The 95,513-nt window shown below is 65.2% G+C and carries 86 protein-coding genes; 35 read left to right on the top strand and 51 right to left on the bottom strand.

The genetic code is table 11. The features are described 5' to 3' along the window. Positions 1–714 precede the first annotated feature (714 nt). Genes mdcH through EVC45_RS25030 form a run of 8 tightly spaced genes read right to left on the bottom strand, consistent with a single transcriptional unit; the run spans position 715 to position 7,814 of the window. Positions 715–1,653: a malonate decarboxylase subunit epsilon gene (gene mdcH, locus EVC45_RS25065; protein ID WP_129960924.1), complete on the bottom strand. Its 939-nt coding sequence runs from the start codon at positions 1,651–1,653 to the stop codon at positions 715–717. Beyond that, positions 1,653–2,351 (bottom strand): malonate decarboxylase holo-ACP synthase, encoded by a 699-nt coding sequence (locus EVC45_RS25060; protein WP_129960923.1) that lies wholly within the window; start codon positions 2,349–2,351, stop codon positions 1,653–1,655. The genes mdcH and EVC45_RS25060 overlap by 1 nt, the downstream gene beginning before the upstream one ends. Continuing rightward, a complete protein-coding gene (mdcE, locus tag EVC45_RS25055) occupies positions 2,351–3,166 on the bottom strand; it encodes a biotin-independent malonate decarboxylase subunit gamma (RefSeq protein ID WP_129960922.1) in 816 nt (271 codons plus the stop codon). The genes EVC45_RS25060 and mdcE overlap by 1 nt, the downstream gene beginning before the upstream one ends. Next, the gene (locus tag EVC45_RS25050) at positions 3,163–4,047 is read right to left on the bottom strand and encodes a biotin-independent malonate decarboxylase subunit beta (protein ID WP_129960921.1); all 885 of its coding nucleotides are present in this window, start codon (positions 4,045–4,047) and stop codon (positions 3,163–3,165) included. Before EVC45_RS25050 ends, mdcE begins: the two co-directional genes overlap by 4 nt. Next, positions 4,044–4,367, bottom strand: a complete 324-nt coding sequence (locus tag EVC45_RS25045) for a malonate decarboxylase subunit delta (RefSeq protein WP_129960920.1) — start codon at positions 4,365–4,367, stop codon at positions 4,044–4,046. Before EVC45_RS25045 ends, EVC45_RS25050 begins: the two co-directional genes overlap by 4 nt. Positions 4,368–4,372: 5 nt before the next feature. Further along, positions 4,373–5,350 carry a triphosphoribosyl-dephospho-CoA synthase gene (locus EVC45_RS25040; RefSeq protein ID WP_129960919.1) on the bottom strand — a complete coding sequence of 326 codons (978 nt, stop codon included), beginning with the start codon at positions 5,348–5,350 and terminating at the stop codon, positions 4,373–4,375. A 2-nt stretch (positions 5,351–5,352) separates the two neighbouring features. After that, on the bottom strand, positions 5,353–7,023 hold the full coding sequence (gene mdcA / locus EVC45_RS25035) for a malonate decarboxylase subunit alpha (protein WP_129960930.1): 1,671 nt from the start codon (positions 7,021–7,023) through the stop codon (positions 5,353–5,355). A gap of 8 nt (positions 7,024–7,031) precedes the next feature. Next, the gene (locus EVC45_RS25030) at positions 7,032–7,814 is read right to left on the bottom strand and encodes a GntR family transcriptional regulator (protein ID WP_129960918.1); all 783 of its coding nucleotides are present in this window, start codon (positions 7,812–7,814) and stop codon (positions 7,032–7,034) included. Positions 7,815–8,019: 205 nt separating this feature from the next. Between EVC45_RS25030 and EVC45_RS25025 the strand changes: the two genes are divergently transcribed. Further along, entirely contained in the window at positions 8,020–9,318 is a 1,299-nt protein-coding gene (locus EVC45_RS25025; RefSeq protein WP_129960917.1) for an MFS transporter, read from the top strand. Positions 9,319–9,339: 21 nt separating this feature from the next. On the opposite strand, the gene EVC45_RS25020 is transcribed toward EVC45_RS25025, so the two are convergent. Then, positions 9,340–10,272, bottom strand: a complete 933-nt coding sequence (locus EVC45_RS25020; protein WP_129960916.1) for a DMT family transporter — start codon at positions 10,270–10,272, stop codon at positions 9,340–9,342. 102 nt (positions 10,273–10,374) lie between these two features. Between EVC45_RS25020 and EVC45_RS25015 the strand changes: the two genes are divergently transcribed. Beyond that, positions 10,375–11,232 carry a LysR family transcriptional regulator gene (locus EVC45_RS25015; RefSeq protein ID WP_129960915.1) on the top strand — a complete coding sequence of 286 codons (858 nt, stop codon included), beginning with the start codon at positions 10,375–10,377 and terminating at the stop codon, positions 11,230–11,232. Between the two features lie 23 nt (positions 11,233–11,255). Here EVC45_RS25015 and EVC45_RS25010 read toward each other — a convergent pair whose 3' ends face one another. From EVC45_RS25010 to EVC45_RS24985, 6 genes are all read right to left on the bottom strand, one after another. Further along, positions 11,256–12,311 carry an ABC transporter ATP-binding protein gene (locus EVC45_RS25010; RefSeq protein ID WP_129960914.1) on the bottom strand — a complete coding sequence of 352 codons (1,056 nt, stop codon included), beginning with the start codon at positions 12,309–12,311 and terminating at the stop codon, positions 11,256–11,258. A 45-nt stretch (positions 12,312–12,356) separates the two neighbouring features. Next, on the bottom strand, positions 12,357–13,961 hold the full coding sequence (locus EVC45_RS25005; RefSeq protein ID WP_129960913.1) for an iron ABC transporter permease: 1,605 nt from the start codon (positions 13,959–13,961) through the stop codon (positions 12,357–12,359). Further along, entirely contained in the window at positions 13,962–14,993 is a 1,032-nt protein-coding gene (locus EVC45_RS25000; protein WP_129960912.1) for an iron ABC transporter substrate-binding protein, read from the bottom strand. It lies immediately after the preceding gene. A gap of 125 nt (positions 14,994–15,118) precedes the next feature. Further along, the gene (efeB, locus tag EVC45_RS24995) at positions 15,119–16,432 is read right to left on the bottom strand and encodes an iron uptake transporter deferrochelatase/peroxidase subunit (protein WP_129960911.1); all 1,314 of its coding nucleotides are present in this window, start codon (positions 16,430–16,432) and stop codon (positions 15,119–15,121) included. Between the two features lie 37 nt (positions 16,433–16,469). Next, positions 16,470–17,564 (bottom strand): hypothetical protein, encoded by a 1,095-nt coding sequence (locus EVC45_RS24990; RefSeq protein ID WP_129960929.1) that lies wholly within the window; start codon positions 17,562–17,564, stop codon positions 16,470–16,472. Positions 17,565–17,745: 181 nt separating this feature from the next. Continuing rightward, positions 17,746–19,269, bottom strand: coding sequence for a carbohydrate porin (locus EVC45_RS24985; protein WP_129960910.1), 1,524 nt, complete (start codon positions 19,267–19,269; stop codon positions 17,746–17,748). A gap of 328 nt (positions 19,270–19,597) precedes the next feature. Between EVC45_RS24985 and EVC45_RS24980 the strand changes: the two genes are divergently transcribed. The 4 genes from EVC45_RS24980 to hutC (EVC45_RS24965) all read left to right on the top strand — a co-directional run bounded on the left by EVC45_RS24980 (position 19,598) and on the right by hutC (EVC45_RS24965) (position 22,797). After that, positions 19,598–20,275: a hypothetical protein gene (locus tag EVC45_RS24980; protein ID WP_129960909.1), complete on the top strand. Its 678-nt coding sequence runs from the start codon at positions 19,598–19,600 to the stop codon at positions 20,273–20,275. Positions 20,276–20,364: 89 nt separating this feature from the next. Continuing rightward, on the top strand, positions 20,365–21,201 hold the full coding sequence (locus EVC45_RS24975; protein ID WP_129960908.1) for an arylamine N-acetyltransferase: 837 nt from the start codon (positions 20,365–20,367) through the stop codon (positions 21,199–21,201). 23 nt (positions 21,202–21,224) lie between these two features. Further along, on the top strand, positions 21,225–21,905 hold the full coding sequence (locus EVC45_RS24970; RefSeq protein WP_129960907.1) for an isoprenylcysteine carboxylmethyltransferase family protein: 681 nt from the start codon (positions 21,225–21,227) through the stop codon (positions 21,903–21,905). Between the two features lie 112 nt (positions 21,906–22,017). After that, positions 22,018–22,797, top strand: coding sequence for a histidine utilization repressor (hutC, locus tag EVC45_RS24965; protein ID WP_129960906.1), 780 nt, complete (start codon positions 22,018–22,020; stop codon positions 22,795–22,797). 19 nt (positions 22,798–22,816) lie between these two features. On the opposite strand, the gene hutC (EVC45_RS24960) is transcribed toward hutC (EVC45_RS24965), so the two are convergent. The 5 genes from hutC (EVC45_RS24960) to EVC45_RS24940 all read right to left on the bottom strand — a co-directional run bounded on the left by hutC (EVC45_RS24960) (position 22,817) and on the right by EVC45_RS24940 (position 26,789). After that, positions 22,817–23,629, bottom strand: coding sequence for a histidine utilization repressor (gene hutC / locus EVC45_RS24960; protein WP_129960905.1), 813 nt, complete (start codon positions 23,627–23,629; stop codon positions 22,817–22,819). Next, positions 23,626–24,513, bottom strand: coding sequence for an amino acid ABC transporter ATP-binding protein (locus tag EVC45_RS24955; RefSeq protein ID WP_129960904.1), 888 nt, complete (start codon positions 24,511–24,513; stop codon positions 23,626–23,628). The genes hutC (EVC45_RS24960) and EVC45_RS24955 overlap by 4 nt, the downstream gene beginning before the upstream one ends. 13 nt (positions 24,514–24,526) lie before the next feature. Beyond that, positions 24,527–25,189 carry an amino acid ABC transporter permease gene (locus tag EVC45_RS24950; protein WP_129960903.1) on the bottom strand — a complete coding sequence of 221 codons (663 nt, stop codon included), beginning with the start codon at positions 25,187–25,189 and terminating at the stop codon, positions 24,527–24,529. Positions 25,190–25,217: 28 nt separating this feature from the next. Further along, the gene (locus EVC45_RS24945) at positions 25,218–25,868 is read right to left on the bottom strand and encodes an amino acid ABC transporter permease (protein WP_129960902.1); all 651 of its coding nucleotides are present in this window, start codon (positions 25,866–25,868) and stop codon (positions 25,218–25,220) included. Between the two features lie 93 nt (positions 25,869–25,961). Continuing rightward, a complete protein-coding gene (locus tag EVC45_RS24940) occupies positions 25,962–26,789 on the bottom strand; it encodes a transporter substrate-binding domain-containing protein (protein WP_129960901.1) in 828 nt (275 codons plus the stop codon). Positions 26,790–27,028: 239 nt separating this feature from the next. Between EVC45_RS24940 and EVC45_RS24935 the strand changes: the two genes are divergently transcribed. Further along, positions 27,029–28,003 (top strand): isopenicillin N synthase family oxygenase, encoded by a 975-nt coding sequence (locus EVC45_RS24935; protein WP_129960900.1) that lies wholly within the window; start codon positions 27,029–27,031, stop codon positions 28,001–28,003. Between the two features lie 12 nt (positions 28,004–28,015). Continuing rightward, positions 28,016–29,446, top strand: coding sequence for an FAD-binding oxidoreductase (locus EVC45_RS24930; RefSeq protein ID WP_129960899.1), 1,431 nt, complete (start codon positions 28,016–28,018; stop codon positions 29,444–29,446). Positions 29,447–29,480: 34 nt separating this feature from the next. Here the strand turns inward: EVC45_RS24930 and EVC45_RS24925 are convergent, their stop codons facing one another. From EVC45_RS24925 to EVC45_RS24915, 3 genes are all read right to left on the bottom strand, one after another. Then, entirely contained in the window at positions 29,481–30,263 is a 783-nt protein-coding gene (locus EVC45_RS24925; protein ID WP_129960898.1) for a substrate-binding domain-containing protein, read from the bottom strand. Between the two features lie 118 nt (positions 30,264–30,381). Beyond that, positions 30,382–33,801, bottom strand: coding sequence for an alpha/beta fold hydrolase (locus tag EVC45_RS24920; protein WP_129960897.1), 3,420 nt, complete (start codon positions 33,799–33,801; stop codon positions 30,382–30,384). A 267-nt stretch (positions 33,802–34,068) separates the two neighbouring features. Continuing rightward, positions 34,069–34,860 (bottom strand): hypothetical protein, encoded by a 792-nt coding sequence (locus EVC45_RS24915; protein WP_129960896.1) that lies wholly within the window; start codon positions 34,858–34,860, stop codon positions 34,069–34,071. A 311-nt stretch (positions 34,861–35,171) separates the two neighbouring features. On the opposite strand from EVC45_RS24915, the gene EVC45_RS24910 reads away from it, so the two are divergent. Continuing rightward, positions 35,172–37,079: a hybrid sensor histidine kinase/response regulator gene (locus tag EVC45_RS24910; RefSeq protein ID WP_129960895.1), complete on the top strand. Its 1,908-nt coding sequence runs from the start codon at positions 35,172–35,174 to the stop codon at positions 37,077–37,079. Positions 37,080–37,194: 115 nt separating this feature from the next. On the opposite strand, the gene EVC45_RS24905 is transcribed toward EVC45_RS24910, so the two are convergent. From EVC45_RS24905 to EVC45_RS24885, 5 genes are all read right to left on the bottom strand, one after another. After that, positions 37,195–37,974 carry a response regulator transcription factor gene (locus EVC45_RS24905; RefSeq protein WP_129960894.1) on the bottom strand — a complete coding sequence of 260 codons (780 nt, stop codon included), beginning with the start codon at positions 37,972–37,974 and terminating at the stop codon, positions 37,195–37,197. 515 nt (positions 37,975–38,489) lie between these two features. Beyond that, positions 38,490–38,693: a hypothetical protein gene (locus tag EVC45_RS24900; RefSeq protein WP_129960893.1), complete on the bottom strand. Its 204-nt coding sequence runs from the start codon at positions 38,691–38,693 to the stop codon at positions 38,490–38,492. Beyond that, a complete protein-coding gene (cydB, locus tag EVC45_RS24895; RefSeq protein WP_129960892.1) occupies positions 38,668–39,672 on the bottom strand; it encodes a cytochrome d ubiquinol oxidase subunit II in 1,005 nt (334 codons plus the stop codon). Before cydB ends, EVC45_RS24900 begins: the two co-directional genes overlap by 26 nt. A gap of 22 nt (positions 39,673–39,694) precedes the next feature. Continuing rightward, positions 39,695–41,119 carry a cytochrome ubiquinol oxidase subunit I gene (locus EVC45_RS24890; protein ID WP_129960891.1) on the bottom strand — a complete coding sequence of 475 codons (1,425 nt, stop codon included), beginning with the start codon at positions 41,117–41,119 and terminating at the stop codon, positions 39,695–39,697. Positions 41,120–41,534: 415 nt separating this feature from the next. Beyond that, complete coding sequence (locus EVC45_RS24885) at positions 41,535–41,786, bottom strand: hypothetical protein (protein WP_129960890.1); 252 nt, start codon at positions 41,784–41,786, stop codon at positions 41,535–41,537. Positions 41,787–41,868: 82 nt separating this feature from the next. Between EVC45_RS24885 and EVC45_RS24880 the strand changes: the two genes are divergently transcribed. The 3 genes from EVC45_RS24880 (at position 41,869) to EVC45_RS24870 (ending at position 45,187) form a co-directional block, all read left to right on the top strand. Then, positions 41,869–42,690, top strand: coding sequence for an alpha/beta fold hydrolase (locus tag EVC45_RS24880; protein ID WP_129960889.1), 822 nt, complete (start codon positions 41,869–41,871; stop codon positions 42,688–42,690). Positions 42,691–43,048: 358 nt separating this feature from the next. Continuing rightward, a complete protein-coding gene (locus EVC45_RS24875) occupies positions 43,049–43,843 on the top strand; it encodes an NAD(P)-dependent oxidoreductase (protein WP_129960888.1) in 795 nt (264 codons plus the stop codon). A 45-nt stretch (positions 43,844–43,888) separates the two neighbouring features. Then, on the top strand, positions 43,889–45,187 hold the full coding sequence (locus tag EVC45_RS24870) for an MFS transporter (RefSeq protein ID WP_129960887.1): 1,299 nt from the start codon (positions 43,889–43,891) through the stop codon (positions 45,185–45,187). A gap of 322 nt (positions 45,188–45,509) precedes the next feature. Here the strand turns inward: EVC45_RS24870 and EVC45_RS24865 are convergent, their stop codons facing one another. Continuing rightward, positions 45,510–46,424, bottom strand: a complete 915-nt coding sequence (locus tag EVC45_RS24865; protein ID WP_129960886.1) for a 2-hydroxy-3-oxopropionate reductase — start codon at positions 46,422–46,424, stop codon at positions 45,510–45,512. Between the two features lie 11 nt (positions 46,425–46,435). Then, entirely contained in the window at positions 46,436–47,236 is an 801-nt protein-coding gene (gene garL / locus EVC45_RS24860) for a 2-dehydro-3-deoxyglucarate aldolase (protein ID WP_129960928.1), read from the bottom strand. 239 nt (positions 47,237–47,475) lie between these two features. On the opposite strand from garL, the gene EVC45_RS24855 reads away from it, so the two are divergent. Then, a complete protein-coding gene (locus EVC45_RS24855) occupies positions 47,476–49,059 on the top strand; it encodes an aldehyde dehydrogenase (NADP(+)) (protein ID WP_129960885.1) in 1,584 nt (527 codons plus the stop codon). Positions 49,060–49,200: 141 nt separating this feature from the next. Here EVC45_RS24855 and EVC45_RS24850 read toward each other — a convergent pair whose 3' ends face one another. From EVC45_RS24850 to kdgD, 3 genes are all read right to left on the bottom strand, one after another. Then, positions 49,201–49,944: a FadR/GntR family transcriptional regulator gene (locus EVC45_RS24850; protein ID WP_129960884.1), complete on the bottom strand. Its 744-nt coding sequence runs from the start codon at positions 49,942–49,944 to the stop codon at positions 49,201–49,203. A gap of 224 nt (positions 49,945–50,168) precedes the next feature. Then, on the bottom strand, positions 50,169–51,527 hold the full coding sequence (locus EVC45_RS24845) for an MFS transporter (protein ID WP_129960883.1): 1,359 nt from the start codon (positions 51,525–51,527) through the stop codon (positions 50,169–50,171). Positions 51,528–51,717: 190 nt separating this feature from the next. Further along, positions 51,718–52,635: a 5-dehydro-4-deoxyglucarate dehydratase gene (gene kdgD, locus EVC45_RS24840; RefSeq protein ID WP_129960882.1), complete on the bottom strand. Its 918-nt coding sequence runs from the start codon at positions 52,633–52,635 to the stop codon at positions 51,718–51,720. 255 nt (positions 52,636–52,890) lie between these two features. On the opposite strand from kdgD, the gene garD reads away from it, so the two are divergent. From garD to EVC45_RS24805, 7 genes are all read left to right on the top strand, one after another. After that, the gene (gene garD / locus EVC45_RS24835; protein ID WP_129960881.1) at positions 52,891–54,474 is read left to right on the top strand and encodes a galactarate dehydratase; all 1,584 of its coding nucleotides are present in this window, start codon (positions 52,891–52,893) and stop codon (positions 54,472–54,474) included. A 100-nt stretch (positions 54,475–54,574) separates the two neighbouring features. Beyond that, complete coding sequence (locus EVC45_RS24830) at positions 54,575–55,426, top strand: NAD(P)-dependent oxidoreductase (RefSeq protein WP_129960880.1); 852 nt, start codon at positions 54,575–54,577, stop codon at positions 55,424–55,426. After that, positions 55,426–56,355 carry an SMP-30/gluconolactonase/LRE family protein gene (locus EVC45_RS24825; RefSeq protein WP_129960879.1) on the top strand — a complete coding sequence of 310 codons (930 nt, stop codon included), beginning with the start codon at positions 55,426–55,428 and terminating at the stop codon, positions 56,353–56,355. The genes EVC45_RS24830 and EVC45_RS24825 overlap by 1 nt, the downstream gene beginning before the upstream one ends. 611 nt (positions 56,356–56,966) lie before the next feature. Beyond that, the gene (locus EVC45_RS24820; protein ID WP_129960878.1) at positions 56,967–57,959 is read left to right on the top strand and encodes a TRAP transporter substrate-binding protein; all 993 of its coding nucleotides are present in this window, start codon (positions 56,967–56,969) and stop codon (positions 57,957–57,959) included. Positions 57,960–58,134: 175 nt separating this feature from the next. Next, positions 58,135–58,644, top strand: coding sequence for a TRAP transporter small permease (locus EVC45_RS24815; RefSeq protein WP_129960877.1), 510 nt, complete (start codon positions 58,135–58,137; stop codon positions 58,642–58,644). Between the two features lie 13 nt (positions 58,645–58,657). Further along, complete coding sequence (locus EVC45_RS24810) at positions 58,658–60,010, top strand: TRAP transporter large permease (protein WP_129960876.1); 1,353 nt, start codon at positions 58,658–58,660, stop codon at positions 60,008–60,010. 78 nt (positions 60,011–60,088) lie between these two features. After that, entirely contained in the window at positions 60,089–61,327 is a 1,239-nt protein-coding gene (locus tag EVC45_RS24805) for a porin (RefSeq protein ID WP_129960875.1), read from the top strand. Positions 61,328–61,557: 230 nt separating this feature from the next. Here EVC45_RS24805 and EVC45_RS47685 read toward each other — a convergent pair whose 3' ends face one another. The 3 genes from EVC45_RS47685 to EVC45_RS24790 form a co-directional block, all read right to left on the bottom strand. Continuing rightward, positions 61,558–61,854 (bottom strand): 4-oxalocrotonate tautomerase, encoded by a 297-nt coding sequence (locus tag EVC45_RS47685; RefSeq protein WP_306770794.1) that lies wholly within the window; start codon positions 61,852–61,854, stop codon positions 61,558–61,560. Continuing rightward, positions 61,800–62,576 carry a class II aldolase/adducin family protein gene (locus tag EVC45_RS24795; RefSeq protein ID WP_129960873.1) on the bottom strand — a complete coding sequence of 259 codons (777 nt, stop codon included), beginning with the start codon at positions 62,574–62,576 and terminating at the stop codon, positions 61,800–61,802. Before EVC45_RS24795 ends, EVC45_RS47685 begins: the two co-directional genes overlap by 55 nt. 172 nt (positions 62,577–62,748) lie before the next feature. Next, positions 62,749–63,621, bottom strand: a complete 873-nt coding sequence (locus EVC45_RS24790; RefSeq protein ID WP_129960872.1) for an urea transporter — start codon at positions 63,619–63,621, stop codon at positions 62,749–62,751. A 186-nt stretch (positions 63,622–63,807) separates the two neighbouring features. On the opposite strand from EVC45_RS24790, the gene EVC45_RS24785 reads away from it, so the two are divergent. Beyond that, on the top strand, positions 63,808–64,362 hold the full coding sequence (locus EVC45_RS24785) for a putative glycolipid-binding domain-containing protein (RefSeq protein ID WP_129960871.1): 555 nt from the start codon (positions 63,808–63,810) through the stop codon (positions 64,360–64,362). 133 nt (positions 64,363–64,495) lie between these two features. Here the strand turns inward: EVC45_RS24785 and EVC45_RS24780 are convergent, their stop codons facing one another. The 3 genes from EVC45_RS24780 to EVC45_RS24770 all read right to left on the bottom strand — a co-directional run bounded on the left by EVC45_RS24780 (position 64,496) and on the right by EVC45_RS24770 (position 67,047). Next, entirely contained in the window at positions 64,496–65,077 is a 582-nt protein-coding gene (locus EVC45_RS24780) for a GNAT family N-acetyltransferase (protein WP_129960870.1), read from the bottom strand. A 55-nt stretch (positions 65,078–65,132) separates the two neighbouring features. Further along, positions 65,133–66,041: a sap1 transcriptional regulator SapR gene (gene sapR, locus EVC45_RS24775; RefSeq protein ID WP_129960869.1), complete on the bottom strand. Its 909-nt coding sequence runs from the start codon at positions 66,039–66,041 to the stop codon at positions 65,133–65,135. Positions 66,042–66,159: 118 nt separating this feature from the next. Beyond that, positions 66,160–67,047, bottom strand: coding sequence for a DMT family transporter (locus EVC45_RS24770; RefSeq protein ID WP_129960868.1), 888 nt, complete (start codon positions 67,045–67,047; stop codon positions 66,160–66,162). A gap of 110 nt (positions 67,048–67,157) precedes the next feature. Here EVC45_RS24770 and EVC45_RS24765 point away from each other — a divergent pair, with 110 nt between their 5' ends. Next, positions 67,158–68,597 (top strand): PLP-dependent aminotransferase family protein, encoded by a 1,440-nt coding sequence (locus tag EVC45_RS24765; RefSeq protein WP_129960867.1) that lies wholly within the window; start codon positions 67,158–67,160, stop codon positions 68,595–68,597. 44 nt (positions 68,598–68,641) lie between these two features. On the opposite strand, the gene EVC45_RS24760 is transcribed toward EVC45_RS24765, so the two are convergent. From EVC45_RS24760 to EVC45_RS24750, 3 genes are all read right to left on the bottom strand, one after another. After that, entirely contained in the window at positions 68,642–69,715 is a 1,074-nt protein-coding gene (locus tag EVC45_RS24760) for a TAXI family TRAP transporter solute-binding subunit (protein ID WP_129960866.1), read from the bottom strand. A gap of 257 nt (positions 69,716–69,972) precedes the next feature. Next, on the bottom strand, positions 69,973–71,214 hold the full coding sequence (locus tag EVC45_RS24755) for a hypothetical protein (RefSeq protein WP_129960865.1): 1,242 nt from the start codon (positions 71,212–71,214) through the stop codon (positions 69,973–69,975). 428 nt (positions 71,215–71,642) lie between these two features. After that, complete coding sequence (locus EVC45_RS24750) at positions 71,643–73,178, bottom strand: MDR family MFS transporter (protein WP_129960864.1); 1,536 nt, start codon at positions 73,176–73,178, stop codon at positions 71,643–71,645. A 117-nt stretch (positions 73,179–73,295) separates the two neighbouring features. Here EVC45_RS24750 and EVC45_RS24745 point away from each other — a divergent pair, with 117 nt between their 5' ends. Then, positions 73,296–74,078: a TetR/AcrR family transcriptional regulator gene (locus tag EVC45_RS24745; RefSeq protein ID WP_248295247.1), complete on the top strand. Its 783-nt coding sequence runs from the start codon at positions 73,296–73,298 to the stop codon at positions 74,076–74,078. A 48-nt stretch (positions 74,079–74,126) separates the two neighbouring features. Here the strand turns inward: EVC45_RS24745 and EVC45_RS24740 are convergent, their stop codons facing one another. Continuing rightward, positions 74,127–74,858 (bottom strand): ribonuclease activity regulator RraA, encoded by a 732-nt coding sequence (locus tag EVC45_RS24740; protein WP_129960862.1) that lies wholly within the window; start codon positions 74,856–74,858, stop codon positions 74,127–74,129. A gap of 549 nt (positions 74,859–75,407) precedes the next feature. Between EVC45_RS24740 and EVC45_RS24735 the strand changes: the two genes are divergently transcribed. After that, positions 75,408–75,920: a response regulator gene (locus EVC45_RS24735; protein ID WP_129960927.1), complete on the top strand. Its 513-nt coding sequence runs from the start codon at positions 75,408–75,410 to the stop codon at positions 75,918–75,920. Positions 75,921–76,065: 145 nt separating this feature from the next. Here the strand turns inward: EVC45_RS24735 and EVC45_RS24730 are convergent, their stop codons facing one another. After that, entirely contained in the window at positions 76,066–76,662 is a 597-nt protein-coding gene (locus EVC45_RS24730) for a Fur family transcriptional regulator (protein ID WP_129960861.1), read from the bottom strand. Between the two features lie 174 nt (positions 76,663–76,836). Here EVC45_RS24730 and EVC45_RS24725 point away from each other — a divergent pair, with 174 nt between their 5' ends. Together EVC45_RS24725 and EVC45_RS24720 are read left to right on the top strand one after the other, a co-directional pair. Continuing rightward, on the top strand, positions 76,837–78,186 hold the full coding sequence (locus EVC45_RS24725; RefSeq protein ID WP_248295246.1) for a TrkH family potassium uptake protein: 1,350 nt from the start codon (positions 76,837–76,839) through the stop codon (positions 78,184–78,186). Next, positions 78,176–78,871: a TrkA family potassium uptake protein gene (locus EVC45_RS24720; RefSeq protein WP_248295245.1), complete on the top strand. Its 696-nt coding sequence runs from the start codon at positions 78,176–78,178 to the stop codon at positions 78,869–78,871. The genes EVC45_RS24725 and EVC45_RS24720 overlap by 11 nt, the downstream gene beginning before the upstream one ends. 27 nt (positions 78,872–78,898) lie before the next feature. On the opposite strand, the gene EVC45_RS24715 is transcribed toward EVC45_RS24720, so the two are convergent. After that, complete coding sequence (locus tag EVC45_RS24715) at positions 78,899–79,525, bottom strand: glutathione S-transferase family protein (RefSeq protein WP_129960860.1); 627 nt, start codon at positions 79,523–79,525, stop codon at positions 78,899–78,901. 271 nt (positions 79,526–79,796) lie between these two features. On the opposite strand from EVC45_RS24715, the gene EVC45_RS24710 reads away from it, so the two are divergent. Next, on the top strand, positions 79,797–81,464 hold the full coding sequence (locus tag EVC45_RS24710; protein WP_129960859.1) for an ATP-binding domain-containing protein: 1,668 nt from the start codon (positions 79,797–79,799) through the stop codon (positions 81,462–81,464). Between the two features lie 56 nt (positions 81,465–81,520). Here the strand turns inward: EVC45_RS24710 and EVC45_RS24705 are convergent, their stop codons facing one another. Then, positions 81,521–82,468 (bottom strand): phosphoribosyltransferase, encoded by a 948-nt coding sequence (locus tag EVC45_RS24705; RefSeq protein WP_129960858.1) that lies wholly within the window; start codon positions 82,466–82,468, stop codon positions 81,521–81,523. Between the two features lie 271 nt (positions 82,469–82,739). Here EVC45_RS24705 and EVC45_RS24700 point away from each other — a divergent pair, with 271 nt between their 5' ends. Further along, the gene (locus EVC45_RS24700) at positions 82,740–83,309 is read left to right on the top strand and encodes a molybdopterin-dependent oxidoreductase (RefSeq protein WP_129960857.1); all 570 of its coding nucleotides are present in this window, start codon (positions 82,740–82,742) and stop codon (positions 83,307–83,309) included. Further along, on the top strand, positions 83,279–85,126 hold the full coding sequence (locus EVC45_RS24695) for an ATP-binding protein (protein ID WP_129960856.1): 1,848 nt from the start codon (positions 83,279–83,281) through the stop codon (positions 85,124–85,126). Before EVC45_RS24700 ends, EVC45_RS24695 begins: the two co-directional genes overlap by 31 nt. Before the next feature lie 31 nt (positions 85,127–85,157). Here the strand turns inward: EVC45_RS24695 and EVC45_RS24690 are convergent, their stop codons facing one another. The 4 genes from EVC45_RS24690 to EVC45_RS47680 form a co-directional block, all read right to left on the bottom strand. After that, positions 85,158–86,012, bottom strand: coding sequence for a helix-turn-helix domain-containing protein (locus EVC45_RS24690; protein WP_129960855.1), 855 nt, complete (start codon positions 86,010–86,012; stop codon positions 85,158–85,160). A 409-nt stretch (positions 86,013–86,421) separates the two neighbouring features. Further along, complete coding sequence (locus EVC45_RS24685; RefSeq protein ID WP_129960854.1) at positions 86,422–87,762, bottom strand: type II toxin-antitoxin system HipA family toxin; 1,341 nt, start codon at positions 87,760–87,762, stop codon at positions 86,422–86,424. 1 nt (position 87,763) lies between these two features. Beyond that, positions 87,764–88,018, bottom strand: coding sequence for a helix-turn-helix domain-containing protein (locus tag EVC45_RS24680; protein WP_129960853.1), 255 nt, complete (start codon positions 88,016–88,018; stop codon positions 87,764–87,766). Between the two features lie 54 nt (positions 88,019–88,072). Continuing rightward, entirely contained in the window at positions 88,073–88,201 is a 129-nt protein-coding gene (locus EVC45_RS47680; RefSeq protein WP_306770793.1) for a hypothetical protein, read from the bottom strand. A gap of 48 nt (positions 88,202–88,249) precedes the next feature. On the opposite strand from EVC45_RS47680, the gene EVC45_RS24675 reads away from it, so the two are divergent. The 6 genes from EVC45_RS24675 (at position 88,250) to EVC45_RS24650 (ending at position 94,738) form a co-directional block, all read left to right on the top strand. Beyond that, positions 88,250–89,590: an FAD-binding oxidoreductase gene (locus EVC45_RS24675; protein WP_129960852.1), complete on the top strand. Its 1,341-nt coding sequence runs from the start codon at positions 88,250–88,252 to the stop codon at positions 89,588–89,590. A 52-nt stretch (positions 89,591–89,642) separates the two neighbouring features. Then, positions 89,643–90,275, top strand: coding sequence for a C39 family peptidase (locus tag EVC45_RS24670; RefSeq protein WP_129960851.1), 633 nt, complete (start codon positions 89,643–89,645; stop codon positions 90,273–90,275). 124 nt (positions 90,276–90,399) lie between these two features. Further along, a complete protein-coding gene (locus EVC45_RS24665) occupies positions 90,400–90,723 on the top strand; it encodes a hypothetical protein (RefSeq protein WP_129960850.1) in 324 nt (107 codons plus the stop codon). An 83-nt stretch (positions 90,724–90,806) separates the two neighbouring features. Further along, complete coding sequence (lhpI, locus tag EVC45_RS24660; RefSeq protein WP_129960849.1) at positions 90,807–91,739, top strand: bifunctional Delta(1)-pyrroline-2-carboxylate/Delta(1)-piperideine-2-carboxylate reductase; 933 nt, start codon at positions 90,807–90,809, stop codon at positions 91,737–91,739. Positions 91,740–91,971: 232 nt separating this feature from the next. Beyond that, positions 91,972–93,453 (top strand): glucose-6-phosphate dehydrogenase, encoded by a 1,482-nt coding sequence (zwf, locus tag EVC45_RS24655; RefSeq protein WP_129960848.1) that lies wholly within the window; start codon positions 91,972–91,974, stop codon positions 93,451–93,453. A gap of 139 nt (positions 93,454–93,592) precedes the next feature. After that, the gene (locus EVC45_RS24650; RefSeq protein WP_129960847.1) at positions 93,593–94,738 is read left to right on the top strand and encodes a nucleoside hydrolase; all 1,146 of its coding nucleotides are present in this window, start codon (positions 93,593–93,595) and stop codon (positions 94,736–94,738) included. A gap of 33 nt (positions 94,739–94,771) precedes the next feature. Here the strand turns inward: EVC45_RS24650 and EVC45_RS24645 are convergent. After that, on the bottom strand, positions 94,772–95,513 hold a 742-nt coding region (locus EVC45_RS24645), incomplete at its 5' end, for a LysR substrate-binding domain-containing protein (protein WP_306770792.1).

The following is a 95,513-nucleotide window of genomic DNA, read 5'->3' as shown; positions in this document are numbered from 1 at the left end:
TCTTCAACATCAACTACTCCAGTTTGGATCACACGTTTTACCCCAACTCTGTGTCCAGAAAAACCGGAGCCGCCGCAACGTGACGCCGAGGCAACTGTGCAAATCACTCTCCCGGATCCAGTTGAGTGCAGTTTGCGGTTGTCGATGCGACAAAGTCCCATTGGAATACGTCGCGAGATGCACTTACCCATTGCGAGTGCCGGAGAGGATCGAAAACGAGTGGCACATAAAAGACGCCTTATGGCTAGCCCAATGATAGGACGCCTCGCACGTGGTGAAGCTAGTGAAATTTTGCAACAAATGGCCGACGGCCCGCGCAACGTTATGTGTCGAGATGTAATGGGTGTTTCGATACATCCTCGCAATTCGTTTGGTGAGCCCTGTGCGAGGAATTGCTCAAAAGAGGTTCCGGCTGCGTAAAGCCCGGATTACTCGAAGCGGCGGAAGCTGGGTCCAAGACGCTTGTCGCAACATCTATGCCCGTCCGCGTGGCGCTTGACGAGTGCCCGTATTGTGGAGGACCTGGCATCCCAGGTAATTTTTTCTATGGGCAACCCGAGGCGGTCACAGTGCCCGGAATGGGGGCCGAGGTAGGCAACAAACAAGGGTTCGCCGAGAAGATTGAACAGGTCACTCTGGACGTTGTCCGCGAACAGCCGCCACTGCCGAAAAATCGTGTCGAATCGTCGGCCCCGTTTGCCTCCTTTTGGAGGACTAACGTAGTGTGCTCCCCAACCGCCTCCGCACGGTCGCCACCAACCTGTCGAACGGCAACGTGCCAGCAGCCAACGCACTAGGCTCCGAAAAATTCTCCCTTACGATATCCGTCAACACCTGCCCCGGCGGCGCCTCGACCAGCACTTGCGCGCCCATTTCCTGCATCACGGTGAGCGCATCGAACCAGCGCACGGTGTAGCGCATGTTGGTCGCAAGATCCTCGCGAATCGCCTCGGCCGTATATAACGGTCGTCCGCCGCGATTGCCGATGTAAATGCCGCGCGGTCTTTCGAAACGCAACTCGCGCGAGTACGCGACCAGCTCGTCGCTCGCATGCGCGAGCAATTCGCAATGCGAGGGCACGCTGACCGCGAGTCGCGTGGCTTTGCGCGCGCCGGCCGCGAGTGCGCGTTCGATGAACGAGTCGAGCGCCCGGTCCGCTCCGGCCATCACGATCTGGCGCGGTGCATTGACGTTGCCGATATACACGCGTTGCCGTTGCTCTGCCGCTTGCTGTGCGACGAGCGTTTCCACTTGCCGCTCGCTCAAGCCGGATACAGCCGCGAGACCATAGCCCGACGGATAAGCGGTTTCCATCAGTTCGGCGCGTCGCCGCACCATCTTCAATGCGTCGCGAAACGCCACCGCGCCGCTGCCGACCGCTGCCGGATACGCGCCGACCGAAAGCCCCGCGCTGATGTCGGCCACCAATCCTTCGTCAGCGAGCGCGCGCGCGATCGCGACGCCCGCGATCGTCAGGCCCAGTTGCACCGCAACCGTCGATTCCAGAGACTCGGGTGAGTCGAGCGTCAGCACGTCGATATCGAGCGTGTCCGCTGCTTCAGCCAACGTGTCCTCGACCGCGCGATGCTGCGGCAGTCGATGCAGAAAGCCTTCGCTTTGCGCACCCTGGCCGGGGAAGAGAAGCGCGAGCATCAGGTGGTGCCGTCCTGAGCGGCGGCAGCCCACGGATCGGCGATCAAGCGGGGACCGCCCGCATGCCGGGCCAGCACGTGCGCTTTGCCCGCGGCCCACTCCGCGAGCGCCACGCCGCCCGCGGGCGTATCGAGTTGCGCATCGATGCGCACACCGGCGCGCGCCGAGAGCGTCCGCAGTTGCGCCAGCAATGCACTCGCGACATTCAACGCCAGCCGATCGGGCACGCGGATCAACAGATCGAGATCGCTGGACTGGCTGACAGTCGGCATGCGCGTCGCCAGTTCGAACCCCGAGCTACCAGTAGGACCCCATACGAATCCGGCAAGCGGACCGCTTGGGTCGCGTTGCAATGAAATCAGCGCAACGAAAGAGGGCAATGCTTCACGTCCGGCATCGGGTTGCGTGTGCGCCAGGGATTCAGGCGACACGGCACTGACGATATCGTCGGCATGCACCCACGTGCCGTAGCGCTGCGCTCGCTGCGGACCCCGCACGCCGATCGAGACGAAACCTTCAGCGGCGAGCGCGCGCCGCACGACCCCATACGGTGCGCGTTCGAACGCATCGCGAACCCACGCGGGCTCTTCGGCGCATGAATCCAGCCGTCGCAAGCGCAGCAGATCATGCGGGAGCCAACGCGCGTCGCACGACGTGGCGCAAGCAGAGGGGAAGGGCGCGGCCGCACACTCGCGCATCACACGGCATCCCATTGTTCGGCAAGACGCCGCCGCACCTCGATCGACGCCGCGCGAGTCTGCCGCGCGGCCGTCGATTCCAGCCGCCGCGCGAGCGTCCGATTGCCGTCGCGCGCGCTGCGAATCTGCTCGATCAGCACCGTGCGCACGCGTTCGATCTGCGCCGCGTCGGGCGCATCCGCGTCGATGCCGTCGATCAACTGATCGAGCAGCCCCAGCTTCGCGAACGACGCTATCGAATACGACATCGGCACGATCGTCTCGCCGAGTTCGTCGAGTTCTTCGACGGTGCGGCGCGTGACGCGCGCGGCCGCTTCCTTGCCCATCGCGTGGACCATCGTGCCGGGCGCGTCGAGCGCGACGATGCGGTTCGCCTGATAGCCATGCGCGAGGAACGCGCCGGACATCGCCGGACCGACGATCAGCGCGATCACCGGATGACCGGCGTCGCGCGCGCTCGCATAGGCGTCGACGGCGGCCGCGCAGGCGAGGTGGATGCCGAGCATTTCCTCGCGATAGCCGTACGCCTGGCTCTTCACGTCGACGATCGCGACGATCGGGCGGCGCGCGCTGGCGGCTTGATCCGCCTTCACGACTTCGCGCACCGCGCGCGCGAGTCGCCAGCCTTGTTCGAGCCCGACCACGTTGGTGGTCGCGCGCGCAAAGCGGTTCGCGGGATCGGGCACGACCGTGATGAAGCGCGCGGTGTCGCCGCCGAGCGGCGCATCGCCGCTCCACACGGGCGCCGCGCTCGACGATTCGCCTGCCAGTAGGTTGAACCAGCGCGCGCCGCGTGTGAGTGTCGTGTCGTTCATGCCTGCTCCTCGTTCGATGCATCGCGGGCTTGCGGGTTGTACACGTCGCGCATCGTCTCGGGTGTGACGTTCGCCGGATCAATCCGCGCGAGTCGCTGCAGGAACGTGCCGACCTGCTCGCTACGATGCGCGGCCGGCACGCCCTGCGCAAACGCGGCGTGCACGGCGGCGCGCACGGTGTCGGCGTCGTCGTCGACGAGCGTGTCGGCGAGCGCGCTCGCGACGCGCTGCTCGCCGCCGATCAGTTGCCATACGCGGCGGCGATCGCTCGCATCGAGCTCTTCGATACCGGCTTCCTGCTCGATCACTTCGGGTCCGTTCATGCCGAGCCGTCCCTGCTTCGTCACGATCAGATACGAGCACAACGCGGCCGCAAGCGACATGCCGCCGAAGCAGCCGACCATGCCCGCAATCACGCCGACCACCGGCACGTGCCGGCGCAGCGCGACGATCGCTGCCTGAATCTCGGCGATCACCGCGAGCCCCAGGTTCGCTTCCTGCAGCCGCACGCCGCCGGTCTCGAACAGCACGACGGGGCGCACGAGCTTGCCGCGCTCGCAGTCGCGCAGCGCCATCTCGAGCGCCGCGGCGATCTTGCTGCCCGACACCTCGCCGATGCTGCCGCCCTGGAACGCCGATTCGATCGCGGCGACCACCGCCGGCTCGCCGTCGATCGTGCCGCGCGCGATCACGCAGCCGTCGTCGGCCTGGCAGACGATGCCCTGCAACGGCAGCCACGGCGACTCGATGCGATCGAACGGTCCGAGCAGTTCGCGAAAGCTGCCCGTGTCGAGCAGCGAGCGGGCGCGCTCGCGCGCGGGCAATTCGATGAAGCTCTCGTGCAGCAGCGGCGCGCTATGAACGCTGGCGCTCTTGCTCATACGTGGTCTCCTTCCTCGGCGGCTTCGACCGCTTCCGCAAGCCGCAACGCGACCACGCCCGGCGTCGCGCCGAAGTCGTTGATCTCGATGTGCGCGGCGCCGTCATAACGCGTGAAGAAGCGGTCGAGCACGCTCTTCCAGATGTGGCTATAGCCGTCGACGCTGGTACGCACGACCACGTGCGCGGCGAGGGCCGAGCCGCTTGCATCGGCCGTGGCCGGCGACAGCAGCACTTCCAGGTCGCCCGAGCCGACCACGCCGACGTGCGCGCGGGTCGTGACGGCGCGTTGCGCCGGATAATCGAAGGTCAGATGTTCCATGAGGCTCAGCTCCGGCTGGCGTCGCGATGCGCCAGCATGTCGAGAAAGAGGGTGGCGGCGAGCAGGTCGGCCGCGCCGCCCGGCGATGCGTTCAGCGCCAGCAGTTCGCGTTCGAGCGCGTCGAGCGCGGCGCGGCCTGCGGCTGTCGAACTGCCGCCCGCGTCGAGCACGCGCCGCGCGCCGCGCTGGCCCGCATGCAAGCCGGCGAGTCCCGCGCGATGCAGCAGGCAGGTGTCATCGAGGGTGCTCATGATTGCGAGCAGCGCGTCGACGCGCGCGGCGTTTTCGTCGAGGCCGCGTGCGCGCGCCGCGTGCAATGCGGGCAGGCCGACGTCGAGCGCGTGCGGAAAGCCGTCCTGCGCTTCGCGCCGCGCGCCGCCGACCTGATAGCGTCGACGCGCCCGTTCGCCGTGGCTGTCGGACGGAGCGGCGAAGCGGTCGGGGAAGCAGGCGATCTGCGCGGCCAGCATGCAGACGCGGGCGGTATCCGGACGGTGGTTGCTATTGCCAGCGATGTGCGCACGCGTGGCCGGGCTCGACGACATTTCGAGCGCCACGCCCGCAACCAGCAAGCCGATGATCCAGATCGCACCGCGATGCGCGTTGCTGCCGCCCGTCGCGTGCATCATGTCCTGTTCGCCCGCGCGGCCGATCTGCGCGAGTTCGGCGCGCAGCAGCGCCGACGGTTCGCCGCGGCGGCGCGCGGTGCGCGCGAGCGCCGCGAAAGTCGGTTCGAGCGCGTGCGCGGAGCGCCGCATGATCGCGAGATCGAGGTCGCGATGCGCGCCGCTGCCGCGCCGGTCGACGAGCGCGGGCTTCGGCGTGAGCTCGGCTTCGTCGATCAATGCAGTGATCGCGTCGCGCGCGAGTTGCGCGTCGGAACACGGCGCGGTCGGCGAAAGCGACGACGCACCGCACGCATCGCGCAGGACCGAAGCAGGCGGCGTGTCCAACCGTTCGAGAACAGCAGCAGCGGACGCCATCGTCACCAGCTCCGAAAGCGTGCGGGCGGCGCGTACAGTCCGCCCGACCACGTGACCAGATCGTCGATGCTGCGCGCCGCGAGCAGCGAACGTTTCGCCTCGCCGCGCCGGATGCCAAGATCTTCCGGATACGCGACGATGCCGCGCCGGCGCAGTTCCGCGGTCTTCTCGGGCTTCGCGCGCAGACCGATCGGCGTGACACCGGCCACCGCCGCGACCGCCGCGCGCCGCTCGTCGATGCCTTCGGCCTTGTGCAGGTGCGCGATGCCTTCTTCGGTGACCACGTGACTCACGTCGTCGCCGTAGATCATCACCGGCGCGATCGGCATGCCGCTTTTGGCGCCGACCGCGACCGCGTCGAGTTCATCCACGAAGGTTGGCTCGCCGCCTTTCTTGTACGTCTCGGCGAGTTGCACGACGAGCTTCTGACCACGCGACACCGCGCCGTCGCCCTTCAGCAGCTTGAGCCACGCCTCGCTCGAATGCCGCCGGCCGCGCGGATCGTGACCCATGTTCGGCGCGCCGCCAAAACCGGCGAGGCGTCCGCGCGTGACCGTCGATGAATTCGCGTCCGCATCGATCTGCAGCGTCGAGCCGATGAACAGATCGACGCCGTATTGCCCGGCCAGCTGACACAGCACGCGGTTCGAGCGCAGGCTGCCGTCGTTGCCGGTGAAGAACACATCGGGGCGCGCCTCGATATACGCTTCCATGCCGACCTCGCTGCCGAAGCAATGGATGCTGTCGACCCAGCCCGATTCGATCGCGGGGATCATCGTCGGGTGCGGATTGAGCGTCCAGTTGCGGCAGATCTTGCCTTTGAGACCGAGCGATTCGCCGTACGTGGGCAGCAGCAGTTCGATCGCCGCGGTATCGAAGCCGATGCCGTGATTGAGCGACGTGACGGCATACGGCTCGTAGATGCCGCGTATCACCATCATCGCGGTCAGCACCTGCAAGTCGCCGATATGGCGCGGATCGCGCGTGAACAGCGGCTCCACCGCGAACGGGCGGTCCGCCTGCACGACCACGTCGACCCACGAGCCCGGAATGTCGACGCGCGGCAGTTCATCGACGATCTCGTTGACCTGCACGATCACGATGCCGTGGCGGAACGCGGCGGCCTCGGCGATCGTCGGCGTGTCCTCCGTATTCGGGCCGGTGTACAGATTGCCGTGACGGTCGGCCTTGTCCGCGCACAGCAGCGCGACGTGCGGCGTCAGGTCGATGAACATGCGCGCATACAGCTCGACGTACGTATAGATCGCGCCGATTTCGAGCTGGCCGTCTTCGAGCAGTTGCGCGACGCGCAGACTCTGCGGCCCCGCGAACGAGAAATCGACCTTGTGCGCGATGCCGCGCTCGAACAGCGTCAGGTGCTCAGGACGACTAATGCTGGAAATCAGCAGATGCACGTCGTGCAGCTTCTGCGGATCGACCTTGGCGAACGAGCGCGACAGGAAGTCGGCCTGCTTCTGGTTGTCGCCTTCGAGCGCGACGCGCTCGCCGGGCTGGATCAGCGTTTCGAGCGCATCGACGATGCGGTGCGTGGGCAGCACGCCGTCTTCGAGCCATGGCGCGATGGCCGCCAGGCGGCGGTTCTTTTCGTCGCGTCGGGTCGTCCACGAGCGGGCAGTGGACCGCGCTGCGGCGGCTTCGGCGGGGTGGTTCATCGGCTCGGTCATCGGTTCGATCGGCTCCCGGTGGTGACGCGCGGACGTCGGCCGCGCGGCTTCGGTTGATGCGCAAGCGCTTCTTCGCGCGCGCGCTCGGTCAGAAAGGAATGCAGAAGCTCGCCGGTGCCGAGCAGATGCGCGACTACCAGCGACTGTGCGGTCGCGATATCGCGGCGCTCGACGGCTTCGAGCAGCGCGGCGTGCTCAGTGTCGGACTCGCCCTTGTACGACGGCAAGCCGAACTTCAGCCGCAGATAGCGTTCGCCGCGCCGGTGCAGCAGCCCGATCATGTCCTGCAGCTGCGGCCGGCCGGCGGGGGCGTACAGACTCATATGAAACGCGACATTGCGCGCGACGTAGCGCGACGGGTCCGCTTCGAGCTCGGCGGCGCGGCACAACTCGGCTGCTTCGCGCAGCGTCGCGGCGGTGTGATTCGGAATGGCGAGGGCGAGCGCGAGGCTTTCGAGTGCCGAGCGGATCTCGTAGATCTCGCGCGCTTCGTCGGCGGACAGCGGCGCGACGGTCGCGCCTTTATGAACCGCCGCGCGCGCCCAGCCCTCGCTTTCGAGCTGGCGCAGCGCCTCGCGCACTGGAATTGCACTGACGGAGAAATGCCGGGCGATCGCGTCCTGGCGCAACGGCGCACCCGGCGCGAGCGTGCCGTCGACGATCGCCGCGCGCAGCGCCTCCGCAATCACGTGCGAGGTACTTTCGCGCGGCGTGGCGGCCGGGAGAAACGAGCCGGGCATTGGCACGTCCAGGGGAAAACCTTCAGTTGCGTCGATCATGGTATCAAATATTATATATAAAAAGACGCGTATTTCAGCGCGGGCAAACCCGGAAAGTCTTCACCCACATTCGCGGCAATTTCCCCGCGCCGGACTCTGATTGAGTTGTACGAGGACATCGCCGATCAATCAACGTCGTCGATCCAAGCCCGAGCGCGGCTGTTGTTTTTCGTTACGTTCAACCACCGTAGGCTGGAGGAGCACGATGAATACACTGACCGACCGACGAACGGTCGCGCGTCAGCGCACACCGCTGAATCGCTCGCAGATAGCAGGGTTCTGGGGCGCGTGGGCCGGCTGGATGCTCGACGGCATGGACTCGTTCATCTACGCGCTGGTGCTCACGCCCGCGCTGACCGAGCTGCTGCCGCGTTCGGGCTTCGCGGCGACGCCGTCGAATGTCGGCCTCGCGGGATCGATCCTGTTCGCGCTGTTTCTGGTCGGTTGGGGGCTGTCGTTCATCTGGGGACCGCTCGCCGATCGCTTCGGCCGCACCAAGGTGCTCGCCGCCACCATCTTCACGTTCGCGATTTTCACCGGGCTGGCCGCGACCTCGACCAATGTGTGGCAGCTCGGGATTTATCGCTTCATCGCGGGTGTTGGCATCGGTGGCGAATGGGCGCTCGCGGGCACCTACGTGGCCGAGGCCTGGCCCGAGGATCGTCGCAAGATGGGCGCAGGTTATCTGCAGACCGGCTACTACGCGGGCTTCTTTCTCGCGGCCGCGCTGAACTACACGGTCGGCGTGCATTTCGGCTGGCGCGCGATGTTCCTGACCGGCGCGGTGCCGGTCGTGGTCGCGATCCTGATCCTGCTGCGCGTGAAGGAGCCGGAGAAGTGGCAGAAGGCCGACGCAAAGACGGTGCGCGTGAAGCCGCTGCGCGAGATCATGGGGCCGGCTTACCGGCGTCGCACATGGGTCGCGTGCATTCTGCTGACGATCGCGATCATCGGGCTCTGGGCGGGTGCCGTCTACGAGCCGTCCGCGGTGATCCAGCTCGCGACGCGCGCAGGCATGTCGAAGGGCGATTCGATTCGCACCGCTTCGCTCGCGACTGGCCTGCTGTCGATCGGCACGATCCTCGGTTGTCTGGCGCTGCCGCCGCTGGCCGAGCGCATCGGCCGCAAGATGACGTTGGCGGTGTATTTCGCGGGGATGGCGGTGTCGATCGCGGCGAGTTTCGGCTGGGCGTTCTATTTGCCGAACGGGCTCGCGCCGTTCATCGCGTGGCTGTTCGTGCTCGGGTTTTTCGGCGGCAACTTTGCGTTGTTCAGCCTGTGGCTTCCCGAGCAATTCGAAACCCGCGTTCGCGCGACCGCATTTGCATTCTGCACATCGATTGGACGATTCGTCGGCGCGGGCGTCAACTTTCTGCTCGGCGCGGCGGTGCTGCATATGCAGACGCTCGGTGTGCCGGTCGCGTTGACCGCGCTGGCGTTCGTGCTCGGCCTGTTCGTGATTCCGTTCGCGCCGGAGACGAAGGGCGAGACGCTGCCGCAGTAAGAAGCCGGTGGGCGGCGCGCGCTACTTCGCGTGACTGCGTGCGCGTCCGCCCGGATGCAGCAACGTCAGCAACGGCCAGCCGAGATTGACGCCGAGACTCGCGGCCACGATCAGCGCCATACCCGCCAGTTGCGAAGGCGATAGCGCACGGCCATACACGAGTGCATCCACGACGATCGCGGTCAGCGGATAGACGAACAGCAGCACCGCGATCACCGGCGTACTGAGCTTCGGCAGCGCGCCGTAAATCAGTACGTACGACAATCCCGTGTGCAGCACGCCCATGCCGATCAGCCAGAACCACTGCATCGGACCGATATGCGTGAGCGTCAAAGGCGCGATGAACGGCGCGTTCAGCGGCAGGCAGATCACGCCGACCGCGCATTGCGTGAGCGTCAGCAGATGCGGGCGCATTTCGCCGAGGCTTTTCGCGATCAGCGTAACGCTCGCATACAGCAGCGAACCGAGCAGCGCTTCGCTCAAGCCGATCAGATAGCTGGTGTGGCCCTGCAGATTGCCGGCGGCGACTACGCCCGACGCCAGCACGAGCCCGACGAACGCCGTCGCGATCCAGCCGAGCCGGTCCGCGCCGAGCCGCTCGTTGAACAACGCCGCGCCGATCAGCACGACCCAGAACGGCTGCACGTGAAACACGACGGTCGCGACCGCGATGCTGGTGCGATGAATCGCATCGAAAAAGCCGACCCATTGCGTGACCATCAGCACGCCGGAAATCAGCGCGAGCACGACCGTGCGGCGCGTGAACTGCGCGCGTGTGAAAAAGCCCTTCCACGCACAATATGCCGCGAGCGACAGAAAGCCGAACAGGCAGCGGAAGAACACGAGCGTCAGCGCATCGAGCCGCGCTTCCTCGACGAACACGCCGATCGTGCCCATCAGCAGGCCGCCGCTCGCCAGCGTGATCGCACCTTGTTGACGTGAAGTGAGGGACATGCGCAACGACTCCGTAAGATGATGCCTGCGAGTATTGCGCCGCTTGCGACCTGATCACAAACGAATTAAATTGAGCAATTCCATAAGCCCGGTTGATAAATCGTGAACCCTGAATTCGACGTCGACCTGTTGCGCAGTTTCGTCGCGGTCGTGGAGGCGGGCAGCTTCACGAAGGCGGCGGCGAGCGTGCATCGCTCGCAGGCGGCGGTCAGCATGCAGATCAAGCGGCTCGAAACGATGCTCGGCACCACGCTGTTCGCACGCAATACGCGCAATCTGGCGCTGACGCGGCCCGGCAATACGCTGCTCGAATATGCGCGGCGCGCGCTCGCGCTGCAGGAGGAGGCGTGGTCGGCAATCGTGCGGCCCGAGGTGACCGGGCGCGTGGTGCTCGGCGCGCCGGACGACTATGTGTCGTCGCTGCTATCGCCGGTGTTGCGGCGTTTCGCGACGCTGTATCCGCGCGTCGAGATCGAGATCGTCTGCGCGCAAAGTACCGCGCTCGCGCCGATGCTCGCCGACAACAAGATCGACCTCGCGTTCGTCACGCGCGACCGTAAGCTGCGCGGCGATTTCGTGCGCAGCGAACCGATGGTGTGGGTGGGGGCGTCGATCGATACGCCGGTGTTGAAGACGTCGCCGTTGCCGGTGGGCTTGTATGAGCCCGGCTGCGTCGCGCGTCAGCACACGCTCGCCGCACTGGATGGCGCGCGCATCCGTTATCGCGCGGCCTTCAGCAGCGCGAGCCTGATGGGGCTCGTCGCGACCGTGGATGCCGGTTTATCGGTGATAGCGCTGACGCGTTGCAGCGTGCCGGCGCGGCTCGCAATTCTCGGCGACGCGCAAGGGTTGCCGAAAATCGCGCCGCTCGAAATCGTGGTTGCGCGCAGCGCGAAATCGGATCGGCCGACCTGCGACTATCTGGCGCAGCAGATGATGCAGGATCTGTCGTTGCGGTAGCTGGGCGTGCCGGCCTCGAGCTTTCAAGCGCGCGAATACGCGGTCACTTCACCTTCGACCGCGAGACGCACGTGCTCGCCCGGCCGCGGGCACAGATAACCGGGCACGCGTGCGCGCACCATCGTCCGCGTCGCGGACTGCAATTGCAGCGCGACGCTCGCGTCCTGCCCCTGGAAGATCACATCGGTGACGAGCGCGTCGTGCGCGACGCCTGCGCGCGCGCTTTCATCGGGGCGCAGCAGGCGGATCTGTTCGGGACGCAGCATCACGTCGACCGCGCCGTTGCCGACGGGCGCGACCAGTGCGAGTTCGCCCAGCTCGCAAATCGCGCGATCCTGTTGCGCGACGCCCGGCAACAACACCGCCTCGCCGACGAACGACGCAAGCTCGCGCGTCACCGGCCGGCGGTACAGCGCTTCGGGCGTCGCGGTCTGGATCAGCCTGCCGTTCCACAGCACCGCGACTTCGTTCCCGAGCGACAACGCCTCGGACTGATCGTGGGTGACCAGCACGGCCGTCGCGCCGGCCGCGGCCAGCGCACTCGCGACCGCCTGGCGAGTTTCGACGCGCAACGCGGCGTCGAGCGACGAGAACGGCTCGTCGAGCATGACCAGCGTCGGCGCCGGTGCCAGCGCACGGGCCAGCGCGACACGTTGCTGTTGACCGCCTGACAGTTGCTGCGGCGCGCGCGCGCGGAAATGCGCGGGCAGGCCGACCAGCTCCAGCAGCTCGGCGACGCGATGGCGCGCGCGGCGCTGCGTACGCGGCAGGCCGAACACGATGTTGTCCGCGACCGACAGATGCGGAAACAGCGCGCCTTCCTGCGGCACATAGCCGATGCGGCGTTGCTCCGACTGCACGTGCAGGTTGTCGCCGACGACGCGCCGGCCGTCGATCTCGACACTGCCGCCGTCCGCGCGCTCGAAGCCGCACAACAGCCGCAGCAGCGTGGTCTTGCCGCTGCCCGAAGGCCCCAGCAGCGCGAGCAGCGTGCCGCGCTCGACCGAGAGATCGATGCCGTGCAGCACCGGGTGACCGTCGAACGATTTCTGCAGTCCGCGGATACGAAGTTCGCTCATGAAAATCCGAATGAGGTCGAAAAAACAGCAAAAAAACAGCGTGCGTCAGCCGCGCTCGCCGAGCAGAGCCGAGCGGCCGAGCAGCGCGAACAGCAGCCCCGACGCGAACAGCGAGATGCCGGTCAGCAGCGCCGCATACGGCGCGGCGGCAGCGAACGCCATGGTCGACGTGTCGGCCCACACCTGGGTCGCGAGCGTTTGCGTGTCGAGCGGCGACAGCAGCAGCGTCGCGTTCAGTTCGGTGACGACCGAGATGAACACCATCGCCGCGGCCGCGCCGAGCCCGGGGCCCGCGAGCGGCAGCACCACGCGCACGAGCGTCTGCGTCCAGTTCAGGCCGAGCGCGCGCGCGGTCTCTTCGAGGCGCGGCTGCGCCTGCATGAACGCCGCGCGCACGCTGACGAGCGCGACCGGCATGAACAGGATCGCATAGGCGACGACCAGCAACGCCGCGCTTTGATAAAGCGGCTGCAGCGCATGCACGGCGAGCGACACGATCGCGAGCGCAATCACGAGTCCCGGCACGCCTTGCGCGAGAAACACGGTGCGCTCGAACAGCGTCGCGAAACGGGTCGGATAACGCACCAGCAGAAACGCGAGCGGCACCACCAGCAGCGTGGTCAGCGCGGCGGCCGCGAGGCCGAAACCGAGCGACGACAACGTCGCGTTCCATAGCAGCTCGGGTGACACATCGGCGGGCGTCACCGCGGCCGCGCCGGGCTGCGTGAGCCAGAAGCCGATCATGCCGAGCGGCACGCCGAGTGTTGCGAGCGTCAGCAGCGCAAAGCCCGCGACGACGAGCCAGCGCCACGCGCCGAGCTCGTAGCGCAACACGGCGCGGCGCGTGCCGCGATCGACGCGCTCGTAGCGCGCCGCGCCGCGCACGCGAAACTCGAACGCGAGCACGACGAGGCAGATCACGATCAGCAGACACGCTAGCAGCGATGCGCCGCCGCCGTCGAAACTGGTGCGATATTCCGCGTAGATCTGCGTGGTGAAGGTATGAAAGCGCAGCAGCGTGAACGCGCCGAACTCCGACAGCACGCCGAGCGCGACCAGCAGCATGCCGCCGAGCAGCGCGGGCCGCAGTTGCGGCAGCACGACGCGCACGAAGCTGGTCCAGCGGTTGCAGCCGAGAGAGCGCGCGCTTTCTTCGAGTGCCGGGTCCATGCCGCGCAAGGCGGCGGCGACCGGCAGATAGACGAGCGGAAAATACGCGCAGGTCAACACCAGCAGCGCGCCGTTGAAGTCCTGCAAGTCCTCGCTCAACGACACCCACGCATAGCTCGAAATGAACGCCGGCATCGCGAGCGGCGCGGCGCATAGCACGGCCCACGCGCGCCGTCCCGGCAGATGCGTGCGTTCGACGAACCACGCGGCGGCCGTGCCGATCACGGCGCAGACCAGCGTGGTCGTGACGGTGATCAGCACGGTGTTGACCAGCAGCTCGCCGACGAGCGGCCGCCAGATCAGATCGAACGCGTCACCGATGCCGAAGCTCGCCGCGCGCCAGAACGTAGACGCGATCGGCAGCAGCACCAGCAAAGCGCTGAGTGCTGCCGCCGCAAAGAGACCACGCGGCGCGCGCGTTCGCGCGCGCGCCGGGGCGGGGGGGACAGCCGGTGGACCGGCTGACAAGGCTTCGCTCATTTACAGCAGGCCTGCCTGACGCAGCAGCTTGCCGGCCTGGCTATCGTCGCCTAGCTGCTGGATCGTCAGCGTGGGCGGAGTCAGTTCGGCGAACGGTTTGAGGATCGGGTCCGGCGCGACGCCGGCGTGCAGCGGATATTCGAACATCACGTGGCTGTTCGCCATCAGCTGTTGCGCGCGCTCACTGACCAGATACGCGAGAAACTTCTGCCCACCCTCTGCATTGTGCGCGGACTTCAGCACGGCCGCGCCCGATACGTTCACGAGCGCGCCGGCATCGCCGTGGCCGAAGTGAAAGATCGCGCTGCGGGTTTTCGCATCGCCGATTTCCGCATGCAGACGAGTCCAGTAGTAGTTGTTGATCAGACCGGTCGCGACCCCGCCGCGATTGACCGCGGCGACCACGCCTTCGTCGTCGTCGAAGATCTGCGAGTTGGCTTTCAGGCCCTTCAGCCACGCGAGCGTCTGCTCTTCGCCCTTCAGTGCCAGCACCGCGCTCACGAGCGGCAGGAAATCGGCGTCGCTCGGCGCAATGCCGACCTTGCCTTTCCACTCGGGCTTCGCGAGGTCGAACACCGATTGCGGCAATTGCGACGGCTGCAGCTTCGTCGTGTTGTACGCGAGCACGCTCTCGCGCGCGGTCACCGCGACCCATACTCCGCTCGGCGAATTGAAGCGCGCCGGCACCGCGCCGAGCGTCGCTGCGTCGACCTTCGCGAGCAGACCCTTTTCCTCGAGCAGCATCAGTTCCGGCGAGTTCTCCGTGAAGTACACGTCGGCGGGCGACGCCGCGCCTTCCGCGACGATCTGCGCGGCGAGCGCCGGGCCTTCGCCGTTGCGGATCTTCACCGAGATGCCCGTCTGCTTTTCGAAGTCCTTCGCGAGCAGATTGACGACCTGCTCGTGCTGCGCGTTGTACAGCGTGATCGAGGCCGCGTGGGCCGCCGACGGCACCGTCGCGAGCGCGGTGAGCGAGAGCGCGGCCACGCCGGCGAGCGCGCGCAGACGGGTGGCAAACCAGGAATGAGCCATGTTGCAGAAGTCCGTTTTGATGGTGTTGAGTGAGCCGGGCGTTGCGCGCCCGGCGTGCTTCATTTACTTCCGATACCTGACGGACTGCGCGCGCGAATGCGCGTGCGAATCCTCGAGCGGCTGCATCACGTCTCGAACAGCCCCGCGCCGACATACGAACCCGGCTTCGCCCCCGGCGGCACGACGAAAATCGCGCTGCCGATGTGGGTCGTGAACTGGTTCATCATGTCGAACTTCGCGAGCCGATCGTTGATCGGGATGAAGCCGGTGCGCGGGTCGCTCTGGTGAGCGACGAAAATCAGCCCCGCGTCGTACTCGGTTTCCTGGCGCCACGGCGGCCAGCGCTCGATATAGAAATTCGTGCCTTCGTTGTACGAATACGAGCGGCGCAGAATCTGCGCGCCGTTGTTGCTCGCCTGATTCGACAGACGCACGTGCGAGTTCTCAGGGATCACCGGATTGCCGTCCTTGTCCTCGGCCTTCAGGTCCACCGCGTCGAACTCGTTCTTGCTGCCGATCGGCGCGCCGCTGTATTTGTGGCGTCCGAACACCTGTTCCTGGAAGCCGAGCTCGGTGTTGTCCCAGTGTTCGAGCGTGATGCGGATGCGGCGCACGACCGTGTAGGTGCCGCCTTCCATCCACGGCGCGTCGTCGGTGGCGCGCGCCCACACGAACTGGTTCATCAGTTCCGGCTTCGCGGTTGACGGATTGTTGGTGCCGTCCTTGAAGCCCATCAGGTTGCGCGGCGTCTGACCGCGCGGACCGGACAGGAAACCGGCCTGGCCCCAGCGCATCGTCGCGACGCCGTAGGCGCGACGCGACAGCTGGCGCACCGCGTGAAACGCGACCTGCGCGTCGTTCGCGCACGCCTGGATGAACAGGTCGCCGCCAGTCTTCTCCTTGACCAGCTGATCGCCGTTGAAGCGCGGCAGATCGACGAGCGCGGCGGGGCGGCGCGACGCGAGCCCGTAGCGGTCCTTGCCGTCCTTCGTGAAGAGGCCGGGGCCGAAGCCGAACGTGATCGTCAGACAGTTCGGGCCGAGGCCGAGCACGTCGCCGGAATCGGGTGCGGGCTGGTTGTCGGTGCCGTCGCCGGTGCGCATGGCGACGGCCGTGCCGCCTTGCGTCAGGCGCGCGGCCGCTTCGGTCCATGCGCGCAGCAGCGCGATCACGTCGTCGCGCTTCCCGGTGGTCAGATCGAGCGCGGCGACGTAGGTGTGGCTCTGCTGCGGCGTGACGATGCCGCCTTGGTGCGGGCCGTAGAACGGCTCGACCGCGAGCTGCGGATCGGCGCTCTGTGCGCTATGCGCGGGCGCCTTCGCGAGCGCGGGCGGCGAGCCGGCGAGACCCGCCCCGAGACTCGCGCCGGCGGCGACCGCGGCACCGCCCGCTTTCAGGAAGCCGCGTCTTGACGGCCGTGGGGGATTATCGTTTGTCATGTTCACTTCACCTTCTTGAAGCCTGCATGGGTGCTGCTTACTTCGCGAGCACCAGCGTATTCACGTCGTCTTCGACGTAATAGAAGCCGTCGCCTTCCGGCGTCATCGCGATCCCGAACAGGTCGCCGTTGCCGGGGGGCGACTGCGCCTTGTCGGTATCGATCCAGCGTGCGTACAGCTGCTTGCCGCTCGCCGGATCGATTTCGACGACCTGGCCGTTCAACGCGTTGGTCACGAGCAGGTGGCCGTTGGGCGCGGTGACCATCGCGAGCGGACGATGCAGCAGACCGTCGGCGGTCAGCTGGCGTCCCACGCCCGCGCTGGTGTCGCGCGTGAGCGGATCGTCGATCTCGGTGATGCGGTTGCCGATCGCGTCGGACACGTACAGCAGCTTCTGATCGGCCGACAGCGCGAGGCCAGTCGGCCCGACGAGGAACACGCCCTTGTCGGCCTGCGCGCCGAAGCCGCTGCCGATCACGGTTTCCTTCTTCACGACGGGCGGCTTGCCTGCCGGCACGTCGAGGTCGAGACGCAGCACGGTGGCCTGCTTGAACACGGGCGGATCGCCTTCCGCGCCGCCGACGCCGAAGCCCGCGTTGCTGACGAACAGCGTCGCGCTCGTGCCGTTGTCGACGACCGCCATGTTGCCCCACGGGTCGTTAATGTTCGGCGTCGAGATCGTCGAGGCGATCTTGCCTTGCGGGTCGATCACGATCAGGCAGCCGGCGCCCTTGGTGCCGGTCGTGCCGTCGTTGCTCGGCGTGCTGCCGACGATCACCCAGCCCGACTTCAGCATCGTCATCGCGGTCGACAGGCCGATGCCGCCCGGGCATTCCTTCAGGTCGCGCGGCACGGTCGCGAACACCGTCATCTGTTTGGTGTCCGGGTGATAGTTGATGATCGTGCTGCCGGTGCCCTGCAGGTTCGTCGAGTTGTTGAAGTTGCCGACCAGCACGTCGCCTTGCTTCACGGTGCCGGCGCTGACCGGCGCGACCACGATCGCGTACGGGTTCTGGTCGCCGTTGTCGGGCACGGTGTTGATCAGCGTCGTGTGATGCTTGACGGTTTCAAGGAAGCCTTGCGGCTCGGCCTGCGCGCTGGAGGCCACCGTGAGCGCGGCGGCGCCGGCCATCGCGGCGAGCAGGGCCCGCGCGGCGCCCGGCGCAAACTTGCGCGTGAGTTGATTCACGATTGGGCCTCCATGGGGGCGCACAAAGCGGGTGTGGCGGTGACGATCGAAAACATGAACAGTGCTGGTCCGATTGCGTGGGGTTGCATGGGCTTGCGTGGATAAAGACGCGCGGCGGGCGGCATCAGAAATTGATGATGGTCCGCACGCCGACGACGAACGTATCGCGCAGCGGCTGCGTCGGGTCGGTCGGGTTCTGGCCGGCGCCGGCGTTGAACGTGTATTGCGCGTCGGCCTGCACCTGCCACCACGGATTGACCTGGTACTGGTAGGTCGCTTCGAGCGCGGTTTCGCCGGTTCGCACGCCGTACGGGGGGCCGTTGAACGCCAGGAAATCCTTGTCGAGTCCGTTCACGTGACTGCCGACCCTGATGTAGGTCAGCGCGAGGCCGGCGCTGTCGTTGTCGCGGCCCTTGAACGGCGCCTTCAGCACGACGCCGAGGTTCGCCGCGATTTGCACGAGGTTGCGGTCGCCCGGCGCACCCATCACGCGCGCGAATACGCCGAGGCTGCGCGCTTCGTCGGGGTCGGGGCGCCACACCATCTGGTCGGCGACCGCGTAGAAGCTGTAGTTGCCGCTGTGACTCGCGGGAATGCCGTTCGAGGCCGGATTCGCGAGTGACAGACCCATGGTGTCGAAACGCTGATCGGGGAACTTGTTGCTGTTGTACCAGACGCCGATCTTGTAGGTGCCCGGCAGACCGCCGCCGCCCGCGCCGACCATTTCGCCTTCGGCCGGCTGGTTGATCGCGTACTGCAGTTCGCCGATCCACAACGCGCCGTTATGCAGGTTGAAGTTCGTGCCGCTCATGTTGGTCGGGTCGTTGCCGAGCGGGTCGCCCGAATACACGCCGGCGAGCGCGGTCAGCGACGGCGTGATCTGGCCGCGCACGCGCACACCGAGACCTGCGAGCGGATAGGCCGGGCCGCCCGACGGCATGTCGTACGAGGGCAGCGCGGGCCAGCCGAACATCGTGTTGAGGAACAGCGCCGCATACGTGCTGGTGATGAATTCCTGGTCGAGACTCTGCTGACCGATCTTCACGTCGACGCGCTTGTTCAGGAACGACTGCTGATACCAGAGCTCCCACAGACGCGTCGCGTCGGCGGCCTCGATGCCGCTCGCGGTGTTCAGCGTGCCGAGCTTGTTCGCGCTCAGGTTCGCGCCGTGAATCTGCAGCGCGCTGACGTTGAAGATGCCGCCAGGCAGGCCGAACGCCTTTTGCGTATCCATCTGCAAGGTGGCGGTGGTCAGGCCGTCGTAATCGGCGCCGCGCTCGAGACCGCCGCGCAGATTGGCCAGCACTTCGCTGGTTTCGGTCAGCGTGAAGGTCATGCCGTACTTGCCGAGCCACGGACGCAGGCCGCCCATGTCGCCGAGCAATTGCTGGCGGTTCCACAGGCCGGTCCACTGGTTGGTTTGGGTTGCCTGAATGTTCAGGTCGGCCTCGGGTGCTTCCGGGTTCGCATCGGGATTGGCTTCGGCCAGCGCCGCATGGGCGGTCAACGAGGCCCACGCGAAGGCCGTGCATAGTGCGACGCGCCGCATCGAGGGCAAACGCGTACGATGAGTTGCGCCGGTACGTGCAGAAGAGTCGCAAAAAGGACGCGCAGCGGCGCGCGGTCCATTGAGTTGGGCGAACTTCATCGAAATCCTTATTAGTGTTGTGTCGACCGATGTATCAATTTGCGACTGCCTGGCGCGAATTCGCGTGATGTCCCGGGATGCCAAAGCAGTTGATGGCGTGATCGTACGCACGCGTATTGCGAGAGTCAACACAAATGAGAACGATTCTCATCAATATTACTGACGTGTAATCCGCGGATTTACGGACCGCTCGTAAACCGTATGAAGGCGTAAGCAGAAATTAATTGAAACGTAATAACAACGTATTGATGTAGTCAGACCGAACGTGTGAAAGAGCGAGTTGTCGAAGCGCACGAGTAACCCCGAAAGTCAAAGTAAGGAGGTCGAAATGAGCAAGCGCATTCTTCTGGTTTCGTTGCTGGCGAGCGGCGGTCTGTTGCTGGGCGGCGCCGCGCACGCGCAGTTGAATCTGAAGCAGTTCGGCATCGGCGGGGGCGGTGATAGCGCGGCTGGAGCCGGTGCATCGTCGGGTGGGGTGTCGCAGCTTTTGCAGAGCTACGTGGGCGCGAACCAGCAGGTCCTGAGCGGGCAGTCGAGCCTCGCGTCGGCGATGGGCATGACGAGTGCGGCCGGCCAGGCGCAGCAGGCGGCCGGACTGCTCAGCGGCGGCACGCCGTCGGTCAGTCAGTTGACGCAGGTCGGCAATACGCAGCAGTCGTTGTCGCAGAAGCTGACCGATGCGTTCGCGAATCATGCAAGTGGCGGCGCATCCGCGACGCCGGTCAACAAGCAAGCATTTACCGATGGGCTGTCGTCGCTCGGCAAGGGCGTGAGCCAGTATTCGAGCTTGCAGTCGGGGCTCGGCAGCATCGGTCAGATGAGCCCGTCGTCGCTGCTGCAATCCGGCCTCAATCCGCAGACCGCGCAAAGCGCTTCGTATATTGCGCAGTCGGCGCCGGGGCAGTTGCAGTCGCTGATGTCGACGCTGAGCTCGGCCGTGCAGTTCGCGTCCAGCCACGGCATTACGGTGCCGTCGATCGCGACGTCGGCGTTGAAAGGGATGTAGGCGAGTTTGCGCCTCTCCATGCGCGGTCGATTCAGCGTCGAAAGCCGCTATGATCGCGTCGAACCCGCAACCCAACCGGAATTCCGCCGATGTCCCACTCCGTCAATCTGGAAAGCTACTTCGCCCGCATCGGCTATCAGGGCCCGCGCGCCGCCACGCTCGACGTGCTGCGGGCGATTCATCGGCTTCACCCCGCCGCGATCCCGTTTGAGAACCTGAACCCGCTGACGCGCCGGCCCGTCAGACTCGAGCTCGAAGCCATCGAACGCAAGCTCGTGACCGCAAAGCGCGGCGGCTATTGCTTCGAGCAGAACATTCTGTTCGCGAACGTGCTGATGCAATTGGGCTTCAAGGTCACGCCGATGCTCGCGCGCGTCGTGTGGGGCCGCGAGCCCGGCGCGATCTCGCCGCGTACGCATATGGTGCTGCGCGTCGATATCGACGGCGCCGAATGGATCGCCGACGTCGGCTTCGGCGGTGTGACGCTGACCGCCCCGCTGCGCCTGACCGCCGGCCTTGCGCAGCCGATTCCGCTCGGCACGTTCCGCTTCGCCAATGCGGGGCACGACACCGTCTATCTCGAGGTGCTGGCGCCGGACGAGAGCTGGACGCGCGTTTATCACGTCGATCTGCGCGCAGTCGAGTGGATCGACTATGAAACCTCGAACTGGTACACGTCGACGTCGCCGGATTCGATCTTCGTGAGTAATCTGCTGGCGTGCCGCGTGTTGCCCGAGTTGCGCCTCGCGCTCTTCAACGATCAGTTCAACGAGCGTGACGGCGAAGGGCAGATCGTCAGCGAACGACGCCTCGCGAGCGCCGCCGAACTCGCCGACTGTCTGCGTGAGCGCTTCGGCGTGAACCTGGAGGACATTGATATCGCCGATGTGTTCGAGCGCGTGCGCATGCGCGAGCAGACCGCATAAGCTGTGCGCACAAGGGAGCCGCGATGGTCACGCGTCTGATCCTGCAATCGCTGGCGTGGCTGGCGTTCATGGCCGTGCTGCTGTTCGGCGCGGCCGGCACGCTCGCGTGGCCGGCCGCGTGGTGGTTTCTGCTCGAGCTGGCGGTATTGAGCTTGTGGCTCGGCTTGTGGCTTGCGCGTCACGATCCCGCGTTGCTCGCGGAGCGGCTCGCGCCGTTCGTGCAGGCGCAGCAGAGCCGCTGGGATCGTGTATTCATGGTCGCGATCGGATCCGCGTGGTGCGGCTGGCTGATCCTGATGGGCTTCGACGCGATGCGGTTTCGCTGGTCCGCGCCGCTGCCGTTGTGGCTGAGGGGCTTCGGCGCGCTGTGCGTGTTCCTGTGCATCTTCATGTGCCGCTTCGTATTTCGCGCGAACAGTTACGCCGCGCCGGTGGTAAAAATCCAGGCGAGCCGCGGACACAAGGTCGCCGACACTGGTCCTTACGCGTACGTCCGTCATCCGATGTACGCGGCCGCGCTGGTGTTCTTCGTCGGCACGCCGCTGATGCTCGGCTCGTGGTGGGGGCTCGTCGCGCTGCCCTTGATGGCGTACGGCATGGGCTGGCGCGCGGTGCGCGAAGAGCGGCTGCTCGCTGGGCAACTGAATGGCTACACGCAATACATGGCTCGCGTGCGTTACCGTTTCGTGCCGTACATCTGGTAGCGCGTCCCAGTGGTCTCGCCGCGGTCGAACCGGGTAAGATTGGGCCCGGCCGCCGGAGAACCGGCCACGGTGTACCCCAGGTACCACCGGCGAACCACCGATGAGGTTTGGAGTGAAAACAACTACACAGGCGCACAAAACACCCGCCGCACAGTCCGAGCAGAATCAGGATTCCGCCGAACGCGAACGCGACACGCCGGTCAAGGCGATGCCCGCCTACGAGCAGATCAAACGCTACGTGCTCCAGCGCATCGGCGAAGGCGCATGGAAGTCGGGCGGGTTGATCCCTTCCGAAACGGAGCTGGTCAAGGAGTTCGGCGTCGCGCGCATGACGGTGTCGCGCGCGCTGCGCGAGCTGACGGCCGAACGCGTGCTCACGCGCGTGCAAGGTTCGGGCACCTTCGTCGCGCCGCAGCGGTATGAATCGACGGTGCTGGAGATCCGCAATATCGCCGATGAAATCGCCGCGCGCGGTCATCGTCATTCGGCACGCGTGCTGACCCTCGAACCGAGCGACGACGCCGACGCGCTCGAAGCGCTCGGTCTCGCGAGCGGTCCCGCGTTTCATTCGTGCATCGTGCACAGCGAGGAGGGCGAGCCGATCCAGTACGAGGACCGCTTCGTCAATCCGAAGGTGTTCCCCGAATACCTGCAGCAGGACTTTTCGGTCGAAACGCCGAATCACTACATGGTGCGACTTGCACCGGTGCAGCGCGCCGAGTTTCGCATCTATGCGCAAAAGCCCGACGCCTATGTGCGGCGTCATCTGATGATGGATATCGGCGAACCGTGTCTGCTGCTGTGGCGGCGCACGTGGGTCGGCGAGAACGTCGCGACGTCGGTGCGGCTATGGCATCCGGCGTCGCGGTTTCATCTGGCGGGGACCGTGTAGCGTTTTCTTGCCGCGCGCTTCAGCCTTGGCGCTGCGACGTATTCGGTGAAAAGCGGCACCCGAGCCGGTAGCGCGAACCCGGATGCACGAAGCGCGCGAACGTCACCGCGACGCCGCTCGTCCACGTGCGGCGCGTCAGCGTCAGGCAGGGTTCCTCGGCGTGGATTTCGAGCAGCTCGGCTTCGGCGGGCGTCGGCAGCGCCGCGTCGACCACGTGTTCGAGATCGTGCATCGGCACCACCGTCAGCAGATACTCGGAAGGCTTCAGCGCCGAAAAATCGTGCTGCAGAAAATCCGGCGCGACTGCCGGATTCACATAGCGATCTTCGAGCTGCACCGGCAGGCCGTTCTCGCGATGCACGCAGATCACATGAAACACCGAAGCGCCCGGCGCCAGTCCCAATGCGTTCGACACCGTGACCGACGCGGTCTCGCGCTGCAACAGCGCCATGTCGCAGCGATACGCGTGGCCGCGCGAGCGGATCTCGTCGCCGATATGGGCGATCATCAACAGCGTGGACTGCGGCTTGTTCGGCGCGACGAAAGTGCCGACGCCCGAAACGCGCGTGACGAGCCCCGCATCGGCAAGCTCGCGCAGCGCGCGGTTGACCGTCATCCGCGATACGCCGAGCGTCGCGACGAGGTCGAGCTCCGAAGGCAAGCGGTCGCCCGCCTGGCGCTCGCCCGAGTCGATGATCTGACGGATGTGCTGCTTGACCTGCTCGTAGCGCGCGGCGGGCACGTCGTCGCTGCCGCGCGCGATTTTGGCGGCGGCGCTGCTCGCGCCGGCGGGGGATTTGCCGTGAGGCTTGTGGCGAACGGTGGTGCTCATAGCGGCTGGGTGTCGTCGGGGCCGCGCGTCCAGAACGCATTGCGGTCGAAATAGTTTTGCAGAAACTGCCGCAGACGCGGCTGCGCGGCATCGTGAAACACGTCGCGCGGTTTGCCCTGCACGGCGATGCGACCTTGATCGATGAACACGACCTTGTCGGCGACCTGCGCGGCGAAGCCCATTTCATGCGTGACCACGGCCATCGTCATGCCGTCGCGCGCGAGCTGCTTCATCACCTGCAGCACCTCGCCGACGAGCTCCGGATCGAGCGCGGAAGTCGGTTCGTCGAACAGCATGATGTGCGGCTCCATCGCGAGCGCGCGCGCAATCGCGACGCGCTGCTGCTGACCGCCCGACAGCTTCGCCGGATACGCGTCGCCCTTGTGCGCGAGGCCGACCGTCTCCAGCATCGCGTTCGCGCGGCGGCGCGCTTCGTCGGACGACAGGTGCCGCACGCGCAGCAGCGCTTCCATCACATTGCCGAGCGCGGTCATGTGCGGCCACAGGTTGAACTGCTGGAACACCATGCCGACGTTGCGGCGCACGCGGTTGATTTCGCCCTGCGAGGCGCGCACGCGTTTGCCGTTGCGCTCGGCATAGCCGAGCAGTTCGCCTTCGATGCGCACGTCGCCGTGATCGTAGGTCTCGAGCGCGGCGAGGCAGCGCAGCAGCGTGCTCTTGCCCGAGCCCGACGGCCCGATGATGCACACCACTTCCGAACGCGCAATCTCGAGATCGACGCCGCGCAGCACCTCGACGTCGCCGAAGCGTTTGCGCAGATCGCGCACTTCGATCAGCGGCGCGGCATTCGGTGCGTTCGCCGTTGCGCTGGCGGACGGCGCGGCGGATTGCGCGGAGGAGGGCATGTCGGCGATGGCGTTCATAGGTGTTCCGGAATCATGCCATGAAGCGTGCGAGGCGGGCCTCGGCCCACATGCCCGCGCGCGAGGTGAGTTCGACCAGCGCGAGGTAGCACACGCACAGCACCAGCAGGGTTTCGACGAAAGCGAAGGTGGCCGAGCCGATGCCTGTCAGCACGAATGTCAGTTCGGGCACGGTGACGATCGACAGCACGGCGGTTTCCTTGCTCAGCACGATGATCAGATTGGTCAGCGCGGGCACGATCAGCACCAGCATTTGCGGCGCCTGGATGCGCAGGATCGCCTGCCAGCGCGTGAGCCCGAGGCACGACGCCGCTTCGAGATGGCCTTTGGGCACCGACTGGAAGCCGGAGCGGAATGCTTCGGCGAAATACGCGCTGCCGTAGAGACCGAGGCCGACGATGCCGGCCGTCATCGGTTCGAGCGTGAGACCGATCGACGGGCCGGCGTAGTACAGCAGAAACAGCTGCACGAGAAACGGCGTGCCTCGCAGCAGTTCAATGTAGACGCGCAGCACGGCGCGCAGCCAGCGTCCGCAGAACAGTTGCAGCACCGCGATCAGAAAGCCGATCACGAGACCGATCGCGACGCCCGCAGCCCAGCTGCCGAGCGTCGTCGCGAGGCCGGCGGCGATCGGCTGCAGGTTGTGCGTGATGACGGTCGGGTCGAACGTTTGCATGGCGAGGTTCGCTTAAATGTGAGTCGATTCAGGCGTGCTGCAAACGGTGCTCGGCCGCATGCGCGACCAGCGCGAGCGAACCGCAGATCACGAAGTAGATGAGCCCGGCCGCGACATACGCTTCGAGCGGCCGGTACGTGCTCGCGGCGATGTTCTGCGCGGTGCGCGTCAACTCGGCGACACCGACCACCGAGATCAGCGACGACGCCTTGATCAGCAGCACCATTTCGTTGACTAGCGACGGCAGCGTCAAGCGGAATGCTTGCGGCACCAGAATGCGCCGCAGCGTATCGAGCGGCGACAGCCCAAGCATGCGCGCGGCCTCGAGATGTCCGGGCGGAATGCTCAGAAACCCGCCGCGCAGAATTTCGGCGATATACGACGCCGAGCACAACGACACCGCGCTGATCGCGGCGACGATCGGCGACACGTTGATGCCGGCGAACGGCAGCAGGTAGTACACAAGCAGCAATTGCACGAGCATCGGCACGCCGCGAAAGAAGAACACGTAGGCGCCGCCCGCGAGCCGCGCGGCGCGATGCTGCGACAGTCGCGCGGTGCACACGCCGATGCCGACGAAGAAGCCGATCGCGAGCCCCGTCAGCGAAATGCCGACGGTGGCGAGCGCCGCGTGCAGCAGCAGCGGCAGGCCCTGAACGAAGACGGTCGTGTTGAACATGGATCGCGGTCGAAGGAGCAGGAAGGGCGACGCGCGCGGCGCTACGCTACGGCGAAACCATTGCGCGACGCGTGACGCCCACGTTAGAGACGCTCAGTAATTCGGCGTGGGCATCGTCGCAGGCATCTCCATCGCGACACCGAACCACTTCTTCTGCAACGCGGCGAGGCGTCCATCCTTCTGCATCTTCACGAGCGCGGCGTTGAACGCGTCGGCGAGCGGCTTGCTGTCGGCGTCCTTACGCAACGCATACGCGAAGTACACCTTCGCGCCGAACGGCGGCTGCACGACCGCGAACATCTCGGGGCGCTGCTTCGCGACATACGCGATGTTGGTCATCGAGTTCGCGACCGCGGCGATGCGGCCCGCCGCGAGGTCCGCGTACGCCTGATTGTTGTCGACGTACTCACGGATTTCAGGCTGCTTCGGCAGCGTGCCCGCGTAGCTCTTCAACTGGTCGAGCTGCGCGGTGCCCTTGCCCGCGCCGACCGTCTTGCCGGCGATATCCGACGATTGCTTGAACGACGCATCGTTCGCGCGCTTGAGCAGCGCGTCGGTTGCATCGGCGACGGGCAGCGTGTACGTGTAGCGCTCCATGCGCGCCTTCGTGACCGTCAGCGGGCCGCCGACCATGTCGAACTTGCCCGCTTCGAGACCGGGCAGCACGCTCGGCCACGGCAGATCGATGAAGCGCACCTTGACGCCGATCTCCTTGCCGATCTCCGCGAACAGGTCCTTGTTGAAGCCGGCCTGCTGACCGTTCTCGAGGAAGTCGAATGGAGCGAACTGCATTTCGGTGCCGACCACCAGTTCGCCGGCCTTCTTCACTTTGGCGAGCTGGTCTTCGGCGTGCGCGGCGACGCTTGCCGCGCACAGCGCCAGCATGACCAGACGACATTTCCAGCCTGCAAGGATACGCATGGGATTCTCCGGGGGCGAATTGGTGTTGGGTTGCCGGCGTGTTGAAGTCTTTGTTCTGGACCCGCCGCGGCGCTGGCGAGTTGCGGGTCCTGTTGGGCAGTATATACCGCGTTTCCGGCGAAAAATAAATGCTCGCGTGAGTAGAGAAAAGCCCTTATATCGAGTAGCGCGAAGCAACTTGCGGCGACGCTTTTGGCGGTATATACCACTGCAATACCGACCCTCGAAGGAGCAGCGCGATGCCCGTGACCCGCATTCCGATCATCGATCTAGCCGGCGTGCGCGCCGGCGATCAGCAGGCGCTGCGACGCGTCGCGAAGGAAATTCATGAAGCGTGTACGACGATCGGGTTTTTCTACATCGTCAATCACGGCGTGCCGCAAGCGACGATCGACGCTGCCGCGCAGGCCGCGCGCACCTTCTTCGCGTTTCCGGTCGACACGAAGCGCCGCGCGGCGGTCAATCATCGGCATCGCGGCTTCAATGCGCTCGGCGACGCGACGATGTACCAGGCGAAGCGGCCCGATTACAAGGAGTTCTTCAGCATCGGCCTCGAACTGCCGGAAGACGATCCCGACGTGCTGGCGGGGCAGGCGCTGCGTGGGCCGAACAACTGGCCGGACTTCATGCCCGGGTTGCGACCGGTGCTGTACGACTATTACGACGCGGTCGGCGCGTGCGGCGCCGACCTGCTGCGCGCGGTCGCGGTGAGTCTCGGCATCGAAGAAAATTTCTTCGCGCCGCGCTACACGAAGCGGATGCAGCGCACGCAGATGGTCTACTACCCGCCGCAGCCGCCGCAGTCGGATGAAGATCAGTTCGGCGTCGCACCGCATACCGACTACGGCTGCATCACCTTACTCTGGCAGGATCAGGTCGGCGGCCTGCAGGTGCGCGAAATCGCCAACGATACGTGGGTCGAGGCGCCGCCCGTCGAAGGCAGCTTCGTCGTGAACGTCGGCGATCTGCTCGCGCGCTGGACCAACGACCGTTTCCGCTCGACGCTGCATCGCGTGATCAATGCATCGGGGCGCGAGCGCTATTCGATCGCGACGTTCTACGATCCGACTTACGGCGCGCTCGTCGATCCGCGCGAGCTCGGCGCGAGCGACGCGCAAAGCAAATATCAGCCGGTCGCCGCGGGCGACTATATCCTCGGCCGCATCAACGATTCGATGGGCTATCGCAAGAAACTCGCCGCTACCGCACAGTAAGGAACTCCTGGCATGACAGAGCAGAGCGTCACTGAAGACAACACGACTCAGACCGCGAGCGCGCCGCTCGCCGCGACACTCGAGGCCTTGCGCGCCGCGCTCGGCGCCGACGCGGTGCGCGTTGGAGATCAGATCGGCGAACGCGCGATGACCGACTGGACGCGCCACGAGCCGACGCGTCCGGCGGCGCTGCTGCTGCCGCGCACGACCGACGAAGTATCGCGTGCGCTCGCGATCTGCCACGCCGCGCATCAGCCGGTGGTGCCGCAAGGCGGCATGACGGGACTCGCGGGCGGCGCGATCGCGCGCGCCAACGATATCGCGTTGTCGCTCGAACGCCTGAGCGGCGTCGAAGAACTCGACGCGGCGTCGGCCACCTTGACCGTGCGTGCGGGCACCACGTTGCAAACTGCGCAAGAAGCCGCCGAGCAAGCGGGTTTCGAACTCGCGCTCGATCTCGGCGCGCGCGGCTCGTGCCAGATCGGCGGCAATCTGGCGACCAACGCGGGCGGCAATCGGGTGATCCAGTCTGGCACCGCGCGCGACCAGGTGCTCGGTCTCGAAGTGGTGCTCGCGAATGGCGACGTGCTCAGCTCGCTCGGCAAGATGGTCAAGAACAACACCGGCTATGACCTGAAGCACTGGTTCATCGGTTCGGAGGGCACGCTCGGCGTGATCACGCGCGCGGTGCTGCGACTGCATCCGCGACGCGCGGCGCGTCATACGGCGCTCGTCGCGCTCGACGACTACGATGCCGCGGTGAGCCTGTTGCGGCGTCTGGCGACGCGCTTCGGCAACGACATCGGCGCGTTCGAGATCATGTGGCCGGACTTCTACGATTTCGGCGTGAAGCTGACCGGCGCGCGCTCGCCGTTCGACGCCGCGCATCCGCTGTATGCATTGATCGAACACGCGGGCTTCGATGCCGACGACGCTGGCGAGCGCTTCGCGCAAGCGCTGACCGATGCGCTGGAGGCGGGCGCGCTGCGCGACGCGGTGATCGCGCAGTCGGTTGCCGACGCGCGCGCGCTATGGGCGATCCGCGAGTGCACCGCGGAGTTTCCGGTCAAGCTTGATCCGATCAACTTCGACGTGAGTCTGCCGATCGGCGAGATCGGCAGGTTCGTCGACCGTTGTCGCGCGGCGCTCGATCAGCGCTGGCCCGGCAACGAAGCGTATTTCTTCGGGCATATCGGCGATTCGAATCTGCATCTGACCGTCGATGGCCATTCGGTCCCCGGTGTCGATCATCACGCGGTCTACGCGTTCGTCTACGAGATGCTGGGGCCGTTGCGCGGGTCGGTGTCGGCGGAGCACGGCATCGGAACGCTTAAGCGCGAGTTCTTGCCGATTTCACGCTCGGCGGCTGAGCTTGCCGCGATGGGCGCGATCAAGCATGCGCTCGATCCGCACGGCATCCTGAATCCGGGCAAGCTGTTCTGATGCTGACGAGGCGGCGCGTGCGCCGCCCTAGCGGTCAATGCGCGGCGATCGAATCGAGCCCGGTCGCACGAACCGTCTCTTGCGCGGCCGGCGACGCCAGATAATCGAGCAGCGCCTTCGCTTCCCGCGGATGCGGCGCGTTGACCGGAATCCCCGCGGCGAAGCGCGTGACCGATTGCACCGACTCCGGAATCTTGCCGACGAAGGTCGCGCCCTTGACCGGCAGCAATTCGCTGACCTGCTGGAAGCCGATTTCATACTCGCCGCTCGCGACCACCGAGGCGACCGGGATCTTCGGCACCATCTTCGCCTTCGGGCCGACCTGATCTTCGATGCCGAGCCGCTTGAACATCTCGCGCTGGATATAGACGCCGCTCGCGCTATCCGAGTAGGCGATCGACTTCGCACGCAACAGCACGTCCTTCAGGCCTTCGACAGTGCTGATGTCAGGCTTTGGCGCACCGGCGCGCACGACCATGCCGATGCGCGAATCCGCCAGCTCCACGCGTGAATCGGGAATGACCTTGCCCTGCTTGATCAGATCGTCGAGCGCATAGCCGACCATGATCACGACGTCGGCCGACTCGCCGCGTGCGAGCCGGTTCGGAATCGCTTCGGGCGATTGACCCATCGAGGGCCCAAGGATCGTGTCGAGCGTGTTGCCGGTCGACGCGGCGAACTGCGGCCCGAGCGTTTTATACGCGGCGGTGAAGCCGCCCGAAGTCATGACGTGCAGTTCCGCTGCCTGTACTTGCGTGGCGGCGACGCCGTTGCCGAGCAGTCCGGCGGTGAACAAGGCCAGAAAGAATTTCTTCATCGGTATGGTTGCAGAGGGCGAGGGGGATCGATGCGCAACCGCAACCATACCGGAACGACCGCGCGACGAGAACCCGCCACGCGCAGATAACGCGTGGCGCATCGGCAAGGCCGCGCCGTCAGTGCGCGTTCAGATAGCTGACGATCAGCGGATAGACATCGACCGCCGCGTTCTTGCCGAAGATGCAGTCGATATGCCCATAGCCCGGAATCAGATGCCGCTCGTACGGCTGCTCGGGGAAGCGCTCGCGCAGCAGGTCGTAAGTGCGCAAAGTGCTGGCCGGCAGATAGACCTCGTTCTTCTCGCCGTGAATGAAGCCGATCGGCAGACGCATGCCTTCGAGTCCTCGCATACCGTCCGCGCCGGTCAGATACACGTCGTCGCCGCGCGCATCGACGACCTTGCCCGCGCGCACCATCGTGGCCAGATGCTGGAACACTTCCATGTCGTGAATGCCGAACAGTTCCTGCAGGTTCGCATGCAGTGTCTCGTTCAGCTTGTCGTGCTCGTAGAGCAGGCCATACAGGAACGTCGCGCGATGACAGATCGGATTGCCGCAGCCCTCGCCGTGATCGAGCGGATAGAGACGCAGCGCTTCGTCGAGCAGGTTCGCGGGCCAGGAATCTTCCTGCGTATAGGCGGTGAGGTCGCGGATGCGCAGATGCTGCATCAGGTCGGGAACATGCAAGCCCGCCTTGATCCGTTGCAAGGTGCCCGGCACCGGATGCGCGGACACCTGCGAAATCACCGCCGAGCGCACGCCTTCGAGTCCGGATAGCAGCGACATGCTGAGCGAGAGGCCGCCCAGGCAGTGGCCGAGTACCTGAATGTTCGGCGCACCGGTCAGTTCGCGAATCTTCGCGACCGCGGCGGGGATGTCCTCGCGCGCGACCTTGTCGACGTTGGTCGGCACGAGCACGCTCGGCAGTTCGATGCTGACGCGCAGATCGACGAGCCATACGTCGTAGCCCGACGCGTACAGATATTCGACGAGATTGGTCGGTATCAGATCGGTCGAGAAGATGCGGCTCGAAACGCCCGAGCCGTGGATCAGCAGGATCGGTTTCGAAGCTTTGCCCGCGGCCGGATCGAAGTAGCGGGTGAGCTTGAGCCGCGTGCGGTCGGGTGTGTCGAAGTAGGTGATCTGCGGCGCCGGCGCGCGTAGCGTGCGTTTCGCGCGCGGCGGCGTCGTATGCGGATCGAAGAACTGCAGCGGCGCGGCCACCCCGCCGTATTCGGTGAACAGCACGCCGGCGAAGAACTTGCCGAACTTCAGCGTCCATTCGAGGCGCGTCTTCAGGTCGGGTGCGTGCGTGACTTCGAGCGTGCGCTGCTGCTTCAGGAAGTTTTCGGGCGTGATGATCAGCGTCGCGGTGCCGACGACGGGTGCATCGTCCTGCGCCGACACGCGAATCTCCGCATACAGCGTGTTGGTCTGTTCCCACAGATTGATCGGCGACGTGCGCGTGATGATCTTCTTGCCGGTCAGATACCAGGTCTTGCCTTCGGCCGCGGCAAGCGTCATCCGGTAGTTCATGTTGCGCTCGTCGACGTCGGACTGGTCGACCACGAACAGGTTGAACGTACCGTCGCTGATCGTCAGCGGTTGCGCGGACAGGGCGGGGCAGGTCAGCGTGCCGGCGGTGCGCGCGAGGTGATTCGGGTTGCTCAGCATGTCGGCGAGATCGTCGGACTCGACCGTCAGCGTGAATTCGATTGGGCTCTTCGCGGCTGCGCCGGCCACGCTGGGCGTGTAGGTGCCGACCATCGTCTCCGTGAAGCGCAGGCCGATCTTCTGCTCTGGCGGCGCGGCGGCGGTGCCCTTCGACGCGTAATCGATCGTCCAGCCGTGCGCTTTGGCCAGCAGCGCGCAATTGCGTTCGGCGAGCGCGGAGATGGTCAGCAGCGGATTGACGCCGAGCGACATCGGCATCACCGCACCGTCCATCACGTAGAGGCCGTCGTGCACCGCGGCGCCGGCCGTGCCGCTGAATACTCGGCCCTGATGATCGACCACCCCATGCGCGGCGTCCTCGCCCATGCCGCAGCCGCCGAGCGGATGCACGGTCACGGTGCGCCGGCCGGCGATCTTCGTCGAAATCGGGTTGCGCAGATATTTGCCGCCGAGCGGTTTGGTCGCCTCGATCAGCACCTCCTCGATGCTCTGGAAGATCGGCTGGCGTCCGGCGTTTTTCCAGACGATGCGCGGGCGGCCTTTGTCGCCGACCGTGATGCGGCCGTCTTCGTCGTCGTGCGCCATCACGAGATAGCTTTGCGTGTGATTGAGCGCGCCGTGGTACGGGCCGCGGATCAGGCTTTCGATCGCGCGCGCGTCGTAGGCCATGCGCTCCAGCAGCGACGGTGGGCCGGCCGGATCCACGCCTTCGAGCGGCGCGACCGAGCCGAGCATGCCGACGAGCGCGTCGCCGACCGCGCCGGCCAGCGAGCCTTCCTCGATCACATAGCCATTCCTGACGTCTTTCTCGTCGGCGCGATTGTCGATCAGGCCGGTGATGGTCGGCCCGACCGGCGGAATCTGCCCTGGTTTGTGCCCGCCCCAGCCGACGCCGTTGATGGTGTCCTTCGTGTTGTACGCGAATGCGAGCACGTCGCCGTTGCCGGTGAAGTGCTGGCCGAGCATCTCCGAGGTGCCGAGGCCCGCGTCGTGCGAGCGCAGCAGCAGCGCGCTCGAGCCGATCGTGCCCGCCGCGACGATCACGATATCGGCCAGCACGAACAGATCGGGCGCATCGTAGCTTTCGCGGCCTAGCTTCACGAGCTGGAAGTTGACCTTCCATTGCTGCGTGTCGGGATCACGCAGCACCGAATGCACGGCCGCGCCGGTGAAAATCTGCGCGCCGTGGGCGACCGCGTCGGGCAGATAGTTCATGTGCGTCGAGTTCTTCGCGTCGTAGTTGCAACCGGAGTTGCAGTCGCCACACCCGACGCAGCGCTGCTGCTCGACGCCCGCCGCGTTCGGACCGTCCTTGAACGTAACCGTGATCGGCGGACGGCTGAAGCGGTCCGCCATGTTGAGCGCCTGCGCCGATTTTTCGAGTGCCTGCAGCTTCGGCAGAGGCGGGAAATCGTCGGGCACCGGCGACGGCGACAGCATCTGCCGGGCGAGTGCATAGCCGTCGTCGCGTCCGGCTTTGTCCGCGCGCAGCGCGGCCGGCCAGCGCGGGTCGTCCCACAGGCGCGGATCGGCTTCGAGCGCGACGTTCGCATTGATCAGCGACGTACCCCCGAGCCCGCAGCCCACCACCGCGTTGACGTCCTCGTTCACGTGCACTTCGAGCAGTGCCAGCGGCGAGCCGATCTGCGCCTCGGCGGTGTTGTACTGGATCTGCTCGACGCCCTGCACGGGCGTGCGCGGAAACTCGCCGGCCATGAATTCGCGGCCGCGCTCGAGCACGCACACGCGTCGGCCCGCGCGCGCCATGCGGCTCGCGGCGATCGCGCCGCCGTAGCCCGAGCCAATCACGACCACCTCGTAATGCCGTTGCAGCGCCGTCGGCGCGCTCGATAAGCGGTTCATCAGGACCACCTCGTCTGGAATCGGATGCGGGGAACGGAAGCTCGACTTCGGAACAAAGACGGTGTGCTGCGGCAGCTTTTTTATCGTAGGCGGAATATCGCCGCAAAAAAAGCGGGCGTAAAAAAAGCGCGCCGTGGAGGGCGCGCCGAGGTCGTAGCGTGCGAGGTTCAGGGCGGCATGGCCGGCCGGCCGTCGCCGGGTGTACCCGGCCGGTCGGGCATGCGCTCTTGCCACGCTTCTTATGTGGCCTGTTGGTTGTCCGAATTATTAGGCGGCCACTTCATTGCATTCGCTCTCGCTCGATTCCGCCGCGAGCAGATTCAGCGCAACCAGAATCGCCGCGCGATTGTCGACGTCGATCTCGATGCCGAGCACATCGGTGAGCCAGCGGCCGATCTTGGTGTTGGAAAATTCCTCGGCGCCGGCCGTCTTTTTCATGGTGACGCCGAGTTTGACGGCGCGATAGTGATAGGAGGGCACCCGATGCTGAGCCGCCACCGCCGAAAGCCCGCCTTTGCCTTCCGAGCACCAGCCGAGGCTGCCGGCCAGCACGATCCGCTCGGGTTCGTCGAGCCCTTCGATGAACTCGCGCGCCGCGCGCCGTACGCACTCTTCATCGAGGCCGTATTGCAGCAGCACGCTTTGCACCGGGTCTTCGAGCGCATGCGCGTGCAGATCGATTTCCTGCGCGACGCCCTCGGTCTCCATCGACACGTTGCGCTGATGGGACGCGCTGCGCAGGCAGTCGATCAGATAGCGGCGGAAATACGCGCACACCGCGTAGCTATTGGACGGCGCGCTGTCGGCGCATGCGTTCGTTTCGGTGTGGCCGGGCGCGAGGCGCAGCACCTTCGCATAGATGAACTGGGCGACCAGTTCTTCCTTGTCCTCGCCGAGCGCCTGCAGTTCGAGCGGGTGGTAGGTCCGCAATGCGCGCTTGACCAGTTCGACCATCGACACCATTTCGTCCGCTGAGAGCCGGGTGCGCCTGCGCCACAGTTCGGGCAGGATTGCGTCGTCGAGTTGGCGGGCGAACTCGTAGCTCGGGACTGCGCCCATGGAAACCTCCGTCACGGTTGGCAGGGAGCGCGGCGGGCCGCGGCGCGTGGGCCGCGCAGCGAGGGAAGGTGGCTGAAATGCCGCGCTGAAACGTGAATGCAGTATGGTTCGCGTCAACGCCTTCGCCTATATGGATTAAGTGTTAGCTGATGGGTAAACTCCCGGGTAAACCTTCTGACGGATTGCTGACGATTCGTCTGAAGAGTCGGCATTCCCCATAGAATGAACCGCGCGGGCGGCGCGTCTGGTCGCCCGGGTCGATCCGCGGTTTCCCCGGAGCGCTCGCTCCGATCGACAGAGGAGACCGCCCCATGCGGGCCGACCCGATCCAGCGTGCCATCGACGAAGACCTCGTGCGCGTGCTCTACGCGCAGGATCCGATCGCGTTCTTTTCGCACTGGTTTTCGATCGCGGTGCTGGTGGCGATCTACTGGCCGCATGTGCCGGCGCCGCCGCTGTTTATCGCGTGCTTTGCTTTCTATGCACTCGCCAATTGCGCGGGCCTCGCGCTGTGGATCTGCAATCGCCGCTATCCGCAGCTGGTCTCGCCGCGGGACTGGATCTACCTGCACGCGCTGCGCGGCGTGCTGCTTTACAGCGGGCCGGGCTTCGCGGTGTGGTTCGCGTTCCAGAGTCCGCAGACCGATCTGCCGCTATTGCATACCGTGCTGCTGGTGACGCTCGCGGCCGGCGTGTTCATGTCGAACGGGTTCGATCTCCTCAATTTTTCGACGTCGATTCCGTTTCTGCTGCTGCCGTCGATCGTGCTGCATTTCGGCTCGCACACCTTCGATCGCACGATTCTCGCGATCGTGCTCGCGTTCTTCTTCGTCGCGATCAACGTCTACGCGATGAGCTATCGCAAGCTGTTTCGCCAGGTCGTGCAGGCGCGTGTCGATCAGCAATACCTGGCGGAATCGCTGGCCGCGCAAAAGCGCCTCGCCGAAGAAGCGAGCCTCGCAAAGACGCGCTTTTTCGCGGCGGCAAGCCACGATCTGCGCCAGCCGCTGCATGCGATCGGCCTGCTCGCGGCATCGCTGAACGACCCGGCGGCGACGCCCGCGCAGCACGCGAAGACGGCCGGGCACATCGTCTACAACGTCGAGGCGCTCAATCAGCTGTTCAACCAGGTGCTCGATCTCGCCCGGCTCGAAAGCGGCGTCACTCAGGTGATCCGGCTGCACTTCCGGCTCTCCGAACTATTCGAGCGGGTCGGTAGCCAGTATCGTCCGCAGGCCGCGGCGAAGGGGCTCGCGCTGCGCATCGCGCCGACTTCGATCGTCGTCTACGACGATCCGGTGCTGCTCGAACGCGTGCTGAGCAATCTGCTGTCGAACGCGGTGCGTTATACCGAGCAAGGCGCGATCTGGCTCGGCTTCCGACGCGCGGGGCGGCTGGCGGGCGGCTATATCGAAGTGCGCGATTCGGGCGTCGGCATCGCGCCGCAAGAGCACGAGCGCATTTTCGAGGAGTTTTACCAGGTGGAGAATCCGCAGCGCGACGCGCGCCAGGGGCACGGGCTCGGGCTGCCGACCGTCAGGCGGCTCGTCGGCCTGCTCGGCGGCGAGTTGCAACTGCGCTCGGCGCCTGGGCGCGGCTCGGTGTTCCGCTTCGCGGTGCAGGCGGGCGACGCGAGCGGCATCGTCGCGAGTCTGAACGATTCGGTCGCGGGCGGCCCGGCCGCGCAGGGGCGGCGCGTGCTGTGCATCGACGACGAGCCGTCGATCCTCGAAGGCCTCGCGAGTCTGCTCGAGCGCTGGGGCTGCGACGTGCGCGGCGAGCGCGACGAAGCCGGCGCGCTCGCCGCGCTCGCGGAAGGCTTCGTGCCCGACGCGGTGCTGTGCGACTACCAGCTCGCCAATCACCGCACCGGCGCGCAGGCGCTGAGCGCGATTCGCGGTGCGCTCGCGCGCCAGGGGCACGGCAATGTGGTGACGCTGCTGATCACCGGCGATATGGCATCGCCGGAGCTGGCGGCGCTCGCGTTGCAGGGGATTCCGGTGCTGCACAAGCCGGTGACGCCGGCGCGCTTGCGGCGCACGCTGGAAATGCTGTGGCAGCAGGCGGAGCTCGACAAGGGGCGGCCGGCGGGCGCGGTGGTGTTGGGGGAAGGGGCCGAAGAGGCGGACCGGGCGCCGTCGTCCGCGACGGCCGGAGCGCCGCAGACTGCGCCGCAAACCGAAGCGGGCTCAGGGGCGCAAAGCGAAACGCAGCCTTAGCGGCGGGAACAGAGAGGGGTTGGCCGGCGGTGATGCAGACCGCCGCCGGCCGAAGCCGCAAGAAACGGCACGACGACAAGCGACGACAAGCGTCGGCGCGGCGCCGGGGAAAGCGCTACAACGTCTTGCCCGCCTCCAGCCATCCATTGATCACCGCGATCGCGGTCGACCGGTTGTGCACACCGAGCGCCCGGAAGATCACCGACAGATGTACTTTCACCGTGCCTTCGGCGACGCCGAGTTCACGCGCGATCATCTTGTTGGTCCAGCCGCGATGCACGAGCCGCATGATGTCCTGCTGACGCGGCGACAGGTTCTCCAGCAGATGCTGCTGGTGCGGTTGCAGCGACGGCACCTGGGTGACCGGCTCGGTCTGTGCGACGGTGCCGGGAGCCGACGCGCGGGCGGCTTGCGCGGCGGCGCTCGCGGCCGGCACACCTGCCGATCCACCCGCGTCGGCCGCCACGCATCCGGCCGCCTGCGTGTCGCGCGAGCCAAGCAGACTGAGCGCTTCCATCGGCACATAAGCGCCGCCGGACAGCACCAGTTCGATCGCCTTCAGCATCACGCTGGCGGGCTGGCGCTTCGGCACGAAGCCGAGCGCACCGGCCGCGAGCACCGCGCGCATCTCGTCGGGCGATTCCTCCGCGGACAGCACCACGACCGGCAGCGCCGGATTCGCCTTCAGCAGCGATTCGAGGGAGGTCGCGCCGCTCATGCCCGGCATATGCAGATCGACGATCGCCAGATCGTGATTCGCGTCGGGGCGCGCGGCGGTGGCAAGGGTTTCCCAGCTGTCGGCTTCGTCGAACTGGGCGTCGGGATCAAAGCCACGCAGCATGCCTTTGACGCCTTGCCGGATCAGTTCATGGTCGTCGGCTACAAGAAACTTCATGATGTCTCCGCGAGTCGAGCCTGTCCGTTGAGGGCTGCCGCCGTTGCACATTTCGCCGTAGCGGGGTGCGCACTTGCAGCGTTATTAACTGCGGTACTCATGACACGCATCATGGCCGGTCTTCCGCGCTTCTTGGTCGATACTCGGGACCCCGGACGAGCCGATCCGATTGCCGTTCCTCGATGCCGCGATTCGTGCTGTTCTTGACTCCGCGGTCGAAGCCGAAATCGTCGCCTCGGTTCTCGCCGCATGAAGTGTCGCACTCACCGCCGCATCCGGCCTCGTTCCAACCCGCCGGGGTCCCGCTCCCTTTGCCGTGCCGCGCGCCGCTTCGCTGAGCGGCGACGCGCGTGGCCGGCTGCCGGCATCGTTCGATGCGCTTCGTGATGTTAAGGCAGGTCTCCCGCGCATAGGTTCCGGCTTGCTACGTAGACGAGCCGCGTGCGCCTTTTTTGAAGCGCTCCCGCGCGATCCGGGGGGTTATGCATGCCAGATCGACACGGGTTCGCGGGCCGCTATCTGACCGCGAACAGCGTCGCATTCATCAGAAGCTTGAAAGCGAAACCGAGCGACATTGCGGCGGCCACGCCGAAGCACCATAGCGCGATGAACCAGAGCCAGCCCGGCAGTGTGCGGCTGCGCTTTGCCGCAGTTGCAGCGGCAGCGGGCGCCGCTGTGCGGGCGCGCGGCGTCTCAGTGATAGTGATGTTGGTCGCCATGGCTCACCTTGCCTCGAAAGACCCAATAACTCATCGTCGTATAGGCGACGATGATCGGCAGGATCACCGCCGCGCCGGCCAGCGTGAAGGTCTGGCTGGTGCGCGGCGCTGCGGCTTCCCATAGCGTGATGCTCGACGGAATCGCATACGGCCACAGGCTCACGAGCAGCCCGAGATAACCGAGCAGCACGAGCGCCAGCGCCAGCACGAACGGCGTGTTGTGATGGCGCGCGTGCACCGCGCGATGCATGCAGAACGCGCAGATCGCGACGAGGAACGGCACCGGCAACAGACGGTAGAAGATCCCGTCATGGAACCAGCGTTGCGCGATGCCCGCATCCATCAGCGGGGTCCACAGGCTCACGAGGGCGATGAAGCCGAGCAGCACCAGCGTCAGCGGCCACACCACGCGATGCAGGCGTCGCTGCAGATCGCCCTCGGTCTTCGCGACCAGCCAGCAGCAGCCGAGCAGCGCGTAGGTCGCGACGAGCCCGAGGCCCGTCAGCAGGCTGAACGGCGTGAGCCAGCCGAACGCGTCGCCGGCATAGGCGCCATCGGCGACCGGAATGCCTTGCAGGAATGCGCCGAGCACGATGCCCTGGAAGAACGCGGCGCCCGCCGAGCCGCCGATGAACGCGAGGTCCCACAAATGTCTCGTGCGGCGCGACTTCGCGCGGATCTCGAACGACACGCCGCGAAAGATCAGGCACACGAGCATGAACACGAGCGGCAGATAGAGCGCCGACAGCACGGTCGAGTAGACGACCGGAAACACCGCGAACAGCGCGGCGCCGCCGAGCACGAGCCAGGTTTCGTTGCCGTCCCACACCGGCGCGACCGTGTTCATCATCAGGTCGCGTTCCTTTTCGTCGGGGAAGAACGGAAAGACGATGCCGATGCCGAGGTCGAAGCCGTCCAGCACGACGTACATGAAAAGACCCAGCGCGATGATCGCGGCCCATACGACGGTTACGTCCATTTTCTTGCTCTCGAAGTGCGGGTTAGACGGCGTCGATCATCTGATCGGCGGCGGACAGCGGGCGGCGTGCGGTCTGCGCGGGCAGCGGCTGCGGCAGGCCGTGCGGTGTGTCGTGAGACTTGCCGCCGGGAAGCGCCGGACCCGAGCGCATCAGCTTCAGCATGTAGTAGATGCCGGTGCCGAACACGAGGAAGTAGACGGCCACGAACGTCATCAGCGACAGACCGACCTGCTGCGTGGTCAGCGGCGACACCGCCTGCGAGGTGCGCATCACGCCATACACGACCCACGGCTGACGGCCCGCTTCGGTGGTGACCCAGCCGGCCAGCAGCGTGATGAAGCCGCTCGGCCCCATCGCGACGCACAGCCGCTGGAACCACTTCGCTTCGAACAGGCGCCCACGGCGGCGCAAGACCCAGGCCGCGATCGACATCGCGATCATCAGCACGCCGAGTCCGGCCATGATGCGGAAGCTCCAGAACACGACGGTCGAATCCGGCCGGTCCTGCGGCGGAAATTCCTTCAGTCCGCGGATTTCGCCGTCCCAGCTATGCGTGAGGATCAGGCTGCCGAGGTGCGGCACCGATACCGCGTAGCGCGTGGTTTCGGCCTTCATGTCGGGGATGCCGAACAGGTTCAGCGCGGTGCCGCCTTTTTCGGTGTCCCACAAGCCTTCGATCGCCGCGATCTTCGCCGGCTGATATTCGCGTGTGTTCAGGCCATGCTGATCGCCGACGAATGCCTGGATCGGCGTGAGAATCAACAGCAGCCACAGCGCCATCGAGAACATCTTCTTGACGGCGGGGTCGCGCCGTCCGCGCAGCAGATGCCACGCGCCGACCGCCGCGACCACCAGCCCCGCGACGATGAACGCGGCGAGCGCCATATGCGCGAGCCGGTACGGGAACGACGGATTGAAGATGATCTTGAACCAGTCGAGCGGCACGACATGACCGTCGACGACCTCGAAGCCCTGCGGCGTCTGCATCCAGCTATTGGAAGCGAGAATCCAGAAGGTCGAGATCAGCGTGCCAAGCGCGACCATCAGCGTCGCACCGAAGTGCGCGCGCGGACTCACGCGCTGCCAGCCGAACAGCATGATGCCGAGGAAGCCCGCTTCGAGAAAGAACGCGGTCATCACCTCGTACATCAACAGCGGGCCGGTGATCGGCCCGGCGAAACTCGAGAAGCCCGACCAGTTGGTGCCGAACTGATAGCTCATCACGACGCCGGAGACGACGCCCATGCCGAAGGCCACTGCGAAGATCTTCGACCAGAACAGACAAAGATCTTTGTAGTAGGCTTTGCCGGTTTTTAGCCAACGCCATTCGAGAACGGCGATGAAACTGGCGAGACCGATGCTGAGCGCGGGGAAGACGATGTGAAAAGAAACGGTGAACGCGAATTGAATGCGCGCGAGATCGAATGCCGATAGTGCGAAGTTCATGATCCTGTTGTGCGTGATGGCCGCGTGAGCGGACTTACGCGCGTCGACCGATGTCGGAGCGCACTGCGCTGGGCAGATGGCGCAAGAGTAGGGGATCGAATCAAAAAGTGTTGCACTGCGATGTGCGTCAAAAAACCGCGTTGTTTTATACGGAATACGCCTATTGATCGGGCAAGCCGTTGATGGGCATCAAGTTTCTTTTTGCAGCTGAGGCGTGGTCCTGCGTGCGTCGCGGCGTGGGCTGCGTCAATCGACCGCGCTGCAACAAGGCGTTTCGCACGGCCTTGCGCGGCAGGGATGGGGGGCCGTCGTCCGTCGCCAGCCGACAATCGATCCATCCAAACCGACTTCATCGGTTCGCGCGCTAGTCGGGCGATTTCTTTGCTTTTACGATGCACGCTGCCGCCTGGCCGTTTCAGCTTTTTCTCTTCATTATTCGTCGCGCATTAGCCGTTCGCGATTCGTTTGGTATTCGCTGCATTTGCGTTAGCCGTTTTGCCGCGTTATTGATGGTGTCATTGGCGGTGTAATTCCACGGCGGCATTTCTCTCCATGCCATTGCCGCGCCGCTGTGCCGGTTTTCGCCACGCCATGTCTTGCCCAGATATTTGCGGCTGTTTCCGTAGTTGCCGTTATTCATTGCCGAATTCGCACGGCGTTCTGTCATGCGTCGCGCGCATGCTTCGTGAGCAGCTTCCGCTTCATCCACCTGCCGGCGACGGCAGACTTCATCGACAAGGAGTCAGCAGATGAGCACGATCAGGACGAAAGACGGTACCTCGATTTTCTACAAGGACTGGGGCAAGGGTCGCCCGGTCGTGTTTTCCCACGGCTGGCCGCTGACCGCCGATGCGTGGGATGCACAGATGCTGTTTCTCGGCAGCAAGGGCTTTCGCGTGATCGCGCACGACCGGCGCGGTCATGGCCGCTCGGAGCAGCCGTGGGACGGCAATGAGATGGACACCTACGCCGACGACCTCGCCGCGCTGATCGAACATCTCGACCTGCAGGACGCGACGCTGGTCGGCCATTCGACGGGCGGCGGCGAAGTCGCGCATTACATCGGCCGGCATGGCACGGGGCGGGTCGCGAAGGCCGTGCTGATCGGCGCGGTGCCGCCGCTGATGCTGAAGACTGCCGACAATCCGCTCGGCCTGCCGATCGATGTGTTCGACAGCATCCGCAAGGGTGTCGCCGACGATCGCTCGCAGTTCTTCAAGGATCTGGCCGTGCCGTTCTACGGCTACAACCGGGAGGGCGCGAAGGTGTCGCAGGGCGTGATCGATTCGTTCTGGCGCCAAGGCATGGCCGGCTCGATCAAGGGGCTGTACGACTGCATCAAGCAGTTCTCCGAAGTCGACTACACCGAAGATCTGAAGAAGATCGACGTGCCGACCCTGGTGCTGCACGGCGACGACGACCAGATCGTGCCGATCGACGCAGCCGGCCGACGCACCGCGCAAATCGTCAAGAACGCGACGCTGAAGGTCTATCCGGGCGGCCAGCACGGCATGTGCACGGTCGAGGCCGACAAGGTCAATGCCGACCTGCTCGAATTCATCGGCTCCTGAGCGCCCGGTAACGTAATGATGTGATCTGTTGACGGCGCGGGCGGCACATGCACGCCGCTCGCGTTGGACCCCCCGGCGTCAGGCGAAGCACTCGCGGAACAAAAAAAGCCGCCTTGAGTTATACGATGTCACATGAACTCGACGTTCGCATCTCGTTGTTTTTTAAAGGGCTACGGAATTTGCCTGCGGTAATTTAAGGGTAAATGCGGAGTTGAAATCCGCTTGTTCATCGCCGATAGTACGTTATCGTACAACTTGAGTGTGTTATGCGACGCGCGCAGCGCGATCCGCCAGCCGCTCAAACCCTCTGTCTGTCCTTTGTAGACCTCGCGCGCGGCGCAGTAAAAGGAACCCCTTTATGAAGAAGATTGCCCTGAGTGGCGCCGGCGGCCAGCTCGGCTCCGTGGTACGTGCTGAATTCGTCGCGCGCGGCGTGCCGTTGCGCTCGGCCGCGGGCTCCAAGGTGCTGACGCCGCTCGTCGACGGTGAAGACGTGATGAACGGCGACCTGCGCGATCCGGCGGTCGTCGACCGTCTGCTGAATGGCGTGGACGTGCTGATCCACTTCGCCGGCACGAGCGTCGAGCGTCCGCTGCCCGAGATCATCGAGAACAACCTGCGCGGCCTCGTCGAAGTCTACGAAGGCGCGCGCCGCAACGGCGTGAAGCGCATCGTGTTCGCGAGCTCGAACCACGCGATCGGCATGTATCCGGTCACCGAGCATCTGAGCCTTGACTGCGAACTGCGCCCGGACGGCTTCTACGGCCTGTCGAAGGTGTGGGGCGAAGCGCTCGCTCGCATGTACTGGGACAAGCACGGCATCGAGAGCGTGTGCGTGCGTATCGGCAGCTGCCTCGAGCGTCCGACCGAGCAGCGCCACCTGAGCACCTGGTTCGGCCACAAGGACCTGTTCCATTTCCTCGATCGCTGCATCGAAGCGCAAGACGTCGGCTTCCTGACCATCTGGGGTGTGTCGGCCAATACGCGCAGCTGGTGGGACAACAGCGGCGCGGCGCGTCTCGGCTACGAGCCGAAGCAGAACGCCGAGGACTACGCCGAAGACATCCTGTCGCGCCCGAATCCGCTCGATGAACTGTGCCAGCGCTACCAGGGCGGTAGCTTCGTCGGCATCGACTATTCGCGCAAGGCTTAAGTCCCGGTCGATTCGACGGGCAATGCATCACGAGGAGAAGTGGCAATGAAGATCAAGGGTATTCGCTGGTGGATGGTCGCGCTGGTCGCGGCCGGCCTGATCATCAACTACCTGGCGCGCAACACGTTGTCGGTCGCGGCACCGACGATGATGAAGGAGCTCAACATCACGACCGAGCAGTACTCGCACGTGGTCGTGGCGTGGCAGCTCTGCTATGCGTTCATGCAGCCGGTCGCCGGTTTCGTGCTAGACACGATCGGCACCAAGATCGGCTTCGCGGTGTTCGCGCTGGCGTGGTCGGTGGCTTGTGCGGCGGCTGCATGGGCGACGGGCTGGCGCAGCCTCGCGGTGTTCCGCGGTATCCTCGGTCTCGCCGAATCGGCCGGTATTCCGGCCGGCGTGAAGGCGACGAGCGAATGGTTCCCCGCGAAGGAGCGTTCGGTTGCGATCGGCTGGTTCAACATCGGCTCTTCGATCGGCGCGCTGCTGGCACCGCCGCTCGTCGTGTGGGCGCTGTTTCACGGCAAGTGGCAACTCGCGTTCGTGATCGTCGGCGTCGCGGGCATCGTGTGGAGCGTGCTGTGGATGCTCATCTACAAGCATCCGCGCAACCAGAAGCTGCTCGGCAATGACGAGCGCGACTACATTCTGAGCGGCCAGGAAGCGAAGCATCACGACGACATCAACACGCCGAAGCGCAGCTGGCGCGCGATGCTGGTGAGCCGCGATTTCTGGGCGATCGGTATTCCGCGAATTCTGTCCGAACCGGCCTGGCAAACGTTCAACGCGTGGATTCCGCTGTACATGATGACCGAGCGTCACATGAACCTGAAGGAAGTCGCGATGTTCGCGTGGATGCCGTTCCTCGCCGCCGATATCGGCTGCGTGCTCGGTGGTTATCTGAGCCCGCTGTTCCACAAGTACGCGAAGGTATCGCTGTTCACGTCGCGGAAGATGGTGTTCGTGGTCGGTGCGCTGTTCATGATCGGGCCGGCGTGTATCGGTCTCGTCGAGAGCCCGTACATGGCGGTGGCGCTGCTGTGCGTCGGCGGCTTCGCGCACCAGACGCTGTCGGGCGCGCTGTACGCGATCACGTCGGATATGTTCGGCAAACACGAAGTCGCGACCGCGACGGGTATGGGCGGCATGGCCGGCTATCTGGGTGCCGCGGCGTTCACCGCGCTGTTCGGTGTGCTCGTCACGCAGATCGGCTATAGCCCGCTGTTCGTCGTGCTGGCGGTGTTCGACCTGATTGCCGCGGTCGTGGTCTGCCTGATGGCCAGGAGCTCGGAGAAGATGCCGGATCCGATCTGGGCGGCGCCGGATGCGGCGGCTGCGAAGTAAAACGCGTTATGGGTCGGCTCGGGTGGGTTTGACCGGCAGTTGAAGTGGGAAGAGGCGGTGCCTGAAATGGGCGCCGCCTCTTTTTTGTTGGGCGGGGTGTTGGTTCAGTGGCTCGGTGGATCCGTAGCTCCGTAGCGCAAGTTCAACGTGCGATATCCCCAGCAGTCCAGACTATTGTCGCGAGAACGCCATGCGCTCGACGCGCCGCGCGCAATGCCCAGTACAACGCCGCACGCACACGCAAAAACGCCGCTGCGTCCACTCCATCGACAACCCGGAGCAAACGCAGCGGCGTAACTTCGAGCCGCGTGCGATCGTACGCTTACGCGGTCTTCTGACCGATCTCGTGATTCGCGAGCACTTCGAGCGCGCGCACCATCGCCGAGTGATCCCACGCCTTGCCGCCGTGCGCGACGCACGCGTTGAACAGCGCCTGACAGGTGGCGGTGTTCGGCAGCGACACGCCGAGCGCCTGCGCGGTCGACAGCGCGAGGTTCAGGTCCTTCTGGTGCAGTTCGATGCGGAAACCCGGATCGAACGTGCGCTTGGTCATGCGCTCGCCGTGCACTTCGAGAATGCGCGACGACGCGAAGCCGCCCATCAGCGCCTCACGCACGCGCGCCGCATCGACACCGGCCTTCGACGCGAGCAGCAGCGCTTCGCCGACTGCCTCGATGGTCGCCGCGACGATCACCTGGTTGGCGACCTTGCACACCTGACCCGCGCCGACCGCGCCGATCAGCGTGACGTTCTTGCCCATCATGTCGAACAACGGCTTGACGCTGTCGAACGTGGCCTGTTCGCCGCCGACCATGATCGTCAGCGAGCCGGCCTTCGCGCCGACTTCGCCGCCCGATACCGGCGCGTCGAGATAATCGGCGCCGGTTTCGCGCACGCGCGCCGCGAAGTCGCGGGTCGCCATCGGCGAGATCGAGCTCATGTCGACGACGGTCTGGCCGGCGCGCAGCGCGCTCGCGAGGCCGTTTTCGCCGAACAGCACGCGTTCGACGTCCGGCGTGTCCGGCACCATGACGAAGATCACGTCCGCGTGCGCGGCGACCGCGGCGGGGTTCTCGCATGCGACGGCGCCGGCCTGCGTGAGTTCGGCGGGCACGCCGCTACGCGTGAAGGCGGCGAGCGACACGCCGTTTTTCAGAAGGTTGGCGGCCATGGGCTTGCCCATGATGCCGAGTCCGATAAAGCCTGCTTTTTGCATGGAATGCTCCGAAAGTGTCATGGCGGCCGCGTTCAAGCCTCGCCCGCCGGTTTCTGCATGAAGTGTTTCTGCGCCGCCTGCGCGGCGCCCTTGAGCAGCCCCATATCCGCGCAGACGGCGACGACGCGCGCGCCCATCGACAGATAACGTTCCGCGTCGGCCTGCACCGGCGCGAGAATGCCGCTCGCCTTGCCGGCCGCCTGCGCGCGCTCGAACACATGCGCGATCGCCTGCTGCACGTCAGGATGGTTCGCATTGCCGAGGTGGCCATACGACGCCGCCAGGTCGGACGGGCCGATGAAGACCGCGTCGATCCCGTCCACCGCGAGGATGCTGTCGATCGCCTCGACCGCCTTGCGGCTTTCGATCTGCGGGATTACGCAGACGTTGTCGTTGGCGAGCGCGAAGTAGTCGGGCACGGTGCCATAGCGGTTGCCGCGATGGCCGACCGACACGCCGCGGATGCCCTGCGGCGGGTAGCGCGTCGACGCCACCGCGCGGGCGGCGTCGTCGGCGCTGTCGACGAAGGGCACGAGGAAGTTCGAGAAGCCGCTGTCGAGAAAACGCTTGATCACGACGCTGTCGTTGGCCGGTGGTCGGACGACAGGTGCGCTGCCGCTGTCCTTGAGCGCCATCAATTGCGGGATCAGCGTGAGCACGTCGTTGGGCGCGTGTTCGGCGTCCAGCAGCATCCAGTCGAAGCCGACCGTGCCCAGCAGTTCAGTGGCGATCGGGCTGGCGAGCGAAGCCCAACAGCCGATCTGGGTTTTTCCCTCGCGCACCGCGCGTCGGAAGCGGTTGGGCAGGGATTCGTAAGGCGTGACGGCGGGCATGCGGTGTCTCCTCGAACTGCGATGGATCGGGATAAAGGCTTCGACGACTGTCAAAAACCACGCGGAACGCAAGGTTATAAGTCGTCGTATGACTAACCGCAGATTAGCATCGTGGACCTCCGTTGTAACGGGCGAGTAAACCCGAATATCCCTGTCCAACAAGCGTTTCGGGTTGCATGGAGCCCCCGCAATGTTGTAGGATGACCTATATCTTAAGCCTTCATTCAAGGAAAGCCAAAATGCCTATTACCGGTGAAATGCTGATCGGTCGCAAAGCAGTGCGCGGCGAAGAAAAACCGCTGCGCGCGTTCAATCCTGCCACGGGTTCCGAGATTGCCGAGCCGGTGTTCGGCAGCGGCACTGTCGCAAACGTCGAGCAGGCCTGTACGCTCGCGCAGCAAGCGTTCGACGCCTATCGTCAACTGCCGCTCGCCGTGCGTGCCGAGTTTCTGGATCGTATCGCGGACGGCATCACCGCGCTCGGCGACGAGCTGATCGAACGTGCGATGGCTGAATCGGGTCTGCCGAAGGCGCGTCTGGAAGGCGAGCGCGGCCGCACCACCGGCCAGCTGAAGCTGTTCGCGCAAACCGTGCGCGCGGGTCAGTGGCTCAACGCAACGCTCGATTCGCCGCTGCCGGATCGCAAGCCGCTGCCGCGCTCGGATCTGCGCATGCAGAAGATCGCGCTCGGCCCGGTCGCGGTGTTCGGCGCGAGCAACTTCCCGCTCGCGTTCTCGGTCGCCGGTGGCGACACCGCTGCGGCGCTGGCCGCAGGCTGCCCGGTCGTCGTGAAGGCGCACCGCGCGCACCTCGGCACGTCGGAGCTGGTCGGTCGCGTGATCCAGCGCGTCGCGCAGGAAATGGATCTGCCCGAAGGCGTGTTCTCGATGATCGTCGGCGCGGGTAACTCGGTCGGCGAGGCGCTGGTTGCGCACCCGGCCATCAAGGCGGTCGGCTTCACCGGTTCGCGCGCGGGCGGCACGTCGCTGATGCGCGTCGCGGCGGCACGTCCGGAACCGATCCCGGTTTACGCCGAAATGAGCAGCATCAACCCGGTGTTCCTGATGCCGAACGCCCTCACGGCGCGCGGCGACAGCATCGCGCGCGGTTTCGTCGACTCGCTCGTGCTCGGCGCGGGCCAGTTCTGCACGAACCCGGGCCTCGCCATCGCGATCGACAGCGACGCGCTGAAGGGCTTCGTCGCGACGGCATCGGAAGCGCTCGCGGCAAAGCCGGCGCAGACCATGCTGACCTCGGGCATCCACGCCGCGTATGAGGACGGTGAAGGCAAGCTGGCCGCGACGAAGGGCGTCGAAGTCGTGGCACGCGGCGTCGCCGCGACCGGCCCGACTCAGGCTTGCGCAGCGCTGTTCGTGACCGACGCGCAGACGTTCCTCGCGAACCCGGTGCTCGAAGACGAAGTGTTCGGCCCGGCGTCGACGATCATTCGCTGCAAGGACGAGCAGGAAATGCTGAAGGTTGCCGAGCACTTCGCCGGCCAGCTGACCGCGACGCTGCAGATGGACAGCGCCGACGTGGCGGGCGCGAAGAAGCTCGTGACGATTCTCGAGCGCAAGGCCGGCCGGATTCTGGTCAACGGCTTCCCGACCGGCGTCGAAGTGTGCCACGCGATGGTTCACGGCGGCCCGTTCCCGGCAACGTCGGATAGCCGCGCGACCTCGGTCGGCACGACGTCGATCGACCGCTTCCTGCGTCCGGTGTGCTATCAGGACTTCCCGGCCGAGCTGCTGCCGCAGACGCTGGCCGACGGCAACCCGCTGGAACTGTGGCGTCGTCGCGATGGCGAACTCACGCGCGGTTGATCACGTGACGGCGTCGTGAACGGATGCGCGCCGGGCCGCTCGGCCGGGTGCGCATCGAACGGAAGGGCGCACGCAATCGCAAGATAAAAAAATGGCCGGGAGATTCCCGGCCATTTTTTTCGCCCGCGTGCTTCGCGAAAATCAGCTGTTCGCTTCGCTCACTTCGTTGGCGCGACGCAGCCGCTCGCGGCTATTCGACAGATGCATGCGCATCGCCGCGCGCGCGCCTTCGGCGTCGTGCCGGCTGATCGCCTCGAGGATGCTTTCATGCTCGAGATTCACGAGCGACAGATACGCATCGGGATCGGCGCGCGCGATGCCCGCCGAGTCGAGCCGGTTGCGCGGAATCAGCGCGCTGCCCATCTGCGACAGGATGTCGACGAAATAGCGGTTGCCGGTTGCGCGCGCGACCGAGATGTGGAACTGCAGGTCGGCGTCCACGCTGTCGAGCCCGTTGTGGCGCGTGGCTTCGATCGCGTCGAGCGCGGCACGCATGCGCGCGAGGTCGTCCGGTTTTGCGCGTTGCGCGGCGAGACCGGCGCATTCGGTTTCGAGGCTGATGCGCAGCTCAAGAATGGACAGCACGTCGCGCAGCGTGGTGGCGGGCACCATGTCGATGCCGAGCTTTTCGCGCTGCGGCTCGAGCACGAAGCTGCCGATGCCGTGCCGCGTCTCGATGATCTTGCCTGCCTGCAGGCGGGAGATCGCCTCGCGGATCACCGTGCGGCTCACGCTGAGCGTGTTCATCAACTGGGATTCGGTCGGGAGCTTGTCGCCCGGCTTCAACACGTTGGCCGAGATCTGCTCGGTGACGTAGTTGACGACGAACTCGGCAAGATTGCGAGCGCGTCGTGGCGGTGCCGCGGATGCTAGTGGTGTAGCCATCGAAAACGCTCCTTGTTTGAAAGATCGCTGGAAATCCTGCATTTTTATTATATCGTCGTCTGACGACTGATTATATAAGCGCCGGATCGATTTCGGCGCAAATGTCACATAGATCGGCGGCTGCCCGAAGTTTGGCGCCTCGGTGCGCATGGATCGCGCGAGGCGCCGGGCGTCCGCCGGCCGGAAGTACGATAACCGGAACGATAGCTGAGCCTATAACGGGCTCAAGCCGGGCGCAACTCGACGCGCCGGATGTCCTTGACGATCACCAGGTAGCTGATCACCGTCAGCAGCGCGTTCGCGCCGACGAACACCAGCGCGCCATTGAATGAGCCCGAGCGCGCGACCAGATAACCGATCACGATCGGCGTCACGATGCCGGCGATGTTGCCGAACATGTTGAAGATCGCGCCGGACAGGCCGAGCGCTTCCTTCGGCGACGTGTCGGCAACGACGGCCCAGCCGAGCGCGCCGATGCCTTTGCCGAAGAACGCGAGCGACATCAGCGCGACGACGATCCAGTCGGTCGACACGTAGTTGCAGCCGATGATGCAGGTCGACAGCAGCATGCCGCCGACGATCGGCACCTTGCGCGCGACGGTCAGCGAACAGCCGCGGCGGATCAGCCCGTCCGACAGCACGCCGCCGAGCACCCCGCCGAGGAAACCGCAGATCGCCGGCAGCGAGGCCACGAGGCCCGCCTGCAGGATCGTCATGCCGCGCGCCTGCACGAGGTAGATCGGAAACCAGGTCAGGAAGAAGTAGGTCAGCACGTTGATGCAGTACTGCGCGAGATAGACGCCGAGCAGCATGCGGTTGCCGAGCAGTTGACGCACCAGCGTCCAGCCGCCGGCCTTCGACACGTCGTCCGGACGCGTCTTGCTCGCACCGCTGACGAGGCCGCCGCCTTGCTCGATGTACTCGAGTTCGGCGCGCGACACGCGCGGGTGGTCGGCGGGATTCTTCATGACCTTCAGCCACGTGAGCGCGAGCAGCAGCCCGACCGCGCCCATTACGACGTAGACCATTTCCCAGCCGAACGCGTGGGTGATCCATGCCATCAGCGGCGTGAACACGACGGCGGCAAAGTATTGCGCGGCGTTGAAGATCGCCGACGCGGTGCCGCGCTCGTTGGTCGGGAACCAGCTCGCGACGACCTTCGCGTTCGCCGGGAACGCCGGCGACTCGGCCGCGCCCATCACGAAGCGCAGGACGAACAGCGCGGAGATCGCCGCACCGGCGCTGCCGAGCAGACCGACCGAGCTTTGCAGCAGCGTGAACAGCGACCAGGAGAAGATGCTCGCCGCGTACACGCGACGCGCGCCGAAACGGTCGAGCAGCCAACCGGCCGGCAGTTGCGACAGTACGTAAGCCCAGCTGAACGCGGAAAAGATGTAGCCCATGCGGATCGCGTCGAGACTGAACGCGGTGCGCATCGCGGAACCGGTGACGGACAGCGTCGCACGGTCGGCATAGTTGAGGGTGGTGATCAGAAAGATCAGCGCCAGGATCCCGTAGCGGACCTTGGTGCGTGCCGCGCTAGAGGCGGCGTCGGTGGAACTGGCCGTGCGGCTCATGTCCATGGGTCATCTCCTGTATTGTCGGGCGAGGTGTGGTCTCTACGCCGGGCGGTCCGCGGACCACTTGCCTGTCATGCAAATGCACGAACGCCCGGCGACGTTGCCGTGCCGGGCGTTCGCAACGGGGCCGTCTATGCGGCCCTCGTCGATGAGGCTCGCGAGCTTCTTCGCTCGAAGCCCCGACGCCGGTGCCTTACTGCGGTCCGAGCTTCTTGATGAGCGCGTCGAGCTGTTCCATTTCTTCCGGAGTCAGATCGGTCAGCGGTGCGCGCACCGGACCTGCGTCGTGGCCGACCAGCTTCGCGCCAGCCTTGACGATGCTGACCGCGTAGCCTGCGCGGCGGTTGCGGATCTTCAGGTACGGCAGGAAGAACTCGTCGATCAGCTTGCCGACCGTTGCGTGGTCGTCAGCGGCGATCGCGCGGTAGAAGTCCATCGCGGTCTTCGGAATGAAGTTGAACACCGCCGACGAGTACACCGGCACGCCCAGCGCCTTGTAGGCGGCAGCGTAGACTTCCGCGGTCGGCAGGCCGCCGAGGTACGAGAAACGGTCGCCCAGGCGGCGGCGGATCGTCACCATGTTTTCGATCTCGCCCACGCCGTCCTTGAAGCCGATCAGGTTCGGGCAACGGTCGGCCAGACGCTCGAGCATGTCGGCGTTAAGCTTGGAGTTCGCGCGGTTGTAAATGATCACGCCCATGCCCGGAACGGCCTTGCAGACCTCTTCGGCGTGGTCGGCGATACCGTCCTGGCTTGCTTCGGTCAGGTAGTGCGGCATCAGCAGGATGCCGTGCGCGCCGAGGCGCTGCGCTTCTTTCGCGTAGGCGATCGCCACGCGGGTCGGGCCGCCGGCGCCGGCGAGGATCGGTACCTTGCCCTTGCACACTTCGACCGCGGTCTTGACGACTTGCGTGTAGTCGTCTTGCGTCAGCGAGAAGAATTCGCCCGTGCCGCCGGCGACGAACAGCGCCGAAGCGCCGTACGGAGCGAGCCATTCGAGGCGCTCTGCGTAAGTGTCGGCGCGGAAGTCGCCTTTAGCGTCGAAGTCGGTGACGGGGAAGGACAGGAGGCCTTCCGAAACGATCTGCTTGAGTTCCTGCGGTGTCGTCATGATCAAATATCCAGGCGTCGGATTGGGTCGTTAGTCGGATCCAACCAGTACAACGGACGTCGTACTAGTAGAAAATCTTTGAAATCCAGATTTCTTATACGTCATCGTACAACAACAAATCCCGTAACTCAACGGGGTTTTCGCGGCATAATTCATCCTATAGGGTAAATACGGAACATCTGCGCAAACTTTCATGTTGTAGGATGACGTATGATTGCTGGCGAAGCAGGCTCATCACGCCTTAAGGATCGATCAATGGAACAAACTCCGCTCTACATCCGCGTTCATCCCAATGACAATGTCGCGATCGTCGTCAACGACGGCGGTCTGGGCGAGGGCGCGGTGTTCGCCGATGGCCTCAGGCTGCGCGAGCGTGTGCCGCAGGGCCACAAGGTCGCGCTGGCCGATCTCGCCGAGGGCGACGAGGTCGTCCGCTACAACGTCGTGATCGGTTATGCGCTGAAGCCGCTGCCGAAAGGCAGCTGGATCAACGAGCACGTGATCCGCATGCCGAGCCCGCCGGGACTCGAGGACCTGCCGATCGCCACGACCAGGGCGCCGGAGATGGCGCCGCTCGAAGGCTATACGTTCGAGGGCTACCGCAACTCGGACGGCTCGGTGGGCACGCGCAACATCCTCGCGATCACGACCACCGTGCAGTGCGTCGCCGATGTCGTGCAGCACGCGGTTACCCGCATCAAGGCCGAACTGCTGCCGAAGTATCCGAACGTCGACGATGTCGTCAGCCTCGGTCACACCTACGGCTGTGGCGTCGCGATCGACGCGCCCGACGCGATGGTGCCGATCCGCACTGTGCGCAACATCGCGCTGAATCCGAACTTCGGCGGCGAAGTGATGATGGTGAGCCTCGGCTGCGAGAAGCTGCAGCCCGAGCGTCTGATGCCGCCTGGCACGATCCCGATCGCCGCGGCCGTCGACGACGTCGCGGACATCGGCGATGTCGCGCTGGACCAGAACGGCGACGTCGTGGTGTTGCAGGACGAATCGCACGTCGGCTTCCAGTCGATGATCACGTCGATCATGAAGATGGCCGAAGGGCATCTGAAGCGGCTAAACAACCGCCGTCGCGAAACCTGTCCGGCGTCGGATCTGGTGATCGGCGTGCAGTGCGGCGGCAGCGACGCGTTCTCTGGCCTGACCGCGAACCCGGCCGTCGGTTTCGCGACCGACCTGCTGGTGCGCGCCGGCGCGACCGTGATGTTCTCGGAAGTCACCGAAGTGCGCGACGGCGTCGATCAGCTGACCGCGCGCGCGGCCAACGCGGACGTCGCGCAGGCGATCATCCGCGAGATGCAGTGGTACGACGATTACCTGAAGCGCGGCGGCGCGGACCGCAGTGCGAACACGACGCCCGGCAACAAGAAGGGCGGCCTGTCGAACATCGTCGAAAAGGCGATGGGCTCGATCATCAAGTCGGGCAATTCGGCGATCTCCGGCGTGCTGTCGCCGGGCGAGAAGGTCAATCAGAAGGGCCTGATCTACGCGGCGACGCCGGCCAGCGACTTCATCTGCGGCACGCTGCAGGTCGCCTCGGGCATCACGCTGCACGTGTTCACGACCGGCCGCGGCACCCCGTACAGCCTCGCCGAAGTGCCGGTCATCAAGGTCGCGACGCGTTCGGACCTCGCGCGTCGCTGGCACGATCTGATGGACATCAACGCCGGCACGATCGCGACCGGCCAGTCCAGCATCGAGGAGGTGGGCTGGGAACTGTTCCGCCTGATGCTCGAAGTCGCGAGCGGCCGCCAGCAAACCTGCGCGGAAAAGCTCGGACTGCATAACGCGTTGACGCTGTTCAACCCGGCGCCGGTGACCTGATCAGGCACCTTGGCCCGTCAAATCTCAGGCGAGCGCCGGTCCAGCCGGCGCTCGCCTTTCTGTTCAGAAGACCCGATCGCAATCACAACAGCAAAGAGACATGACCGATTTGAACGTTGACCGCTCCGCGGCAAAGAAACCCTTCCGCCGTCTGCTGCTCACCGGCGCCGCGGGCAACCTCGGCAAGCAACTGCGTCCCGCGCTCGCGCAATGGGCCGACATCGTGCGCGTGTCCGATATCGCGTCGCTCGGCGAACTCGCCGCGCACGAGGAAGCGGCCGTCGTCAATCTCGCCGATGAGGCGGCCGTGCATGCGCTGCTCGAAGGCGTGGACGCGGTGGTGCATCTCGGTGGCATTTCCGTCGAAGCGCCGTTCGAGGACCTGCTCGAAGCGAACATCCGCGGCCTGTACAACCTGTACTCGGCCGCTCAGAAGCAGGGCGTGAAGCGCATCATCTACGCGAGCTCGAATCATGCGGTGGGTTTCCATCCGGTGACGTCGGTTGTCGATACCGAAGCGCCGCTGCGTCCGGACGGCCTGTACGGCGTGACGAAGTGCTTCGGCGAGTCGCTGTCGCGCTACTACTTCGACCGCTTCGGCCTCGAAACCGTCTGTCTGCGGATCGGCTCGTCGTTCGAGCAGCCGAAGACCGCGCGCATGCTCGTCACGTATCTGAGCTACCGCGATTTCATCGAACTCGTGCGCTGTTCGCTGTTTACCAACCGCGTTGGCCACGCGATCGTCTATGGCGTGTCGAACAACCGCATCTCGTGGGTCGACAACACGAACGCCGCGTTCCTCGGCTACCGTCCGCAAGACAGCTCGGCGCAGTTCGAGCACCTGTTCCCGCCGAGCGCTCCCGACACGCGCTTCGACGACCCGACCCAGTTGTACCAGGGCGGCCCGTTCGTGCTCGCCGGTCCGATGGAGCCGAAGCGGGAGCCCAAATAATGAGCGCGAATCCGCAAGTGGAGCGCTTCGAAGCTGCCGGTCCGTTGCCCGCCGCCACCGGTGAAAGCCCGGTCTGGCGCGCGGCCGAGCAGGCGCTGTACTGGGTCGACATTCCGGCGAAGAAGATCGTGCGCGGCTCGCTCGAGACGGGCACGCGCACTGAATGGCTGCTGCCGGAGCAGGTCGCCTGTATCGCGTTCGATCGCGCCGGTACGGTGCTCGCCGGCTGCGAGACCGGGTTGTTCGCGGTTACGCTCGCGGACGCTTCGCAAGCGTCGGGCGGCGAGCCGCTGACGGCGTCGCTGCGCAAGCTCGCGGCGCCTGAATTCCCGCACGGCGGCATGCGTTTCAACGACGGCCGCTGCGACCGGCAAGGGCGCTTCTGGGCCGGCACGATGGTCATGGACATGGCGGCGGCGATTCCCGGCGGCGCGTTATATCGCTTCGACGTGAAGGGCGTGCTGTCCGCGCCGGTCGTCGATGCGCTGATCACGCAGAACGGACTCGGCTGGTCACCGGACGGCACCACGATGTATCTGTCCGACTCGCATCCGCTGCGCCGGCTGATCTGGGCGTTCGACTACGACGTCGATATCGGCGAGCCGCGCAACCGCCGCGTGTTTGCCGATCTGCATCGCTATTCGGGCCGTCCGGACGGCGCGGCGGTCGATGCCGACGGCTGCTACTGGATCTGCGCGAACGACGCCGGTTTGCTGCTGCGTTTTACGCCGCAGGGCAAGCTCGACCGGCAAATTCCGGTGCCGGCCATCAAGCCGGCCATGTGCGCGTTCGGTGGCCGCGATCTCGATACGTTGTTCGTTACGTCGATTCGCCCGGCCAACGGCGCGACCGAGCACGACGGCCACGTGTTCGCGCTGCGGCCCGGCGTGAGCGGGCTGCCTGAGCCCGAATTCGCGGGGCAACTGTAACCTTGTTTACATCAAGCATGCGCCGGGATGAAGTTTTTCTCCCGGCGTTTTCTTTTTTTGGCCTCATCCGTATGGCCCTTTATTCGTCACTCGTCGTACAACTTGTGGCGTGAAGACCACGATCCGCCGTGTTTCTTCAGCAAAAAAACAACAGCTCTGGAGACCCTCCCGATTCCGTCCCCAGCCAATGCCAGACGGCGCGGGGACTTGGCGGCATGCCGCGCCGGTCATACGTACCGGCGTTGTTCCTGATGCGGGTAAATACCGTCTGTACAAGTTAAAACCCCTTTTATAGACTTCGTATGTCGTCGTACAACATATAAGCCCAAACAAATGGCTTTCTGTGTTCGTGTGGCAGTGCAATACGGTGGGTTTCAGTTCAGTAGTTCGGCTGTGGTTGATGCCGCATGCATGTCTGAAGCCGGCCGGCGTAATTGAAGTAAGTAGTCGAGTTGTCGACTGGAGTGCTGGGTTACCTGTGCCGGGGAGTTGCACAGCCAGTACGGCCAGCGCCCGCACCTGCGAAGGGAGTGAGCGCGAAGCCGGAGACGCGTCAAAACCATGTCACATCCGCTATTGACGGGATGGTCTTTTTTTCAAGGAATGTCACGATGAACAAGAAGTTTGCCTCTTCCCGTGTTTCGATGATCGTCGCGGCCGCGGCGTTGGCGTTCAGCACGATGTCGGCTGAAGCGCGCGTGTTCCGCTCCGCGGACGTGCACGGCGATACCTTCCCGACCAACATGGCCGTGAAGTTCATGGGTGAGGAGATCAACAAGGCGACCAACGGCAAGGACTCGATCAAGGTCTTCGGCAACAGCGCACTCGGTTCCGAAAACGACACGCTCGACCAGATCCGCATCGGCGCGCTCGACATGGGGCGTATCAACGGTGCCGCGTTCAACGAGATCGTGCCGGAATCGATGATCCCGTCGCTGCCGTTCCTGTTCCGCGACATCGACCATTTCCGCAAGGTCATGTACGGTCCGGAAGGCCAGAAGATTCTCGACGCGTTTGCCGCGAAGGGCATCATCGCCCTGACGTTCTACGAGAGCGGCGCACGCTCGATGTACGCAAAGAAGGCGATCAAGTCGCCGGCTGACATGAAGGGCCTGAAGGTTCGCGTGCAGCCGTCGGATCTGATGGTCGACGAAATCAAGGCAATGGGCGGCACGCCGACCCCGATGCCGTTCTCGGAAGTCTACACGGGCCTGAAGACCGGCCTCGTCGACGGCGCCGAAAACAACCTGCCGTCGTACGATGAAACCAAGCACTTTGAAGTCGCAACGGTCTACTCGGAAACCCAGCATTCGATGACGCCGGAGGTGCTGGTGTTCTCGAAGAAGGTGTGGGACACGCTGTCGCCGCAAGAGCAGCAGATCCTCAAGAAGGCCGCGGCTGACTCGGTGCCGTACTACCAGAAGCTGTGGACCGCGCGCGAAGCCGACGCGGCGAAGGCCGTCACCCAGGGGGGCGCAACGATCGTCCCGGCTGCGCAGATCGACCGTGCGGCTTTCGTGAAGGCGATGCAGCCTGTGTGGGCGAAGTACGAAAAGACCCCGCAGATGAAGCAGATCGTCGACGAGATCGAAGCAATCAAGTAAGTCTCGCGTCCCGGACGCAATCAGCAATAGCAACGTTTGGCGCAGCAGCGGCGTGAATGGTCCCGCGAGGAAACTCGCGAGACCTTCCGCCGCGCGATGTCGCACGCGTGCGGATCGCGTCGCAACGGAATGGCTGAATTTCAAGCATAAGTCGGTCGTAAGCAAGGACAGGGTCATGAGTTTCCTGAAACGCCCAAATGATTTTCTTTTCCGCGTGCTGCTTGTCGTGGCGTCGGTTAGCCTGGCCGCACTTTGCCTGCTCGTGATTTATAGCGTGGTGATGCGCTACGTATTTAGCGACGCACCCGATTACGTCGAGCCCATCGCATTGTTGCTGGTGATCCTGATCGCGATGTTCGGCGCCGCGCTGAAGGTTCGCGAGGGCGGTCACATCGGACTCGACTCGCTCGTCAAGAAACTGCCGGAGAAAGGCCAGTTGATTGCGAAAGGGATTCAGCACCTGTGCCTGATCGCTTTCGCGGTGGCGATTTTCATCGGTTGCCTCGAGATGGCGCAAACCACGATGGGCGACCGCATTCCGATCATCGGCGTGCCGGAGGGCGTGCGCTACTGCATCCCGATCTTCGCGAGCGTGTGCATCGCGTTGTTCTCGATCGAGCATCTGCTCGAGCTCTTCGCCGGTAAGCGGGAAGAGCCGGCGCTCGAACTCTCCGCCACGGAATAAAAGTAGAACCATCATGGAACTTGCCCTTCTTACCGCCAGTTTTCTAATCTTCCTCTTCCTCGGGGTTCCGGTTTCGTTCGCGTTGGGTCTGTCCTGCGTTCTGACGTATCTGTTCGAAGGCCTGCCCACCGCGACCGCAATGCAGTCGATGATCTCCGGCATGAACGGCTTCTCGTTCCTCGCGGTGCCGTTCTTCATCTTCTCCGGCGAACTGATGCTCCACGGCGGTATCGCTGACCGCATCCTGCGTTTCGCGCAGGCCACGGTCGGCCATTTCCGCGGTGGTCTCGGCATGGCCAACGTGGTCGCCTGTACGCTGTTCGGCGGCGTGTCGGGTTCGCCGACCGCGGATACGTCGGCCATGGGCGGCGTCGTGATCCCGCTGATGAAGCGCGAAGGTTATAGCGCCGCGTACGCGGTCAACGTGACCACGCACTCGTCGCTGGCCGGCGCGCTGATGCCGACCTCGACCAACATGATCATCTACGCGTTCGCGGCGCAAGGCGTGAGCGGCGTGCTGAACGGCAAGCAGATGAGCGGCGTGTCGATCGGCGATCTGCTGTTCTCGGGGTTGCTGCCGGTGCTGTGGGTGATGGGCCTCGTGCTGCTCGCCGCTTACTGGCAGGCCGTCAAGTTCGGCTACCCGCGCCGTCCCGACGGTTCGACGGAACTGCAGCGTTTCCAGGGCTGGATGGCGGTGCTGCGTACGTTCGTGGGCGCGGTGCCGGGTCTGATGGTCATCGCGATCATTCTGTTCTGCGTGGCGCGCGGTATCGCTACCGCAACAGAGGCGGCCGCGATCGCCGTGGGTTACTCGCTGATTCTGACCATCGTCGTGTATCGCACGCTGACGATGAAGAAGCTCGGCCATGCCCTCGGCAAGGCCGCGAAAACCACCGGCGTGGTGCTGCTGCTGATCGGTGTATCGAACATGCTGCGCTTCCAGATGGCCTATCTGGAGATCCCGGACGCGATCGAACGCATGCTCGACGGCGCGACTTCACTGCCGTGGCTGATGTTGTTGTACATCAACGTGATTCAGGTGTTCCTCGGTACGTTCGTCGACATGGCGGCGCACATCCTGATCACGACTCCGCTGTTCCTGCCGATGGCGATGCACAACGGGGTGGGCCCGGTTCAGTTCGGCATCATGATTCTGCTGAACTGTGCATTGGGTCTCGTGCATCCGCCGATCGGCTCGGTGCAATTCATTGGATGCGCAATTGGCAATGTGTCGATAGGTGAAACTACTAAGGTGGCGTGGCCGTATTACCTCGCTATCTTCTCGGCCATCAACATCGTCACCTATGTCCCGTGGTTCTCGACTTGGTTGCCGAGCATCATCAACGGTCACCCGGTGTTCTGATCCAAATAAAAACGTCTTTCCCACACTCAGCGGTGCTCGTAGGGGCCGCATCAGAAAGTTTTTAACAGAGGAGTAGAAATGAAAAAGACTCTCTTAGCTTCGGCCATGGGGTTGGTCGCCCTGGGCGCACACGCGCAAAGCAGCGTGACGCTCTACGGTATCGTCGATACCGGGCTGGGTTGGCAGAACAGCTCGACGACGCTGAGCCCGACGTCGGGTGCAGCATCGGCGCGGCCGTCGCCGGCTGGTAACTCGGTGGTCAAGATGATCAACGGCATTTGGGCTGGTAGCCGTTTCGGCCTGAAGGGCTCGGAAGATCTGGGTGGCGGCACCAAGGCCATTTTCCAGTTGGAAGAAGGCTTTAACAGCGCAACCGGCGCGCAAAGCGTGTCGGGTCTGATGTTCAACCGTCAGGCATGGGTCGGTATGACGAACGCTCAGTTCGGTACGTTCACGGCTGGCCGCCAGTACACCTCGTACTACACGCTGCTCTCGCCGTACAGCCCGACCACGTGGCTGACCGGTGCATACGGCGCGCACCCGGGTGATATCGACTCGCTGGATACGGTGTATCGCGTGAACAACTCGCTGGTCTATACGTCGCCGAGCTTCGGCGGTTTGACGGTCAGCGGTTCGTACGCGCTTGGCGGCACGCCCGGTGCTACCGGAGCAGGCCAGACCTGGAGCGTGGCAGCACAGTACCTGAACGGTCCGATCGGTATCGCTGCGGGTATCCAGCGCATCGACAACGGCAACACGAACGGCGGCCTGTGGGGTGCTAACTCCACAACGATCAACAGCACCACCGCCCCGATTGCGGCGCCGGCCAACTCGGCGATCAACAACGGCTTCCAGACCGCAGCGAAGCAGCAGCGCGTTGCAGTGACGGGCGGCTACGCGTTCAACTCGCAGTGGGACGTTTCGTTCGCATACTCGAACGTTCAATACGCTGCGGGTACGGGTTCGTTCTTCCACGGCACGCAGATCTGGAACACCGGTGGCGCAGTGCTGCACTGGAAGCCGATCTCGGTGCTGGATCTGGCCGCTGGTTATAGTTACACCCGTGCAACGACGTCGAACGGCATCACCAGCGCGGCTGCTTACAACCAGTTCAACCTGTCGCAGTACTACACGCTGTCGAAGCGTACCGGCCTCTACGCGCTGGAAGCTTATCAGCATGCTGGCGGTAACACTCTGGCAGGTAACGGCAGGTCGATCATCCAGGCAACCGCGAGCATCGGTGACGGCCAGAACGGCTCGCCGTCGTCGTCGCGCAGCCAGACCGCGATTGGCGTTGGTATCATCCACAAGTTCTAAACAGTTACTGAATACGTGGCGGCGCGTTGTTTCGCCGCCACATCGACGCAGTTTTTTTCGCGTTGTCAGTCTCGAAAGCTGCGCACGTTACGTGCGCAGCTTTTTTTTGATGCTCCATTTTGATGCATAAAAAGCGCTGGTCTCGCCAGCGGTGCCAGATCATCACGACATCCGTGTGACATCAGCGCGCAGCTCGCGACGTCACCTCGATGTCGTCGTCTTCGGGCCGATCAGGCCTCCGACCACAAACGCCCACCCGTTGCCCAGTTTTCTTTTTTCACGTCGGTGAGGATGATGTCGACCGAGTTCGGCTCGACGCCGAGCGACTCGCAGGTCGCTTTCGTGATCGCTTCGACGAACTGGCGTTTCTGTTCCAGCGTACGGCCTTCGAAGAGTTCGATATGAAACGTGGGCATGAGGTTGCTCCGTGGGGTTGAGTTGGGACTGGAGTGAAGCGGATCGGCTCGCGAGTTCAGGAGCGATAGCCGCGATCGAGTCGATCGAGCTTGCGCAGCAGCGCGGGCCATTCGAGAGTGCCTTCGATCGCGCCGCCGTCGTAAAGCTGCTCGGCCGTGCGCGCGGCGACCGCGTCGCTCGGGACGACCAGCGGCGCGCCGCAGGTTTGCGCCTGAATCTGGATTTCGCAGGCCTTCAGCAGCGTCGCCATCAGCACATAGGCTTCGGCAACCGTGCGCCCGAGCGTCAGCGTGCCGTGATTGCGCAATAGCATCGCGGGCCTATCGGCGAGATGCGCGACGAGGCGCACGCCTTCGGCCGGCGAGAACGCGAGGCCTTCGTAGTCGTGATACGCGAGCTGGCCGTAAAAGCGCAGCGCGTGCTGCGATGCCGGCAACAGTCCGGCCGGCTGCGCGGACACGGCCACCCCCGCGGTGTTATGCAGATGCATCACGCAAAAGGCGTCGTCGCGCGCGGCATGCACGGCCGCGTGCAGCGCGAAGCCGGTGGCATTCACCGGATGTTCGCTTGTGCCGACGATATTGCCCGCGATGTCGATCTTCACGAGATTCGACGCGCACACCTCATCGAACGCGAGGCCGAATGGATTGATCAGGAAGTGGCCCGGTTCGCCGGGCACGCTCGCGGAAATGTGTGTGTAGATCAGATCGTCCCAGCCGTTGAGCGCGGCGAGACGGTAAGCAGCGGCCAGATCGAAGCGGGTTTGCTGTTCCGCTTCCGACTGCGGACCGGACTCGGCGATGCGGCCGGCGGGTGAGTGGGCGAACGACATAGCTGTCTCCTGTCGGCCGGGGTGGGTGTTTTAGCACTGATTCCAGCGCCACGCGATTGATCGCCATTCCAGCGAGGTGGCTGAAAAGCGAGGCCGCGCAAGGTGGGAACCGGCTTGGGATGCTACCGCACAATGCCGCTCCGGTGGCGACAGCGCACGACGCATCGTTACGTTACGCGATGCGGCGCCCGAGCGACCGGATGCTCCATGTCGCGAGCACGAACGGCGCGGTCATCGCGGGCCAGCCGAAGTGCATGGCGGCCGCTTGCAACAGCACCGACATCGCGATGCCGCCGAGCATCGCCGCGTAGCCCGCGTCGGCCAGCGCGAGCGCGGTCAGCGCGCCGTTGAACCCTGACAGGCCGGCATCGAATGAAGGAACGCCGGCGCCGAGCCACAGATGCGCGGCGCTCGCGAGACCTGCGCCGGCGAGCGCGTAGAGCGCATGTTTGCGCGACGCGGCGGCAATCCCGAGCAGCACGAGCACGCCCGGAGCCGCGCCCGATGCGAAGCCGGTCTGCGCGACGCCCGCGAGCACGCCGCTGACGAAACGCAGCGCGTCGACCGGATGAGCGGTAGCGGGAGCCGTTGGCAGGGGGCCGCGCGCGATCAGCGGCAACCATAGCCACGTGACGATCAGGCACGGACTCGACAGATAGCCGAGTCCGCGTGTGCGCAGCCAGCGCGACCATGGTCGCAGCAGCCATGCGGTGCCCGTCGCGGCGAGAATCGCTACCGCCGACGCGGTCGCCGGATCGCCGATGAAGCTGAACGCGGCGAGGCCGGCCAGCGCGCCGTTGAAGCCGAGCAGGCCGGCGCGCAGATCGGCGTCGGCCGAACCGGCGAGCATCGCGCTGATGTTGGCCGCGATCGCCCCGAGCAACGCGGCGCACACGAGACGCGGCTCGCTGAGCAGCCACGCGCCGATCATGCATGCGCCGGTCACGGCGTTAGGTTGCAGCACGATCTGACCGAGGCTGCGCAGCAGCGTGCGCAGCGGGGCGCTGAGCGAGGAGGAGGGCGCATCGGTCGCGGCGGCGTGCATCGGAGGCGAGTTCGGAATCACGGCAAACCGCGAGCATAGTCGAGCGGCAGGCACTCAGGCATCGTCGCGCGTTGATACTGGCTATTTGCCGGCCGTGCATGCCTGGATCGGGGTGGCCAGGCTCGCGGGCTTTCGCGCTACGATAAGAGCCCGGCGCCCCCTGCGCCGTTTCGCAAGGAGACGCCGATGCGTGAATTACGATGGGCCTCGGAAGAGGGCGACGGCATCGAACATCTGGTTTTCGATGCGCGCGACGACGGCTTCGCCGTCGAAAGCGTCGTGGTCGGGCAGCGCTATGGCAAGGCATACGGGCTGCATTACGCGGTGCGCTGCGACGCGCGCTGGCGCACGCGCTATGCGTGGCTGAAGATCGTCGGCGGTGGCGAGCTGGAGCTGCATGGCGACGGCGACGGCCGCTGGCACGACGGGCACGGTCTCGCGCTGAGCGCGCTCGAGGGCTGTATCGACATCGATATCGCCGCGACGCCGTACACCAACACGCTGCCGATCCGCCGCCTGCAACTGGCCGAGGGCGAACGTCGGCCGATCGAGGTCGCGTATATCTCGACGCCGGACCTGCAGGTCACGCGCGCCGAGCAGGCATACACGTGCATCGAGTTGAATGCCGAGTACCGCTATGAAGGCATTTTTCGCGAGTTCACCGCGAATCTGAGCGTGGATAGCGATGGTCTCGTGATCGACTATCCGACCTTGTTCACGCGTTTGCCGCGCACGCGTTAAGTTCTTGCGTCAGGTTCGGCGTTCGGCGCCGGAACGCTGGTTGCCGAGGTCCCAGCGCCGCGGTCCGCGTCGTTCGCGCGATGCGGGTCGACGAAACGCGTGGCCGCACGGCCGCCGCGCAGTGCGCGCGGGCCTAGCCGTGCGTGTCGCCTGCCGCGTTTGAAACGTCGTCGGGCCCGGTTGAGGCGCCGCGCCCGAGCGTGCGTTGCATCAGCGTCGTGTCGAGCCAGCGGCCGTGCTTGTAGCCGACCGCCTTCAACGTGCCGGTCAGCTCGAAGCCGAGCTGCGTGTGCAACGACAGCGAGCCGCCGCTGCCGCCATCGGCGATCACCGCGATCATCTGACGCCACGGTCCGGTCTCGCAACGTTCGATCAGCGCCTGCAACAACATACGGCCGATGCCGCGTCCGCGATACGCGTCGTTGACATAGATCGAGTCTTCGATCGTGTTGCGATAGGCGGCGCGCGGGCGATACGGCGTCGCATAGCAATAGCCGGCGACGTCGCCGTCGATCTCCGCGACCATATACGGCAGTCCGTGGCTGCGCACGCTTGCGAGCCGCGCGCGCAGATCGTCGACGGACGGCGGGGTTTCCTCGAACGACGCGACACCGGTCAGCACGTGATGCGCGTAGATCGCCTGGATCGCGGGGAGGTCGGCTTCGGTGGCGTCGCGAATCAGCGGGGCGTTGCCTGGAGGGTGGGTGAGGCTCATGCGAGGTCCTGTCGTGGCGTGAGTATGAGGCGAGCGCGACGCATCTCCATGACGCTCAAACATCGAATTGACCGAACTCGCTCTGCAACTCGCGATTGCGCGCCACGCGTTCGTCGATAGCCGGCCCACGCCGCTCGACGACCGTCGAGATCAGCAGATTGAACAGGCACGTCAGCGGCGCGAGCGAATCCCAGAACTGCCCGACGTCGGTCTTCACCTGCAGCAGGTCGCCGTCGAAATCGCGCGCCCACGGACAATAGATATCGGTGACGAGCGCGAACGGCAGTCCGCGCCGCGAGGCCGCCTGGCAATAGCGTCGCGCGATCGTCGAATAGGCGCGCGTGTCGGTGACGATCAGATACGGCGCGCTGAATTCCGAGTTCAGCGAATCGACGTAGGAACCCGACATGCCGTCCGAATAGAACACGCGCGGACGGATGTATTCGAGGTAGCTGGAGAACGCGTTGCTGATGCCGCGCGTCGATTGGATGCCGAGGATGTAGACCGCATCGGCATTTGCAATGCGCTCGGCGACGCGCGCGAACGCCGGCGAGCGCGCGAGTTCGTACACGTGCTGGATCGCGCCGATTTCCAGTTCGAGCGATTGGGCTAGCGCGGCGTCGCGCGGTGAGCTGGGATCCGGGACGCCCGGTTCATCAGTCTCAGCGGTTGGCGTGCTGTCGCTCGCGCCACGGCGGAACGCGTCGAGCCGGTCCGTGATCATCCAGGGCCGCTGTTGGGTGCCGCGTAGTTCGCGTTTCAGATCGTCGAGATTGCGATAGCCGACGCTGCGCAGAAAGCGGCCGACCGAAATGCCGCTGGTGCCGGCTTGCTGCGCGATCTGGTCGGCGGTTTCGAGGCCGAGCCGGTCGAGATTCGCGAGCATGTAGCTGGCGACTCGTTTCGAGGTCGGCGTGAGTTCGGCAAAACGGGCTTCGACGGTTTGGGCAAAAGCGGTCGTCATCGTCTGTCGCGGCGCAGGGCGCTGGTTGTGCCAATCTGCGAAATGATGACATATCGATCCAGTGCTCGCGCGACTAGATCCCGAAAAAGACGCTTTATCGTGCGACGGTCGAGCCGTGTCAGGCCGCCCGCCGCGCCGGCACCGAGCGCGAAAAATGCCGCGCACCCGCGACGCAGGCGACCACGATCACGGTGACGATGATCATCGACGGCGGCACCTGTTCGTGCAGCAGCACGCCGGCGAGCAGCAGCCCGAAAAACGGCTGTAGCAGCTGCAATTGACCGACCGCCGCGATACCGCCGAGCGCGAGTCCGCGATACCAGAACACGAAGCCGATCAGCATGCTGAACAGCGACACGTATGCGAGTCCCCACAGCGCGGCGGCGCCGACACCGTCGAACGACGCGGGGCGGGTCCACCAGGCGAGCGGCAGCATCAACGGCAGCGACAGCACGAGCGCCCACGAAATCACCTGCCAGCCGCCGAGATGACGCGACAGCCGCGCGCCTTCCGCGTAGCCCAAACCGCACACGACGATCGCCGCGAGCATCAGCGCGTCGCCGAGCGGCGACGCGTCGATGCCATGCCGCAGCGCGAACCCGGCCACTGCCGCGCTGCCGAGCGCCGAGAACAGCCAGAACGCCGGCTGCGGCCGCTCGCCGCCGCGCAACACGCCGAAGATCGCGGTGGCGAGCGGCAGCAGGCCGATGAACACGACCGCATGCGCGGCGCTCACATGACGCAGCGCGAGCGCGGTCAGCAACGGAAAGCCGACCACGACGCCGAGCGCGACCACGACGAGCGGCAGCAGATCACGACGCTCGGGCCGCGTCTCGCGGAACGCCAGCAACAGCAGCAGACCGAGGATGCCCGCGATGGTCGCGCGCGCCACGGTCAGAAACACCGGATCGAGTCCCTGCACGGCGAGCCGCGTGGCCGGCAGCGAGCCGCTGAAGATCAGCACGCCCGCGAGACCGCTGAGCCAGCCGTTGGTGGTCTTGTCCATTGCAAACATCCCTGCGCTGAAAAAGTCTCATGATGCGCGCCGCGGCCGAAAACGTTAAGCTACAGATCAGTACAGTTCGCACAAACTGTACCGAACATGGAGCAGTACAGATGGCGGAAAACGGCAGCAACGAGACGGCGCCGGGCACGCGCGTCGGCCTCGTGACGGACAATCTGCGCGAGCGCATCGCGAGCCGCTCGCTGATGCCGGGCGCGCGCGTGCCGTCGATTCGCGCGATGACCGACGCGCTCGGCGTGTCGAAGTCGACCGTGGTGGAAGCATACGACCGTCTGGTCGCGGAAGGGGTGATCGTCGCGCGGCGCGGCTCGGGCTTCTTCGTGTCGGGCCATGCGCCGCCGCTCGCGCTCGCCGATCTCGGGCCGCGGCTCGATCGCGAGGTCGATCCGCTGTGGCTCACGCGGCAGTCGCTGGAGACCGGCTCGAAAGCGCTGAAACCCGGCTGCGGCTGGATGCCGGCTTCGTGGCTGCCGGAAGATGGCGTGCGCCGCGCGCTGCGTGCGGTTGCGCGTGATCCGCAGTCGCTGCTCGCCGATTACGCGAGTCCGGCCGGCCTGCCCGCGCTGCGTCAGCAGCTTGCGTGGCGGCTTTCCGCGCACGGCGTCGATGCGCCGCCCGAGCAGATCCTGCTGACGGACGGCGGCACCCATGCGCTCGATCTCGTGTGCCGCTTCCTGCTCGAACCCGGCGATACGGTGCTGATCGACGATCCGTGCTACTTCAACTTTCAGGCGTTGTTGCGCGCGCATCGCGTGCGGATCGCGAGTGTGCCGTACACGCCGCAAGGACCGGATCTCGCGGCCTTCGAGCGGGTGCTGATCGAGCAGCGTCCGCGGCTCTACGTGACGAACTCGGCGGTCCACAATCCGACCGGCGCAACGCTCGCGCCGGCCGTCGCGCACCGGCTGCTGAAGCTTGCCGGCGAGCACGATCTGCTGATCGTCGAGGACGACATCTTCGCCGACTTCGAAGACGAGGCCGCGCCGCGTCTCGCCGCGTTCGACGGCCTCGCGCGCGTCGTGTCGATCGGCAGCTTCTCGAAGACGCTGTCGGCGGCGGTGCGCTGCGGCTATATCGCCGCGCGCGCCGAATGGATCGAACCGTTGATCGATCTGAAGCTCGCGACGTCGTTCGGCAATGGTCAGCTCGCGGCGAGCGTCGTGCACCGGATGCTGGTCGACGGTACGTATCGGCGGCATCTCGAGACGATGCGCGCGAAGCTGGCCGATGCGATGGGGGAGACCATCAGGCGTCTCGGCTATGCGGGCCTCGATATCTGGACAAGACCGCGCGCGGGCCTGTTCGTATGGGCGCGCTTGCCCGGCGCGCTCGATGCCGCCGGGATCGCGCGTCATGCACTGACGGCGGGCGTGGTGTTCGCGCCGGGCAACGTGTTCAGCGCGTCGCAAGCGGCGGCGGGTTTTCTGCGTTTCAACGTGTCGCAGTGCAATCGCCCGAAGGTGTACGAGGCATTGCAACGGGCGATGGATGCGTGCGCGGTGTCGGCCGACGCAGCGCGCGAGCGCGTCTGACACGAACTGAATCGAGCCACGCGCTCACGGTCCTGCCTACAGCGTCATTTGCACAGCAGAAGCATCCGTTCCTCTTCCGAGCAAGGCATATGCGGTTTCGGCGCGGGTTGCGAGACCGCCGCGTTCACCGCCGCGCTGCGGTTCGCGAGACACGCGCGCAGATGCTTTTCGACCGGACCGTAGTATTTCCACCCGCGCACGAGCGTCGGCAATTCGAGCTTCACCTGTTTCCATTTCGGATGGCCATGCTCCTGCAGATTGTCGAAGTTCGCGCACAGCGAGTCGGCGAAATGATTCAGATTGCTGACGGTGTCGCGCAAGCCGTAGTCGTAGGTGACCAGAAACGCCTTGACCGTGAGACCCGGCACGTCTTCCTTCAGCCAGCCTGGGTAGCTGCTTTCGCGGATCGTCGTCGGAAAGTAGGTCTGCTTCGCGCGGTTCGTCTCCGGTGCATTGGGATCTGCGGGCAACAGGCGCAGCTGTGACAGCAGGTCGGGCTTCATGCTCGTGAACAGATTCGCCGGCTGCCCGACCACGATGATCGCGACGTCGATCTTCTTCACGATCAGCGCGGCGAGCGCGTCCTCGTTGCTCAGATGCACGACGTTCTGCTCGGGAATCGGCTGGCCGAACATCAGGCGGTAGAGCGTGGTCGCCGACTGCGCGGTGCCGCTGCCCAGCAGGCCGACGCTGATGGTCTTGTCCTTGATGTCGGCGAGCGTTTTCAGCGGTGAATCGGCCCGCACGACGACGTTAATTTCCTCGTCGTAGAGCGGCATGATCAGTCGCAGCGGCCGGATCGTCGTGCCCGCATCCGGGTTGCCCGTGTTGGCCATGTCGATGAACGCCTGGTACACGTCGGATTGCACGAGCGCGAGCTTCACGCCGGGCTCGTAGCGCATGCGCTGCACGTTTTCGGCCGAGCCCTTCGACGCCACCACCTCGAGGTCGATGCCAGCCGGCGGGGCTACCCATTTCGACAGGTCGTTGCCGATCTGGATGTAGGTGCCGCGCTCCGGCCCGGTGACGATCTTGTAATGCGCCGGTTCCGCGCCGGCCAGCGAACATACGACCAGTAACGCCAGCCCCAGCCAGCCCGCGAGAAATCTCTTCAGCATGGTCTTTCTACCTATCGGTCAGGTTGATCCCGCTCCACGCATGGCGCGTGGAAGCACCAGTGATCCGGCTGCCATGTCATGTTCAAGCTGCTGCGAGGGTCGCTCCGTCTGTTGCCGCGCAGAGGGCACACGATAATGTGCGAATCGGCACAGATGGCGGCCATTTGATCTGGTATGCGAATCAATGTTGTTCGCGCGACGGCGCGGTCCCTGGCGTCCGCGGGACCCTGAGCGGACGGTCGCGTCGCGCGTGAGCGCTAGTTGCTTTGCCGGGTCGCGGTCCTTACGACGCCGGCGTTCGTTGCGGTCGCGACCAGCTCGCCTTGCGCTGGCATGCCGGGGGGCAGCGGTGGCTGCAGTTGCGCCTGCGCGAGCGGCGCGCCCGGCGCGGCGTCAGTCGTCGCCGCATGTGGCGGAGTAATCGGCGCCCAGCCGGTCTCCCGAATCACGCGCTCGAGGATCACTTTCGCCGCGTCGTTGCCGCTGTCGATCGCAAGCGCGTCGTTCGCGTGCTGTCGCGCGCACGGCCACGACTGCTGCGCGGCGCAGGCCTGCGCGGCCTGCAGCGCAATATCGCGACGCTGGACGAGCGGGCGCATCTGATCGGCCAGAGCCTGCGCGTCGCCATTGCCGGGTTGAAACGTTTGCGCGGCAACGAGCGCGGCCTGCGCAGCGGACAGATCGTTGGCGCGGAACGCGTTCCGCGCGACCTGCAACGCCTGCCCGGCGTCGCGGAATTGCGACGCGGGCCGCGCGGGTATCGCGGCCATCGGCGGTGCGGCAGGCGGCGGCGCGGGCCGCACGGGCGCCGCGGCCATCGGCGGTGCGGCAGGCGGTGCAGCCGGTGGCGCGGGAATGACGGGCGCGGCGGGCGCGGGCTTCGCCGCCAGTTCGGTCACGGGCGGTGGCGCAGGTCTCGCCGGGGCCGGCGCGTGCGCGGTTTGCGCTTGAGCAATCATCGGCGCGGACGCGAGCGGAGCGATCATGCCGGTGGTTGTTCTGGCATCCTGAGTAACCTGCTCCACGTCTTTATCTTCAGAATCGCCGCTGTCGCTGAACAGCGTATAGCCGACGTACGCGAGGCCGATCGCGACGACCGCGCCGATCACGTACAACACGCGCCAGATCATCTGCGCAGTGTGGCGTGACGCATACATCTCATCTTCGTAATCCGGCATAGTGCTTTCGGTCGACACCAGCGCCGTCCGCATGACCGGCTTGGCCGGCAACATGGGTTCGGTCGCCATCGCGGCAGTCGCGGCGCCCGCAGCGACGGCGGGCTGATCCCGTGGGCCGGGCTCTTCGTCGAAACGGGGCAGAGGCTTGTGCGTGGCGCTCGCACGGCTGCCCGGAATACCCGTGCGCATGTGCAGATCGTTCGGATCGAACGGATGTGCAGCGCCACAGTAGGGGCAGGCGTCGACGGGTCGGTACAGTGCGCCACCGCAGCGTTTGCAGGGCGTGGGAAAACCTTGGCCGGTTGCTGTTTGGGTGGACATGCGGTGGCCCCACCTTAGGAAAACGATGCCGTAAAGGCATGCTCCGGATCGTGTTGAGGCTGGAGCCTTGTCCGCGGAATCACGATCCACATGCGCCGGAGTCGCGGAGACGTAGGCAGCGCCTGCGTTTCCACGGTTTCCAATATGTGGCGTTTCACGGGGGACGTCAACGCGGTAGGCCCCTGGATTGTGTGCGCTACCGCTCATTCGGAAGTATGAAGAAACCTTGGCCATCCGCTCGAAACGAGTGTATGTGTCTGTTGTTTCGCGATAAATGGAAGGCAACCGAAAGCATCGAGCCGCATGAAGTGAGTGCGACAAAAAAACAACGAGGCCGACGCGTCGCGCGTGCGGCCTCGTATCAATCGGCTATTGGGGCTTGCCGGTAAGCGTTTGCATTAGCATCCGGCTCAGGCGCCGATCGACGCTCAGTGCTTGCGCAACGGATGATCCTTCAGCAGCCACGCGAGCACGAAGGCGAGCACCACGACGCATGCGGCCGACAGATACACGGTGTGCAACGCACCCGCGAACGCATGCAGATAATCATTGCGCAATGCTTCGGGTAGCTGATGAATCGCGGCGGGACCCAGCGCGTGCGGAAGTTCGGTGTCGGGCGGGACCAGCTTTTCGAGGCGTCCGGCGAGGCCGTTCGAGAACACCGCACCGAAAGCGGCCACGCCGATCGAACCGCCGATCGAGCGAAACAGCGTCACGCCCGACGTCGCCACTCCCATGTGCCTGAACTCGACGGTGTTCTGGACCGCGAGGACCAGCACCTGCATTACCATGCCGAGGCCGCAGCCGAGCAGACCCATGTATAGATACATCACATGAATCGGCGTATCGATCTGCAGGCGCGCGAGCAGCAGCATCGCGACCGAGACGAGGAACGTGCCCATGATCGGGAACAGCCGGTACTTGCCGATCTTGCTGATCACGCGGCCCGTCACCATCGACAGGATGAACAGGCCGCCCATCATCGGCAGCATCTGCATGCCGGCTTGCGTCGGCGTGGAGCCCTTCACGACCTGCAGATACAGCGGTATGAACGTGACGGAGCCGAACAGCGATACGCCGATGATGAAGCTCACGAGGCTGCTGATCAGAAACGTGCGCTGTTTGAATAGTCCGAGCGGCATGATCGGTTCGACCGCGCTGCGCTCTTCGTGAATGAAGCCCCCGATCGCTACGAGGCCCATGCCGAGCGTGAACCACAGTTGCGGCGACGACCACGGCAGGATCGTGCCGCCCTGGCTCGTGAAAAGGATGATGCAGGTCAGCGCGCCGGCGAGAAACGCGGCACCCATGTAGTCGATCGTGTGCTTCACGTGGCGCACGTGCGGCTTGAACACCGCGCCGATGACGATCAGCGACACGATGCCGAGCGGCAGGTTGATGTAGAAGATCCAACGCCACGTCAGATGCTCGACCAGAAAGCCGCCGAGCAACGGACCGATGACGGTGGCGAGACCGAAGATGCCGCCGAACACGCCCTGGTAGCGGCCACGCTCAGCCGGCGGAATGACGTCGGCGATCGCCGCCATCGTAACGACGAGCAAACCGCCGCCGCCGAGGCCTTGCAGCGCGCGCAGCACGATCAGCTGACTCATGTTCTGCGCAATGCCGCACAGCGCCGAGCCGACGAGGAAGATGACGATTGCCGTCTGCAGCACGATCTTGCGTCCGAACAGGTCGCCGAACTTGCCGTACAGCGGCACGACGATCGTCGAACTGAGCAGGTAGGCGGTCACCACCCACGACAGGTTATTGAGCCCGCCCAGTTCGCCGACGATAGTCGGCAGCGCGGTCGAGACGATCGTCTGGTCGAGCGCGGCGAGCAGCATGACCAGCAGCAGCGCCGGAAACAGCAGCCGGATCGGCGGATGCTCGGCGGAGGGCGCGGCCGGGCGCGGATCCTCGGGCGCGGAATCGACGGACAGGGTCGTGGCGGTTTGTTCCATGGCGGCAACGCGTTGAAATTAATTAACTGAGAGATTAATATATGCGACATCGCCTCTCACGTCAAATTCAATGCAATGACAAGGATCTCGTCTGACGACGCCGCGGCAGACCATGCCGTGACAGATGCGGGGCCGCGCGCCCGGCTTGCCGCGCAAAAGCGCGGCGCGTCGAAGCCCAAAGCCAAGGCAACGCAAACGGCTGCTACTCAAACCGCGAATAGCGCAAGCAGCGCAAGCGCCGCGCCGGCGAGGTCGGCCACCCGCCGTCCCGGCCGGCCGACGGGCGCCGCGCGCGGCCCCGAACAGCGCGCGCGTTTGCTCGACGCCGCACTCACGCTCTTCGCGAAGCAGGGCATCGTCGAGACGTCGCTCGGCGAGATTGCCCGCGAGGCCGGCTTCACGCCCGCGATGGTGCACTACTACTTCAAGAACCGCGACCAACTGCTAGACGTGCTGATCGACGAGTGTTTCGCACCGTTGCGCGAGAGTCTCGGGCTGCCGTTTCAGGAGAATCCCGACGATCCGGTCGCGGCAATCACGCAGCTCACTGAGCGGCTCGTGCAGATCGCGAGCGATAACCCGTGGTTCGCGTCACTGTGGGTGCGCGAAGTGATCAGCGACGGCGGCCTGCTGCGCCAGCGCATGCACGAGCGTTTCGGTTTCGCGCATCAGAAGGCGTCGCTGCTGGCGATCGCGCGCTGGCAGAAGGAGGGGCGCCTGAATCCGGCGATCGAGCCCGCGCTGGTGTTCGTCACGCTGCTCGGCATGACGATCCTGCCGCTCGCCAGCTCGAAGCTGTGGCGCAACGATCCGTTGCGCCGCAATATCGGCGGCGCGGAGATCGCGCGACATGCGGTGGCGTTGCTGGTGCAGGGCATCGGGCCCGGCAAGCGCGATTGAACCGGCGGCCGGGGTGGCGCGCCGGTCGTCTTGTCCTTTGAACAAGCCCTAGATTTTGCGATTTTTCTTCCATTCGTCGAACGCCGCCTTCGCCGCGTCGTTCGGCGGATAGGTGCCGGGCAGCGCGGCGCCGGCACCTATCCTTTCGGTCAGAAACGCCTCTAGCTGTTCCTGCCCGGCCGCGGCCTGCGCGACGTCGTCGGCCATCCTCAGCGGAATCACCACCACCCCATCCACATCCCCGACGATCACGTCGCCCGGAAACACCGCGACTCCACCACAGCCGATCGGCACGTTGATATCAACCGCGTGATGGCGGATCAGATTGGGCGGCGCACTCGCGCCCGCGCAAAACACCGGCATGTCGAGTGCGGCGATCGTCGCGCTGTCGCGCACCGGGCCGTCGGACACCATGCCGGCCACGCCGCGCACCTGCAAGCGTAGCGACAGAATCGAACCGAACGACGCGCTGCCGCGCTCGCCGCGGCAATCCTGCACGAGCACGTGGCCCGGCGGAATGGTCTCGACACATTTGCGTTGCGCGTACTCGGGGTCGGCGAACAGCTCAAGCACGTCGATGTCTTCGCGCGAAGGAATGTTGCGCAGCGTGAACGCCGGCCCGACCAGGTTCGCGCCGCGCCGCGGACCGAGCGGCGCGACGCCCTGCATGAACGTGTTGCGCAGACCGCGCTTGAATAGCTGCGTGGTCAGCGTGGCGGTGCTGACGTGACGAAGGATGTCGAGCGTCGCGGCGGAAAGCTCGGGCGATGTGGCGGACATGGTGTCGGGTGGCCTCGGGTTGGGATGCGGGAACATCGAAAGGCGCGTGCGTGCGGCCACGAAGCGAAGCATGCCGCGCATGCGCGACCACGATGATAGCGCCGCGGCGCCACCCGTTAGCAGACGCGCGCCATTACATTGCCGCGACATCCGCAAGCGCCGCGGAGCCTCTGTTCACGCGACGCGAACCGTTGCAACGAGGCACGCGACATGCTTGAAGTGTCATCGGATGCGAGCGACGCAAAACGAACGACAGCGCCGCGTCGCGCGAAGAAATATGAAGGACAGAATCGATACCGGGCGGAGAAGGCCGTACGAGCGGGGTTCGTACGAACCGCGCCGGAACATCGGGTGCCGGCAATCGGCGGGCCGCGGAAAAACTGCGGACACTTTGCAGCTAAATCGCGGCATGCGTCGAGCGCCGTTTTTTCATCGACGTGCAATTTTGGCGCGTTACCGTGCGCACGCGTTGTACTCGGGAAGGTGCTGAACGATGCTTTACAATCGCGGACCTGTCTGCAACTCGGCGTGCGAAATCGAGTCGGAATCATGGACAGTAACACCCTGGCCGCGCAATTCGGCGGCAATCAGCAAAGTGAAACATTGGCCCCATCCGATGGCCTAACCGGTTTTCCAGAGCAACAACATACGATGAATGCAGCAATGAGGCTCGATCAGGCCACGATCGTGCTGGTGGAGGACGACCCGGACAGCCGGGAATCGTTGACCTTGCTACTCGAGGCGGAAGGCGCGAAGGTGTGCGCGGTCGCCGATGCGGAAGAGGGCGTCGTGGCGGCGATGCGGTTGCTTCCCGATGCGGTCGTCTGCGACCTCGATTTGCCGGCCATGGATGGCTTCTATCTGATCCAGCGGCTGCGCGACCACGAGATTTGCGGCGGGCATTCGCCCGCTGTGGCAGTGGCGCTCACCGGCCATACCGACGACGCATACCGCCTGCGCAGCATCGGCGAAGGCTTCCAGCATTTCATGACCAAACCCGCGTTACCCGAAGCGCTCGTGACATTGCTGCACGACGCGATCGACGCCCGCGCGGCGGGTTGATCGACGCTTCTGCGCCTCTCGTGGGAGCGGGTAGACAGAGCAGGCCGGCGCGCGGCGGGGAGACGTCGTTTCTCGGAGCAGCGCACGGCCATCGACGCTTCGCAGCGCGTCATACGGCGCCGCGCACCCGATGCGTGGCGGGCCGTTATTTCGCCGCAGCGACCGGAGCGCCGGCGTCGGCGCCGGCCGCTGTGGCCGCATTGGCCGCCTGACAGGCCGCACAGAGACCCTTCAGTTCGATTTCGTCGCTCGCGAGCCGATAGCCCGCGTCCTCGATCTGCGCGACGAGGGCCTGACGCAGCTTCGGTTGATGCAACTCGGTGACGCTGCCGCATTGCTGGCATACGACGAGAATGCCGTGCTGGCATTGCGTCAGATCATGGCAGACGGTGAACGCATTGATCGACTCGATCCGATGCACGAGCCCCGCCGACAGCAAAAAATCCAACGCGCGATAGACGGTTGGCGGCGCCGAGCCCGGGTGGATCTGGCGCATTTCGTCGAGCAGCGAATAGGCCTTGGTCGCGCGTCCCGAGTTCAGCAGCAGCTCGAGCACCTTGCGCCGGATCGGCGTGAGTTTTTCGCCGCGTTCGCGGCAATATTCGTCGGCGAGTACGAGAGCCGCTTCCTGCGACTGCTGATGCGCGTCGTGATGCGCATGATGATCATGTGCATCGGCGGCGGCGACGGCAGGCGCGGGAGTGACCGGATGGCCGGTCGCGGCGGGCTTGGCGGTTTTCATGCGTCGATTATAGAGGCTCGGGGAAGGCGATGCCGCGTCGGTCAGAGCGTCGGCAGAATTGGAATTTCCGTCATCCCGAAGGCCGCCGGCGGACTTGGCGCGCAACTGAAAACAAATGACAAATAGGGTCCCGACTGGCAAATAGTGCCTATTCTTTGTCCATCAGCCTCTGAAATGTGTGTCGACGGGGTATCGATGAGACAACTGCTTCACCCATCGCGGGCGGTAGCCTTGGCATTCTTGATTGCGATCGCCGCGGGCACGCTTCTTTTGAGGTCGCCCTTGTCGCAGGCCAAAGGTGAGGCGGCGCCGTGGCTGACCGCTTTCTTTACGGCGACCTCCGCGGTCTGCGTGACTGGGCTCGTCGTGGTCGACACCGGCAGCTACTGGTCGAGCTTCGGGCAGTGGGTCATCCTCGGGCTGTTTCAGATTGGCGGCTTCGGCATGATGACCGCCGCCACGTTGCTGGGACTCATGGTCAACCGGTCCTTACCGCTGCGAGCGAGACTGATCACCCAGGTGGAAACGCACACCCTGCGTCTGGGGGACATCCGCAGCGTGGCGCGCCTGGTGTTCGTCGTGACGCTCTTCACCGAACTGGGCATTGCACTCTGGCTTTCGATCAGGCTTCATTTCGGATACAAGCTGCAATGGGGCGAGGCCGCGTGGAGCGGCTGGTTTCATGCGGTCTCCGCGTTCAACAACGCGGGCTTTTCGATTCACCCGGATAGTCTGATGCGCTATGCCGCCGACGCGTCGATGCTGGTGCCGGTGATGGTCGCGATCGTCGTCGGGGGAATCGGGTTCCCGGTTCTCTACGATCTGCGGGAAAAACTTCGGGGTGCCCGTCAGCTTTCATTGCACACGAGGCTCACTTTAGTGGTCACGGGCGCGCTGTTGCTCGGCGGTTTTCTTGCAGTGCTGCTGTTCGAATGGGCCAATCCGAAGACCCTGGGTGCGATGCCGGTCGGCGAGAAACTCCTTTCGGCGGCTTTTGCGTCGGTATCCGCGCGCACGGCGGGCTTCAACTCGCTCGACATCGGTGCAATGAGTCACGACAGCTGGGCTCTGCATTACTTCCTGATGTTCGTTGGCGGCGGCAGCGCGGGAACGGCAGGGGGCGTCAAGATCGGCACCGTCGCCATTCTGGGCCTGCTCGTGCTTGCCGAGATTCGTGGACGTGGCGATATCGAAGCGTTCGGGCGCCGTGTCAGCGCGTCCGCGCAGCGCCAGGCGATCACCGTCGTGGCGCTGGGTGGCGTCGTGGTCACGATCGGCACGCTCGTGATTCTGCACATCACCGATTTCCCTACCGATCAGGTGATCTTCGAGGTGATTTCGGCATTCGGTACGGTCGGACTGTCAACGGGAATCACAGGTCAACTTCCCGCGCCGGCGCAGTTGGTGATCATCTCGCTCATGTACGTCGGCCGGGTCGGAACCATTACCTTTGCGACGTCGTTGGTGCTGATCGAGCGGCGTGCGCAATTCAGCTACCCCGAGGAGCATCCAATTGTTGGCTGACCTGTTCAGGACTTCGTTCGGCTTTACGAAGGGCGACGGCGTCGTCGTCATCGGTTTGGGGCGCTTCGGCTGTGCGGTGGCGGAGTCGCTCGTTCGCCTCGGCCATGAGGTCATGGGCATCGACCGGGACGCGCAGCAGGTGCAGTTGTGGGCGGACCGGTTGACGCATACCGTCCAGGCCGATGCGACCAACGTGCATACCTTGCGTCAATTGGGTGTCGCCGATTTCCCCCATGCGATCGTAGGGATCGGAAACGATCTGTCGGCGAGCCTGATGACGGCGATGGCCCTGACGGAGCTCGAGATCAAGGACATCTGGGTGAAGGCGGCGACCACGGAGCACGGCCAGATCGCCCAGCGCATCGGCGCTCATCATGTGGTTCATCCGGAAGCGGAAATGGGCGAACGGATCGCTCACCTGATTACGGGGCGGATCGTCGACTACATCGAATTCGGAGCAGGGTTTGCGGTCGCCACCATTCATGCGCCGGCGCCGACACACAACCGTCCGCTCGCGGATTGCGACGTTCTGGAGGCGTTCGGTGTCAACGTCGTGGGTGTCAAGCGCGCCGGCGAAAACTTCCGGCACGCGGGGCCCGACATGGTTGTCATGCCGGGGGATCTGCTGATCGTATCGGGCCCCGCGAGCAAGGTCGAAGCGTTTGCGGGTCGGGCGAGTGCCTGAGCCCGTTCGGGCCGACCCGCGCAATGTTCAGGTCAATGGAAAATCCACATACTTCTTGAACCCGGAGCGCGTCGTGAGACGCGAGTACCAGCGCTCCAGACTCGGCAGCGGCGGCCGCTGCACACCGTCGAGGCCGAACCAGCGCTTCGCGTAGGCGCCGATCACGATATCGGCGAGCGTGAATTTGTCGCCTTCGAGAAAGAAGCGGCCCTGCAGATGCGTGTCGAGCAGGCGCCACAGCACGGTGACCGCCTTCACGTCGGCGGCGAGTTTCGCCGCGTCGCGCTGGGCCTCGGGCGTGCGCACGAGCGTCCAGAACACCGGGCGTTCCAACGGCTGCAGCGTCGACAGCGACCAGTCCAGCCAGCGGTCGATGCGCGCGCGCAGTTTCGGCTCGGCCGGATACAGCAGGCTCGATTCGCCGTATTGCATCGCCAGATAGCGCAGGATCGAGTTGGATTCCCACAGCACGAAGTCGTCGTCGACCAGCGTGGGAATCTTGCCGGTCGGGTTCATCGCGAGATAGTCGGGTTCGTTGTTGCGGCCGAATTGCAGGCCCGCGTCGATGCGGTCGAATGGCAGCACGAGTTCGTCGCAGCACCACAAAACTTTCTGGACGTTGACTGAATTGGCACGTCCCCAGATCGTAATCATCCGGTAAATCCTTTTCTCTTACGGTTGGCAAGCCGCGCCTCGCGCGCGGCGTTCAGCCAGTAACGATACACGATGCGCGCGCCTTTGCGCGACGTACGAAACGCGCTGTGCGCGCGCAGCCGCACGAGGTCTCGCGCTCTCCGCGCATGCCGCGCGAGCCCGCGCGCCGCCGCGCCAGAGCGCTGCTGCGTTGCGTACAATGACCGCACCACGAATGGCGCACTGAGCCGACGCGTACGGATTCACGCATCCAAACCCACTAAGGCACCGCATGGCCCGCATTGTTCCCGACGACTGGAAAAGCCTCGAAGCGACCGGCGCGGCGGCGCGCGAACGGGAAACCCTCGCGCTGCTCGAAACGGCACTGCCCGCCGACTACACCGTCTACCACGGCGTGCATTGGACGCGCCTGAACCAGAACTTCTCGGTGTTCGGCGAGGCCGACTTCGTGATCGTGAGTCCCGCTGGGCGCGTGATGATCGTCGAGCAGAAGACGGGCTTTCTGCGCGAAACGCCGAAGGGGCTCGTCAAGGTGTATCTGCAGACCGAGCGCAACGTCGCGATCGCGCTCGCGCATACGATCGAGAGCCTGCACCGGCGTTTTACCGCGGCGTTCGGCGCCGGCACGTATTTCATCGAGGAACTGCTGTACTGCCCCGATCACATCGTCAAGGATGCGGCCATCGCCGGCGTGAATCCCGCGCGCATCGTCGACGCGACGCGGCGCGAGCGGCTCGCGGCGATCATTCGCGAAGCGCTGCCGGCCGACGAACCGCGGCTTCCGTGCGCGTCGAAAATCCATCACTTCCTCGCCGACGAACTCGCGTTGGCACCCGACACCAGCGCGCTCGTCGGCCAGGCGGGCACGCTCGTCACGCGCCTTTCGGGAGGACTCGCGACATGGGCCCGGCGGCTCGAGTTCGCGCCGTTCCGGTTGCGGGTGGTCGGCACGGCGGGCTCCGGCAAGACGCAACTCGCGGTGCAGGTGATGAAGGACGCGGTCGCGCGCGGCGAGCGGCCGTTGTACGTGTGCTTCAACCGGCCGCTCGCCGATCACATCGCGCGAGTCGCGCCGCCGGAGGCGAAGGTCGCGAACTATCACCAGCTGTGCGACTGGATCGCGCGCGACGCGGGCCGCGCGCCCGATTTCCAGTCCGCGCAGGTGTTCGATCAACTGGAGGCCGGATTCGCCGATACGCCGATCGACCCGCGCTGGCAGTTCGACGTGCTGATCGTCGACGAAGGACAGGATTTCCAGCAGTCGTGGATTGCCGCGCTCGAGCGGCTGCTGCGGCCGGGCGGCGCGTGGTGGTGGCTCGAAGACCCACTGCAGAATCTGTACATGCGCGAGCCGGTGTCGTTACCCGGCTGGGCCACGCTGAAGGAAACCACCAATTACCGCAGTCCGCGCGACATCCTCGACTATCTGCGCGACGTGATGGGCTCGTCGGTGCCGCTCGCCGCGTCGCTCGCGTCGGGCAGTCCGTTCGACGGTTCCGAGGTGTCGGTGTCGGTCTACGACGAAACGCAGGCCGTCGAAAGCAGTATCGACGCGACCAAGCGCGCGATCACCCACGCGCTCGCGCTCGGCTTTCGCAAGCAGGACATCGTGGTGCTGTCGTTTCGCGGCCGCGAGGGCTCGGCGATGAGCGGGCTCGACCATCTCGGACCGCATCGGCTGCGCAGTTTCACCGGCAAATACGATCTGTTCGGCAACCCGGAGTATCGCGAAGGCGACGTGCTGTTCGAGTCGATCTACCGCTTCAAGGGGCAGGCGGCGCCGTGCGTGATCTTCACCGAGATCGACTTCGACGCGTTCGACGAGCGCGTCGCGCGCAAGCTGTTCGTCGGCGCGACGCGCGCGACGATGAAGCTGATCGTCGTCGCGTCGCAGCGGGCCGCGCGGCATTTGCAGTTGCGCGAGGCGAAGGACAAGTAGCGGCGGCGTTCGGGCGCTGTGTTGCGTTGCGCTGCTGCGCACGCGGAACGTTGTGCTCAGCTCCACGCCCTGGCGCTCACCAGCATTCCCGTGCGCGTCAGCGCATCCCACCAGATCACACGCAGCAACGGCGCCTGCTGCGCGATCAGCAGCGCCTGCACCGGATCGCTTTCGACGAAGTGCGTGACACCCGCGCGCAGCGCCGCGCTCGCCTTGTGCGCAGCCGCGCCGGCGGGGCTGTCGTCGTGCAAACCGGGCGCGCGCATCACCAGTTCCATGTGAGCGAAGCCGTGTCGCGCGAGCCACGCTTCGGTGCGCGCGCGATCCACCTCCGGGCGGCCCGTGATGATCGTGCGCACGTGCCGCAGGTCGATGCCGGGCAGCACCTCGAACGGCGGCAGCGCGTCGCGTTCGGCGAGCGCGGCGGCGAGGTCCTCGTCATAGCGCGCGAGCGGTACGTCAGGCAGCAGGATGCCGTCGAGGTCGATCGCATACGCCGCGTATTCGTGGTCGTCGGCCATCGCGGGCGCGGCGCCGGCTTCGACGCGCGCCCAGTCGTCGCGATAGCGCTCGGTGTACGCCTGGCGCTCCCACGGGAAGAGGGCGAAGTAGCCGCGCGCATCGATCGCGTAGTCGGGCTGTGCGCGGCTCAGCTCATCGACCGCGGCGGTCAGCGTTTTGACTTCGAGCCCGTGGGCCTGCAGAAACCCGATGCAATCGACGAGCGTAAATCCGCGTCCGGCGATGTCCTCGCACAGCAGCACTTTCGAGCCCGCGGGCGGGATCGGCAGTGTCGAATCCCATGCGACCGCGCGCGTCTGGCGGTCGTAGCGCAGAAACGCGACCGGCGCGCCGACCGTGTGCGACACCATCAGCGCGAGCGGCGCGCCGCCGCGCAGAATGCCGAGCGCCATCGTGAAACGCTCGGCGAGCAACGCGGGTTGCAGCGATTCGATCCAGTGATCGAGCTGTTCGTACGTCAGAGGCAGGACCGGCTTGTTCATGACTATCGAGGCGCCGCGTGGCGCAAGGGAAGGCGATGGTCCGCGGGGAGCTGCGCGCGGTGCGGGCTGACGCACTGGCGCGACAGCGCGGGTCCCCCGTTTTTGAGTCAGCGCATTTTGGCGATATTATGCATGCGGGTCAAAGGTCGCGTGTCGGGGTGGCACGCGTTTGACGGCACGGCAAGGCGGAATACTTCGCGTGGCACGAGATCGTCCGGCCGTGGCGCTGATCGCGGTCTGGCGGATCAACGAAAACGGATAAAAAAAGCAAATGGCCAACCTGATTGCAACGCCGCGCAATGCGGCCGGTGGAACTGGTGTGCGCTGGCGGATGCGCTGGCTGACGGCGCTGAGCGGGCTGATCGTCGGGCTGGCGGTCTGTTGCGCGCAGGCGCAGCCGGGCGCGCCACAGTCGCCGGCGCTGTCGCTCGACGTGCAGGGCAAGATCGCCAACACCAACGACGCCGCGCATCGCACCTATCATTTCAGCGAGGCCCAACTGCTCGCGCTGCCCGTGCATACGATCACGACCTCGACCACCTGGACGCCGCGCTCGACCTTCGCCGGCCCCAGGCTCGCCGACATCCTGAAGGCCGTCGGCGCGCACGGCACCGAAGTGGAGCTCCACACGTTCGACGACTACACCTACACCGTGCCGGTGTCGGACTGCGACCGCTACGGCGTGATCGTCGCGTACAGCATGAACGGCCAGCGCCTGAAACTCAGCGACTTCGGGCCGCTGTTTCTGATCTACCCGCGCGACGCTTTCCCCGATGAACTGACCGGCGCGCTCGGCGACTCGAAATTCGTATGGCAGATCAAGGCCCTCATCGTCAAATAGCGCGCCGTCCGTGGCGGCGCGTGTTGTATGTGCTGATCTGGCTGACGGCGCTCGCGGCGCCCGCCGGCGCGATCGGCTATCTGCTCTATGCAAACCTGTTGAACCCGCGCGCGACCGAGCAGTTGACCGGCACCTACGACGGTTTCTACTGGGACGCCGCGCAACTGCAGATCGCGTACGCGCGCTTCGAGAACCAGCTGCTGCTGTATCAATCCGGTAGCGACGACGACTTTCAGCGGCTGCTGCTGCGCTTCCAGCTGCTGCAATCGAAGCTGCGTGTGATGGCCGGCTCGACCCAGCGGCTCTCCGCGCAGCTCGCTCTGTTGCAACGGCAGCTCGACGAAATCAAGACGCTCGAGAACGTGCTCGACGAGATCCAGCCCGAGATCGACGTATTGCCGCGCGACCGCGCCCGTGCCGGGCACATCGATGCGCAGCTGCGCCAGCACTGGAGCGAGGTCAACGATCTCGCGCTGTCGCGCCGTTTCGCCGACGTCGCCGACCGCGAGGCGATGAACCGCGATTTCATCGACAAGCGCCGCATCCTGTTCGCGGGCGGTCTGGTGCTGCTGTTGCTGTCGGCGGCGGCGACGCTGCTGCTGGTGCTCAACGGCCGGCGCCGCACGCGGCTCATGCGCCAGCAGCGCGCGGCGCTGGAAGCCGAGCATCAGGCGAGCCGCGCGGCGCGCGAGGCGAGCCTCGCGAAGGATGCGTTTCTCGGCATGATCAGCCATGAGCTGCGCACACCGTTGCATGCGATCGTGTCGTCGGTGGAACTGCTCGGCTTCAACTACCACACGGAGGCCGACCGCAAGGTGATCCAGCGGCTCGAAACCGCGGCACGCCATCTCGAAGCGCAGATGAAGGACCTGACCGACTACGCCCGCCTTGGCGCCGGCAAGCTCGAACTGCGGCACCAGCATTTCGAGCCGCGCGAGCTGCTGGCGTCGATCGTCGATGAACACACGATGTCCGCCAAGTCGCGCGGGCTCAAGCTCGAAAGCGAGGCGAGCGGCGGGAGCGGGCTGGTCGAGTCGGACCCGCACCGGATCCGGCAGATCGTCAACAACCTCGTCACCAACGCGATCCGCTACACCGAGACCGGCACGGTGCGCGTCGAACTGCGCCAGCAGCCGGCGCTGCTGATTTTCGTCGTCAGCGATACGGGGCCGGGCGTGCCGTCCGCGCAGATCCCGCGGATCTTCGAGGAATTCACGCAGCTCGACGCGTCGCGCACGCGCCGCTTCGAAGGCGCCGGCATGGGGCTCACGATCGTGCAGGGGCTCGTCAAGCTGTTCGGTGGCACGGTCGACGTCGCCAGCACGGTGGGCGAAGGCACCCGCTTCACGGTGACGATTCCGGTCGTGCCGGTGGCGACCGTCGAGCCGGTCGACGTCGAGGAGCCAGCCGGACCGGGCGACGCGCGGCCGTGCGTGCTGATCGTCGACGACAACCGGCTGATCCGCGAGTCGCTCAGCGAAATGGTCGCGCACATGGGCTACGACTCGCTCGCGCTCGGCAATGCCAACGACGCGCTCGCGTGGCTCGATACACACCGCTGCGAAGTCGTGCTGCTCGATCTGCACATGCCGGAGCGCGACGGCTACACGTTTCTGGAAGACTTCGCGGCGCGCGGCGGACCGTCAGCGGGCGTACCGGTGATCGTGGTCAGCGCGTACGCGCCGGAGGTCATGCGGGATGGCGAAGGTGGCGGGACTGGCGCGCCGTCGGTGTTCGAGGCGTTGTTAAAGCCAGTACATTACGAGGATCTGAAGCACGCATTGCAGCGGGCGCTGGCGGCGCGGCATCAGGCGTGAGGGCGGCGCTGCCGCGCACGGGGCGCGCGGTTCAGGGCCGATTCAGCCGCTTCGACAGATCGGCGACGAGGATCGCCATGCGCGCGGGCTTCTCGTAGCAGGCGACGTCGTAATCGCGGATCACCTCGCTGATTTCCGATTCGCTGGCCTTGCCGGTCAGCAGTTCGCCGGTCAGCACGAAGATCGGCGCGTCCGGGTTCTCCGATGCGCGCACCGCGCGAATCGCGGCCGCCGAGGTTTGCGAGCCGAACAGCCAGTCGATGATCACGCCATCGAACACCTGGGTCTGCAACTGCTCGCCGAAGGCCGCGAGCCCATAGATCGCGACCGCCGTGAAGCCGCTGCGCTCCAGATAGTCGCGCAGGTTGTCCGCGCTCGCGCAATCGTCGTCGACGACCGCGATGGTAGGCTTGTCGGCTTCGGCGCGGCGCGGATAGATCTCGATCTTGTGGACTTCGTACGCGCTCTGATACAGCGTGCCATCGTGTCGCGCGACGCGCCATTGACCGAGCCGCGAGTAGGCGACGAACTCTGGTCGGCTACCCGGCTCGAGCGCGGCGCCGACCCACGCGGTGCAGGCGATTTCGGTCGCGCCGATGCAGAACACCGCCTCCTGGGCGATCGCACCGACGACGCCCGGGTCGAGCGACTGCGCGCCGAACAGCTGCGCCGCGGGTTCGTCGAATACTTCCGCGACTTTCTTGATCTGCGACAGCGTCCACGGACTATTACCGCGTAGTTTGCGGTGCCCCTGAGAAAAACTCAGATCGAGGATGCGGCATAGCTCAGTGGTCTGCTGGCGCTTGCCGATTCCATGCCGGCTCATCAACTCGCGCACGCGCTCGGCAACCGCGATGGAGTCGGGTGAGTGTGTTTCGTTGGCCATGCTGCGTGAAAATCCGCCGGGTTAAAAGGTACAGGTTGAGCGCGGTCGACAGGCGCAAGCCTACCCCCGCGCATGCAATGCGCATGAATCGGCCACGCGGGGACAGCAAATGTACCGTAACAAAATTAGAGTTTATGTTTTTGTCAGACAGTCCGCCGAGGCTGCTGATGCTAGCGACGCAACGGCCGCGCCGGTGACTTTCGATGCATTGAGCATCAAAAAGCATTCTACCGGTGAAACGATGACGAAACCGTAGGGAATCCACGAATGAGTCGTCAGCAAGACGGTGGATCCGGCTGCTTGCCGCAAAAAACCAGCCAGGTTCGCGCCTCGGGGAAATGTAGGCGATCCGCGCAATAAGAAGCCTGTCCGGAAGTGTCGGGTTTGCGCCGGCACGTGCGGTCGGCGTTCAGCTTGCCGGCATCGCGTCGAGCCGGGCCGCCGAGTTTTGAAGTCCTTTGAAAATCCGCTCGGCGACCTTGCCCGGAAAGCGCTCGGGCAACTCCGCCGACACCCGTTCGATCACGCCGGGCGTTTGCTCGATCAGCCGCTGGATCAGCGGCTCGGCGTCGGCGCCGTACGAGCACTTCAACGCCATCGCGTTGAAGTGACGCCGCTGCACGTCGCGAAACGCATCGTGCTTGCTGCGCGACCACAGACCCATCGCAAGCCGAGCCTTGTACCACGACCACTGGTTCGGGCCGTTGCCTTCGACCGGCCAGATCGACATCACGTCGTAGAGCGGCGTCAGACGATACTGGCCACCCGCGAGCAGGCGGATGCTGAAGTTCTTCGCGTGGCCGTCCGGCGCGGCCAGCATCCAGAACAGGATCTGGCTCGCGAGCAGGGTCTCGAGGTCCTGCCGCGCGTCGACCGATTGCTGCAGAATCCGCGCGAGGTCCAGCACGCCCGGGCCGCCTTCGTTTTCGTACTTGAGATGCGACGGCACGCCGTACACCTGGCAGAAATCTTCCTGCGGCAAACGCAATAGCCAGGTGCCGCTCGAATGCATCTGCCGGTCGAAGCGTTCGACGGCGAGCACGCGCTGCTTGCCGAACCGGAGCATCTCGGCATTCGCGACCGGCAGGCCGAACGCGCGCAGTATCCGCAGACACAGCCACTCGTTTTCGACCGACGTGCTCAGATCGGCGAGCCGGTTGCCGACCAGCCCGAGCGGCAACTTGAAGATATGCGTGGTCGGCGTCGCGCCGTGCGGGCGCTGCCATTGACCGTCGTGCCGCAGCAGCGCGGTTTTCTCCTGCGCGCCGGCGAGCGAGATGCGGAAGTCGTCGGCTTCGTCGGGCGAGCCGAGCGTCGGTTTGCCGACCGTTTGCGCGAGCAGCGCCTCGATGTCGTCGTCCGAGAGCGGTGTGCCCTCGATGCGCTGGACCCCGGCCGGCGCGTCGTTTTCGGCGAGCAACTGGACCGCGCCGACGCAGTCGCGGCCGATCGCCTGCAGCAGGTCGAACGCGTCGAGCGTTTCGGTCCGGTAGCGCTGCGCGATGCGTTTGCGGATCACGTCGCTGTCGGGCAGCAGGTTATCGAAGTAGTTGAGCACCCGCGGCCCTTTGTGCGTCATGTTGCCGGGCGTGAACGGCAGCGACAGCGACAGCGGGCGACCCGCGGACGACGTGACCCAGGCGGCGTCGTAGGCGAACTCCATCGGGCCGCGCGCGGGCAGCCGCCAGAGCCCGACGCGCTCGCCGTTGGCCCATACCGACAATGCCTTCGAAGCGGTTTGCCGGGCCATCTCACCACTCGACGTTCGGCGCCGGCGCGGGGCTCGGCTGATTTTTGTCACGCAACTGCAGTTGCAGCTCGTAGGCGCCGCACAGCGCGAGCAGCTGGGCGAGCGTGAGCCCGCTCGCATCGGTTTCGAGCGCGGAAATGCGGCTTTGGCTCACGCCGACGCGCGCGGCTGCCTCGGTCTGGGTGAGGCCGGCCTGGCGGCGGCTGGCCGCCAGCAACTGCGCGAGCTGGTCCGGCGTGGCAATTTGGTGGAGCATGGCGGATTATCTGCGAGACGAATAAATGCAATTTATGCGTTATACGAATATTTGTCAAATATTCGCGTGACGGATAATCGACGAATATTCGTTTGACGCATAATCGGGTTTTTTGCGGAAGGCGGCCGCGTCGTCCAGGCTGCGGGCAGCAATGGTGCCGAGCTCGCGCGGCATTGCGGACAAGGGCGCCCGCTGCGAAGATGACGCCCACGTTTCCAACCCGCCCAACCCATGACCACGACTTACCCGCTGCACTCGACCTTCACAGCCGCCGACCAACCGTTTCCCACCCACGCCGACGTCGTGATCGCCGGTGCCGGCATCATGGGCTGCGCGGCCGCTTATTACCTGGCGCGGCGCGGCCTGTCGGTGGTGGTGCTCGACAAGTCGCGGATCGCCGGGCAGCAGTCGTCGCGCGCATGGGGCTTCGTGCGTCAGCAGGGCCGCGAGGCTGCCGAGGTGCCGCTGATGATGGCGAGCATTCCACTGTGGACAGAACTCGAGCGTGAGCTGAATTTCGATCTCGAATGGCGCCAGGGCGGCTGCCTGTATGTCGCCAGCGGCGACGAAGACTGGACGTCGTTCCAGCAGTGGATCGAGGTCGCGCGTCAGTATGGCCTCGACACCCGCACGCTCGACCGCCGGCAGATCGATGCCGTCGTGACCGGCATGCAGGGCCCCGCGCTCGGCGGTCTGTACACGCCGAGCGATGGTCAGGCCGAGCCCCGCCGTGTCGCTGCGGCCTTCGCGGCACGCGCGAGCGAAGCCGGCGCGCGGTTTTTCGAGGGCTGCGGCGTGGTCGCCGTCGAACGCGCGGGCGGCGCGATCGCTGGTGTGGTCACCGAGCGCGGCACGATTCGCACGTCGCGGTTCATCTGCGCGGCCGGCGCGAGCAGTTGGCGGCTGCTCGGGACGCTCGGTCTCGAACTGCCGCAGCAGGCCGTGCGCGGTACCTGCATGCGCACCAATCCGCTACCGCCGATCACGGCGTCGACGTTCTGGGGCCACGGCCTCGGCATCCGGCAGCGCGCGAACGGCGCAATCAATCTCGCCGACGACATGCAGGTCGACGTCGACATGACGCTCGGCCATTTCCGCGCGCTCAAATGGTTTTTGCCCGAACTGTGGACGCAACGCGAAAAATTCAGCTTCCATCTGAACGGCGCCTGTCTGCGCGATCTGCGCGAGCGTCTGCCGGGCGGCGTGCCGGACGCCGAACGCGTGCTTTATCCGCGCGACCCGCATCCGCAGCCGAACGCGAGCCACGCGCCGCGCGCGCTGAACAAGCTGCGCGCGCTGTTTCCGGCGTTGCGCGACGCCCAGGTGGTCGAGGCGTGGGCCGGGCTGATCGACGTGTTGCCCGACGGCATTCCGGTGATCGATGCGCCGCCGCAGGTGCCGGGCCTGACGATCGCGACCGGCTTCTGCGGTCATGGTTTCGCGATGGGGCCGATCGTCGGTAAGCTGCTGGCTGAACTCAACGATGGCGGCGAGGCGTCGCTCGATCTGTCGGCGTTCCGTTTGCAGCGTTTCTTCGACGGCACGATGAAGCGGCCGCGCAGCATGCTGTAACCCTGCTGAACCCAGACCGATACAAACCAACCCGACCCGACCGATGCCGCTGATGACCGAACCCGTTCTCCGCCACGCCGCCGTCCCGTACTACACGCAATGGGGCAGCCCCGAGTGGGTGCGCGACATCGTTGAACAGCAGTGCGACCCGTGCGAAGACCCGCACTGGCAGCGCAGCGGTTTCGCCGACCCCGAGCGCTATCGTTTCTGGGCGCAACGCCTGTGCGGGCTGACGTGCCTCGAATCGGCGCTCGACTACTGGGGCATCGATCACGCGCCGCGCGCCGCCTTGCTCGAAGAGGCGCTGCGGCACGGCGTGTACCGGCTGCGCGACGATGGCGGCGTCGATGGTCTGATCTACCGGCCGTTCGCCGACTGGGCGGGCCCCGAGTTCGGCCTGGATATCGACGTGCTGCCGCAGGCGTCGCTCGAGGAGATCGCGGCGCGGCTCGACGCCGACACGCTCGCGATCGTGTCGGTGAGCCCCGAGATCCGCTATCCGGAGCGGCCGAACCAGCAGCGGGGCGGTCATCTGATCCTGCTGCACGGCCGCGATCGCGACGGCGTATGGTTTCACAACCCGTCGGGGGTCGCGCCGCATCAGGCCGACGTGTACCTGCCGTTCGCGACGATGTCGCGTTTCTTTGCGGGGCGGGGGATGACGCTCGGCCGCGGCACGCGCTAGCAGGCGAGCTGAGCATTGCGCGGAGTTTGCGATTCGATGGGCAAGGTTCGCAGATCGCGCGCTGAAAGCCGGGTCTGCTTCGTGCTAAGGCTGTTTTCTCGACGTTCGACCTATCGGGCCTCCCATGCATCGAGCCTTTCGCCTGATTGCTGCCAGCCTCGTCGTGCTCGACATGGCTGCTGCTGCGAATGCCGCGACCCGCGACGAACAGGCCCATGCGTGCCGCCACGATGCGTTCCATTTCTGTGCCGCGGCGATTCCGAACCGGGAGAAGATCATCGCCTGCATGAAGCGGCACCTCGACGAATTGAGCCCGGCGTGTCGGGCGATGTTCGGCAACGGCAACGGCAACGACAACGGCAACGGCAACGGCAACGGCAACGGCAACGGCAACAACAGCAACGGCAAGAACGGCGACAAAAACCGCGACCAGAACGGCGGGCAATAGACCGCCACTCGACTGGTCATTTTCTTTGCGCTCGGTTACGGTGACGCCATGCCCACTCCATCCAGCAATGGACCGTCCCGCCCATGACTCGCCCGAGCACGCAGATTTTCGACGCCGCCGCCACCGCGCGGCTGATGCCATACGCAGCGCTTGTCGACGCGTTGAGGCGCGCAAGCATCGACTATGCGCAACAACGCATCGTGAGCCCCGAGCGGCTCGTGGTGCCGCTGAACGCCGGCGGCATCATGCTGTCGATGCCCGCCACCGCCCCCGATCTCGCGATCCACAAGCTCGTCAACGTGTGCGCGAGCAACCGCGCGCGCGATCTGCCGACGATCCACGGTCAGGTCATGGCCTTCGATGCCGACACCGGCGAGACGCTGTTCGTGCTCGACGGTCCGACCGTGACGGGCCGCCGGACCGCGGCGATGTCGATGCTCGGCATCGCGACGTTCACCGCGCACACGCCGCGCGAATTCCTGCTGATCGGCACCGGCACGCAGGCGCTCAATCATCTGGAAGCGATCGGCGAACTGTTTCCCGACGCGCGCGTATGGGTCAAGGGCAGTGCACCCGCGCGCGCCGAGGCGTTCTGCGTGGCGCAGCACGGCAAGGTGCGAGAGCTGCTGCCGCTCGCGGAAGCGGACGCGGCGATTCCCGCTTCGGTCGACGTCGTGATCACGTTGACCACCAGCAAACAGCCGGTCTACGACGAGACGGCGCACGCCGGGCGGCTCGTGATCGGCGTCGGCGCTTTCACGCCGCAGATGGTCGAGATCGGCGCGACGACGATCGCCGGCAGCGCGCTGTTCGTCGATGACTCGGCGGGCGCGAAGCACGAAGCCGGCGATTTCATCCAGGCGGGCGTCGACTGGGCGCGGGTTGGCGGGATCGCGGCGGTGCTCGATCAGACGCAGCCCGTGCCGGCGGGGCCGGTGGTGTTCAAGAGCGTCGGTTGCGCGGCGTGGGATCTGGCCGCGTGCCGGGTCGCGCGCGACGCGCTGGCGCGCGGCTGATCGTCAGCGGCTCAAGCGCCACAAAAACCAAAATGTCCCGAAAAAACAGCCGTCTGGCGCGCAAGCCTGGAAACTTGCGCTAACCTGCGGCAGATGTTGCCGTGCAAACTATCTCAAAACGTTGCACCATAGATGTTTGCCGGAAAAAGCGCCATAGCGGACGTGAGCCGTAGCCGTCCGCCCGCCGCCGATTCCTGATCGACGCCTTCCCCCTAGACGCTGCGACCGTGCCATGACGACCCAACAAGCTCCTGCTACACCCGACCTGCCGCTCGACATGATCATCTTCGGCGGCACCGGCGACCTGTCGTTCCGCAAGCTGCTGCCCGCGCTGTATATGGCGCATCTGCACTGCAACCTGCCGCCGGAAACCCGCATTCTGACGATCGGCCGCAAGCCCTGGTCGCGCGATGAATACATCGCCGAATTCATGGAGCAGAAGGCGAAGCCCTTCATCGACAAGAAGGCGTTCGACGCGTCCGCGTGGGACAAATTCCTCGCGATTTTCGAATACGTGCGGATGGACGTCGATGCGTCCGAGGACTATCTGCGCCTGAAAGAAGCGTCGCGCGACGGTGTGCACCGCGTGTTCTATCTGGCGACCTCGCCGGATCTGTTCACCCATATCTGCGACAACCTGTCGTCGGCAGGGCTGATCGACGCCAACTCGCGCGTCGTGCTCGAAAAGCCGCTCGGCCACGATCTCGCGTCCGCGCAGGAGATCAACAACGCGGTCGGCAAGCATTTCCAGGAAGCGCAGATCTACCGGATCGACCACTACCTCGGCAAGGAAACCGTGCAGAACCTGATGGTGCTGCGCTTCGGCAACCCGATTTTCGGGCCGCTGTGGCAGGCGCCGTACATCAAGAGCGTGCAGATCACGGTAGCCGAAACGGTCGGGGTGGGCAGCCGCGCGGGGTTCTACGACAAGACCGGCGCGTTGCGCGACATGGTGCAGAACCACCTGCTGCAACTGCTGTGCATCGTCGCGATGGAGCCGCCGGTGTCGCTCGATCCCGACGCGGTGCGCGACGAAAAGCTGAAGGTGCTGCGCTCGCTGCGGCCGATGACGCCCGAGGACATCGCGCGCGACACGGTGCGCGGCCAGTACACGGCGGGCGCGGTCGACGGCGAGGCGGTCAAGGGCTACCTCGAGGAAGACAACGTGCCGGCCGGCAGCCGTGCCGAAACCTTCGTCGCATTGCGCGCGCGGATCAACAACTGGCGCTGGGCCAACGTGCCGTTCTTCCTGCGCACCGGCAAGCGGATGCAAAAGAAGCTGTCGGAGATCGTGATCGAATTCTCCGATCTGCCGTTCTCGATCATCCCGAGCGGTGGGCGCACCTACGGCAATCGTCTGGTGATCCAGCTGCAGCCCGAAGAGTCGATCCAGTTGCAGGTGCTCGCGAAAGAGCCGGGCAGCGGCATGCACATGCTGCCGGTGAGCCTGAACCTCGACCTGCAGCAGGCGTTCACCGAGCGTCGCGCGGAAGCCTATGAGCGGCTACTGATCGACGTGATTCGCGGACGTCTGACCCACTTCATGCGCCGCGACGAATTGGAAGCGGCATGGGCGTGGGCCGAGCCGATTCTCGACGGCTGGGCGAAGTCGGGCGAGCGGCCGCGCTCGTATTCGGCCGGCACGTTCGGACCGGCGGCATCGACCGCGCTGATGACGCGGGAGAACGCCGTGTGGGCGGAAGAATCGCAGTAACTGGCGTTTGACAGCGCGCCATTCGAGGCGGCTCGTGACGTTGCAGTAGCGTTACGAGCCGCTTTTGCTTGCGCTGTCGTTTGCGCGTGTGATGGTTTCCTTGTCCGCGTGACCCGGCGGCATTCCGAAAGAGGCATCGATGAGGCGAATTCTCGTGGCATTGATCTGGGCGGCAAGCGTGGCAATCACACTCAACCTCACGGCTTGCGCCAGCAACGGTCCCGATGCTCGGAACGATCCGCCGAAGGTGATCATCGACAGCGACTACAACACGCTCAGCGACGACGGCCAACTCGGCGTGATGGCCGCGCAATTGCAGGCGCAGGGTTCGCTGAAGGTGCTCGGCATTACCGTGGTGTCGGGCAATCAATGGCTGGAGCAGGGCGTTGCCGATGCGCTGAAATCGGTCGAGCGACTCGGCGTCGAACAGCAGATCGGCGTCTACGCGGGCGCCAACTACGCGCTGTCGCACGACTTCAAAACGATCCAGCGGGAACTGAAGGAATACCCCGGCGGCGACGGCTACATTGGCGCATGGAGCAAGCCCGAGCCGAAATCGGCTAGCGACCTCGTCGCGCCGCCGGACGGCTTTGCGACGCACACGAAGGTGCGGAGCCAGAGCGCGGTCGACTTCATCGTCGAATCGGTCAAGCGTTATCCGAACGAGGTGACGATCCTCGCGATCGGCCCGCTGACCAACATCGCGCTGGCCACGCGCGAACATCCCGAGATCGTGCCGCTGATCAAGCAGATCATTTACATGGGCGGCGCGATCGACGTGCCCGGCAATACCACGCGCACCGCCGAATTCAACTGGTGGTTCGATCCCGAAGCGGCGAATGCGGTGCTGCGTCTGCCGATCAAACAGACGGTGATTCCGCTCGACGTGACGGATACCGTGAAAATGGACAAGGCGCTATACGATCGCATCGCACACGATCCGGCGAAGCAGACCATCATCACGCAACTGTTCAAAACGCTGAACGGCTACGGCTACGACGGCAAGAACGGCTTCGAGACCAATCCGAACTACACGACGAACCTCTGGGACACGCTGACGCTCGCGTATCTGATGCATCCGTCGTTCGCGACGCAGACGGTCGAGGAGTGGGTGGATGTGGATACGGGCTTCGGCGCCAACGAGGGCAAGGCAACGGGCTACACGAGTTCGCCGCCGCCGGGTTTGCAGAAGATGACGGTCGTCAAACGATTCGATAATCAGGCGTTTTTCAATTTCTATGTCGATCTGTTGACGCGGCCGGTGCCGGTGCGGCCGGTGGACTGATCAACGCGCGAGCGCCGCGCGCCCGCATCCGCTTTACGCGGGATGCAGGCCACGCAGCAACTGACGCACGCGCGACAGATCCTGCTCGACGTGCCCGGCCTTCTCGAACAGCTCCGCGAGCCAATCGACGAACGCGCGCACGCGCGGCGACACGCGGCGATTCTTCACATAGGCGACCGAGACCGGCATCGGCACCGGTTTCCACTGCGGCAGGACTTCTTGCAGCAAGCCCGAATCGAGGTAAGGCTGCGCGGCGATGCGAGCGGGCTGGATCATGCCGAGGCCTTGCAGTCCGCAGGTCAGATACGCCTGTTCGTCGCTGACTTGCACGAAGCCGTTGAGCTTGACCTTGCGCGCTTCGCCGTCCACTTCGAAATCGAAGTCGCACTCGCGGCCGCTATGCGGCGACACGCAGTTGACCGCGACGTGCGCGCGCAGCTCGTCGAGATCGGTCGGCGTGCCGTGGCGGGCCAGATAGGCTGGGCTCGCGCAGGTGACCTGATCGAGCGTGCCGATTGTCCGCGCGACGAGATTGGAGTCGGGCAATTCACCGAGCTGGATGCTGCAGTCGATTGCTTCGGAAACCATATCGACGGTGCGGTTGCTGACGCCGATCGCGAGATCGAGGTTCGGGTAGAGGGCGTGGAACTCGTCTAGCGATGGGAGGACGATTGCGCTTGCTACCGCGCTGGGCATTTTGCGGCGGCTCCGGTTTTTCTGGACACAGAGTTGGGGTAAAACGTGTGATCCAAACTGGAGTAGTTGATGTTGAAGA

Source organism: Paraburkholderia sp. UYCP14C (assembly GCF_004197395.1).
Lineage (GTDB): Bacteria > Pseudomonadota > Gammaproteobacteria > Burkholderiales > Burkholderiaceae > Paraburkholderia.
This window is presented reverse-complemented; position numbering and strand designations above follow the sequence as displayed.

Excerpts from the sequence above, each read along its gene's own strand:
- mdcH (WP_129960924.1), bottom strand. The coding sequence starts at position 1,653 with ATGCTCGCGCTTCTCTTCCCCGGCCAGGGTGCGCAAAGCGAAGGCTTT.
- EVC45_RS25060 (WP_129960923.1), bottom strand. The coding sequence starts at position 2,351 with ATGCGCGAGTGTGCGGCCGCGCCCTTCCCCTCTGCTTGCGCCACGTCG.
- mdcE (WP_129960922.1), bottom strand. The coding sequence starts at position 3,166 with ATGAACGACACGACACTCACACGCGGCGCGCGCTGGTTCAACCTACTG.
- EVC45_RS25050 (WP_129960921.1), bottom strand. The coding sequence starts at position 4,047 with ATGAGCAAGAGCGCCAGCGTTCATAGCGCGCCGCTGCTGCACGAGAGC.
- EVC45_RS25045 (WP_129960920.1), bottom strand. The coding sequence starts at position 4,367 with ATGGAACATCTGACCTTCGATTATCCGGCGCAACGCGCCGTCACGACC.
- EVC45_RS25040 (WP_129960919.1), bottom strand. The coding sequence starts at position 5,350 with ATGGCGTCCGCTGCTGCTGTTCTCGAACGGTTGGACACGCCGCCTGCT.
- mdcA (WP_129960930.1), bottom strand. The coding sequence starts at position 7,023 with ATGAACCACCCCGCCGAAGCCGCCGCAGCGCGGTCCACTGCCCGCTCG.
- EVC45_RS25030 (WP_129960918.1), bottom strand. The coding sequence starts at position 7,814 with ATGATCGACGCAACTGAAGGTTTTCCCCTGGACGTGCCAATGCCCGGC.
- EVC45_RS25025 (WP_129960917.1), top strand. The coding sequence starts at position 8,020 with ATGAATACACTGACCGACCGACGAACGGTCGCGCGTCAGCGCACACCG.
- EVC45_RS25020 (WP_129960916.1), bottom strand. The coding sequence starts at position 10,272 with ATGTCCCTCACTTCACGTCAACAAGGTGCGATCACGCTGGCGAGCGGC.
- EVC45_RS25010 (WP_129960914.1), bottom strand. The coding sequence starts at position 12,311 with ATGAGCGAACTTCGTATCCGCGGACTGCAGAAATCGTTCGACGGTCAC.
- EVC45_RS25005 (WP_129960913.1), bottom strand. The coding sequence starts at position 13,961 with ATGAGCGAAGCCTTGTCAGCCGGTCCACCGGCTGTCCCCCCCGCCCCG.
- EVC45_RS25000 (WP_129960912.1), bottom strand. The coding sequence starts at position 14,993 with ATGGCTCATTCCTGGTTTGCCACCCGTCTGCGCGCGCTCGCCGGCGTG.
- efeB (WP_129960911.1), bottom strand. The coding sequence starts at position 16,432 with ATGACAAACGATAATCCCCCACGGCCGTCAAGACGCGGCTTCCTGAAA.
- EVC45_RS24990 (WP_129960929.1), bottom strand. The coding sequence starts at position 17,564 with ATGGCCGGCGCCGCCGCGCTCACGGTGGCCTCCAGCGCGCAGGCCGAG.
- EVC45_RS24985 (WP_129960910.1), bottom strand. The coding sequence starts at position 19,269 with ATGAAGTTCGCCCAACTCAATGGACCGCGCGCCGCTGCGCGTCCTTTT.
- EVC45_RS24980 (WP_129960909.1), top strand. The coding sequence starts at position 19,598 with ATGAGCAAGCGCATTCTTCTGGTTTCGTTGCTGGCGAGCGGCGGTCTG.
- EVC45_RS24975 (WP_129960908.1), top strand. The coding sequence starts at position 20,365 with ATGTCCCACTCCGTCAATCTGGAAAGCTACTTCGCCCGCATCGGCTAT.
- EVC45_RS24970 (WP_129960907.1), top strand. The coding sequence starts at position 21,225 with ATGGTCACGCGTCTGATCCTGCAATCGCTGGCGTGGCTGGCGTTCATG.
- hutC (WP_129960905.1), bottom strand. The coding sequence starts at position 23,629 with ATGAGCACCACCGTTCGCCACAAGCCTCACGGCAAATCCCCCGCCGGC.
- EVC45_RS24955 (WP_129960904.1), bottom strand. The coding sequence starts at position 24,513 with ATGAACGCCATCGCCGACATGCCCTCCTCCGCGCAATCCGCCGCGCCG.
- EVC45_RS24950 (WP_129960903.1), bottom strand. The coding sequence starts at position 25,189 with ATGCAAACGTTCGACCCGACCGTCATCACGCACAACCTGCAGCCGATC.
- EVC45_RS24945 (WP_129960902.1), bottom strand. The coding sequence starts at position 25,868 with ATGTTCAACACGACCGTCTTCGTTCAGGGCCTGCCGCTGCTGCTGCAC.
- EVC45_RS24940 (WP_129960901.1), bottom strand. The coding sequence starts at position 26,789 with ATGCGTATCCTTGCAGGCTGGAAATGTCGTCTGGTCATGCTGGCGCTG.
- EVC45_RS24935 (WP_129960900.1), top strand. The coding sequence starts at position 27,029 with ATGCCCGTGACCCGCATTCCGATCATCGATCTAGCCGGCGTGCGCGCC.
- EVC45_RS24930 (WP_129960899.1), top strand. The coding sequence starts at position 28,016 with ATGACAGAGCAGAGCGTCACTGAAGACAACACGACTCAGACCGCGAGC.
- EVC45_RS24925 (WP_129960898.1), bottom strand. The coding sequence starts at position 30,263 with ATGAAGAAATTCTTTCTGGCCTTGTTCACCGCCGGACTGCTCGGCAAC.
- EVC45_RS24920 (WP_129960897.1), bottom strand. The coding sequence starts at position 33,801 with ATGAACCGCTTATCGAGCGCGCCGACGGCGCTGCAACGGCATTACGAG.
- EVC45_RS24915 (WP_129960896.1), bottom strand. The coding sequence starts at position 34,860 with ATGGGCGCAGTCCCGAGCTACGAGTTCGCCCGCCAACTCGACGACGCA.
- EVC45_RS24910 (WP_129960895.1), top strand. The coding sequence starts at position 35,172 with ATGCGGGCCGACCCGATCCAGCGTGCCATCGACGAAGACCTCGTGCGC.
- EVC45_RS24905 (WP_129960894.1), bottom strand. The coding sequence starts at position 37,974 with ATGAAGTTTCTTGTAGCCGACGACCATGAACTGATCCGGCAAGGCGTC.
- EVC45_RS24900 (WP_129960893.1), bottom strand. The coding sequence starts at position 38,693 with ATGGCGACCAACATCACTATCACTGAGACGCCGCGCGCCCGCACAGCG.
- cydB (WP_129960892.1), bottom strand. The coding sequence starts at position 39,672 with ATGGACGTAACCGTCGTATGGGCCGCGATCATCGCGCTGGGTCTTTTC.
- EVC45_RS24890 (WP_129960891.1), bottom strand. The coding sequence starts at position 41,119 with ATGAACTTCGCACTATCGGCATTCGATCTCGCGCGCATTCAATTCGCG.
- EVC45_RS24885 (WP_129960890.1), bottom strand. The coding sequence starts at position 41,786 with ATGACAGAACGCCGTGCGAATTCGGCAATGAATAACGGCAACTACGGA.
- EVC45_RS24880 (WP_129960889.1), top strand. The coding sequence starts at position 41,869 with ATGAGCACGATCAGGACGAAAGACGGTACCTCGATTTTCTACAAGGAC.
- EVC45_RS24875 (WP_129960888.1), top strand. The coding sequence starts at position 43,049 with ATGAAGAAGATTGCCCTGAGTGGCGCCGGCGGCCAGCTCGGCTCCGTG.
- EVC45_RS24870 (WP_129960887.1), top strand. The coding sequence starts at position 43,889 with ATGAAGATCAAGGGTATTCGCTGGTGGATGGTCGCGCTGGTCGCGGCC.
- EVC45_RS24865 (WP_129960886.1), bottom strand. The coding sequence starts at position 46,424 with ATGACACTTTCGGAGCATTCCATGCAAAAAGCAGGCTTTATCGGACTC.
- garL (WP_129960928.1), bottom strand. The coding sequence starts at position 47,236 with ATGCCCGCCGTCACGCCTTACGAATCCCTGCCCAACCGCTTCCGACGC.
- EVC45_RS24855 (WP_129960885.1), top strand. The coding sequence starts at position 47,476 with ATGCCTATTACCGGTGAAATGCTGATCGGTCGCAAAGCAGTGCGCGGC.
- EVC45_RS24850 (WP_129960884.1), bottom strand. The coding sequence starts at position 49,944 with ATGGCTACACCACTAGCATCCGCGGCACCGCCACGACGCGCTCGCAAT.
- EVC45_RS24845 (WP_129960883.1), bottom strand. The coding sequence starts at position 51,527 with ATGGACATGAGCCGCACGGCCAGTTCCACCGACGCCGCCTCTAGCGCG.
- kdgD (WP_129960882.1), bottom strand. The coding sequence starts at position 52,635 with ATGACGACACCGCAGGAACTCAAGCAGATCGTTTCGGAAGGCCTCCTG.
- garD (WP_129960881.1), top strand. The coding sequence starts at position 52,891 with ATGGAACAAACTCCGCTCTACATCCGCGTTCATCCCAATGACAATGTC.
- EVC45_RS24830 (WP_129960880.1), top strand. The coding sequence starts at position 54,575 with ATGACCGATTTGAACGTTGACCGCTCCGCGGCAAAGAAACCCTTCCGC.
- EVC45_RS24825 (WP_129960879.1), top strand. The coding sequence starts at position 55,426 with ATGAGCGCGAATCCGCAAGTGGAGCGCTTCGAAGCTGCCGGTCCGTTG.
- EVC45_RS24820 (WP_129960878.1), top strand. The coding sequence starts at position 56,967 with ATGAACAAGAAGTTTGCCTCTTCCCGTGTTTCGATGATCGTCGCGGCC.
- EVC45_RS24815 (WP_129960877.1), top strand. The coding sequence starts at position 58,135 with ATGAGTTTCCTGAAACGCCCAAATGATTTTCTTTTCCGCGTGCTGCTT.
- EVC45_RS24810 (WP_129960876.1), top strand. The coding sequence starts at position 58,658 with ATGGAACTTGCCCTTCTTACCGCCAGTTTTCTAATCTTCCTCTTCCTC.
- EVC45_RS24805 (WP_129960875.1), top strand. The coding sequence starts at position 60,089 with ATGAAAAAGACTCTCTTAGCTTCGGCCATGGGGTTGGTCGCCCTGGGC.
- EVC45_RS47685 (WP_306770794.1), bottom strand. The coding sequence starts at position 61,854 with ATGGCCCGCGCTGCTGCGCAAGCTCGATCGACTCGATCGCGGCTATCG.
- EVC45_RS24795 (WP_129960873.1), bottom strand. The coding sequence starts at position 62,576 with ATGTCGTTCGCCCACTCACCCGCCGGCCGCATCGCCGAGTCCGGTCCG.
- EVC45_RS24790 (WP_129960872.1), bottom strand. The coding sequence starts at position 63,621 with ATGCACGCCGCCGCGACCGATGCGCCCTCCTCCTCGCTCAGCGCCCCG.
- EVC45_RS24785 (WP_129960871.1), top strand. The coding sequence starts at position 63,808 with ATGCGTGAATTACGATGGGCCTCGGAAGAGGGCGACGGCATCGAACAT.
- EVC45_RS24780 (WP_129960870.1), bottom strand. The coding sequence starts at position 65,077 with ATGAGCCTCACCCACCCTCCAGGCAACGCCCCGCTGATTCGCGACGCC.
- sapR (WP_129960869.1), bottom strand. The coding sequence starts at position 66,041 with ATGACGACCGCTTTTGCCCAAACCGTCGAAGCCCGTTTTGCCGAACTC.
- EVC45_RS24770 (WP_129960868.1), bottom strand. The coding sequence starts at position 67,047 with ATGGACAAGACCACCAACGGCTGGCTCAGCGGTCTCGCGGGCGTGCTG.
- EVC45_RS24765 (WP_129960867.1), top strand. The coding sequence starts at position 67,158 with ATGGCGGAAAACGGCAGCAACGAGACGGCGCCGGGCACGCGCGTCGGC.
- EVC45_RS24760 (WP_129960866.1), bottom strand. The coding sequence starts at position 69,715 with ATGCTGAAGAGATTTCTCGCGGGCTGGCTGGGGCTGGCGTTACTGGTC.
- EVC45_RS24755 (WP_129960865.1), bottom strand. The coding sequence starts at position 71,214 with ATGTCCACCCAAACAGCAACCGGCCAAGGTTTTCCCACGCCCTGCAAA.
- EVC45_RS24750 (WP_129960864.1), bottom strand. The coding sequence starts at position 73,178 with ATGGAACAAACCGCCACGACCCTGTCCGTCGATTCCGCGCCCGAGGAT.
- EVC45_RS24740 (WP_129960862.1), bottom strand. The coding sequence starts at position 74,858 with ATGTCCGCCACATCGCCCGAGCTTTCCGCCGCGACGCTCGACATCCTT.
- EVC45_RS24735 (WP_129960927.1), top strand. The coding sequence starts at position 75,408 with ATGGACAGTAACACCCTGGCCGCGCAATTCGGCGGCAATCAGCAAAGT.
- EVC45_RS24730 (WP_129960861.1), bottom strand. The coding sequence starts at position 76,662 with ATGAAAACCGCCAAGCCCGCCGCGACCGGCCATCCGGTCACTCCCGCG.
- EVC45_RS24725 (WP_248295246.1), top strand. The coding sequence starts at position 76,837 with ATGTGTGTCGACGGGGTATCGATGAGACAACTGCTTCACCCATCGCGG.
- EVC45_RS24715 (WP_129960860.1), bottom strand. The coding sequence starts at position 79,525 with ATGATTACGATCTGGGGACGTGCCAATTCAGTCAACGTCCAGAAAGTT.
- EVC45_RS24710 (WP_129960859.1), top strand. The coding sequence starts at position 79,797 with ATGGCCCGCATTGTTCCCGACGACTGGAAAAGCCTCGAAGCGACCGGC.
- EVC45_RS24705 (WP_129960858.1), bottom strand. The coding sequence starts at position 82,468 with ATGAACAAGCCGGTCCTGCCTCTGACGTACGAACAGCTCGATCACTGG.
- EVC45_RS24700 (WP_129960857.1), top strand. The coding sequence starts at position 82,740 with ATGGCCAACCTGATTGCAACGCCGCGCAATGCGGCCGGTGGAACTGGT.
- EVC45_RS24695 (WP_129960856.1), top strand. The coding sequence starts at position 83,279 with ATGGCAGATCAAGGCCCTCATCGTCAAATAGCGCGCCGTCCGTGGCGG.
- EVC45_RS24690 (WP_129960855.1), bottom strand. The coding sequence starts at position 86,012 with ATGGCCAACGAAACACACTCACCCGACTCCATCGCGGTTGCCGAGCGC.
- EVC45_RS24685 (WP_129960854.1), bottom strand. The coding sequence starts at position 87,762 with ATGGCCCGGCAAACCGCTTCGAAGGCATTGTCGGTATGGGCCAACGGC.
- EVC45_RS24680 (WP_129960853.1), bottom strand. The coding sequence starts at position 88,018 with ATGCTCCACCAAATTGCCACGCCGGACCAGCTCGCGCAGTTGCTGGCG.
- EVC45_RS24675 (WP_129960852.1), top strand. The coding sequence starts at position 88,250 with ATGACCACGACTTACCCGCTGCACTCGACCTTCACAGCCGCCGACCAA.
- EVC45_RS24670 (WP_129960851.1), top strand. The coding sequence starts at position 89,643 with ATGACCGAACCCGTTCTCCGCCACGCCGCCGTCCCGTACTACACGCAA.
- EVC45_RS24665 (WP_129960850.1), top strand. The coding sequence starts at position 90,400 with ATGCATCGAGCCTTTCGCCTGATTGCTGCCAGCCTCGTCGTGCTCGAC.
- lhpI (WP_129960849.1), top strand. The coding sequence starts at position 90,807 with ATGACTCGCCCGAGCACGCAGATTTTCGACGCCGCCGCCACCGCGCGG.
- zwf (WP_129960848.1), top strand. The coding sequence starts at position 91,972 with ATGACGACCCAACAAGCTCCTGCTACACCCGACCTGCCGCTCGACATG.
- EVC45_RS24650 (WP_129960847.1), top strand. The coding sequence starts at position 93,593 with ATGAGGCGAATTCTCGTGGCATTGATCTGGGCGGCAAGCGTGGCAATC.